This window comes from Marinovum sp., assembly GCF_034669705.1.
Lineage (GTDB): Bacteria > Pseudomonadota > Alphaproteobacteria > Rhodobacterales > Rhodobacteraceae > Marinovum.
In genome coordinates this window covers 55,725-167,709 of sequence record NZ_JAXMOR010000008.1, presented here as the reverse complement: position 1 = coordinate 167,709, position 111,985 = coordinate 55,725, and the positions used below count along the sequence as shown (strand labels likewise).

General features: G+C 66.5%; 104 protein-coding genes and 1 riboswitch (1 of these 105 running past the window's edge). Of the genes, 42 read left to right on the top strand and 62 right to left on the bottom strand.

Annotation, left to right across the window (positions count from 1 at the left end):
• Positions 1 to 25 precede the first annotated feature (25 nt).
• The 7 genes from VOI27_RS08385 (at position 26) to thiD (ending at position 7,100) form a co-directional block, all read left to right on the top strand.
• Positions 26 to 391, top strand: coding sequence for a GIY-YIG nuclease family protein (locus VOI27_RS08385; protein WP_323764868.1), 366 nt, complete (start codon positions 26 to 28; stop codon positions 389 to 391).
• 46 nt (positions 392 to 437) lie between these two features.
• A complete protein-coding gene (gene hydA, locus VOI27_RS08380; RefSeq protein WP_323764867.1) occupies positions 438 to 1,892 on the top strand; it encodes a dihydropyrimidinase in 1,455 nt (484 codons plus the stop codon).
• Positions 1,893 to 2,153: 261 nt separating this feature from the next.
• Positions 2,154 to 2,951, top strand: a complete 798-nt coding sequence (locus VOI27_RS08375; protein ID WP_323764876.1) for an ABC transporter ATP-binding protein — start codon at positions 2,154 to 2,156, stop codon at positions 2,949 to 2,951.
• Between the two features lie 204 nt (positions 2,952 to 3,155).
• Positions 3,156 to 4,103, top strand: coding sequence for an ABC transporter permease (locus tag VOI27_RS08370; protein ID WP_323764866.1), 948 nt, complete (start codon positions 3,156 to 3,158; stop codon positions 4,101 to 4,103).
• Positions 4,100 to 4,945: an ABC transporter permease gene (locus VOI27_RS08365; protein WP_323764865.1), complete on the top strand. Its 846-nt coding sequence runs from the start codon at positions 4,100 to 4,102 to the stop codon at positions 4,943 to 4,945. Before VOI27_RS08370 ends, VOI27_RS08365 begins: the two co-directional genes overlap by 4 nt.
• A 43-nt stretch (positions 4,946 to 4,988) precedes the next feature.
• Positions 4,989 to 5,981 carry an ABC transporter substrate-binding protein gene (locus tag VOI27_RS08360; protein WP_323764864.1) on the top strand — a complete coding sequence of 331 codons (993 nt, stop codon included), beginning with the start codon at positions 4,989 to 4,991 and terminating at the stop codon, positions 5,979 to 5,981.
• Positions 5,982 to 6,122: 141 nt separating this feature from the next.
• A riboswitch (TPP riboswitch) is annotated at positions 6,123 to 6,217 on the top strand.
• Positions 6,218 to 6,272: 55 nt separating this feature from the next.
• Complete coding sequence (gene thiD, locus VOI27_RS08355) at positions 6,273 to 7,100, top strand: bifunctional hydroxymethylpyrimidine kinase/phosphomethylpyrimidine kinase (RefSeq protein WP_323764863.1); 828 nt, start codon at positions 6,273 to 6,275, stop codon at positions 7,098 to 7,100.
• Here the strand turns inward: thiD and VOI27_RS08350 are convergent.
• From VOI27_RS08350 to VOI27_RS08335, 4 genes are all read right to left on the bottom strand, one after another.
• Entirely contained in the window at positions 7,097 to 7,852 is a 756-nt protein-coding gene (locus VOI27_RS08350; RefSeq protein ID WP_323764862.1) for a sulfite exporter TauE/SafE family protein, read from the bottom strand. The two genes, thiD and VOI27_RS08350, sit on opposite strands and share 4 nt — an antisense overlap.
• Positions 7,853 to 7,897: 45 nt before the next feature.
• The gene (locus VOI27_RS08345; protein WP_323764861.1) at positions 7,898 to 9,823 is read right to left on the bottom strand and encodes an MASE1 domain-containing protein; all 1,926 of its coding nucleotides are present in this window, start codon (positions 9,821 to 9,823) and stop codon (positions 7,898 to 7,900) included.
• A 461-nt stretch (positions 9,824 to 10,284) separates the two neighbouring features.
• Positions 10,285 to 10,809: a hypothetical protein gene (locus tag VOI27_RS08340; RefSeq protein WP_323764860.1), complete on the bottom strand. Its 525-nt coding sequence runs from the start codon at positions 10,807 to 10,809 to the stop codon at positions 10,285 to 10,287.
• A gap of 137 nt (positions 10,810 to 10,946) precedes the next feature.
• Positions 10,947 to 13,337, bottom strand: coding sequence for an FAD-dependent oxidoreductase (locus VOI27_RS08335; protein ID WP_323764859.1), 2,391 nt, complete (start codon positions 13,335 to 13,337; stop codon positions 10,947 to 10,949).
• A 111-nt stretch (positions 13,338 to 13,448) separates the two neighbouring features.
• On the opposite strand from VOI27_RS08335, the gene VOI27_RS08330 reads away from it, so the two are divergent.
• The 4 genes from VOI27_RS08330 to VOI27_RS08315 all read left to right on the top strand — a co-directional run bounded on the left by VOI27_RS08330 (position 13,449) and on the right by VOI27_RS08315 (position 18,458).
• Complete coding sequence (locus tag VOI27_RS08330; protein WP_323764858.1) at positions 13,449 to 14,300, top strand: MurR/RpiR family transcriptional regulator; 852 nt, start codon at positions 13,449 to 13,451, stop codon at positions 14,298 to 14,300.
• A 33-nt stretch (positions 14,301 to 14,333) separates the two neighbouring features.
• Entirely contained in the window at positions 14,334 to 15,302 is a 969-nt protein-coding gene (locus tag VOI27_RS08325) for a TAXI family TRAP transporter solute-binding subunit (RefSeq protein ID WP_323764857.1), read from the top strand.
• Between the two features lie 133 nt (positions 15,303 to 15,435).
• Positions 15,436 to 18,033: a TRAP transporter permease gene (locus VOI27_RS08320; RefSeq protein WP_323764856.1), complete on the top strand. Its 2,598-nt coding sequence runs from the start codon at positions 15,436 to 15,438 to the stop codon at positions 18,031 to 18,033.
• Complete coding sequence (locus tag VOI27_RS08315) at positions 18,030 to 18,458, top strand: universal stress protein (RefSeq protein ID WP_323764855.1); 429 nt, start codon at positions 18,030 to 18,032, stop codon at positions 18,456 to 18,458. Before VOI27_RS08320 ends, VOI27_RS08315 begins: the two co-directional genes overlap by 4 nt.
• 516 nt (positions 18,459 to 18,974) lie before the next feature.
• On the opposite strand, the gene VOI27_RS08310 is transcribed toward VOI27_RS08315, so the two are convergent.
• The 10 genes from VOI27_RS08310 to VOI27_RS08265 all read right to left on the bottom strand — a co-directional run bounded on the left by VOI27_RS08310 (position 18,975) and on the right by VOI27_RS08265 (position 30,701).
• Entirely contained in the window at positions 18,975 to 19,928 is a 954-nt protein-coding gene (locus tag VOI27_RS08310) for an ABC transporter substrate-binding protein (protein WP_416374658.1), read from the bottom strand.
• 30 nt (positions 19,929 to 19,958) lie between these two features.
• Entirely contained in the window at positions 19,959 to 20,960 is a 1,002-nt protein-coding gene (locus VOI27_RS08305) for an ABC transporter permease (RefSeq protein WP_323764854.1), read from the bottom strand.
• Positions 20,960 to 22,489, bottom strand: a complete 1,530-nt coding sequence (locus VOI27_RS08300) for a sugar ABC transporter ATP-binding protein (RefSeq protein ID WP_323764853.1) — start codon at positions 22,487 to 22,489, stop codon at positions 20,960 to 20,962. Before VOI27_RS08300 ends, VOI27_RS08305 begins: the two co-directional genes overlap by 1 nt.
• Positions 22,474 to 23,616, bottom strand: a complete 1,143-nt coding sequence (locus VOI27_RS08295) for a Gfo/Idh/MocA family oxidoreductase (RefSeq protein WP_323764852.1) — start codon at positions 23,614 to 23,616, stop codon at positions 22,474 to 22,476. Before VOI27_RS08295 ends, VOI27_RS08300 begins: the two co-directional genes overlap by 16 nt.
• On the bottom strand, positions 23,613 to 24,668 hold the full coding sequence (locus tag VOI27_RS08290) for a sugar phosphate isomerase/epimerase family protein (RefSeq protein ID WP_323764851.1): 1,056 nt from the start codon (positions 24,666 to 24,668) through the stop codon (positions 23,613 to 23,615). Before VOI27_RS08290 ends, VOI27_RS08295 begins: the two co-directional genes overlap by 4 nt.
• Before the next feature lie 16 nt (positions 24,669 to 24,684).
• Positions 24,685 to 25,980 (bottom strand): xylose isomerase, encoded by a 1,296-nt coding sequence (gene xylA, locus VOI27_RS08285; protein ID WP_323764850.1) that lies wholly within the window; start codon positions 25,978 to 25,980, stop codon positions 24,685 to 24,687.
• A 2-nt stretch (positions 25,981 to 25,982) separates the two neighbouring features.
• On the bottom strand, positions 25,983 to 27,044 hold the full coding sequence (locus tag VOI27_RS08280; RefSeq protein WP_323764849.1) for a LacI family DNA-binding transcriptional regulator: 1,062 nt from the start codon (positions 27,042 to 27,044) through the stop codon (positions 25,983 to 25,985).
• A gap of 145 nt (positions 27,045 to 27,189) precedes the next feature.
• On the bottom strand, positions 27,190 to 28,359 hold the full coding sequence (locus VOI27_RS08275; RefSeq protein ID WP_323764874.1) for a mandelate racemase/muconate lactonizing enzyme family protein: 1,170 nt from the start codon (positions 28,357 to 28,359) through the stop codon (positions 27,190 to 27,192).
• A gap of 38 nt (positions 28,360 to 28,397) precedes the next feature.
• The gene (locus VOI27_RS08270) at positions 28,398 to 29,831 is read right to left on the bottom strand and encodes an aldehyde dehydrogenase family protein (protein WP_323764848.1); all 1,434 of its coding nucleotides are present in this window, start codon (positions 29,829 to 29,831) and stop codon (positions 28,398 to 28,400) included.
• Between the two features lie 90 nt (positions 29,832 to 29,921).
• Complete coding sequence (locus VOI27_RS08265) at positions 29,922 to 30,701, bottom strand: HpcH/HpaI aldolase family protein (protein WP_323764847.1); 780 nt, start codon at positions 30,699 to 30,701, stop codon at positions 29,922 to 29,924.
• 145 nt (positions 30,702 to 30,846) lie between these two features.
• Here VOI27_RS08265 and VOI27_RS08260 point away from each other — a divergent pair, with 145 nt between their 5' ends.
• A complete protein-coding gene (locus VOI27_RS08260; RefSeq protein WP_323764846.1) occupies positions 30,847 to 31,500 on the top strand; it encodes a GntR family transcriptional regulator in 654 nt (217 codons plus the stop codon).
• 184 nt (positions 31,501 to 31,684) lie between these two features.
• Here VOI27_RS08260 and VOI27_RS08255 read toward each other — a convergent pair whose 3' ends face one another.
• From VOI27_RS08255 to VOI27_RS08225, 7 genes are read right to left on the bottom strand one after another with little or no spacing between them, the layout of a single operon-like run.
• On the bottom strand, positions 31,685 to 32,818 hold the full coding sequence (locus VOI27_RS08255; RefSeq protein ID WP_323764845.1) for a mandelate racemase/muconate lactonizing enzyme family protein: 1,134 nt from the start codon (positions 32,816 to 32,818) through the stop codon (positions 31,685 to 31,687).
• Complete coding sequence (locus VOI27_RS08250) at positions 32,815 to 34,242, bottom strand: sulfatase-like hydrolase/transferase (RefSeq protein ID WP_323764844.1); 1,428 nt, start codon at positions 34,240 to 34,242, stop codon at positions 32,815 to 32,817. The genes VOI27_RS08255 and VOI27_RS08250 overlap by 4 nt, the downstream gene beginning before the upstream one ends.
• 21 nt (positions 34,243 to 34,263) lie before the next feature.
• Positions 34,264 to 35,121, bottom strand: a complete 858-nt coding sequence (locus VOI27_RS08245) for a DMT family transporter (RefSeq protein ID WP_323764843.1) — start codon at positions 35,119 to 35,121, stop codon at positions 34,264 to 34,266.
• Between the two features lie 56 nt (positions 35,122 to 35,177).
• Positions 35,178 to 36,254: a sn-glycerol-3-phosphate ABC transporter ATP-binding protein UgpC gene (locus VOI27_RS08240; RefSeq protein WP_323764842.1), complete on the bottom strand. Its 1,077-nt coding sequence runs from the start codon at positions 36,252 to 36,254 to the stop codon at positions 35,178 to 35,180.
• Positions 36,255 to 36,302: 48 nt separating this feature from the next.
• Positions 36,303 to 37,196 carry a carbohydrate ABC transporter permease gene (locus VOI27_RS08235; protein ID WP_323764841.1) on the bottom strand — a complete coding sequence of 298 codons (894 nt, stop codon included), beginning with the start codon at positions 37,194 to 37,196 and terminating at the stop codon, positions 36,303 to 36,305.
• Between the two features lie 4 nt (positions 37,197 to 37,200).
• A complete protein-coding gene (locus VOI27_RS08230; RefSeq protein ID WP_323764840.1) occupies positions 37,201 to 38,076 on the bottom strand; it encodes a sugar ABC transporter permease in 876 nt (291 codons plus the stop codon).
• Positions 38,077 to 38,133: 57 nt separating this feature from the next.
• The gene (locus tag VOI27_RS08225) at positions 38,134 to 39,414 is read right to left on the bottom strand and encodes an ABC transporter substrate-binding protein (protein ID WP_323764839.1); all 1,281 of its coding nucleotides are present in this window, start codon (positions 39,412 to 39,414) and stop codon (positions 38,134 to 38,136) included.
• Positions 39,415 to 39,596: 182 nt separating this feature from the next.
• On the opposite strand from VOI27_RS08225, the gene VOI27_RS08220 reads away from it, so the two are divergent.
• Positions 39,597 to 41,534 (top strand): glycoside hydrolase family 127 protein, encoded by a 1,938-nt coding sequence (locus VOI27_RS08220; protein ID WP_323764838.1) that lies wholly within the window; start codon positions 39,597 to 39,599, stop codon positions 41,532 to 41,534.
• A gap of 77 nt (positions 41,535 to 41,611) precedes the next feature.
• On the opposite strand, the gene VOI27_RS08215 is transcribed toward VOI27_RS08220, so the two are convergent.
• The 3 genes from VOI27_RS08215 to VOI27_RS08205 all read right to left on the bottom strand — a co-directional run bounded on the left by VOI27_RS08215 (position 41,612) and on the right by VOI27_RS08205 (position 44,795).
• Positions 41,612 to 43,063, bottom strand: coding sequence for an NAD-dependent succinate-semialdehyde dehydrogenase (locus VOI27_RS08215; RefSeq protein WP_323764837.1), 1,452 nt, complete (start codon positions 43,061 to 43,063; stop codon positions 41,612 to 41,614).
• Between the two features lie 17 nt (positions 43,064 to 43,080).
• The gene (locus VOI27_RS08210; RefSeq protein ID WP_323764836.1) at positions 43,081 to 43,863 is read right to left on the bottom strand and encodes a fumarylacetoacetate hydrolase family protein; all 783 of its coding nucleotides are present in this window, start codon (positions 43,861 to 43,863) and stop codon (positions 43,081 to 43,083) included.
• 191 nt (positions 43,864 to 44,054) lie between these two features.
• On the bottom strand, positions 44,055 to 44,795 hold the full coding sequence (locus VOI27_RS08205) for a FadR/GntR family transcriptional regulator (protein ID WP_323764834.1): 741 nt from the start codon (positions 44,793 to 44,795) through the stop codon (positions 44,055 to 44,057).
• A gap of 69 nt (positions 44,796 to 44,864) precedes the next feature.
• On the opposite strand from VOI27_RS08205, the gene VOI27_RS08200 reads away from it, so the two are divergent.
• The 5 genes from VOI27_RS08200 to VOI27_RS08180 are packed head-to-tail and all read left to right on the top strand — an operon-like array spanning position 44,865 to position 49,977.
• Positions 44,865 to 45,617: a DUF2182 domain-containing protein gene (locus VOI27_RS08200; protein WP_323764833.1), complete on the top strand. Its 753-nt coding sequence runs from the start codon at positions 44,865 to 44,867 to the stop codon at positions 45,615 to 45,617.
• 11 nt (positions 45,618 to 45,628) lie between these two features.
• Positions 45,629 to 46,258 (top strand): DUF1326 domain-containing protein, encoded by a 630-nt coding sequence (locus tag VOI27_RS08195; RefSeq protein ID WP_323764832.1) that lies wholly within the window; start codon positions 45,629 to 45,631, stop codon positions 46,256 to 46,258.
• A 16-nt stretch (positions 46,259 to 46,274) separates the two neighbouring features.
• Positions 46,275 to 47,876, top strand: a complete 1,602-nt coding sequence (locus tag VOI27_RS08190; RefSeq protein WP_323764831.1) for an AMP-binding protein — start codon at positions 46,275 to 46,277, stop codon at positions 47,874 to 47,876.
• A complete protein-coding gene (locus VOI27_RS08185; RefSeq protein WP_323764830.1) occupies positions 47,876 to 48,979 on the top strand; it encodes a dimethylsulfoniopropionate demethylase in 1,104 nt (367 codons plus the stop codon). Before VOI27_RS08190 ends, VOI27_RS08185 begins: the two co-directional genes overlap by 1 nt.
• An 11-nt stretch (positions 48,980 to 48,990) precedes the next feature.
• Positions 48,991 to 49,977 (top strand): MDR family oxidoreductase, encoded by a 987-nt coding sequence (locus VOI27_RS08180; RefSeq protein WP_323764829.1) that lies wholly within the window; start codon positions 48,991 to 48,993, stop codon positions 49,975 to 49,977.
• Positions 49,978 to 50,011: 34 nt separating this feature from the next.
• On the opposite strand, the gene VOI27_RS08175 is transcribed toward VOI27_RS08180, so the two are convergent.
• Both VOI27_RS08175 and VOI27_RS08170 read right to left on the bottom strand, forming a co-directional pair.
• Positions 50,012 to 50,650 (bottom strand): glutathione S-transferase family protein, encoded by a 639-nt coding sequence (locus tag VOI27_RS08175; RefSeq protein WP_323764828.1) that lies wholly within the window; start codon positions 50,648 to 50,650, stop codon positions 50,012 to 50,014.
• Positions 50,647 to 51,324, bottom strand: coding sequence for a TetR/AcrR family transcriptional regulator (locus VOI27_RS08170; RefSeq protein ID WP_323764827.1), 678 nt, complete (start codon positions 51,322 to 51,324; stop codon positions 50,647 to 50,649). The genes VOI27_RS08175 and VOI27_RS08170 overlap by 4 nt, the downstream gene beginning before the upstream one ends.
• Positions 51,325 to 51,434: 110 nt before the next feature.
• Between VOI27_RS08170 and VOI27_RS08165 the strand changes: the two genes are divergently transcribed.
• Positions 51,435 to 52,073 (top strand): glutathione S-transferase family protein, encoded by a 639-nt coding sequence (locus VOI27_RS08165; protein WP_323764826.1) that lies wholly within the window; start codon positions 51,435 to 51,437, stop codon positions 52,071 to 52,073.
• On the opposite strand, the gene VOI27_RS08160 is transcribed toward VOI27_RS08165, so the two are convergent.
• From VOI27_RS08160 to VOI27_RS08150, 3 genes are all read right to left on the bottom strand, one after another.
• Positions 52,043 to 52,852, bottom strand: coding sequence for an alpha/beta fold hydrolase (locus VOI27_RS08160; RefSeq protein ID WP_323764825.1), 810 nt, complete (start codon positions 52,850 to 52,852; stop codon positions 52,043 to 52,045). The two genes, VOI27_RS08165 and VOI27_RS08160, sit on opposite strands and share 31 nt — an antisense overlap.
• Positions 52,849 to 53,625, bottom strand: a complete 777-nt coding sequence (locus VOI27_RS08155; protein WP_323764824.1) for a hypothetical protein — start codon at positions 53,623 to 53,625, stop codon at positions 52,849 to 52,851. The genes VOI27_RS08160 and VOI27_RS08155 overlap by 4 nt, the downstream gene beginning before the upstream one ends.
• 130 nt (positions 53,626 to 53,755) lie before the next feature.
• The gene (locus tag VOI27_RS08150) at positions 53,756 to 54,835 is read right to left on the bottom strand and encodes a C4-dicarboxylate TRAP transporter substrate-binding protein (RefSeq protein WP_323764823.1); all 1,080 of its coding nucleotides are present in this window, start codon (positions 54,833 to 54,835) and stop codon (positions 53,756 to 53,758) included.
• A 184-nt stretch (positions 54,836 to 55,019) separates the two neighbouring features.
• Here VOI27_RS08150 and VOI27_RS08145 point away from each other — a divergent pair, with 184 nt between their 5' ends.
• The gene (locus VOI27_RS08145) at positions 55,020 to 55,589 is read left to right on the top strand and encodes a TRAP transporter small permease (RefSeq protein WP_323764822.1); all 570 of its coding nucleotides are present in this window, start codon (positions 55,020 to 55,022) and stop codon (positions 55,587 to 55,589) included.
• Positions 55,586 to 56,902, top strand: coding sequence for a TRAP transporter large permease (locus VOI27_RS08140; RefSeq protein WP_323764821.1), 1,317 nt, complete (start codon positions 55,586 to 55,588; stop codon positions 56,900 to 56,902). Before VOI27_RS08145 ends, VOI27_RS08140 begins: the two co-directional genes overlap by 4 nt.
• A 102-nt stretch (positions 56,903 to 57,004) precedes the next feature.
• Here VOI27_RS08140 and VOI27_RS08135 read toward each other — a convergent pair whose 3' ends face one another.
• The 4 genes from VOI27_RS08135 to VOI27_RS08120 form a co-directional block, all read right to left on the bottom strand.
• Complete coding sequence (locus tag VOI27_RS08135) at positions 57,005 to 57,928, bottom strand: LysR family transcriptional regulator (RefSeq protein WP_323764820.1); 924 nt, start codon at positions 57,926 to 57,928, stop codon at positions 57,005 to 57,007.
• Positions 57,929 to 58,076: 148 nt separating this feature from the next.
• Positions 58,077 to 59,027, bottom strand: a complete 951-nt coding sequence (locus tag VOI27_RS08130) for a p-hydroxyphenylacetate 3-hydroxylase reductase component (protein ID WP_323764819.1) — start codon at positions 59,025 to 59,027, stop codon at positions 58,077 to 58,079.
• 68 nt (positions 59,028 to 59,095) lie between these two features.
• Positions 59,096 to 60,211, bottom strand: a complete 1,116-nt coding sequence (locus VOI27_RS08125) for an LLM class flavin-dependent oxidoreductase (RefSeq protein ID WP_323764818.1) — start codon at positions 60,209 to 60,211, stop codon at positions 59,096 to 59,098.
• Between the two features lie 112 nt (positions 60,212 to 60,323).
• The gene (locus tag VOI27_RS08120; RefSeq protein ID WP_323764817.1) at positions 60,324 to 61,067 is read right to left on the bottom strand and encodes an AraC family transcriptional regulator; all 744 of its coding nucleotides are present in this window, start codon (positions 61,065 to 61,067) and stop codon (positions 60,324 to 60,326) included.
• 87 nt (positions 61,068 to 61,154) lie between these two features.
• Between VOI27_RS08120 and VOI27_RS08115 the strand changes: the two genes are divergently transcribed.
• Complete coding sequence (locus tag VOI27_RS08115) at positions 61,155 to 61,691, top strand: peroxiredoxin-like family protein (protein WP_323764816.1); 537 nt, start codon at positions 61,155 to 61,157, stop codon at positions 61,689 to 61,691.
• A gap of 49 nt (positions 61,692 to 61,740) precedes the next feature.
• On the opposite strand, the gene VOI27_RS08110 is transcribed toward VOI27_RS08115, so the two are convergent.
• The 11 genes from VOI27_RS08110 to VOI27_RS08060 form a co-directional block, all read right to left on the bottom strand.
• Positions 61,741 to 62,820, bottom strand: a complete 1,080-nt coding sequence (locus tag VOI27_RS08110; RefSeq protein ID WP_323764815.1) for a sn-glycerol-3-phosphate ABC transporter ATP-binding protein UgpC — start codon at positions 62,818 to 62,820, stop codon at positions 61,741 to 61,743.
• 11 nt (positions 62,821 to 62,831) lie between these two features.
• Positions 62,832 to 63,884, bottom strand: coding sequence for a carbohydrate ABC transporter permease (locus VOI27_RS08105; protein ID WP_323764814.1), 1,053 nt, complete (start codon positions 63,882 to 63,884; stop codon positions 62,832 to 62,834).
• Between the two features lie 203 nt (positions 63,885 to 64,087).
• Entirely contained in the window at positions 64,088 to 65,056 is a 969-nt protein-coding gene (locus tag VOI27_RS08100; RefSeq protein ID WP_323764813.1) for a sugar ABC transporter permease, read from the bottom strand.
• A 62-nt stretch (positions 65,057 to 65,118) separates the two neighbouring features.
• Positions 65,119 to 66,378 (bottom strand): ABC transporter substrate-binding protein, encoded by a 1,260-nt coding sequence (locus tag VOI27_RS08095; protein ID WP_323764812.1) that lies wholly within the window; start codon positions 66,376 to 66,378, stop codon positions 65,119 to 65,121.
• A gap of 153 nt (positions 66,379 to 66,531) precedes the next feature.
• On the bottom strand, positions 66,532 to 67,581 hold the full coding sequence (locus VOI27_RS08090; protein ID WP_323764811.1) for a Gfo/Idh/MocA family oxidoreductase: 1,050 nt from the start codon (positions 67,579 to 67,581) through the stop codon (positions 66,532 to 66,534).
• A gap of 67 nt (positions 67,582 to 67,648) precedes the next feature.
• The gene (locus tag VOI27_RS08085; protein ID WP_323764810.1) at positions 67,649 to 68,545 is read right to left on the bottom strand and encodes an alpha/beta hydrolase family protein; all 897 of its coding nucleotides are present in this window, start codon (positions 68,543 to 68,545) and stop codon (positions 67,649 to 67,651) included.
• Positions 68,545 to 69,051: a flavin reductase family protein gene (locus VOI27_RS08080; RefSeq protein ID WP_416374659.1), complete on the bottom strand. Its 507-nt coding sequence runs from the start codon at positions 69,049 to 69,051 to the stop codon at positions 68,545 to 68,547. The genes VOI27_RS08085 and VOI27_RS08080 overlap by 1 nt, the downstream gene beginning before the upstream one ends.
• Positions 69,052 to 69,065: 14 nt before the next feature.
• Positions 69,066 to 69,959, bottom strand: a complete 894-nt coding sequence (locus VOI27_RS08075) for an aldo/keto reductase (protein WP_323764873.1) — start codon at positions 69,957 to 69,959, stop codon at positions 69,066 to 69,068.
• Positions 69,959 to 71,113, bottom strand: coding sequence for an LLM class flavin-dependent oxidoreductase (locus VOI27_RS08070; RefSeq protein WP_323764808.1), 1,155 nt, complete (start codon positions 71,111 to 71,113; stop codon positions 69,959 to 69,961). The genes VOI27_RS08075 and VOI27_RS08070 overlap by 1 nt, the downstream gene beginning before the upstream one ends.
• Positions 71,114 to 71,179: 66 nt before the next feature.
• Positions 71,180 to 72,289 (bottom strand): Gfo/Idh/MocA family oxidoreductase, encoded by a 1,110-nt coding sequence (locus VOI27_RS08065; protein WP_323764807.1) that lies wholly within the window; start codon positions 72,287 to 72,289, stop codon positions 71,180 to 71,182.
• Positions 72,290 to 72,299: 10 nt separating this feature from the next.
• Entirely contained in the window at positions 72,300 to 73,007 is a 708-nt protein-coding gene (locus VOI27_RS08060) for a GntR family transcriptional regulator (RefSeq protein ID WP_323764806.1), read from the bottom strand.
• A 226-nt stretch (positions 73,008 to 73,233) separates the two neighbouring features.
• Here VOI27_RS08060 and VOI27_RS08055 point away from each other — a divergent pair, with 226 nt between their 5' ends.
• On the top strand, positions 73,234 to 73,884 hold the full coding sequence (locus VOI27_RS08055; protein ID WP_323764805.1) for a L,D-transpeptidase: 651 nt from the start codon (positions 73,234 to 73,236) through the stop codon (positions 73,882 to 73,884).
• 18 nt (positions 73,885 to 73,902) lie between these two features.
• On the opposite strand, the gene VOI27_RS08050 is transcribed toward VOI27_RS08055, so the two are convergent.
• Both VOI27_RS08050 and VOI27_RS08045 read right to left on the bottom strand, forming a co-directional pair.
• Positions 73,903 to 74,193 (bottom strand): hypothetical protein, encoded by a 291-nt coding sequence (locus tag VOI27_RS08050; protein WP_323764804.1) that lies wholly within the window; start codon positions 74,191 to 74,193, stop codon positions 73,903 to 73,905.
• Positions 74,194 to 74,255: 62 nt separating this feature from the next.
• The gene (locus VOI27_RS08045; protein ID WP_323764803.1) at positions 74,256 to 74,999 is read right to left on the bottom strand and encodes a FadR/GntR family transcriptional regulator; all 744 of its coding nucleotides are present in this window, start codon (positions 74,997 to 74,999) and stop codon (positions 74,256 to 74,258) included.
• A gap of 307 nt (positions 75,000 to 75,306) precedes the next feature.
• Between VOI27_RS08045 and tal the strand changes: the two genes are divergently transcribed.
• The 8 genes from tal to VOI27_RS08005 all read left to right on the top strand — a co-directional run bounded on the left by tal (position 75,307) and on the right by VOI27_RS08005 (position 84,010).
• Entirely contained in the window at positions 75,307 to 76,251 is a 945-nt protein-coding gene (gene tal / locus VOI27_RS08040) for a transaldolase (RefSeq protein WP_323764802.1), read from the top strand.
• Positions 76,252 to 76,429: 178 nt separating this feature from the next.
• On the top strand, positions 76,430 to 77,461 hold the full coding sequence (locus tag VOI27_RS08035) for a LacI family DNA-binding transcriptional regulator (RefSeq protein WP_323764801.1): 1,032 nt from the start codon (positions 76,430 to 76,432) through the stop codon (positions 77,459 to 77,461).
• Between the two features lie 137 nt (positions 77,462 to 77,598).
• Entirely contained in the window at positions 77,599 to 78,906 is a 1,308-nt protein-coding gene (locus VOI27_RS08030) for a sugar ABC transporter substrate-binding protein (RefSeq protein WP_323764800.1), read from the top strand.
• A gap of 121 nt (positions 78,907 to 79,027) precedes the next feature.
• A complete protein-coding gene (locus VOI27_RS08025; RefSeq protein ID WP_323764799.1) occupies positions 79,028 to 79,894 on the top strand; it encodes a sugar ABC transporter permease in 867 nt (288 codons plus the stop codon).
• Between the two features lie 12 nt (positions 79,895 to 79,906).
• Positions 79,907 to 80,737 carry a carbohydrate ABC transporter permease gene (locus VOI27_RS08020; protein WP_323764798.1) on the top strand — a complete coding sequence of 277 codons (831 nt, stop codon included), beginning with the start codon at positions 79,907 to 79,909 and terminating at the stop codon, positions 80,735 to 80,737.
• A gap of 12 nt (positions 80,738 to 80,749) precedes the next feature.
• Positions 80,750 to 81,754 (top strand): ABC transporter ATP-binding protein, encoded by a 1,005-nt coding sequence (locus VOI27_RS08015; RefSeq protein ID WP_323764797.1) that lies wholly within the window; start codon positions 80,750 to 80,752, stop codon positions 81,752 to 81,754.
• On the top strand, positions 81,754 to 82,524 hold the full coding sequence (locus VOI27_RS08010) for an L-iditol 2-dehydrogenase (RefSeq protein ID WP_323764796.1): 771 nt from the start codon (positions 81,754 to 81,756) through the stop codon (positions 82,522 to 82,524). Before VOI27_RS08015 ends, VOI27_RS08010 begins: the two co-directional genes overlap by 1 nt.
• Positions 82,525 to 82,543: 19 nt before the next feature.
• On the top strand, positions 82,544 to 84,010 hold the full coding sequence (locus VOI27_RS08005) for a mannitol dehydrogenase family protein (RefSeq protein ID WP_323764795.1): 1,467 nt from the start codon (positions 82,544 to 82,546) through the stop codon (positions 84,008 to 84,010).
• Positions 84,011 to 84,104: 94 nt separating this feature from the next.
• Here VOI27_RS08005 and nagA read toward each other — a convergent pair whose 3' ends face one another.
• The 5 genes from nagA to VOI27_RS07980 form a co-directional block, all read right to left on the bottom strand.
• Positions 84,105 to 85,244, bottom strand: coding sequence for an N-acetylglucosamine-6-phosphate deacetylase (gene nagA, locus VOI27_RS08000; RefSeq protein WP_323764794.1), 1,140 nt, complete (start codon positions 85,242 to 85,244; stop codon positions 84,105 to 84,107).
• A complete protein-coding gene (locus tag VOI27_RS07995; RefSeq protein WP_323764793.1) occupies positions 85,241 to 86,125 on the bottom strand; it encodes a BadF/BadG/BcrA/BcrD ATPase family protein in 885 nt (294 codons plus the stop codon). The genes nagA and VOI27_RS07995 overlap by 4 nt, the downstream gene beginning before the upstream one ends.
• A gap of 87 nt (positions 86,126 to 86,212) precedes the next feature.
• Positions 86,213 to 87,550 (bottom strand): polysaccharide biosynthesis/export family protein, encoded by a 1,338-nt coding sequence (locus VOI27_RS07990; protein WP_323764792.1) that lies wholly within the window; start codon positions 87,548 to 87,550, stop codon positions 86,213 to 86,215.
• A 47-nt stretch (positions 87,551 to 87,597) separates the two neighbouring features.
• Positions 87,598 to 88,185, bottom strand: coding sequence for a YjbF family lipoprotein (locus VOI27_RS07985; RefSeq protein WP_323764791.1), 588 nt, complete (start codon positions 88,183 to 88,185; stop codon positions 87,598 to 87,600).
• Positions 88,182 to 90,230 (bottom strand): YjbH domain-containing protein, encoded by a 2,049-nt coding sequence (locus VOI27_RS07980; RefSeq protein WP_323764790.1) that lies wholly within the window; start codon positions 90,228 to 90,230, stop codon positions 88,182 to 88,184. Before VOI27_RS07980 ends, VOI27_RS07985 begins: the two co-directional genes overlap by 4 nt.
• 286 nt (positions 90,231 to 90,516) lie before the next feature.
• Between VOI27_RS07980 and VOI27_RS07975 the strand changes: the two genes are divergently transcribed.
• On the top strand, positions 90,517 to 91,251 hold the full coding sequence (locus VOI27_RS07975) for a metallophosphoesterase family protein (RefSeq protein WP_323764789.1): 735 nt from the start codon (positions 90,517 to 90,519) through the stop codon (positions 91,249 to 91,251).
• A gap of 147 nt (positions 91,252 to 91,398) precedes the next feature.
• Complete coding sequence (locus VOI27_RS07970; RefSeq protein ID WP_323764788.1) at positions 91,399 to 92,058, top strand: sugar transferase; 660 nt, start codon at positions 91,399 to 91,401, stop codon at positions 92,056 to 92,058.
• Between the two features lie 20 nt (positions 92,059 to 92,078).
• Here the strand turns inward: VOI27_RS07970 and VOI27_RS07965 are convergent, their stop codons facing one another.
• The gene (locus tag VOI27_RS07965; protein WP_323764787.1) at positions 92,079 to 93,200 is read right to left on the bottom strand and encodes a glycosyltransferase family 1 protein; all 1,122 of its coding nucleotides are present in this window, start codon (positions 93,198 to 93,200) and stop codon (positions 92,079 to 92,081) included.
• On the bottom strand, positions 93,197 to 94,348 hold the full coding sequence (locus VOI27_RS07960; protein ID WP_323764786.1) for a glycosyltransferase: 1,152 nt from the start codon (positions 94,346 to 94,348) through the stop codon (positions 93,197 to 93,199). Before VOI27_RS07960 ends, VOI27_RS07965 begins: the two co-directional genes overlap by 4 nt.
• A gap of 79 nt (positions 94,349 to 94,427) precedes the next feature.
• On the opposite strand from VOI27_RS07960, the gene VOI27_RS07955 reads away from it, so the two are divergent.
• From VOI27_RS07955 to VOI27_RS07940, 4 genes are read left to right on the top strand one after another with little or no spacing between them, the layout of a single operon-like run.
• The gene (locus VOI27_RS07955) at positions 94,428 to 95,114 is read left to right on the top strand and encodes a sulfotransferase family 2 domain-containing protein (protein ID WP_323764785.1); all 687 of its coding nucleotides are present in this window, start codon (positions 94,428 to 94,430) and stop codon (positions 95,112 to 95,114) included.
• On the top strand, positions 95,114 to 96,388 hold the full coding sequence (locus VOI27_RS07950; protein WP_323764784.1) for a hypothetical protein: 1,275 nt from the start codon (positions 95,114 to 95,116) through the stop codon (positions 96,386 to 96,388). Before VOI27_RS07955 ends, VOI27_RS07950 begins: the two co-directional genes overlap by 1 nt.
• A complete protein-coding gene (locus tag VOI27_RS07945) occupies positions 96,378 to 97,391 on the top strand; it encodes an acyltransferase (protein WP_323764783.1) in 1,014 nt (337 codons plus the stop codon). Before VOI27_RS07950 ends, VOI27_RS07945 begins: the two co-directional genes overlap by 11 nt.
• Complete coding sequence (locus VOI27_RS07940; RefSeq protein ID WP_323764782.1) at positions 97,388 to 98,572, top strand: oligosaccharide flippase family protein; 1,185 nt, start codon at positions 97,388 to 97,390, stop codon at positions 98,570 to 98,572. Before VOI27_RS07945 ends, VOI27_RS07940 begins: the two co-directional genes overlap by 4 nt.
• Before the next feature lie 35 nt (positions 98,573 to 98,607).
• Here VOI27_RS07940 and VOI27_RS07935 read toward each other — a convergent pair whose 3' ends face one another.
• The 4 genes from VOI27_RS07935 to VOI27_RS07920 form a co-directional block, all read right to left on the bottom strand.
• A complete protein-coding gene (locus VOI27_RS07935; RefSeq protein ID WP_323764781.1) occupies positions 98,608 to 99,951 on the bottom strand; it encodes a hypothetical protein in 1,344 nt (447 codons plus the stop codon).
• Positions 99,951 to 100,220, bottom strand: a complete 270-nt coding sequence (locus VOI27_RS07930; protein WP_323764780.1) for a spike base protein, RCAP_Rcc01079 family — start codon at positions 100,218 to 100,220, stop codon at positions 99,951 to 99,953. Before VOI27_RS07930 ends, VOI27_RS07935 begins: the two co-directional genes overlap by 1 nt.
• Before the next feature lie 145 nt (positions 100,221 to 100,365).
• The gene (locus VOI27_RS07925) at positions 100,366 to 101,427 is read right to left on the bottom strand and encodes a ParB/RepB/Spo0J family partition protein (protein ID WP_323764779.1); all 1,062 of its coding nucleotides are present in this window, start codon (positions 101,425 to 101,427) and stop codon (positions 100,366 to 100,368) included.
• A complete protein-coding gene (locus VOI27_RS07920; RefSeq protein ID WP_323764778.1) occupies positions 101,405 to 102,823 on the bottom strand; it encodes an AAA family ATPase in 1,419 nt (472 codons plus the stop codon). Before VOI27_RS07920 ends, VOI27_RS07925 begins: the two co-directional genes overlap by 23 nt.
• 576 nt (positions 102,824 to 103,399) lie before the next feature.
• On the opposite strand from VOI27_RS07920, the gene VOI27_RS07915 reads away from it, so the two are divergent.
• Positions 103,400 to 104,671, top strand: coding sequence for a RepB family plasmid replication initiator protein (locus VOI27_RS07915; RefSeq protein ID WP_323764777.1), 1,272 nt, complete (start codon positions 103,400 to 103,402; stop codon positions 104,669 to 104,671).
• Here VOI27_RS07915 and VOI27_RS07910 read toward each other — a convergent pair.
• From VOI27_RS07910 to nusG, 3 genes are all read right to left on the bottom strand, one after another.
• Entirely contained in the window at positions 104,668 to 105,075 is a 408-nt protein-coding gene (locus VOI27_RS07910; RefSeq protein WP_323764776.1) for a type II toxin-antitoxin system VapC family toxin, read from the bottom strand. The two genes, VOI27_RS07915 and VOI27_RS07910, sit on opposite strands and share 4 nt — an antisense overlap.
• On the bottom strand, positions 105,072 to 105,314 hold the full coding sequence (locus tag VOI27_RS07905; protein ID WP_323764775.1) for a type II toxin-antitoxin system prevent-host-death family antitoxin: 243 nt from the start codon (positions 105,312 to 105,314) through the stop codon (positions 105,072 to 105,074). The genes VOI27_RS07910 and VOI27_RS07905 overlap by 4 nt, the downstream gene beginning before the upstream one ends.
• Positions 105,315 to 105,381: 67 nt before the next feature.
• The gene (nusG, locus tag VOI27_RS07900; protein WP_323764774.1) at positions 105,382 to 105,993 is read right to left on the bottom strand and encodes a transcription termination/antitermination protein NusG; all 612 of its coding nucleotides are present in this window, start codon (positions 105,991 to 105,993) and stop codon (positions 105,382 to 105,384) included.
• A 177-nt stretch (positions 105,994 to 106,170) separates the two neighbouring features.
• Between nusG and VOI27_RS07895 the strand changes: the two genes are divergently transcribed.
• Entirely contained in the window at positions 106,171 to 106,626 is a 456-nt protein-coding gene (locus VOI27_RS07895; protein WP_323764773.1) for a hypothetical protein, read from the top strand.
• Positions 106,627 to 106,688: 62 nt separating this feature from the next.
• Here the strand turns inward: VOI27_RS07895 and VOI27_RS07890 are convergent, their stop codons facing one another.
• Positions 106,689 to 107,264, bottom strand: coding sequence for a hypothetical protein (locus tag VOI27_RS07890; protein ID WP_323764772.1), 576 nt, complete (start codon positions 107,262 to 107,264; stop codon positions 106,689 to 106,691).
• A gap of 49 nt (positions 107,265 to 107,313) precedes the next feature.
• Here VOI27_RS07890 and VOI27_RS07885 point away from each other — a divergent pair, with 49 nt between their 5' ends.
• Positions 107,314 to 108,090 (top strand): YdcF family protein, encoded by a 777-nt coding sequence (locus tag VOI27_RS07885; RefSeq protein WP_323764771.1) that lies wholly within the window; start codon positions 107,314 to 107,316, stop codon positions 108,088 to 108,090.
• 10 nt (positions 108,091 to 108,100) lie between these two features.
• Here VOI27_RS07885 and VOI27_RS07880 read toward each other — a convergent pair whose 3' ends face one another.
• Entirely contained in the window at positions 108,101 to 108,970 is an 870-nt protein-coding gene (locus VOI27_RS07880) for an autoinducer binding domain-containing protein (RefSeq protein ID WP_323764770.1), read from the bottom strand.
• Positions 108,971 to 109,637: 667 nt separating this feature from the next.
• On the opposite strand from VOI27_RS07880, the gene VOI27_RS07875 reads away from it, so the two are divergent.
• Together VOI27_RS07875 and VOI27_RS07870 are read left to right on the top strand one after the other, a co-directional pair.
• Positions 109,638 to 110,210 (top strand): sugar transferase, encoded by a 573-nt coding sequence (locus VOI27_RS07875; protein ID WP_323764769.1) that lies wholly within the window; start codon positions 109,638 to 109,640, stop codon positions 110,208 to 110,210.
• Positions 110,211 to 110,334: 124 nt separating this feature from the next.
• Positions 110,335 to 111,985, top strand: partial view of a GumC family protein gene (locus tag VOI27_RS07870; RefSeq protein WP_323764768.1) — the 5' portion only. It continues 482 nt past the right edge of the window; only the first 1,651 of its 2,133 coding nucleotides appear in the window; it begins with the start codon at positions 110,335 to 110,337; its stop codon lies off the right edge, out of view.

The following is a 111,985-nucleotide window of genomic DNA, read 5'->3' as shown; positions in this document are numbered from 1 at the left end:
CCGGACTTGATCCGGGACCTCCATCGTGGCGCAAGAGGTCCCGGATCAGGTCCGGGACTGCGTAAAGGCCGTGTTAACCGTGGCGCACCAAATATGCGGTATGGCCTTTCACACCTACATCGCCGCCTGCCGTTCAAACACCGCGATCTACATCGGCGTGACGGGCAACCTGCCCAAGCGCATGGTCGAGCACCGCTCGGGCCTCGGTTCAACGCATACCGGCAAGTATCGCATTCACAAGCTGGTCTATTTCGAAACCCACGAGAGCTTGCCCGAGGCCATCGCCCGGGAACGCAAACTCAAACGCTGGCGCCGCGCATGGAAAGACGCGCTGATCAAACATCACAATCCGACATGGTCCGATCTGGTGATGGAGGCCTCGTTTCTCTGAGGTCCCGGATCAGGTCCGGGACTGCGTCACGCAGGGAGACACGCACATGACCAAAGTCATCAAGAACGGCACCATCGTCACCCACGACCGGACCTACAAGGCCGACGTGGCTGTAGAAAACGGCCAGATCACCGAGATCGGCCCCGACCTCAAGGGCGACGAAACCCTCGACGCCACCGGCTGCTACGTCATGCCCGGCGGCATCGACCCGCATACCCACCTCGAGATGCCCTTCATGGGCACCTATTCCACCGATGATTTCGACAGCGGCACCCGCGCCGCGCTGGCCGGCGGCACCACCATGGTGGTGGATTTCGCGCTGCCGTCGCCGGGGCAAGGCCTGCTCGACGCGCTCAAGATGTGGGACAACAAATCGACCCGCGCCCATTGCGACTACAGCTTCCACATGGCCGTGACATGGTGGGGCGAGCAGGTGTTCAACGAGATGGAGACCGTGGTCAAGGAGCGCGGCATCAACACCTTCAAGCACTTCATGGCCTACAAGGGCGCGCTGATGGTGCAGGACGATGAGATGTACGCCTCCTTCCAGCGCATCGGAGAACTGGGCGGCATCGCCATGGTCCATGCCGAGAACGGCGATGTGGTTGCCGACCTGCAGCAGAAGCTGCTGGCCGAGGGCAACACCGGCCCCGAGGCGCATGCCTATTCCCGCCCGCCGCAGGTCGAGGGTGAGGCCGCCAACCGCGCCATCATGATCGCCGACATGGCCGGCGTGCCGCTCTATGTGGTGCATGTGAGCTGCGAGGAAGCGCATGAGGCCATCCGCCGCGCCCGCCAGCAGGGCAAGCGGGTCTGGGGCGAGCCGCTGATCCAGCACCTGACGCTCGACGAGAGCGAATACATGAACACCGACTGGGACCACGCCGCCCGCCGCGTGATGTCGCCGCCGTTCCGCAACCTCAAGCATCAGGAGAGCCTCTGGGCCGGATTGCAATCCGGTTCGCTCTCGGTCGTCGCCACCGACCACTGCGCCTTTACCACCGAGCAGAAACGCTACGGCGTGGGCGATTTCACCAAGATCCCCAACGGCACCGGCGGGCTCGAGGACCGGATGCCGATGCTCTGGACCCATGGCGTCGAGACCGGCCGGCTCACGCCCGAGGAATTCGTCGCCGTGACCTCGACCAATATTGCCAAGGTGCTGAACTGCTACCCGAAGAAGGGCGCGATCCTGCCGGGCGCGGATGCCGATATCGTGGTCTGGGACCCGGAGAAGACCAAGACCATCACCGCCGACAAGCAGGTCTCTGCCATCGATTACAACGTCTTCGAGGGCAAAGAGGTCAAGGGCCTGCCGCGTTTCACCCTGACCCGCGGCCATGTGGCGGTGCACGACGGCGAGTTGCGCAGCCAGGAGGGCCACGGCGCATTCGTCAAACGCACGCCGAATACTGCGACCAACACGGCGCTGTCGAAGTGGAAGGCACTGACCGCGCCGCGGCCGGTCGCGCGGTCCGGCATTCCGGCGAGTGGGGTGTGACGCGGTGAGGCCTGCCTTCCGGACCGGCCCGCGCGGCACCGCGGTCCGACCGTTGCAGTCCGGGTCCGGGAGGCTGCCGCCCGCGCGGTCTCCGCAGGTGCTGCGACGCCGCAGTGACGTGGTATCAGTGCACAGATGTTGCATCACCGCCCCGCGGCCGGGCGAGACACTGCCGTGGTGTCGCCCCGCCAGCCAGGTTCAAGAGGAGAGACCCAACCCGTGAGCATTCCCGCCCCCCAGGCCGACCCCAAGGTGATCGCCATGGACAGACCGGCCAAGGCAGCCGAAGAGATCGTGATCCGCGCCGAGCACCTCGACCTGACCTTCGAGACCGGCGACGGCCCGGTGCACGCCCTGCGCGACATCACCCTCGACATCCCGAAAGGCGCCTTCGTCAGCTTCATCGGCCCCTCGGGCTGCGGCAAGACGACCTTTCTGCGCTGCATCGCGGCGCTGGAACAGCCCACCGGCGGCAGCCTCACGGTCAACGGCATGACGCCGGACGAGGCCCGGCGCGCGCGCGCCTATGGCTATGTCTTTCAGGCGGCGGGGCTCTACCCCTGGCGTACCATCGGCCGCAACATCGCCCTGCCGCTCGAGATCATGGGGTTTTCCCGCGCCGAGCAGAAAGAGCGCATCGACCGGGTCCTCGACCTGGTTGATCTGAGCGGCTTCGAGAAGAAGTTTCCCTGGCAGCTGTCGGGCGGCATGCAGCAACGCGCCAGCATTGCCCGCGCGCTGGCGTTCGACGCCGACCTGCTGCTGATGGACGAACCCTTCGGCGCGCTCGACGAGATCGTGCGCGACCGGCTCAACGAAGAGGTGCTGCGGCTCTGGGCGCGGACGCAGAAGACCATCGGCTTCGTCACTCATTCGATCCCGGAGGCGGTCTATCTGTCGACCCATATCGTGGTGATGTCGCCGCGGCCCGGGCGGATCACCGACGTGATCGAAAGCCCGCTGCCGGCCGAGCGCCCGCTCGATATCCGCGACACGCCCGAGTTCATCGAGATCGCCCATCGGGTACGCGAAGGCCTGCGCGCGGGGTACGAGGAATGAGCGCAGCGCAACACACCGCAGTCCCGGACCTGATCCGGGACCTCGCCCGCGGCGACGAGGCCCCGGCGCATGGGCCGTGGCGCGCCACGCATGCGGCAACCCACCCCCGCGTCCCGGACTTGATCCGGGACCTCCCGGTCCGAGGGCCACACCATGGCTGAAGCAACACTGACCCAGAGGACCCGGAGCAGGTCAGGGACGGCCTTGCGCCATGTCCCGCCGGTGCTCGCCGTGGTGCTGGCGCTGATCGGCCTGTGGTATGTTGCCGTGGTGCCGATGAACGTTCAGGAAACGCTGACCCGCGCCGAACGCGCCGGCGTCGCCATCCAGCCGGAAACCGCGGTGGCGCGGCGTGACATGGGCAACTGGGCGCTGATCGCGGCCAACACCCATGCGCTCGGCGAGAGCTGGAGCCTCGACCGACCACGCCTGCCGGCACCGCATCAGGTGGTGGGCGAGCTCTACAAATCCACCTGGGTGGAGGAAACCCAGGGCCGCCGCGGGTTGGTGAACTCCGGCAGCCTGTCGAACCGCGGCCTGCTGCATCACGCGCTGGTCACGCTCAACGCCACCATGGTGGGCTTTTTGATCGGCACCGGACTCGGCATCCTCCTCGCCGTGGGGATCGTGCATTCGCGGGTCATGGACATGTCGGTGATGCCCTGGGCGATCGTCAGCCAGACCATCCCGATCGTGGCGCTGGCGCCGATGATCATCGTGGTGCTCTACTCGGTCGGCGTGCAGGGCCTGCTGCCCAAGGCGGTGATCTCGGCCTATCTGTCGTTCTTTCCGGTGGTGGTCGGCATGGTCAAGGGGCTGCGCAGCCCCGACGCGATGCAGATGGACCTGATGCGCACCTACAATGCCACGACCGCCGCCATCCTGATGAAACTGCGGCTGCCGGCCTCGGTGCCCTATCTCTTCGCCTCGCTCAAGATTGCCGTCGCCGCCAGCCTCGTGGGCGCCATCGTCGGCGAACTGCCGGTGCAGAAGGGCGGGCTCGGCGCGCGGATGTTGGCGGGCAGCTACTACGGGCAGACAGTGCAGATCTGGTCGGCGCTGTTTCTGGCCGCAGCGCTGGCGGCGCTTTTGGTCTGGGCGATCAGCGCGGTGGAACGCCGGGCGCTGCAGCGCATGGGGATGGGCGCATGATCCAGGTGATCGCAGCACTCGTCGTCTGGGCCGCCGGCTGGTTGCTTAACATCCGCCTTGCCAACAGCGCCGCCCGCGACACCCGCGCGGGGCGCCTCGCCGTGCCGCTGATCTTTGGCGCGACGCTTCTGGTGATGTGGGAGCTGATCGTGCGTGGCCTCGACGTGCCGACGGTGATCCTGCCGCCGCCAAGCCAGATCGCCGCCACCTTCGCCGCCAACCTGCCGATGCTCTGGGGGGATTTCGTGCAGACCATCCTCAAGGGCGCGCTCTCGGGCTGGGTGATCGGCTGCGCCGCGGCCTTCCTGACGGCGCTCATGGTCGACCGGTTCGACTACCTGCGCCGCGGGCTGCTGCCCTTGGGCAATTTCATGGCCGCGCTGCCGATCGTCGGCACCGCGCCGATCCTGGTGATGTGGTTCGGCTTCGGCTGGCAGTCCAAGGCGGCGGTGGTGGTGCTGATGGTCTATTTCCCGATGCTGGTGAACACCGTGGCCGGGCTGCACGAGACCTCGGCGATGCAGCGCGACCTGATGCACACCTATGCCGCCGGCTGGCGCCAGACCCTGCGCAGCCTGCGCCTGCCTGCGGCCTTGCCCTTCATCTTCAACGGCCTCAAGATCACCTCGACCCTGGCCCTGATCGGCGCCATCGTTGCCGAGTTTTTCGGCTCGCCGACGCTGGGCCTGGGGTTTCGCATCTCGACCTCGATCGGACAGCTTGACCTTGGGCTGGTCTGGTCGGCAATCCTTGTCGCGGCGCTCACCGGCACGCTGGTCTACGGGATCATCGCGCTGACCGAGAAGACCCTGACTTTCTGGCATCCCTCGCAGCGGGGGTGACCGACCCAATAAGACATAAAATAAGTCCAACAGGAGAGAACAGATGAAACAGACCTTCCTAGCCGCCGCGCTGGCCACGACCGCGCTCACCGGTGCTGCCATGGCGCAGGATCAGGATGTCACCCTGCAACTGAAATGGGTGACCCAGGCGCAGTTCGCGGGCTACTACGTGGCGCTCGAGAACGGCTTTTACGAGGACGAGGGGCTCAATGTCACCGTGATGCCCGGCGGGCCGGATATTGCACCGACCCAGGTCATCGCCGGTGGCGGGGCCGACGTGATCGTCGAATGGATGCCGGCGGCGCTGGCGGCGCGTGAGAACGGCCTGCCGCTGGTCAATATCGCCCAGCCGTTCAAGAGTTCCGGCATGATGCTGACCTGCTGGAAGGACGCCGGCATCGAGACCCCCGAAGACCTCGACAACCGGACCCTCGGCGTCTGGTTCTTTGGCAATGAATACCCCTTCCTGTCGTGGATGAGCCATCTTGGCTATGCCACCGACAGCAAGGCCGAGGGCTCGGTCGAGGTGCTGAAACAGGGCTTCAACGTCGATCCGCTGCTGCAGCGCCAGGCCGATTGCATCTCGACCATGACCTACAACGAATACGGTCAGGTGCTCGATGCCGGCGTCTCCGAAGAGGAGCTGGTGACCTTCAAGTACCAGGATCAGGGCGTGGCGACGATGGAGGACGGGCTCTACGTGCTGGAAGACGACCTCGAGGACCCGGAGTTCGTGGCCAAGATGGAGAAATTCGTCCGCGCCTCGATGCAGGGCTGGAAATGGGCCGAGGAGAACCCGGAAGAGGCGGCGATGATCGTGCTTGACTATGACGAGACCGGCGCCCAGACCGAAGAGCACCAGATCCGTATGATGGGCGAGGTCGCCAAGCTGACCGCCGGCTCGAACGGCGCGCTGGCGGAAGAGGACTACCAGCGCACGGTCGAGACGCTGCTGGCCGGCGGCTCGGACCCGGTGATCACCAAGGAGCCCGAGGGCGCCTGGACCTCCAAGATCACCGATGGCGCACTGAACTGATCCGGCGCGGGGCCCGGCGAAAGGACCGCCGGGCCTACATCGTAAACGTGACGTTCGGCTACAGCATTTCGGCGCGGAATCAGAGTTATGGTAAATCTCTGTAAAGACTTGACCCGCCCGCCCCGGAATGCGATTCCGGCGGGATAGCGACGGGGGCGCTCGGGGGACCGGGCTGAGAGGCACCCTTGGAACCTGAACCGGATAACGCCGGCGGAGGGAGGCGCGCGGACCTGCAGGGGCGACCCTGACCGCATGCGCGCCCTCGGCCGCCAGAGCACGAGGCGCGCCACGATGATCCCCAATATCCTCTCCATCGCGGGATCCGACAGTTCCGGCGGGGCCGGAATCCAGGCCGATATCAAGGCGATCTCGGCCAATGGGGGCTATGCGATGACTGCGATCACTGCCTTGACCGCGCAGAACACGCTCGGCGTCCGCGCGGTCGAGCTGTGCTCGGTCGAGCTGCTGCAGGCGCAGATCACCGCCCTGCGCGACGACCTGCGGATCGACGCGGTCAAGATCGGCATGCTGGGCAATGCCGCGCTGATCCGTACGGTGGCCGGGGCGCTTGACGGGCTCGACTGTCCGTTGGTGCTCGACCCGGTGATGGTGGCCAAGGGGGGCGACCGGCTTCTGGCCGAGGCGGCGGTGGCGGCGCTGCGCGAGATCCTGCTGCCCCGCGCCACGCTGATCACCCCCAACCTGCCGGAGGCCGCCGACCTGCTGCAGCGCCCCGAGGCGCAGGACCGCGACGAGATGCGGACCCAGGCCCGCGCGCTGCTGGCGCTGGGGCCACGGGCGGTGCTGCTCAAGGGCGGCCATCTGGCGGGCGATCTCTGCCCCGACCTGCTGATCCATGCCGGCGGCGAGATCTGGCTTGAGGGGCCGCGGATCGTTACCGACAACACCCATGGCACCGGCTGCACCCTGTCCTCGGCGATTGCCACCGGGCTGGGCCGCGGCGCGGGGCTCGAGGCCGCGGTGCGCGGCGCCAAGGCCTATGTCACCGGGGCGATCCGCGGTGCCGGGCAGCTCTCTGTCGGTCGGGGGCACGGGCCGCTGCACCATTTCCATGCCGTAACGGTGCCCGGGGCCGTAACGGTGCCCGGGTCGGATTAGACCAGCGCGTCGCCCGCCAGCTTGAACGCGAGCCCGACCAGCAGCACCAGGATCATCCTGTCGAAGGCCCGTGGGGAGATTGCACCGACCAGCCGGCCGCCGATCCGCATGCCGAGAAACAGCGGCGCGCCCGCCAGCATGCCCACCACCAGCACCGCCGGCGTCATCACGCCGGCGGCGATCAGCAGCGGCAGCTGCATTGCGGTGGTGGCGGCAAAGAACAGCGAGATCGTCGAGATGAACACCGGCCGCGCCAGCTGCATGGCGTTGAGAAAGCTGACCGAGGCCGGCGCCGATATCCCCGCCGCCCCCTGCAGCATCCCGCCGACCAGCCCCACCGGCGCGGCCAGCCGCCCGGCCCGCAGCGGCGACAGGATGAACCCCGGCCGCGCCAGCCGCAGGCCGACATAGGCCAGCACCGCGGCCGAGAGGATCAGCTTGAGCGTGTCGGACGCGAGCCAGATCAGAAGCCCGGTACCGAGCACCGCGCCCAGGGCGCCGGCCCCGGCAAAGACCCAAGGAAAGCGGCCCGGCACCTGGCTCGCGCGAAATTGCCGGACCTGCCAGAGGTTGCTGGTCAGGTTCGGCAGCACCATCAGGGCCACCGCCAGCTTCACGTCGAAGACCGAGGCCAGCACCGGCACCGCGATGACCGGCGCGCCGAGGCCCAGCGCCCCCTTGAGCATCCCGCCGGCGAGCAGGGCCAGCGCAATCGTGGCAAGGGCAGAGGGGTCGCTGAACGCTGGCAACATGACAGACCGGAAACCTTGAAAAAAACCTGCTGTCTTATCGCCGCATCACGGGGTCGAGTACAAGCCCGCCGGATCGCCAGCCGCGGTACCGTCGCGCAGCGCCGAGCGCGGGCAGCGCAGCTCCCAGAGCAGGCCCTCTGGTGAATAGTCGATCCGCACCTTGCCCGACATCGAGGCGGCGGTCATCGTGTCGAGCACGGTGGACCCGAAGCCCTTGGCCGCCGGCGGCTGCACATCGGGGCCGCCGGTCTCACGCCAGGACATGTGGAAAGCCCGGTCATCGATGGACCAGCTGATGTCGACGCAGCCGGTCTCGACGCTGAGGCTGCCGTATTTGGCGGCATTGGTGGCCAGCTCGTGCAGCGCCATGCCCAGGGTCTGGGCGGCGGCGGGCGGCAGCACCACCGCCGGGCCCGAGAGCCGCACCCGCTGGCCGATGGCGCCGAAATGCCTGAGCTGGCTTTCCACCAGCTCTGTCAGGTCGATGCGCTGCCACTCGTTGTTGACCAGCAGGTCCTGGTTGGCCGCGAGCGCCTGCAACCGCTGGCCAAAGACCGTGACGAATTCCTGCGGCGAATGGTTGGCGGTCTGGCGCGCAATCACCTGGACGATCGACAGCAGGTTCTTGCTGCGGTGGTTGACCTCGCGCATCAGCATCTGCCGCGCGTCGTCAGAGCGGCGGCGGGCGGTGATGTCCTGAATGATCTTAATCAGGTAGGCGATGCGCCCATCGGGATGGCGCACGCAGCTGACGGTGGTATGGCCCCAGACCACCACGCCGTCGGCGTGCAGATAGCGTTTCTCCAGATCGTATTCATCGGCGGTGCCGGATTGCAGCCGCTGCCAGGCCTCGTGATTGAGGGCGAGATCGTCGGGATGGGTGAAATCATCCAGCGGATGCCCCTCCATGTCCGCCACCTCGCGGCCCAGCATCCGCGCCAGGCTTTCGTTGACACGCAAGAGCCGGCCGTCGCCGCCGACGATGCTGATGCCGACGCCGGCGTTCTGAAAGGTGGCGCGAAAGCGTTCCTCGGCGGCCTCGATGGCCCGGGTGCGCTCGGCCACGCGGGCCTCGAGTTCGCTGTTGGCGCGGGCCAGCCCGGCCACCGCCTCACGCTGCTGGCGGGTGATCGCGGCCACGATCACCCCGGTGGCGGCGGCGACCAGCAGCAGCATCTGCATCCGGGTGTGCAGCAGCACCACGCCCGCGGCGGAAATCTCGGCGGTGTGGAAGCCCTGGGCAAAGGTGCCGATGGCCAGCGCCAGCGACAGCACGGCCAGCGTCGCGCCGCGAAACTCGAACCGCAGCGCCGCCCAGAGGATCGGCAGCGGCAGGATAAAGGCATGCGCCGCGCCAGTGATCATCTCCCATGCGGTGAGGCCGAAGATCAGCAGGCCGATCGCCGCGCCCTCGACCACCGCCATCGCGTCAGGCCGGATGCGGGCGTGCCACATGTTGATCAGCGAAATCACCAGCGGCGTGGCAATCAGGATGCCGGTGGCATCACCCAGCCACCAGACCGGCCAGGTGACAGAAAAGGGGTTCTTGCCGACAAAGGCGTCGATGGCGCTGCCGAGGGTGGCGCTGATCACCGGCGCACCGATCACGCCGACCACCAGAAAGGCCAGCACCTGCCGCAGGCTGTCGAAGCGGCGGATCGGGGTGCCGAGGTAAGGGGCCAGCAGCAGCGCCGCGCTCAGCACCGCGGCGGCGTTGGCGAGGATATAGCCCAGCGCCCAGATCAGCGGGTTGTCGTACCACAGCAGGTTGCCGGTCAGCTCGCCCGCCGCGCCGACCGCGATCCACCAGGGCCAGCTCTGCCGCGGCCGGATCAGCAGCATGGCAAGGATCACCCCGCTCGGCGGCCAGACGGTGATCGGGATGTCGGGGATCACGGTCATCCAGCGCCCGAAGCCGGCCGCCAGCATGTACAGCAGGTAGACCGCCACCAGTCCGGCGGCGCCCGGCATGCCGGCGCGGTCTCCGGTGACCGGAGACGAGACCGATGGCGGGCTCAGGGTCCCGCGGCCGGGCGATGTTTCTGCTGAAGATGGCAAGCACCGAGATCGGTCCAATCCCACACCCTTCTTGTAGCGACACGGAAAACGGAACAGCGACGGGCCCGCCCCATTTCAGGCCGCCGGTCCTTGGCCACCCGTAGAGCAGGGTATCAATGCTTGCCATCCTCCTGCGAGCGCTAGGCACGATCAAGGGCAAAATCGTCAAAAAGCGCGCGAAAGACCGCCGAAGGCGCCAATGGCCGCCCCCCGCCCTCGGGCGGCAGGGTCGGCGTGAGGTACAGCAATCGCCTTGCCCGCATGGGGTTTGCCTGGCGCGCGGCTGGGTTCCCGGCTCCATCGCGGACAGGCGCTTTCACGCCGGCTGCGGCGGGCCTCGGGACGACGTGCCACTTGACCTTTGCAACGGACGGTCACTGCGCCAGTTTCTCGAACACTTCCCGATGGCTTGCGACCCCGGGCGGCGGCCGCATCGCCGGTTCTGTCGGCACGCGGATCCGCCGCGCCTGCCAGCCCCTGAGGGTGGTGTTGGCCGGGCTGTCGCGCGCCACCGCGAATTGCATGCCACTGGCCTTCCAGCGGCCTTGGCACCGCTTGAGGATGACAAGGCTGAGATAGGGCTCCTCGGTCAGCAACTGGCGCTCGTGGACATAGCGCGTCTCATAGGTGGCCCAGATGCTGCCATCGTCCTTATGCACCGCATCAAGGCAGCGGCGGACCATGTGGGTCAGCCGCCTGCCCGCCATTTCGGAGAGGAACGCGTTGCAGATCGCGCGCATTTCGGCCCGGCTGCGGACCACGGCGCGGCCCTGCAGGCTCTCGAGCGTGCAGGGGATGTCGCAAAAGTCCAGCGTCGCCTCGACGTCGCCGGCCATCGTGGCCTCGCCCTGACGGTCGAGGAAATCCTGGGTGATACGTCGGGCCTGGTCGTCTGTCATGTCGGTCGGGATCCACTCTGCGGGCGTTGCTGTCCGACCCGCAGAGTGCGCGAATTCCCTTGCCAACAGGTCAAGATCACCCAGACAAAGTCGCTAAAAAGCGCGACGACGGCGCCATGACCGCGTGGGCGCCGGCGTCACGGCTTCATCCGCGCGCCTTCGGGGTCAAACAGCGGGCCGCGCGTCACGGTGGCATCATACATCCGCCGCGCGATATCGACCTGCACCCGCTGCCCGTCATGCAGCCCGGCCGCATGGCCCAGCGCCACCGGCGCGCCGACGCGGAACCCGAAGGCCGCCGAGGTGGTCTGGCCGACGATCTTGCCGTCCGCGAGGATCGGCTCATGGCCCAGCGGCACCGCGCCGGCATCGTCGAAGCTGAGCGACACAACCTGGTTTTCCGCCCCCTCCGCGCGGCGGGTCTCGAGCGCCTCGGCGCCGATGAAACCGCCCGCCTTGCGGGTGGCGAAGTCCAGCCCGGTCTCGATCGGCGTCACGTCGCCGTCAAGCTCGTGGCCCATGGCGCAGAAGCCCTTCTCGATCCGCATCGCGGTCTGCGCATGAAGCCCCGCAGGCGTGGCCCCTGCCCCGGTAAGCGCGGCATAGATTGCCGGCGCATTCTCGGCCCGGCAGGTGATTTCCCAGCCGGCCTCACCGACATAGGACATCCGCGCCGCGCGCACGTGGTGGCCGGCGATATGCGCCGGGCCGACCTTGAAATAACCCAGTTCGTTGAGCTCGGGCGCGCCGCATTCGGCCACGATCCGCGCCGCTTCCGGCCCCATCAGCCCCAGCACCGCGTACTCCTCGGTGCTGTCGGTCAGGGTGACGTCATGACCCTCGGCATGACGGCGCAACCAGGCCAGGTCGCGCTTTATCGCGGCGGTGCCGACGAACAGGCGATAGTGATCCTCGGCGATGCGATGGGCAGTGATGTCGGACTCGAAGGTGCCGCGGTCGTTCAGCATGGCGGTATAGATCACCGAGCCGGGCTTGCGCGCCATGTAGCCGGCGCAGACGTGCAGCAGGAAGGCCTCGGCCCCCGGCCCCTGCACCTCGATCTTGCCGAAGGAGGAAGCGTCGAAGATCGCCGCGCGCTCATGCGCCGCCGCGACCTCGGATTTCACCTGCTCGAACCAGGGCGCGCGCTCGAAGGTCAGCTCGGGCGTGGCGTCGCCGCCGAAATAGAGCGGCCGCTCCCAGCCGTAGAACTGGCCGAAGCGCGCCTCGGCGGCATCGTATTCCGCCTGAAGCGGCAGCGCACGCAGCCCGCGCGCGGTCTGGAGCTGCTTGCCGGGATAGGCGATCTCGTAATGGGTGCCGAGGATCTCGGGCGCGCGGGCCATCAGGTGCTCGACCGAGTTGAACACCGGCGCAAAGCGCTTGGCGTCGGCCTCCGACAGGTCATAGGCGGTGTGACCATGCACGATGCAATGCGCGAGGTTCATCCCCGCGCCGCCGCCAGAGGCCATTCCGACCGAGTTCATGCCGCAGCCGAGGAAAAGCCCCTTGGTCTCGGCAGTCTCGCCCAGCATGAAGGTGCCGTCGGTGGTAAAGCTCTCGGGGCCGTTGAGCAGGGATTTGACCTCGGCCGTCTCCAGCGCCGGCAGCCGGTGCAGGGCGTTCATCATCATCGGTTCAAAGTGATCCCAGTCCTCGGCCATCAGCCGGAACTCGAAGTTCTCGTCCAGCACGCCCGGTGCGATCGGCTTGCCCATCGGCTCGAAACAGCCGACCAGCAGCCCGCCGCTGTCATCGCGGATATAGAGGTGGTTGTCGTGGTCCGAGAGCGTCGGCATGTTGCCGGTGATGCCCCCGACCGGCTTGGTCAGCAGGTAGAAATGCTCGCAGGCCAGGAGCGGCACCTCGGCGCCGGCCATCGCGCCCACCTCGCGCGACCAGAGCCCGGCACAGAGCGCCACCGCGTCGCAGCGGATGGTGCCGCGGGTGGTCTCGACGCCGCGGACCCGGCCGTTCTCGGTCAGGATGCCGGTGACGCCGGTCTGCTCGAAGATCTTGGCGTTCAGCCGCTTGGCCGCCTTGACCAGCGCGGCGCAGACATCCGAGGGCGAAACCCGGCCATCGTCGGGCGACCAGACCGCGCCCAGCACGTCCTCGGCGTTCATCAGCGGCCAGCGCTCCTTGGCCTCTGCCGCGCTGATCGAGCGGGCGTCGATGCCATAGGCATGCGCCAGCGCCTCTTGCCGCTGGATATGGGTCAGCCGGTCCTGGGTGGTGGCAATCGACAGCGAGCCCTTCTGGATCCAGCCGACGTTCTGGCCGGTCTCTTCCTCGAGCTGGGCGTAGAGATCGACCGAATACTGGATCATCCGCGTCAGGTTGTGCGAATGGCGCAGCGCGCGGACCTGTGCCGCGGAATGCCAGGTTGTGCCGGAGGTGAGCTGGTTGCGCTCGAGCAGAACCGCATCGCTGACACCCATCTTGGCCAGGTGATAGAGGGTCGAGCACCCCATGATACCGCCGCCAATGACGACGACTGAGGCGTGTTCGGGCAAGGTCTCGGGCATGGGTCTCTCCTGGGGTCGGCCACTCGCGGCAGACCTCATGAAACACTTGTTTCAGAAGTTGACAATCCTCAAAACGTTTGAAACAGTCAGTTTCAGACTGAGGGGGATTCCGTGCCGGACACCATCGAGGACCGCATCAGCGCCGAATATCCCACGCTTTCCGGGCAATTGCGCCGCGCGGCGGATTTCGTGGCGGCCAACCCGGTGGATGTGGCGACCCGCTCGCTTCGGGCGATGGCGCAGTCGAGCGGGGTGTCGCCGGCGACCTTTTCCCGCCTCGCGCGCACCCTGGGCTTCGAGGATTACGAATCACTGCGCGAGACGCAGCGCGCCGCGATGGGCGAACGGCTGGTGCCCTATGCCCAGCGGGCCGAGGAGCTGCGCCGCGGCGACCAGGCGCCGCAAACCTTCCTCCACCGCCAGGCCGGGGTCTGCAGCCAGAACATCGCCCTGCTCGAACGCACGATCTCGGGCGAGCGGCTCTCGGCGGCGGTCGATGCGCTGCATGACGCTGGCAAGGTGCTGCTGGTGGGGCTGCTCGGTTCGGCCGGAATTGCCGACTACATCTGCTATCAGGCGCAATATTTCGCCCGCAATTGGGCGGTGGCCGGGCGCAGCGGCAGCTCTCTGGCGGCGTCCTTCGCCAGCATGTCGCCCGGCGACGCGGTGATCGTGCTGACCAAGGCGCCCTATGCCCGCGACAGCATCCGCGCGGCACAGGTGGCGCGGGCCAACGGGTTCCGCACCATCGTGCTGACCGACAGCCATACCTGTCCGGCGCTTGAAGTTGCCGACCATCCGTTTATCGTGCCTTCACAGACCGCGAATTTCTTTTCATCCTATACGGCAACTCTTGTGCTGATCGAAACAATGATGTCGATGCTGGTATCCCGCGTCGGCCCCGAAGCCGAAGCGCGCATACGTGCAACGGAGGAACAGACCCGGCAACTGACCGAGGTCTGACAACTCAAAGAAGACGAAACAGAGGAGATCAAGATGATTGCACATTTGAAATTCACCGCGGCAGCGGTGGCGGTGGCGGCCATGGGCACGGCGGCCCAGGCCCAGGACCAGACCTTCATCACCATCGGCACCGGCGGTGTGACCGGGGTGTATTACCCCACCGGCGGCGCGATCTGCCGGCTGGTCAACAAGGACCGCAAGGAGCACAACGTGCGCTGCTCGGTCGAATCGACCGGCGGCTCGGTCTACAACACCCGCACCATCCGCAACGGCGAGCTCGATTTCGGCGTGGTGCAGTCCGACGTGCAGACCGCCGCCATTCAGGGCGCGCGCGCCTTTGACGGCGACGAGCCCTATGGCGATCTGCGCTCGGTGTTTTCGATCCACCCCGAGCCGCTGCACGTCATGGTGCGCGCCGGCGCCGGCATCAACTCGGTCGCCGACATGAAGGGCAAGGCGGTCAACATCGGCAACCCCGGTTCCGGCACCCGTGCCCTGGCTGACGTGCTGATGGGGGCCAACGACATCACCCCCGACGATCTGGGCCTCGCCGCCGAGCTGAAAAGCTCTGAACAGGCCGCCGCGCTCTGCGACGGCAACATCGACGCCGCGATCTGGGCCGCCGGCCTGCCCAACGGCTCGACCATGGAGGCGACCTCGACCTGCGAGATCGAACTGCTCGACCTGTCGACCTCGAACCTCGACGGCATCCTGGAAGCCAACAAGGCCTATGCCAAGGCGATGATCCCCGGCGGCATGTACCCCGGCAATGACGCCGAGGTCACGTCGTGGGGTCCGAAAGCCACCATCGTGGCCGACGCCAACACCCCCGACGAGGTGGTCTATGTGCTGGTCAAAGCGGTCTTCGACAACTTCGAGGACTTCAAGAAGCTGCACCCCGCCTTCGGCAGCCTGACCAAGGAAGAGATGGTCAAGGACGGTCTCGAAGCGCCGCTGCACCCCGGTGCCGAGAAGTACTACACCGAAGCCGGCCTGATGTAAGCTGACCGGCGCGGGGGCCCGCCCCCCGCGCCACAAACCAACCGGCGGCGCCCCGACGCGCCGCCGGCCACCAACAAGCGGCGCGCGGACCTCTTGCCGGGCCAGGGCGACCGCAGCCAACAGGGGACATGTGATGGAACTCAAGCGCGGACAGCCGGGGCCCGATCCGGCGCTCGACGATATCGTGGCGGATGCCGACACCGGTGGCAGGGCACCGCATGACGCGCTCGGACGGCGCGCGCTCTGGGTCATCCCGCTCTGCTGGTCGATCTACCAGCTCTGGATCGCCTCTCCCCTGCCCTTCGTCGTGGGCTTTGTCTGGAACGACACCCAGACCCGCGCCATCCACCTCGGCTTTGCCGTGCTGCTCGCCTACCTGGCCTTTCCCGGCTACAAGGGCGCGCCGCGGCACCATATTCCGGCGCTGACCTGGGTCATCGCCATCATCGGCGCCATCGCCGCCTCCTACCTGTGGTGGGATTACCGCGGCGTCGCAAACCGCACCGGCAACCCCAACACGCTCGACCTGATCATGGCCGGCGTCGGCATCGTCCTGCTGCTCGAGGCTGCCCGCCGCTCGCTTGGCGTTCCGCTGATGGCGGTGGCGCTGTTCTTCCTGTCCTATGTCTTCTTCGGCTCCTGGCAGGGTCTGCCGGAGGTGGTGCAGTGGAAGGGCGCGAGTTTCGAGAAGGCCATGTCGCACATGTGGCTGACCACCGAGGGCGTCTTCGGCGTCGCGCTCGGCGTCTCTTCGGGCTTCGTCTTCCTCTTCGTGCTGTTCGGCTCGCTGCTCAACCAGGCTGGCGCCGGCAACTACTTCCTCAAGCTGGCCTTTGCGGCGCTGGGCCACCTGCGCGGCGGACCGGCCAAGGCGGCGGTGATCGCCTCGGCCGCGACCGGGCTGATCTCGGGCTCGTCGATCGCCAATGTGGTCACCACCGGCACCTTCACCATCCCGCTGATGAAGAAGGTGGGCTTTCCCGCCACCAAGGCCGGCGCGATCGAGGTCTCTTCGTCGATCAATGGCGTGCTGACGCCGCCGGTGATGGGCGCCGTGGCCTTCCTGATGACCGAATATGTCGGTATCTCCTATGTCGAGGTGGTCAAGACCGCCATCGTCCCGGCCGCGATCTCCTACGTGGCGCTGGTCTATATCGTGCATCTCGAAGCGCTCAAGATGGGCATGACCGGCACCAGCCGGATGCATCCGGTCAAGTTCATGCTCGGCGCGATCTTCATCATCGCGATCTCGATCGTGATTGCCGGCGGCACGCTGTTTCTGACCGGTGTGGTGGTCAACGCGCTAGGATCGGCCTTTGGCGAGGCCTCGCTCTGGGTGATCATCGCGGTGATGCTGGCGGCCTATGTGGCCGCCGTGCGCTATGCGGCGCAGGGCCCCGACCTCGAGATGAGCCTCGACTCGATGGAGCACCTGCCGCCCACCAAGGAGATCTTCAAGACCGGTATCCATTACCTGATGCCGATCCTGCTGCTGATGTACCTGCTGATGATCGAGCGCAAGTCGCCCGGGCTCTCGGCCTTCTGGTCGACCATCGCGATGCTCTTCATCCTGCTGACGCAAAACCCGCTCAAGGCCTATTTCCGCGGTGAAGGTCGTGTGCTCAGCCACATCACCGAAGGCGTCGCGGATATCGCCGACGGCATGATTGCCGGCGCCCGCAACATGATCGGCCTTGCTGCCGCCATGGGCGTGGCCGGCGTGATCGTCGGCGCGGTAACCCTGACCGGCATCGGGCAGGTGATGGCCGAATTCGTCGAGTTCCTCTCGGGCGGCAACCTGCTGGCGATGCTGTTCTTTGTCGCGGTGATCTCGATCATCCTCGGCATGGGGCTGCCGACCACCGCCAACTACATCGTCGTCAGTTCGCTGATGGCCGGCGTGGTGGTCGAACTGGGCGCGCAGGCCGGGCTGATCGTGCCGCTGGTGGCGGTGCACATGTTCGTCTTCTATTTCGGGATCATGGCGGATGTGACGCCACCGGTGGGGCTGGCCAGTTTCGCCGCCGCCGCGATCTCCAAGGGCGATCCGCTGAAGACCGGCTTCCAGGCGTTCTTCTACTCGATCCGCACCGCGCTGCTGCCCTTCCTGTTCATCTTCAACACCGACCTGTTGTTGATCGACGTGGGGCCGGTGAAGGCGATCTTCGTCTTCATATTCGCGCTCATCGCCATGCTGCTCTTTGCTGCCGGGACGATGAACTACTTCATGGTCAAGTCGCGGCTTTACGAGAGCGCCATCCTGCTGTTTGCCGCCTTCATGCTGTTCCGGCCGGGGTTCTTCCTTGATCAAATCTCGCCAGAATTCGACACCCGGCCCAGCACCGAGATCTTCCAGATGGCGGAGGCGGCGCCGGATGACACCTCTCTCAGGGTGCGGTTCATCGGCGAAAACCTCAATGGCGAGTCCATCGATGCGCGCTACCTGCTGCCGCTCGGCGCCGCCGGTGTCGACGGGCCGGAGCGACTGAGGCAGGGGGCCGGCCTCGAATTTCGCGATGAGGACGGCAAGATCTTTGTCGACAACATCGAGTTCGGCGGACCTGCCGAACAGCTCGGCATCGACTGGGATTGGGAGGTCGTCGAGCTTGATGTGCCGGCCGACCGCGTGTGGAAAGAGCTGTTCTACATCCCGGCGCTGTTCCTCGTGCTGATCGTCTTCCTGCTGCAACGCCGGCGGCAAACCCCGCAACACCAGGAGGCTCTGGCATGAGCAAGCGATTTCTCTGCGCCATCGACCTGACCCACGAAAAGGACGCCCGCGCCCTGCTTCAGGAGGCGGGCCGGCTGGCCCGGCTCGAAGACGCGCGGCTCAGCGTGGTGACCGTGCTGCCGGATTATGGAACGACCTTCGTCGGCTCGTTCTTCAAGGAGGGCACGCTCAAGAGCGCCTCCGAGGCCGCGCGGCAGATCCTCCACCAGATGGAGCAGGAACTCTTGCCGGACATAGGCCCGGTGCAGAGCATCGTCGAGGTCGGATCGGTCTATGAGGAGGTGCTCGAGGCGGCTGACAAGATCTCGGCCGACCTGATCATCGTCGGCGCCCACCGGCCGAGCTTTGCCACCCGGATGATCGGCCCCAACGCCGCGCGGGTGACCCGCTATGCCAAGATCTCGGTCATGGTGGTGCGGTTGTAGGGGCCAGGTTTTGTCGGACTGTGAGACGGCATTGATCCGGGTGCGATAGCCGCGCATCGTCGGGCCGCGGCGCGGCGATCCGACGGGGCTGTAAGGCAGTTTATCCCTGCAAAGCCCGCAGATCCTCTGGGCAGTGCGCTGGTGGCAGCCAAATCGCCGTGCCGTCCGGGCGGCGCGGCGATGCGCGGCGGGCTAATGCCCGCTGTTAACGCGCTTTCTAGTATTCGGAAACGGCTCAAGCGAGAACGAACGGCTGCCTGCAAAGACGGCTGGCGCACGGTTAATTAGTGCAAATAATCCGGGTGCAAGAGCAGCGCAACGTCAGGCCGTGGCGCGGCGATCCGAAGGGGCTGCCACGCAGTTTGTCCCAGCAAACCCCGTAAACCCTCTGAGCAATGCGCCGGTGGCAGCCAAATCGCCGTGCCATCGTCATGCATAAGCCAGGTCGAACAGCCCACCGCAAAGAGCCCCCGCAGTTTTCTGCGAGGGCTCTCTCTTACCTCAACACCCGCAGGATCAGAACGGGCTGTCGGGATAGTAGAACTGCTCCGCGTTCTCAGGCGTCACCAGCACCGAGCCAATGGTGAAGGTGCCCGAGACCGGCGCGGTCGAGGTCATCCCCACCGCCGTCAGCTCGATCGCTGTGGCGATCATCGACGGCGGATAGGTCACGTCGGCCGGGATCATCGTGTCACCGTCCATCACCCGCTTGACCATCTCCTTCATGCCGGCACCGCCGAGCACGAACTGCACGTCATCGCGCCCGGCCGCATCGATCGCCGCCAGAACGCCGACCGCCATGTCATCGTCAGAGGCCCAGACCGCGTCGATCTGTTCGTGCTTCGACAGGAAGTCCTGCATCACGTTGAAGCTGTCGTCGCGGTTCCAGTTGCCGTGCTCCATGTCGATGATCTCGATCCCGGAGCCCTCGATGGCGGATTGAAAGCCCTCGACCCGCTCGTTGTCGATGGTGGTGGGGATGCCGCGCAGCACGACGATCTTGCCGCCGTCGGGCATCTTCGACGCCATGTATTCGCCAGACACCCGGCCAAAGCCCGGATTGTCACCGGCAACATAGAGATCCTCGATCCCCTCGACCGCGAGGCCACGGTCAACCACCGTCACCCAGGCGCCGCCATCGGCCACCGCCTGCACCGGCGAGGTCAGCGGCTCGGACTCGAACGGCAGCACCACCAGGGCAGAGATGTTGCGGGTCGCCACCATGTCCTCGATGTCATTGACCTGCTTGCCGGGGTCAGAGGCGGTCGCCAGCACGAAATCGAGCTGCGGATAGACCTCTTCCAGCCGCTTGACCGCCTCTTGCGCGTGGAAGTTCATGCCGCCGGCCCAGCCATGGGTCGCGGCGGGGATCGAGACGCCGATCACCTTGGTTTCGTCCTGCGCCATGGCCACGCCGGCGGTGACCGCGGCCACCGCGAGACCGGTTGTGAAAGTCTTCAAATAGGACATTGCTTTCCTCCCTTGGAAACAGCGGGGCGTTCAGCCCTTCGCCTTTGCTTCGCGCTGCAGAATGACAGCGAGAATGATGATGACGCCCTGGATCGCGCCGTTCAGATAGGGCGAGACCAGATCGGTCAGATTGAGAATATTGTCGATCAGCGACAGGATCAGCACGCCGATCACCGTGCCCCAGACCCGGCCGAAACCGCCCTTGAGCACCGTGCCGCCGATGATCACCGCGGCAATCGCCTCCAGCTCCCACAGCACGCCGGTCGAGGCCGAGGCCGAGCCCAGCCGCGGCACGTACATGATCGTCGCCACGCCGACCAACACGCCGAGCATCGCGTAGGTCGCCAGCCGGGTGCGGTTGACGTTGACGTTGGAATAATGCGCCACATGCTCGCTCGAGCCGGTGGCGGCGCAGTGGCGGCCGAACCGGGCGCGGCTCATCACCACCTCGCCGATGATGACCACCAGCGCGAAGACGATGATCGGCCAGGAAATCCCGAGGATGCCGTCGAAATAGACCGGCCGGTAAAAGGTGCGCAGGCCGAAATCGAGCGACAGCGTGCCGCCATCGGCCAGCCATGTGACGAGGCTGCGATAGATGCCCATGGTGCCCAGCGTCACGATGAAGGCCTCGATCCCAAGCGTGGTTATCAGAAAGCCGTTCAAGAGCCCCGCCAGCAGCCCGGCCACCAGCGCCACAGCCATGCCCAGCAGGATGATCGGCACGCCCACGCCCAGCACCGGCAGCGCCGCGTTCATCACCAGAATCATCAGCCCGGCGATGAAGGCCGCCATCGAGCCCACCGACAGGTCGAGCCCGCCGGCGGTGATGACAAAGGTCATCCCCACCGCGATGATGCCGATGAAGGCCGAGCGCGCCAGCACGTTGGTGATGTTGCCCGCGCCGAGGAAGTTGGAGTTCATGAAGGCCCCGATGGCGACCAGCACCAGGAGCGCGATGATCGGCCCCAGCACGCTCATCGACGGCAGTTTGCGCCGGCGCTCCGGCATGTTCACGGTTTCGCTGGCCATCAGGCTGCCCTCTCGTTCGCATCGGCGCCGACGCCCATGGCGTGCCGCACGATGGCTTCTTCTGTGATCGCCTCACCGGCGAGTTCCCCGGCAATCTGCCCCTGCCGCATCACCAGCACGCGGTGCGACAACCCGATGATCTCCTGCATCTCGGACGAGATCACCACGATCCCGTGGCCAGAGGCCGCAAGGTCGCTGAGGAAGGCGTAGATCTGCTGTTTGGTGCCGATGTCGATGCCGCGGGTCGGCTCGTCGACGATCAGGATCTTGGGATCGGACTGCATCACCTTGGCCAGCAACAGCTTCTGCTGGTTGCCGCCCGACAGGTTGCCGACCGCCACATCGCGCCGCCCGGCGCGGATGTCGAACTCGGCGATGGCCTGCGTCAGCGCCTGTTCCTCGGCCCGCTGGTCGATCAGCACGCCGCCGAACTTCTGCAGCGCCTGCAGGGTCAGGTTCTCACGCATGCCCTTTTCCAGCAGCAGCCCGCGCAGCTTGCGGTCCTCGGTCAGGTAGCAAAGCCGGTGCTTCAAGGCATCCGCGGGCTTGCGGATCTGCACCTGCGTGCCGCCGATCTCGATCGTCTCGGCCTGCGCCGGCCGGAGCCCGCAGAGCCCCTCCATCGCCTCGGTCCGACCCGAGCCCACCAGCCCGGCAATCCCGAGGATCTCGCCGGCGCGCAGGCTGAAGCCGATGCCCTCGGCAAACCCCGGCACGTCGAGGCCCGCGACCCGCAGCAGCACCGGCGCTTCCTCGGACACCGCGTGTTTCTCGGGATAGAGGTCCGACACGTCGCGCCCGACCATCGCCGTGGCCATCTCGTCTTCGCTCATCTCGCTGACCGGGGCGGTCTGCACCACCCGGCCGTCACGCATCACGCTGACCCGGTCGGCGATCTGCTTGACCTCGCCCAGCTTGTGAGAGGTGAAGACCACTGCGGTGCCATTGGCGCGCAGCGCCTCGACCTGCTCGAACAGGATCGCGGCCTCGGCATTGGTCAGCACCGCCGTCGGCTCGTCCATGATCAGCACCCTTGCGTCGCGGCCCAGTGCCTTCGCGATCTCGACCATCTGCTTGTCGGAGTTCGACAGTTCCGAAACCCGCGTATCCGGATCGACCCGGCATTTCACCCGGTCGAGGTATTGGCGCGAGCGCCGCCGCATCTCGGGCTTGTCGAGCAGCAACCCCTTCTTCAGCTCGCGGCCGAGAAAGATGTTCTGCTCGACCGTCAGCTGTTCGGCGAGGTTGAACTCCTGATGGATCAGCACGATCCCCGCCGCCTCGCCCTCGTGCAGCGAAGCGAACGTGACCTCCCGCCCGTCGAGCACGATCCGGCCGGAGGTCACCGGCTGGTAGCCGGCGAGGCATTTCATCGCCGTCGACTTGCCCGCCCCGTTCTCGCCGATCAGCGCCAGCACCTCGCCGGCGCGGATTTCGAGATCGACGCCGTGCAGAACCTCGACCGGGCCAAAGCTCTTGTGCACGTCGCGCAGCGACAGGACGGGCTGGTCGGTCACAGCGTCACCCATCCGGCGTTGCTCTCCGAAGACCGCACGCAGGCGCCGATGAAGGCCATGCCCTCGAGCCCGGCGCCGATCCCCGGCAAAAGGCCCAGCGAAGCGTCGCGGTCAGCGCCGCCCTGCACCGCGCGGATCGCCTCTGCCGCGGCGGCGTAGATATTGGCGAAGCCTTCGAGATAGCCCTCCGGATGGCCCGGCGGCACGCGGCTGACGGCATTGGCGGCGTCAGAGGCGCCGGCGCCCATGCGGGTGATCCGCCGCGTCGGCTCGCCATGCGGCGTGTACCACAGCTCGTTGGGGTTTTCCTGCGCCCATTCGAGACCGCCCTTGGTGCCATAGACCCTGAGCCGCAGTCCGTTCTCGCAGCCCGGCGCCACCTGCGAGCACCAGAGCATGCCGCGCGCGCCGCCGTCGAACCGCAGCATCACATGGGCGTTGTCGTCAAGCTTGCGCCCGGCGCCGAAGCTCTGCAGGTCGGCGGCCAGTTCCGCGCCTTTTAGCCCGGTCACGAAACAGGCGAGGTTGTAGGCATGGGTGCCGATATCGCCGATCGACCCGCCAGCGCCGGAGCGCGCCGGATCGGTGCGCCATTCGGCCTGCTTGACGCCGGAGGTCTCGACCGCGTCGGTCATCCAGTCCTGCGGATATTCCGCCTGCACCACCCGGATCTCGCCCAGATCGCCGTTTGCCACCATCTCGCGCGCCTGCCGCACCAGCGGGTAGCCGGTGTAATTGTGGGTCAGCACGAAGAGCGCCTGGCTCTCGGCCACCGCCCGGCGCAGCGCCTCGGCATCCTCCTGCGTGGCGGTCAGCGGCTTGTCGCAGATCACGTGGATACCGCGCTTGAGAAAGGCCGCGGAGGCGGCGGCATGCACGTGGTTCGGCGTCACGATGCTGACCGCCTCGATGCCGTCGTCGCGCGCCGCTTCCTTCTCGGCCATCTCCTCGAAGGAGCCATAAGAGCGGTCCTCGGCCAGTCCGAGCGCCTTGCCGCTGGCGCGCGCCTTCTCGGGGGTCGAGCTCAGCGCGCCGGCCACCAGTTCGAACCGGTCGTCGATCCGGCTGGCGATACGGTGCACCGCGCCGATAAAAGCGTCGTTGCCGCCGCCCACCATGCCCAGTCTGATCCGGCTCATTGGTCGATCCCCAGCAGCTTGCGGTTGGTCGCCTCATCCGCGCCGCCGGCGAAATCGTCGAAGGCATGCGGCGTGACGCGGATGATGTGGTCCCTGACAAAGGCAGCCCCCTCGCGCGCCCCGTCCTCGGGGTGTTTCAGGCAGCATTCCCATTCCACCACGGCCCAGCCGTCGAAATCATTGGCCGCCATCTTGGAGAAGATCGCGCCGAAATCGACCTGCCCGTCGCCGAGGCTGCGGAACCGCCCGGCGCGTTTCTCCCAAGGCTGGTAGCCGCCGTAGACGCCCTTGCGGCCGGTGGGGTTGAACTCGGCATCCTTGACGTGAAACATCTTGATCCGGTCGGCGTAGATGTCGATATTATCAAGGTAATCAAGACATTGCAGCACGTAGTGGCTGGGATCATACAGCATGTTGCAGCGCGCATGCCCGTCCAGCCGCTCGAGGAACATCTCGAAGGTATCGCCGTCGTGAAGGTCCTCCATCGGGTGGATCTCATAGCAGACATCGACGCCGCACTCATCGGCATGGTCGAGGATCGGCCGCCAGCGCCGGGCCAACTCGTCAAACGCCGTCTCGACCATGCCGTCGGGGCGCTGGGGAAAGGGATAGACAAAGGGCCAGCAGAGCCCGCCGGAGAAGGTCGCGTGCTGGCCGATCCCGAGGTGCTTCGAGGCGGTCAGCGCCTTTTTGACCTGCTCCACCGCCCATGCGGTGCGTTCCTTGGGCTTGCCCTGCAGCTCTGGCGGGGCGAAGCCGTCGACCAAGGTGTCGTAGGCGGGGTGCACCGCCACCAGCTGGCCGATGATATGGGTCGAGAGATCCGTCACCTCGATGCCGTTGTCGCGCGCCTGACCAACCCATTCGTCGCGGTATTCGGCCGAGGTCGCCAACTTGTCGAGATCGACCAGCCGCGCGTCCCAGAGCGGCACCTGCACGCCCTTGTAGCCGCAGTCGGCCGCCCATTTTGTGATCCCGTCCCAAGTGTCGAACGGGGCGTCGTCGCCGGCGAATTGCGCCAGAAACAGCGCCGGGCCCTTGATCGTCTTCATTGCAAATACCTCCCTGTCAAACGTAGCGGTTGACGATGTTCTCGAGTATCTCCTGCCGCCCCGAAACCGGCTGCGGATCGACCTTGCCGGCCTCGACCGGTGCTGCCACCGTCTCCAGATCGGCGCCCAGGATGGCCTGCGCCTCGGCGCTCTCCCAGCCGGCGTAGCGTTGGCGGCGCGGCGCCTCGAGCGCGTCGTCCTCGAGCATCTTCGCCGCCGCGATCAGACCGCGGGCGCAGACATCCATGGCGCCGACATGTGCCGCCACCAGGTCCTGCGGATCGAGCGATTGCCGCCGCAGCTTGGCGTCGAAATTCGTGCCGCCGCGGCCCAGACCCCCGGCCTTGAGGATCTCGTAATAGGCCAGTGCCACCTCGGGCACGTTGTTGGGGAACTGGTCGGTGTCCCAGCCCGACTGGTAGTCGTTGCGGTTCATGTCGATCGAGCCCAGAATGCCCAGTTCGCGCGCCATGGCAAGCTCATGTTCAAAGCTGTGTCCGGCAAGGATCGCGTGGCCCTGCTCGATATTGACCTTCACCTCGGTCTCCAGCCCGAAGCGCCGCAGGAAGCCATAGACCGTGGCAACGTCGTAATCATACTGGTGCTTGGTCGGCTCCTGCGGCTTGGGCTCGATCAGGATCTGCCCCTCGAAGCCGATCTTGTGCTTGTAGTCCACCACCATGCTCAGGAAGCGGCCCATGTGCTCGAGCTCCTGGCCCATGTCGGTGTTGAGCAGCGTCTCATAGCCCTCGCGACCACCCCAGAGCACGTAGTTCTGGCCCTTGAGCCGGTGGGTCGCGTCAAGGCAGGTCTTCACCGTCGCCGCCGACCAGGCATAGACATCCGGGTCGGGGTTGGTGGCCGCGCCTGACATGAAGCGGCGGTGCGAAAACAGGTTGGCGGTGCCCCAGAGCAGCTTGACCTTGGCGCTCTCCATCTTCTCTTCGAAGATGTCGATGATGGCGTCGAAATTGCTGCGGCTCTCGGCGAACGTCGCGCCCTCGGGGCGGATGTCGGCGTCATGCCAGCAGAAATACGGCACGCCCAGCAGGTCGAAGAGCTCGAAGGCCACATCCGCCTTGAGCCGCGCGGCCTCCATGTCGTCGGACGCCCAGGGCCGCTGAAAGGTCTCGCCGCCAAAGGGATCGCCGCCGGGCCAGGCAAAGCTGTGCCAATAGGCGACCGCAAAGCGCAGGTGCTCCTCGAGGCGCTTGCCCATGACCACTTGGTCGGGGTCGTAGTGGCGGAACGCCAGGCCCTCGGCCTCGGGGTCGAACCGCACCGGCGCAAGGTCGCCAAAGAAATCAGTCATCGTCAAGTCTCTCCGTCAGAGGGTCGCTCCGCCGCGGGCGGAAGGTTTTCACGTAGGTAGATCGCCGGCACGATCGGCGCGGGGGGGCCGATCTCGCGCCGGTCGGCGATGGCCCGCAGGCCGTCGAGGGCGGTCTGGATCTCGTCTTCGGGGCGCTGGTCGATCACCACGTCGACCAGCCCGGTCTCGAGCGCCCGGCGGGAATGGCCCACCAGCTCGTGCAGCACCACGATCGGGCGGGACCGGCCCTGCGCCTCGAGCACCCGCACCAAGCCGGCATTGCCCGCGCCGGCGCTGTAAATCGCTGTGATGCCGGGGTCTTCGGCCAGTCGCCGGTGCAGCTCGGCCTCGACGATGTCGTGCCGGTCGCGGCCCTCGATCAGCGGCGCACTGGTGACCCGTCCGCCGGCCTCGGCCAGCGTCTGCTGCATGCCGGCCAGCCGTTCGGCGTGGTCATGGGCAGTGGCGACCCCGAGGATCGGCAGCACCCGCCCCTCGCGGCCGCCATGCGCCAGCAGCAGCAGCCGCCCGGCGGTGCGCCCGGCCACGGTGTTGTCGATGCCGACATAGCCGTCGCTCTGCGCGCCCTGCACGTCGGCCACCAGCGTCAGCACCGCCACCCCCTGCGCCCGCAGCGCATCGATCGCGGCGCAGACCCGCGGGTCATCGGTGCCGACCAGCGCCACGCCGTCGACCTTCTGCGCGCCAAGCCGTTCGAGGCAGGCGACCAGCGCGACCGCATCGAAGGCCGCGACGCCCACCACCTCGAGCCCGACCCGCGCCGCCAGCATCTCGGGGCAGGCGGCATCGAGGATGCTGCGCAGGCGTTGGAAAAAGCTGTTGGGGCCCTCGGGGATGACAAAGGCAAACCGATAGGTCCGCCTCTGCGCCAGATTGGCGGCCGCGACATTGCGGACATAGCCCAGGTCTTCGATGGCGGCCCGCACCCGGCGGGCGGATTTCTCGGCCACGCCGCCGCGATTGTTGATCACCCGGTCGGCGGTCGCATAGCTGACCCCGGCACGGCGTGCCACATCGCTCAATGTTGGCGTCTGCCTGTCCATCGATTCCTCCCACCGGCAAACGTACAGGCGAAAAGATAGACGTCAATCAATTTTTGATTGGCGTCTATCTTTTTTAACGTTTCCGTCGGCGGTCGGAGGGGCGCCCTGGTCAGGCGGCAGAGGAAAAATACTCTATCTCAGAAGCTTACGAGTCAATCTCATAGCGCTTGATGAAGTCGCGGTCCGGCTCCACCCCCAACCCCGGCCCGTCAGGTATCGCGATCCACCCGTCGTTGCGGGCAACCTGGCCCTGGATGTCCAGCGGCTCGGCCAGCAGGTGGTCGCGGAAGCGGTTCTCGGTGGTGTCGAACTCGAGCCAGGGCTCTCGCGGAAACAGCCCGCCGGGCATCGGCGGCATCGCCGCCAGAAGCTGCAGGTTGGTCGCAACCGCGATGGCCGAACCCCAGACGTGGTTGAAGACCGGGGTGAAATGCGCATGGCACAGCGCCAGCACCCGCAGGTACTCGGTGATCCCACCAAGCGCGCAGACCTCGGGCTGGGCAATGTCGAGCCCGCGGCTCTCCAGCAGCGCCCGCCAGCCCCAGCGATTGAACTCGGCCTCGCCGCCAGAGATGTTGACCTTCAGCCCGGCGCGCAGCTCGCGGTAGCCGTCGAGGTCTTCGGGCGCGATCGGCTCTTCGAACCAATAGGCCCCCAGCTCGTCGAGCGCACGGCCGACATAGAAGGCGTCAGACGTGGTGTAAGCGTGGTTGGCGTCGGCCATGAAGTCGAAATCGTCGCCGACCCCGCGCCGCACCGCCTCGGCCAGTTTCACGTCATCCCGGGCACCGAGCCCGATCTTCATCTTGGTGGCGGCAAAGCCCATGTCGCGGATCGCCGCCGCCTCGTCGACAAAGCGCGCCACGTGGTCCTCGACGCTTTCGCGTTTCAGCATCATGCCATAGCCATAGGCGCGGACCTGCCTCCGATGCGCCCCGCCGATCAGCTTGTGGATCGGTTGGCCGGTGACCTTGCCCGCTATGTCCCAGAGCGCGATATCGACGCCCGAGAGCGATTGCAGCGGCATGCCCTTCTGGCCGTGATCGCGCAGCAGGTTGTAGACCTTGTGCCAGATCACGTCGCGGTCCATCGGGTCCATGCCCAGCACCATCGGCTGGATCACCTTTTCGACGATCGCCTTGTTGGCCAGCGCCACGTTGCCGGGGCCAAAGCATTCGCCCCAGCCGGTGATGCCCTGATCGGTCTCGACCTCGACGATATGGGCGGTGCGCCTGGCGTAATACTGCTGCGAATAGCCCAGCTCCTCGGGCATGTCGCATTGCAGCACGTGGCTGGTGATCCTGGTGATCTTCAGGGTGCTGGTGATCGGTTCGAGTTTCATGAAATCCTCCATCAGGTCAGCCCCCGGCTGATGCGCTTGACGACAAGATAGTCGTTCAGGGCAAGCCGCGAGCAATCGTGCCCGATGCCGGATTGCCCGATGCCGCCATGCGGCAGGTAGATGTCGTATTTGACGCCGTTGATCTGCACCTCGCCATAGCGCAGGCGCGCCGCCACCTGCTCGGCCAGCGCCAGGTCGGCGGTAAAGATATAAGAGGCCAGCCCGCCCTCCTCGCCGTCATTGGCCCGCGCAAGCACCGCTTCGCGGTCGTCGAAGGGGATCAGGCTGACCACCGGGCCGAAGATCTCGGTTTTGTAGATCTGCATCTCGGGGGTCACCCCGTCGAGCACCGTGGGCGCAAGGAAATGCCCCTTGGCAAGCCCCTCGGGGCGGTCGCCGCCGGCCAGCAGCCGGGCGCCCGCCTCGACCGCCTCGTCGATCAGCCCCTTCACCCGCGTCCAGGCCCGTCCGTCGATCATCGGACCGGTGAGGATGTCGGCCTGCTTGTCAAAGCCCACCTTCACCGCCTTGGCGCGCGCCACCACCTTGTCGCGGAAGGCGTCATAGACCGCGCGCTCGACGAAGACCCGGTTCGGGGTCACGCAAATCTGCCCCGCGTTGTTGAACTTCACGGTGGTCACGATATCCGCCGCGAGGTCGAGATCGGCATCGCGATAGACCAGCACCGGCGCGTTGCCGCCCAGCTCCATCGAGAACTTCTTGATCGAGGTCGCGCCCACCTTCATCAGGTGCCTGCCGGTGTTGGTCGAACCGATCAGGGTGATGAGGTTCGGAATGGTCGAGGCCGCCAGCGCGTCCGACGGACCATAGCCATCGGTGGTCAGGATGTTGACCACCCCCGCCGGCAGGCCGATCCGGTGGCACAGCGCGCCCACGGCGTAGGCAGAGACCGGGGTCGCCGCCGAAGGCCTGATGATCACCGGACAGCCCGCCGCCATCGCCGGGGCGATCTTGTAGGCGAGGTTCAAGAGCGGGAAGTTCCACGCCAGATAGGCCACCGCCACGCCCATTGGTTCATAGACGATGCGATGCTCGTGGGTGCCGTCGCGGTCGCGCAGGGTCTCGTCGTGGAGGCGCTGCGCCTCCTCGGCATAGAACTTCAGCGAGCGTTCCAGCAGGTCGAAATCCTCCTGCGTCCCGCCCCAGGGCTTGCCCATCTCCTGGTGGATGCAGTCGCGCAGCATGTCCTCGCTGGCGATCACCGCGTCGCGCAGCTTCAGCATCCAGCGCTGGCGCTCGGCCACCGGTGTCGCGGCCCAGCCGGGGGCGGCGGCGCGCGCGGCCTCGAGCGCCGTCTCGACATCCGCGAAGCCTGCGGCGGCGACGGTGGCCACCCGCTCTTCGGTGGCCGGGTTCACCACGTCGAGGCGGGACTGCCCCGCCACCAGTTCGCCGCCGATATACATCTTCTTGTGCAGGACCATGGTCCCTCCGCAAATCTAAAGTCTAATCATATTATGTTTAGCATTTAGAGCGCAGGGAGTCGAGCCCAAACCGAAGCCCTCGACCCGGGATCAGCCCGGCTTGATCCGCCCCTTGATGTCGGCCAGCAGCGCATCGCTGCCGCGCGCCAGCAGCCCGGTGTCGGTGCCGCAGGCGACAAAGGTGAAGCCCTCGTCCAGCAGCGCCGCCGCCAGCGCCACGTCAGTGACCAGCGTGCCCACCGGCATGCCCTTGTCCATCAGGCGCCGCGCCACCGGCCGGATCCGGTCCCAGACCTCGGCCGAGGTGGGCTGGCCCAGCAGGCCGATGTCAGCGGCAATGTCGGCGGGGCCAAAGAACACGCCGGTCACGCCCTCGACCGCGGCAATCTCCTCGGCCCGGTCGAGCGCCGACTGGGTCTCGATCTGCAGCAGAACGGCGGTCTCCTCCTCGACCCGCGTGGTGTAATCCGCGATCCGGCCGAACTGCGTCGCCCGGGTCGAGCCGGAAACGCCGCGAATGCCGTGAGGCGGATAGCGGGTGGCGGCGACGGCACGCTGCGCCTCTTCCACCGTCTGGATCATCGGAAACAGCAACCCCGGCGCGCCGATATCCAGCAGCCGCTTGACCGCCACCGCGTCGTTCCACTCGACCCGCACCAGCGGCACCGTATCATAGGGGGCAAAGGCCTGAAGCTGGCCGAGCACGCTGGCATAGTCGTTGTGGCTGTGCTCCATGTCGATCAGCGCCCAGTCATAGCCCGCCGGCGCCACCACTTCGGCGGCGAAATTGCTGCCGAGGGTGACCCAGAGACCGATCTGCTGCTGGCCGGCCCGCAGGGCCCGGGTAAAGCTGTTGGCAGGGTACGTCATGAATTCTAGCGCCTTTCTGTTGTGATGCGCGATCAGGTGCATACTGCGTTTCGAAATTGAACCCCGGACCGCCCCCGGGACTTGGATTGTCGGTGTTCAGCCCCTACACAGGGACACCCCGCATGACCGGAGCCGGCAGACGCCCATGGACCAGACCGCCTTTGTCACCGATGCCGAGAGCGCCTATGCCACGCTGCGGCAGGCGATCGTCACCGGAGCCCTGCGGCCGGGACGCAAGCTCAAGATCGCCGAGTTGCGTGCCGAGTTCGGGTTCGGCGCCGCGCCGCTGCGCGAGGCGCTGTCGCGGCTGATCGGCGAGCGGGTGGTGGTGCAGCGTTCGAACCGGGGGTTCTATGTGCGCGAGGCTTCGGCCGCCGATGTCGAGGACCTGGGCCGGCTGCGGATCCTGCTGGAAACCCAGGCGCTGCGCGACAGCCTGGCCCGCGGCGATGACGCTTGGGAGGCGCAGCTGGTGGCCGCCTATCACAGCCTGAAGCTGGCCGAGGATCGCGGCACCGGCCCGCGGGAGATCGAGGCGCGCAACCGGGCGTTTCACGATGCGCTGGTCTCCGCCACGCCCTCGGCCTGGCTGCTCGACATGCGCGGCCAGGTCTATGCCCATCACGAGCGCTACCGCCACCTGTCGCGCAGCCTCGGCCCCAGCGGCCGCGACACGCCGGCGGAACATATGGCAATCTACCAAGCGGCGATCGCGCGCGATATCGACGAGACCTGCCGGCTGACCGCACAGCATATCGAGCTGACGACGGTCTCGGCGGTCAAGGCGATGGCGGGGTGAAGCCGGGCACAAGCCGCGCATCGCGGGGCCGCAGTAGGGCGATCCGATGGTGGTGCTTGGCAATTCATGCCGGCAAATCCCGCAGACCCTCTGACCGACGCGCCGGCGGGAGCCAAATCGCCGTGCCGTGGGGGCGGCCCGGCGATGCGCGGCGGCCTGCGGCCTTGGTTCCGGGCCAGCCGCCTCAGGCATAGGACGTCGCCCCGTCCGGCTTGCGCAATAGCGGCCGCGACCAATGGCTGTAGTCCTCGGTCTGCAATGCCTCCTCGATGATCTCGACCCCCCAGCCGGGCCGGTCCGGGCGCAGTTCCAGATGGCCATCGACCGGAATATAGGGATCGGCGATCCAGGGCACGTCGCGGTGCACCTTGTACTCGAGGATCTTGAAATTGCTGCAGGCGGCCGAGAAATGCACGTTATGCGCCGTGGCCAGCGGCCCCATCGGGTTGTGCGGCGCCACCGGCACCGAATGCGCATCCGCCACCTCGGCGATCCGCCGCATCTCGGTCAGCCCGCCGACCACGGCGATATCCGGCTGCACGATATCCGCCCCGCCGGCGCTCAGCAGCGCCAGGAACTGGTGGCGGTTGTAAAGCGCCTCGCCGGTGGCCAGCGGAATGTTTAGCTTGGCCTTCAGCTGACCCCAGGCCGGCATGTGCTCGGGCCGCAGCGGTTCCTCGAGGAAGAACGGATCGTAAGGCTCGATGGCCCGCGCCAGCCGCACCGCGTCGATCCCCTCCATCAGCACGGAATGGGCATCGAAGGCGATCTCGAAATGCGACGGCAGCCCCTCGCGCAGCCCACGGAAGTAATCCGCCGTCGCCTCGCAGACCGCGCCCCAGCGATGTTCGAACGGATGCTTGCGATAGGGCGAGAGCTTGAAGGCGGTGAAGCCGAACTCCGCATGCAGGTCCGACAGCACCTCGACGCCATTGTCCGGCGCGCCGATGGCGGTGCAATAAACCCGCACCCGGTCGCGCATGTGCCCGCCCAGCATCTGGTAGACCGGCACGCCAAGCGCCTTTGCCGCGATATCCCAAAGCGCGTGATCCACCGCCGAAAACGCCGCCAGCCCCAGCGCACCGGGGGGAAAGCGGGCGACGTGCATCAGCTTTTCATGCAGGTAGGTCACTCGCCGCGGATCCTCGCCCAAGAGATGCGTGGCGAAGTAGTCGAGGATCGGCGCCACCGCGCGCTCCGGCCCATGGGCATAGGTCTCGCCCCAGCCGGTGATGCCGGCGTCGGTCCTGATGGCGACGAGCACCCGGGGGCGGTCGTCGACGCGCTGGATGTAGGTCTTGATCTCGGTGATTTTCATTGTGCCAACGCCGGGTTGAGATGTTGCTGATGATCGTGTTGGTCCTGCGCCGGGCGGCCGTCGATATAGCTGCCGACCGGCAGTTGGTAGCCGCCGAAGGCCAGCGCATCGGCCTCGGCCTTCATCCAGTCGAACAGCCGCGCCTTCAGCCGCGCCTTCTCTGCGGCCAGGGCCGGGTCGCCGGCGCGGTTCACCCGTTCCTGCGGATCGGTCTGAAGGTCGTAGAGCTCCTCGATGTCATGCGGGCTCCAGGCGTATTTGTAGCGCGCCTCGCGGATACCGCGGAACTTGAACTGCCGCCCCTGATAAGCGTCGTAACCATAGGTCGCGTGGTCATGATCGGTGGCGTCATAGCTGCGCTCGGCCTCTTCGGGGGTCAGGGTCCCTGCCGCCGCGCTCTCGGCGAGCAGCGTGGGCATCAGGTCGCGGAAGTTGACAAACCCCTCGCGCACCTTGCCCGCCCCCTGCCCCGCCTCGCGGATCAGCATCGGAATGCGCATCACCTCTTCGTAAAAGAACGGCCCCTTGTCGAACCAGCCATGCGCGCCCAGCATCTCGCCGTGATCGGCGGTGAAGGCGAGGCTGGTGGACTCGTCGAGCCCCAGATCGGTCACGCGGCGGCGGAACTGGCCGAAGAGATCGTCGATGAACGAACAAAAGCCCCAGTAGTGCTGCACGGTGCGGCGCCAGTCCTGCTGGTCGAGGCCGCGGGTGTCCTGACAGGGCCAGTAGTGCGCGCCCTGGGCCGCGGGTTTGCCTGTCTCGGTGAACTGCGGGATGAAGTTGTCGGGCATGAAGTCATGGGGCAGGTCGTCATACATCCGCACCCAGTCCTCGGGCACGTGATGGGGAAAATGCGGGCCGGGGAGCGAGGCGATCAGACAGAACGGCGTGTCGCCGGACGCAAGGCTCTCCAGCCGCTCGATCGCCTTGCGCACTCGCTTTTCGTCCGGGTGCACCCCGTCGGTGATCGTGCCATAGAACGGCGTCTTGCGCGGCTCGGCAAATTCGAGGTCGACCGGCGGCAGCAGCGGCTCGGTGCCGCCGTCGCTCAGCGGCGCGTCGATGCCGCGTTCGCTCAGCGTGCCGGCACCGAGATGCCATTTGCCGATGAAGCTGACCGCGTATCCGGCGTCCTGAAGCCGCTCCATATAGGTGCGGTGGCTCGGGTGCAGTTTGCCCTGCGGATAGAAGGACGAGCCCTGCACATTGTCCACCGTGCCGGTCTGATGCGGCCATTTGCCGGTGAACAGGCTGGCCCGCGCCGGCGTGCAGAGCGGGACCGAGGTGAAGGCGTTGACGTGGTTGGTGGCCTCGTCACGAAAAGCGTCGAGGTTGGGCAATCTGCACGGGTGGCCGGGCTGGTTCAGGGTGTCCCAGCGCCATTGGTCGGTGATGAAGAGGATGATGTTCTTCGCGGTCATGCGGGAGCTTTCTTTCGGAGGTCAGGGGGTCGGTCGCGGCCGTTCGATCCACCAGATCGCAAGGCCGGCACCGACGATGAGCAGCGTGCCAAGGACAAAGCCCGCGCTCATCGGATCGTCGAAAAAGACGATGCCCCAGAGGCTGGCCACGATCACCTGGCTGTAGAGGAAGGGGGACAGGACCGAGGCCGGCGCCGCCTGCATGCCGAGCTGAATGGCGACATGCGCCAGCGTTCCGGTCAGGCCGAGCCCGGCGAGGAGCACCATGTCGATGGGCGCCACCGGGGTCCAGAAGACCAGTTGCGCCGGCAGCAGGGCGGCAAAGCACAGCACCGGCATCAGCGCCATCGAGGCTGCGGCCTCTGACGGCGCTGACAGCCGCCGGGTCATCAGCACGTAGCCCGCCGAACCGAAGGCCGAAAGCAGCGGCAGCAGCCAGACCAGCGGCGGCGCGGCGCCGCCCAGTCGCGGGCCGATCACCACCAGCACGCCACAGAACCCGAGGCAGAGCGCAGTGATCCGCCGCCAGCCGATGCGCTCGCCCAGAAACAGCACCGAGAGCAGCGTCACCACCAGCGGGCTGAGGAACTGTATCACGGTGGCCTGCGACAGCGGGATATGGGCGATCGCCACGAACATCGACAGCGAGGCCACCAGCAACAGACCGGCGCGCGCCAGGTGCAGCGGCAGGGCGCGGGTGCGGTAGAGACGCCGCCGGCCGGTGGCCAACAGGAACGCCGCGACAAAGACCGCGTGCCAGCCGTAGCGGACAAAGGCGATCTGGATCGGCGAGTGGCGCGCGGTCATTTCCTTGATGGCGGCATCCTGGGTGGCAAGGATGCAGCCCGCCAGCGCCACCAGCCCCATGCCGGCCAGCATCGAGCGGGACGCGGGGGCGGCGCTTACCGCCCCCGGTACTGTCTGCGGGGCGCAGCTCAATTGACGAGGGCCGCGCGGGCAGTGCCGAGGCGCAGGCGGGTCCCGGGGTCGAACAGATGCACCGGGCCATGGGGCAGGACATGCAGCACGTCGCCATATCGCCCGCTGATCCGCTCGCGCATCAGGCAGGTCACCGGTGTGTCACCGATCTGGCCGACCACCTGCGTCTCTGCCCCCGTCGGCTCGGTCACGTTGACCTGCACCGCGAGGCCCCGCTCGGCCAGCTCGAAGGTATCGGGGCGGATGCCGGCAATCACCGGCCGCCCGGTCTCGAAGCCTTCGGTGCCCGAAAGATGCAGCATCGTGCCATCGGCAAAGCGCACGCCGCCGGCGCAAACCTCACCCTCCAGCAGGTTCATCGAGGGCGACCCGATGAAGGCCGCGACAAACAGGTTGGCCGGCTCGTCGTAGAGGTCGAGCGGGGTGCCCACCTGCTCGATCCGGCCCTCGCTCATCACCACGATCTTGTCGGCCATGGTCATCGCTTCGATCTGGTCGTGGGTGACATAGACCGCCGTGGTGCCCAGCCGCTGGTGCAGCGACTTGATCTCGGCGCGCATCGACACCCGCAGCTTGGCATCGAGGTTGCTGAGCGGCTCGTCGAACAGGAACACCTTGGGATTGCGCACGATGGCGCGGCCCATGGCGACCCGCTGGCGCTGGCCCCCAGACAGCTCTCTCGGGTAGCGGTCGAGGTAGGGCTCGAGGTTGAGGATGCGCGCGGCGTCCTGCACCTTGACCCTGATCTCCTCCTTCGAGGCGCCGGCAAGCTGCATCGAGAACGACATGTTGTCGGCCACCTTCATATGCGGATAGAGCGCGTAGTTCTGAAACACCATGGCGATGTCGCGCGCCTTGGGTTGCAGCCCGTTGACCACCTTGCCACCGATCTCGATGGTGCCGCCGGTGATGTCCTCGAGCCCCGCGATCATCCGCAGGAGCGTGGTCTTGCCGCAGCCCGAGGGGCCGACGAGGGCGACGAACTCGCCATCCTCGATGCCCACGTCGATGCCCTTGATCGCCCGCACCGCGCCATAGTTCTTAATGACCTGGTTGATGGTTACATGTGCCATTTCTGTGTCTCCTTGTCGGGATTGTCCAACGTGACGGGGGGGCGGGCCTCAGCCCTTGACCGACCCCATCGTCATCCCGCGGATGAAGTGTTTCTGGAAGGCGAGGAAGACCACCAGCGTCGGGATGGCAGCGACCACCGCGCCGGAAGCCACCATGTTCCAGGCGATCTCGTATTCGCCCTCGAAGGACAGGATGCCGACGGTGACGGGTTTCTTGCCGGAGCCTTGGGTCAGCACGAGACCCCAGAGCAGGTCGTTCCAGATCCAGGTGAATTCCAGCACGATCAGCGCCGAGAGCGCCGGCCGCGCCACCGGGACATAGATGCGCCGGAAGATCGTCCATTCGCTGGCCCCGTCGATCCGGCCGGCTTCGCGCAATTCGCCCGGGACGGTGTTGAAGAAGTTGGTCATGATCAGCACCGCAAAGGGGATTTGGCGCATGATGTGAACGATGATCTGCGCCAGAAACGTGTCGTGCAGGCCCAGGTCCGACATCAGCCGGAACACCGGGATCAGCTGGGTGTGGATCGGCACGAAGCTGAGCGAAACGATCACCAGGAACATCCAGATCCGCCCCTGAAAGCGCATCCGGCTCAGCGCATAGCCCGCCATCATCGACACCATGAGCGTGCCCGCCACCGAAGGCAGCGTGATGATCACCGAGGCGCGCAGATAGGGCAGCATCTCGACAAAGGCGTGGCTCAGGTTGCCCCATTCGTAGCTCGACGGAAGCGCCCAGGCGCCGTTCTGGGTAATGTCGGGGATGGTGCGCACCGCGGTCAGCAGCGTGCCCAGCACCGGCAGGAAGAACACCAGCGCCAAGAGCAGCAGCAGCCCGATCTGGCCGCCCCTCATGAAGGGCTCTTCGAGCCGTTCGCGCAGGCTGCCGCGGTTGAGGCCATCCTGCGGCAGGGATTGGATTTGCGTGGTCATATCGGTCATCGCCTCAGCTCCAGTCTCGTTCTTGGGCCTTGGCCATGCGGCGCACATAGGGCACCACCATGGTGGCGGTCATCAGCGTGACGATCACGCCAATCGCGGCACCATAGCCGAACTTGTAGTTCCAGAAGGTCTCCATATACATCCGATAGCCCACCACTTCGGAGGTGCCGAACGGCCCGCCTTCGGTCATGGTCAGCACGATCTCGGTCGCCAGCAGCGCGTGGATCAGCGCCGAGGAGACGGCGATGGTGCTGGCCGGTTTCAAAAGCGGCAGGGTGATGCGGAAGAAGATCTGCCGACGCGTGCCGCCGTCGACCTTGGCGGCCTCGATCAGCTCTTGCGGGATCGCCGACAGACCGGCGAGAAACACCACCGTGGCAAAGGCCGTCTGTCGCCAGGCGGCGGCCGCGATCACCGAATAGGTCGCCGCCTCCGGTCCCAGCCATTCGACGATCAGCCCGTCAAGCCCCAGCCCGATCAGCAACTGGTCCAGCAGCCCGACGTCAGGCTCGTAGATCCAGCCCCAGACCACGCCGACGATGGCAAAGGACAGCGCCAGAGGCAGAAAGAACACCGTCTTGATCAGCCCCGCGCCCCAGAAGGTCTGCTTGACCAGCAGCGCGATGGTGATGGCCAGCGAATTGGGCACGATCAGGAAGGCGATGACCCAGATGCCGGTGTTTTTCAGGGAATTCAGGAAGTATTCGTCCTCAATCAGCGTGACGTAGTTCTGCAGGCCTATGAATGTCCCCGGCTCCGCCACCCCGACCTGGTTGGTCAGGCTGATGGCGAAGGTCTGGAAAATCGGATAGGCGCCGAAGATGCCGTAGATCAAGATCGCGGGCATCAGGAAAAGCCAGGGCGTGAGCCGGGCGTTCATGGCAGTGTCCTCCTCTAGGGCGGCCAGACGGAGGGAGGCCCGCCCGGCCGCGATGCCTCAGCTCTCGCCGAAGACGTCGTTGCGGCGATCTTCCAGCAGTTCCAGCACCTTCATGTACTGGTCCGGATAGGCGAGGAAGCGCGGCAGCTCTCGTTTCGCCACCTCGGTCACACCGGGATGGGTGGCAAGCTCGAGGTTCTGGTGGAACGGCGCGTCAAGCATGTCCTGGAACCGCTCGATGGTGGCCTGAAAGGCGGCCGGCTCGTAGATGTCGACCGGCACATCCTTGTTGGCCGCCATCCGCTGCGCCTGCCGGGCGAACAGCTCCTGCGGCTCCCGTTCGGAGACGCATTTCAGCATCGCGATGGCGTTGTCGGTGTTCTCGCCCGCGCCGCTGGCGGCCCAGCCCTCGACCGCGCCCTCGACGGCCAGCTCGATGCCCTCGGTGATCGGCGGGAAGTCGAAGACGTCGAAATCGGTGCCCGGCTCAAGCCCGGCCTGGATGAAGTTGCCGACGGTCCATGTGCCCATGAGCTCCATCGCGCCCTCGCCGGTGACGAACTTGGTGGCCATCTCCTGCCAACCCAATGACGAGGTGCGGTCATTGAAATAGCCAGCCTCCAGCAGGCCTTTCCAGAGCTCCATCGCTTCGACCACACGCGGATCGAGATAGCTCTCGGTGCCCGCCATCAGACCGTTGCGGAAGTCGGACCCGGCCACCCGCAGCACGAAGTAGTCGAACCACAACAGCGGCTCCCAACCGGACTTCGACCCCAGCAGGAAGGGCGTGACGCCGGCCTCCTTCAGCTTGGCCGCAACGTCGAGGAAGTCCTCCCAGGTTGTCGGCGGCGTGAGGCCATGCTCGGCAAAGACGCGCTTGTTGTACCAAAAGACGTTGGGCTGAAAGGTCGTGGGGATGGTGTAGACATTGCCGTCGGGCTCGGTGCTGGTGGCCTGGACGCCGGCGGGGTAGTTGTCCTTGATCTCCGCCCAGATGTCGTTCATCGCGCGGATCTTGCCGGTGGCGGCCTGAAACTGCGACCGGCCGCCGGCCCAATAGGCGTAGATGTCGGGCGGGGTCGAGCTCGACAGTTGCACAGGCAGTTGCACCTCGTACTGCTTGGGCGGCGAGAAATTCTCGATGATCTCGATATCGAGGGTCTCGGCACAGTGGTTCCACATCGCCATCCGCGGCACCCGCATCGGCTCGGCTGCCGAGCGGTGGAACAGGTGCACCACGCCTGCGGCCGATGCCGGCGCGGCGGTCAGGGTCAGCGCGCCAAGGGCCACTGGCAGGCCCAGACACGCGGCGGCCACGCTCTGCTTCAAATTCGTCATCTTGTCCTCCTCCGATTTTACTTTGTCGTTGCTATTGCATTTTGTCGATAAAATCAAACATATTATGTTTATGCATCGTCCGTCAAGCCGGATGAAAATGCAAGCCTTTCGGCCCCGGCCCGCCATAACGGCCGGTTCCGGTCCGACCCCGAAACCGAAAAAACTTATTGGAGACCAGACACATGGACGGATCCCCCACCCCGATCAGCCGCCACGCGCGATTGCGCCGCCCCGCCGACACCGCGGTCCGCTGGACCGGCGGCTTCTGGGCCGAGAAGCAGGACTTGGTCCGAACCGAGTCGATCATCAGCGTGCTCGACGCCATGGAAGACCCCGAGAATGCCGCCTGGTTCGGCAATTTCCGCGCGGTGGCCGCCGGCGGCGGTACCTTTCGCGGCCGTTACTGGAGCGACGGTGACTGCTACAAGGCGCTGGAATCGATCCTGCTGCTGACCGACGTGTCGCCTGACGCCGGGTTGACCCGACGCCTCGACGCCTACATCGAGACCATCGCCGCCGCGCAGGAAGACGACGGCTATCTCAACACCCAGATCACCCTGACCGATCTTGGCCGCTGGACCGACATCGAGCATCACGAGATGTACAACCTCGGCCATCTCTTCACGACCGCCTGCCTGCACCATCAGGTCACCGGCACCCGCCAACTGCTCGACATCGCAATCCGCGCCGCCGACAACCTGCACGACACCTTCACCCCTCGCGACCCCGACCTCGCCCGCTTCGGCTTCAATCCCTCGCAGATCATGGGTCTGGTCGAGCTCTACCGAGAGACCGGCGAGGCCCGCTATCTCGCGCTGGCGCGCCTCTTCGTCGAGAACCGCGGCGCCCATCCCGACCGGCCCGGCAACAACGGCGACCAGAGCCAGGCGCGCGTGCCATTGCTCGACGAGACCGAAGCCGTGGGCCACGCGGTCACCGGGCCTTACCTCTGGGCCGGCGCGGCGGATATCGTGATGGAGACCGACGAGGCGCCGCTGATGGCGGCGATCACCCGCATCTGGGAGGATTCCACCTTCCGCAAGATGTACATCACCGGCGGCATCGGCGCGTTGCACAAGGGCACGTCAGAGCGCAGCCACCCGCGCTATGAGCAGATCGCCGAGGCCTACGGGCGGCCCTATCAACTGCCCTCCGACACCGCTTACAATGAGACCTGCGCCAACATCGCCAACGCGATGTGGAGCTGGCGGATGCTGCAATTGACCGGCGAGGCGCGCTATGCGGATGTGATCGAGCAGGTGATGTACAACACCGGCCTGTCTGGCTTGTCGCTCTCGGGCACGCATTTCACCTATTCCAACCCGCTGCGCTTCAACGGCGCGACCCAGTTCATCGGCAACAACGATTCACCCCGCCGCTGGACCCGCTGGACCTGCTACTGCTGCCCGCCGCAGGTGACGCGGACCATTGCCGGGCTGCACCGCTGGGCCTATTCGACGGCCGGGAATGCGGTCTGGGTGCATCTCTACGGGTCGAACACGCTCGACACCGGGCTGGGGGCGGGGCGGATCGCCTTGCGGCAGGTCTCGGAGTTCCCCTGGTCCGGCGACGTCCGGCTCTGCGTCGAGGATGCGCCTGACAGCGAGGTGACGCTGCACCTGCGCATTCCGGGCTGGAGCGCGGTCACGTCGGTGCGCGTCAATGGTGAACAGGTGGACGCGACCGGTGAAGGCCCGCGCTACCTCGCGCTCACGCGGCGCTGGACCACCGGCGACCAGATCGACCTGACGCTCGACCTCCGCCCCCGCATTCTCGCCGCGCGGCCCGAGGTCGAGGAGGTCCGCAACCAGGTCGCGGTGATGGCCGGGCCGGTGGTTTATTGTCTCGAGGGCGCCGACCTGCCCGAAGGCGTCACGATCAACGAGGTCGCCCTGCCCGCCGATGCGACGTTCAAAACTGTCGCGGGCGAGGGTCTTTTCGCCGGAATAACGCTCTTGCGAACCGCGATGGCGCGGCGGGCGGGCTGGTCGTCGCCGGCGCTCTATGCACCATTGGTGGCAAATGACGCAGGCACCCTGCCAGTGACGCTGATCCCCTATTTCGCCTGGAACAACCGCGACGACAACACCATGGCGGTCTGGCTGCCGCTCAAGGGCTGAACGCAACAGGGGATACCGCAGCGCTGCGGTATCCCCTGACCGTGGAGGCACCGGCGCAGGGCCGGTGCGGGGTCGGTTCAGGCGGCGGGCACCTCGAATTCCGCATGGGTGGTCTTGAAGGTCAGGTACTCGTTGATCGCCATCTGCCCGCCTTCGATGCCGACGCCGGAGTGTTTCACCCCGCTGAACGGCGCCTCGTAATGCGACAGCAGGAAGTTGTTGATCCCCACCATGCCCGACTGCAATTCGCGCGACAGCCGCCGCGCCGTCACCTCCGACCGGGTGAAGGCATAGGCGGCGAGACCGTACTGCGTGCTGTTGGCCCGCGAGATGGCATCGCCAAGGTCGGAATAGGTGGTCAGCGAGGCGACCGGGCCGAAGGGCTCCTCTGACATGATCTCGGCATCGTCACTGACGTTCTCGAGCACCGTCGGCGCAAAGAAGAAGCCCTTGTTCTGGTCGCGCGCCCGGCTGCCGCCGAGCCGCAGGGTGGCCCCCTTGTCGACCGCGTCGGCCACCAGCCGCTCGAGCTTGTCGAGCTGCGCCGGGCTCGCCATCGGGCCCATGGTGGTCTCTGGCAGCATCGGGTCGCCCATTCGGATCGCCTCGGCCTCGGCCATGAAGACATCGGTGAACGCGCCGGCCACGTCGGCATGCAGGAAGAACCGGCTGGGCGAGCCGCAGATCTGGCCGGTGTTCATGAACTTGAACTTCGCCGCCAGCCGGGCTGCCGCCGGCACATCGGCGTCGGGGCAGATGATCAGCGGCGCATGACCGCCCAGTTCCATCGACACCCGCTTCACGGTCTGCGCCGATTGCGCCATCAACAGCCGCCCGACCCGCGTGGAGCCGGTGAAGGAGACCTTGCGGACCGCCTCGGCCTCCATCAGTGCCGGCGAGACGCCTTCCGGCGCGCCGTGCAGCACCTGCACCACCCCGATGGGCAGACCCGCCGCCTGGCAGCACTCGCCAAGGATGGTGCCCACCAGCGGCGTCTGCTCAGAGGGCCGCAGGATCACCACACAGCCGGCTGCCAGCGCCGGGGCCAGTTTGCGCGCCGGCAGCCCGAGGGGAAAGTTCCATGGGCTGAAGGCGGCAACAATCCCCACCGGCTCCGGCGTGATGCTGAGATGGCCGCCGAAACGCGAGGTGATGGTCTGGCCAAAGAGCCGCTCGGCCTCGCCCGCCATCCAGACGAATTGCTCGGCGGCCGAATCCGCCTCGCCCACCGCCATCGCGTGCACCCGCCCCATCTCGCTGGCGATGGCGCGGCCGAAATCGTCTCGGCGCTTGACGATCTCCTCGGCGATCCGGCGCAGGTATTTCGCCCGCTGCCAGCCCGGAATGGCAGACCATTCGGCAAATCCGGCCTCGGCATGGCGCAGCGCCTCGGCCACGTGGTCGGGGCCGCAGCACGGCACCTCGTAAAGGGTCTCCTCTGTTGCCGGGTTGACGACGGCCATCGGCGGCAGGTCAGAGGCGGTGCCCCAGCTGTCGCCAATCAGGTACTTCGGGTCTTGTGCTGGCATAGTCTGCTCCTGAGGTCTTAAGAAAAGGTAACCGACACACGGCCCAGCGGACCGAAATCGGCCTCCAGACGGTCCCCGGGATCGGCCCAGACCGGGCGGGTGAAGGAGCCGGACAGCACCATGTGCCCGGCCTCGAGCGCGCCGCCGTAGATGCTCAGCTTGTTGCCCAGCCAGGCGACCGCATTGGCGGGATGGTCCATCACGCCGGCGGCGATGCCGGTCTCCTCGATCTCGCCGTTGCGGCGGAACAGCGCGCCGGCCCAGCGCCAGTCAATCTCCTCGGGGCGGAACCGCTCGGTGCCCAGCACCAGGCCCGCGGCGGCGCCATTGTCGGCCACTGTGTCGAAGATGCGGCGCGGCTCGGTGACGCGGGCGTCGATGATCTCGATCGAAGGCACCACCCAGTCGGTGGCGGCGATCACGTCCTCCAGCGTCAGCCCCGGCCCGGTCAGCGGCGACTTCAGGATGAAGGTCAGCTCGGGCTCGACCCGCGGCACGCAGAAATCCGCATGCGCCACCGTCGCGCCATCCTCGATCAGCATGCTGGCAAAGACATGGCCGTAATCCGGCTCGTCGATCTTCGATGCCGCCTGCATCGCCTTGGAGGTCAGCCCGACCTTGTGGCCGATCAGCCGGTCACCGGTCCGCGCGCGGGTCTCTGCGACCTCGCGGCTGATGGCATAGGCGTCCTCGATGCCGATCCCCGGGTAGGTCTGCGACAGGCGCTCGGCCTGAACGCGGCTGTGTTCGGCGGCCAGCAGGGTGCGGGCGGCTTCGGCGCGTTGGTCTTGCGATAACATCGGTATTCTCCTCTTTTACCGATATTCATATCGCAATCAAACATAATATCAATAGATTTCTGCCCCGTGGCGCGCGCCGCCTCGCCGCGCATCAATCAAAGCGCGGTTCGCAGAGGGTGTCCTGCGATGATAAAGTGCGTTGGCCGAGGCGCGAAGCCGTAGGCAGGTCCGGGACCGTCGGGCCAGGGATCTCACCCGGTGCGGGGCCGTTGGCGTCTGGCGATCACCCCCTGCCCCAGCTCCAGCGTATAGGCTTCGAGACCGGTGAGCGCCGCATTGGCGGCGGCGGGATCGCGGGCCTCGATGGCATCGGTCAGGCGGCTGTGCAGATTGACGATCTCGCTGCGCGAGCGGGCGGAGAAGGTAATCATGTTCATCAGCGGCTGCATCGCCTCGACCGCGCCGGCCAGCTGGTAGGACAGGATCGGGTTGCCGGCCGCATCCACCAGCCGCCGGTGCAAGGCGACGTCGGAGGCACAGAAATCCTCGTCCGACAGGCCCGCCTGCCCCTGCCGCGCGATCTCGGCCCGCATTGCCTGCAGATCCTCGGTGCTGCGACGGGCGCAGGCCAGCGTGGTGACCGAGGTCTCCAACGCGTAGCGCGCCTCGCAGGCGACGGCGAAATCGACCTCGTTGATCGACAGCAGTAGCGTCGAGGTGCTGGCGTGCTGGGCCTGCGCCTCGTCATAGGACAGCCGCCGCACGAAGGCGCCGCCAAAGGCGCCGCGCTCGGTCCGGATCAGCGATTGCGCCGCCAGACGCTTGAGCGCCTCGCGCACGGTGGGCCGCGACACCGCGAAGGTTTCGGCCAGGTCCTGCTCGGAGGGCAGCCTGTCGTCGGCGGTCAGCTCGCCCGAGAGAATCGCGTCGCGCAGCGCCTTGGCAATCTGAGCCGGAAGATCGGCCCGCTGATTTCGTTCAGTTTTTTTCATTTGTCTTACATTTAATTGTAAGGCATTTTACCTCGGACAGGGGGCCGAAGGCAAGCAAGGGGGAGAGGCATGCTGGCACTGCGTGGCATTTCGGTCGGCCGTTTTCACTGGCTGGGCTTCTTTGCGGTGCTGCTGCTGGCCTGGCTCGCGCTCTTTGCCATGGCGGTGCCCGAAGAGCTGCGCGCGCTCGAGACCACCTATGGCACCGGGCTGATCGAGGCGCTTTGCGGCGGGGTGCTGGGCGCCTCGGGGTTTGCGCCGGCCCTTGCCATGTGGGCGCTGATGTCGGCGGCGATGATGGCCCCCACCGCCCTTCCCGCCTTTCGCACCTATGACGATCTGGGCCATGTCACCGCCACCGGGTTCGGCCAGCTCGTCGGCGGCTATCTTACCGCCTGGCTTGGCTTTTCGCTGCTCGCCGCCGGGGCGCAGGTGGCCCTCTACCGGGCCGGGCTGGTGGGCGCGCTGGGCCAGAGCCTGTCAGTGCCGCTGACCGCCGCACTGCTGGTCGGCGCCGGTGCCTGGCAGTTCACCGCGATCAAGGATGCCTGCCTGTCGCGCTGCCGCGCACCGCTCACCTTCTTCATCCAGCACTGGGAGGAAGGCCCGGTCCGCAACGGGCTGCGCATGGGGCTCGATTGCGTCGGCTGCTGCTGGGCGCTGATGCTGCTGGCCTTCGTGGGCGGCACCATGAACCTGCTGTTCATGGGCCTCGCCATGGTGCTGATGACACTGGAAAAACTGCCCGACATCGCGCGCTACCTGACGAAACCTCTGGGCTTGGCGCTGATTGCCGCCGGCCTGGCCTTACCGCTCATCTAAGGGAGGACACGATGCCACTCGACGCCACCAAGATCCCGGACTGGTCCATAAAGGGCGAGCTGATCCTGAACTGCAACTGCACCGTGTTCTGCCCCTGCGTGGTCAGCCTCGGCAAGCACCCGCCGACCGAAGGCTACTGTCAGGCCTGGGTTGGTATCCGCATCGACGAAGGCGCGTACGGCGACGAGAGCCTGTCGGGCCTCAACGTCGGGCTGATCATGGACATTCCCGGCAACATGGGCCGCGGCAACTGGAAGGCCGCCGCCTATATCGACGAGACCGCCAGCGAGGCGGCCTATGACGCCCTTGTCAACATCTTCTCCGGTGCGGCGCGCGGCACCACCGGGCTGTTCGGCATGCTGGTCAGCGAATTTCTCGGCGCCGAACGCGCGCCGGTGACCTTCGAGACCGAGGGCAAGGCCCGCCGGCTGATGGTCGGCAAGAAGATCCAGGGCGAGATCGTGCCGGTGACCAATGCGCAGGGCAAGGAGACGGTGATCACCAACACCGATTACTGGATGGGCCCCGACATCACCGTCGCCACCGCCACCAAGTCGCGGGTGCGGGCGCATGGCCGGGTGTGGGATTTCGACGGTCGCTCGGCCGAGATCTGCCAGATCGACTGGCACGGGCCACGCTGAGCCGCGGGAGGCTGCGATGCAGGAGCATTTCGAGGCATTTCCCCCGCGGGCGGCCAACCATGTGCCGCTCACGCCGCTGTCGTTCCTGACCCGGGCGGCGCAGGTCCATCGCGACCGCCCGGCCACGGTGCAGGGCGAGACCCGCCGCACCTGGGTCGAGGTCGAGACCCGGGTGCGCCGCTTTGCCGGCGGGCTGGCGGCGCGCGGCATCGGGCGCGGCGACACGGTGACGGTGATCGCGCCCAATGTGCCCGAGCTCTTCGAGGCGCATTACGCGGTGCCGATGGCGGGCGCGGTGCTCTCGGCGCTCAACACGCGGCTCGAGGCCGAGACCGTGGGCTATATCCTCGATCACTCCGACAGCCGGCTGATCCTCGCCACGACCGACATGCTGGCGCTGGTCAAGGCGGCGCTGGCGCTGTCCGAGAACAAGCCAGAGGTCATTGAGGTCCCCCTGCCCGGCACGCCGGTGCAGACCGAGGCGAGTTTCGAGGCCTTCCTCGCCGATCCGTTGCCCGGCGACGGGCTGCCGGCCGACGAATGGCAGGCGCTGGCGCTGAACTACACCTCGGGCACCTCCGGCCGGCCCAAGGGGGTGATCTATCACCATCGCGGCGCCTATCTGATGGCAATGGGCACGGTCGCGGCCTGGGCGGTGCCGGCACGGCCGGTCTATATGTCGGTGGTGCCGATGTTCCACTGCAACGGCTGGGGCCACCCCTGGATGCTGGCGGTGATGGGCGGCACCATGGTGTTTCCCGCCTCCAACGCGCCGCAGGACCTGCTGGCCACGATCACGGCGCAGGGCGTCACCCATTTCGGCGCCGCGCCGGTGATCCTGCAGATGCTGGCGGAATGCCCCGATGCGCCGCGGTTCGACCCGCCGCTCTACGTGATGACCGCCGGCGCGCCACCGCCGCCGGCGATCCTCGAGCGGATGGCGGCGCTGGGGGCGGAGGTGATGCATGTCTATGGCAAGACCGAAACCTACGGCCATATCTCGCAATGCCTGCCGCAGCCCGCCTGGTCCGGGCTCGACGCCGAGAGCCAGGCCAGCCACCGCGCACGGCAGGGCGTGGCGCTGCCGATGGTCGAGGCGGTCGCGGTGATCGACCGCAAGACCGGCCGGCCGGTGCCTGCGGATGGCGAGACTCAGGGCGAGATCGCCATTCGCGGCAACACGGTGATGACGGGCTACTACAAGAACCCGCAGGCCACCGACGCGGCGATGCAGGACGGCTGGTTCTGGTCCGGCGATGGCGCGGTGGTGTTCGACGACGGCTACATCCAGATCCGCGACCGGCTGAAGGACGTGATCATCTCGGGCGGCGAGAATGTCTCTTCGGTCGAGGTCGAGGCGGTGCTCTATCGCCATCCGGAGGTGCAGACCGCCGCGGTGGTGGCCCGGCCGCATCCGAAGTGGGGCGAGGCGCCCTGCGCCTTTGTCGAGCTGCGCGACGGGGCAAAGGCCGACGAGGCGGCGATCATCGCCTTCTGCCGCGACCATCTGGCCGGGTTCAAGACGCCGAAATCGGTGATCTTCGAGCCGATCCCCAAGACCTCGACCGGCAAGATCCAGAAATTCCGACTGCGCGACCGCATCAAGGAGCTTGGCTGATGGCGCTGATTTCCCCCTCGCGGCGGACCCGCCGCACGCCGTTTTCCGACGGAGTCGAGGCCGCCGGTGTCAAGGCCTACACGGTGTACAACCACATGCTGCTGCCCACGGTGTTTCGCAGCATCGAAGAGGATTACCGCCATCTGAAAGAGGCGGTGCAGGTCTGGGACGTGGCCTGCGAACGCCAGGTCGAGCTGCGCGGGCCGGATGCGGCCAAGCTGATGCAATGGCTCACCCCGCGTGACCTGCGCCCGATGCTGCCGGGGCAATGCTGCTACGTGCCGATCGTCGACGAGACCGGCGGCATGCTCAACGACCCGGTGGCGGTGAAGCTGGCCGAGGACCGCTGGTGGGTGTCGATTGCCGACAGCGACCTGCTCTACTGGATCAAGGGGCTGGCCTATGGCTACCGGCTCGACGTGCTGGTCGACGAGCCCGACGTCTCGCCCTTGGCGGTGCAGGGGCCCCGGGCCGAGGATCTGATGGCGGCCGTCTTTGGCGACGAGGTCCGCAGCATCCGCTTCTTCCGCTTCCGGCAGCTGGAGTTTCAGGGCCGCGATCTGGTGGTTGCGCGCTCGGGCTATTCCAAGCAGGGCGGTTTCGAGATCTACGTCGAGGGCGGCGACATCGGCATGCCGCTGTGGAACGCGTTGATGGAGGCCGGGCAGTCGCTGGACGTACACGCCGGCTGCCCCAACCTGATCGAGCGGATCGAGAGCGGGCTTTTGTCCTACGGCAATGACATGACCGACGACAACACGCCGCATGAATGCGGGCTCGGCCGGTTCTGCAACACCCAGACCGCCATCGGCTGCATCGGCCGCGACGCGCTTCTGCGGGTCGCGGTGGAGGGGCCGGTCAAGCAGATCCGTGCGCTCTCGATCGGCGGCGACAGGGTGCCGGGCTGCGACCGCTACTGGCCGCTCAGGGCGGGCGACAAGGTGGTGGGCCGGGTGTCCTCGGCCGCCTGGTCACCGGATTACGACACCAATGTCGCGATCGGCATGGTGCGCATGACCCATTGGGAGGACGGGACCGAGCTGACGGTGGAGACGCCCGACGGCCCGCGCCCGGCCATCGTTCACGAAACCTTCTGGAATTAAGGAGAACAGATATGTTCAACGCTTTGCTTGTCGAAAAGAACGACGAGGGCAAGACATCCGCCAGCGTCACCCAGGTCAGCGACGACCAGCTGCCAGAGGGTGATGTGACCGTCGCGGTGGAGTATTCCACCGTCAACTACAAGGACGGGCTCTGCATCGGACCCGGCGGCGGTCTGGTGCGCACGTATCCGCATGTGCCCGGGATCGACTTCGCCGGCACCGTCGAAAGCTCTGATGACGACCGCTACAAGCCCGGCGACAAGGTGGTGCTGACCGGCTGGCGCGTCGGCGAGAACCGCTGGGGCGGCTATGCCGAGAAGGCCCGCGTCAAGGCCGACATGCTGGTGCCGCTGCCAAAGGGGCTCGACACCCGTCAGGCGATGGCGGTGGGCACTGCCGGGCTGACCGCGATGCTGGCGGTGATGGCGCTCGAGGATCAGGGGCTCACCGACGGGCCGGTGCTGGTCACCGGCGCGGCCGGCGGCGTGGGGTCCGTCGCCACCGCGATCCTCGCCAAGCTGGGCCACGAGGTGGCGGCCGTCACCGGCCGGCCAGAGCAGGCGGACTACCTCAAGGGCCTCGGCGCCACGCAGATCGTCGCCCGCGACGAGCTGACCGAGGTGACCCGCAAACCGCTCGAGGCCGAGGTCTGGGGCGGCTGCGTCGATGCGGTCGCCGGCGCGATGCTGGGCCGGGTGCTGAAACAGATGCAATACGGGTCTTCGGTGGCGGCGATCGGCCTTGCCGGTGGGGCGGCGATCGAGGGCGCGCTGATCACGCCTTTCATCCTGCGCGGCGTCAACCTGCTGGGCATCGACAGCGTGATGCAGCCCTATGACAACCGGGTCCGCGCCTGGGGCCGGATCGCCAGGGACCTGCCGATGGACAAGCTCGAGGCCATGGTGCAGCCGGCGACCCTGTCGGACCTTCCGCAACTGGGGCGTGATATCCTCAAGGGACAGGTCAAGGGCCGGGTCGTGGTCGACGTTACCGCCTGAGGCGCTGGCGGCGGGGCGCTCGCCCCGCCTGTTCTCACCCTTCGGGGATGTCCTGCACCTTTTTCGGCATGTGATAGCCGCGCGCGACCGCCGGGCGCTCGCGAATGCGGCGGTACCATGCCCGCACATTGGGATAATCGGCCAGATCGATCTGGTGATAATCATGCCGCGCCGCCCAGGGCCAGATCGCCATGTCGGCCACGGTATAGACCCCGGCACCATCGCCCGCCACGTAATCGCGACCCTCGAGCCGGGTGTTCAGCACCTTGTAGAGCCGCCGCGCCTCCTTGGCATAGCGCTCCTCGGCATAGGGCGCCTTGCCGGGGTTGTACTTCAGGAAGTGATGCGCCTGACCCAGCATCGGGCCAAAGCCGCCCATCTGCCACATCAGCCACTCCATCATCCGCCAGTATTCGTCGCCCTCGACGGTGAACCGGTCGTACTTCTGCGCCAGGTAGAGCATGATCGCGCCGCTTTCCATCAGCTGCACGCCGGTCTCGTGATCGACGATGGCGGGGATGCGGTTGTTGGGGGCGATCTTCAGGAACTCTGGCGCGAACTGCTCGTCATTCGAGATGTCGATCGGCTTGAGCGTATAGGGCACGCCCAGCTCTTCGAGCAGGATCGAGACCTTGCGGCCGTTCGGAGTGGTCCATGTGTAGAGATCGATCATGAGGGGTCCTCGCTGGTGTCGTCTGCCGCCTGGCTGGCGGTGAAGAGCATGTACATCTCGAGCGCCTGGTCGATCATCGCCGCCCGGTCGCCCGGCGCGGCGGGGCCGCTCACCTGCTGGCGCAGACCATAGTTCAACAGCCCGCCATGCAGCAACCAGGGCGCCTCAAGCTCGGCCGGGGTGACCTGGAACCCGGAGTTGCGGCCAAGCTCAATCCGGCGTTCGCGCACCAGCGGCTTGAGGATCTGTTCCTGCACCACCTCGCGGTACCAGCCATAGACCTCGGCATCGCGCAACGAGGCGAAATGCCAGAGCCGCATCCAGACCGGCTGAAAGATCGCCTCGGTATAGGCGGTGTAGAATTGCTGAAACCGGTCGCGCACCGGCACGGCGCGATCCTGCAGGATCTCGTCCCACTCCGGCTCCCAGCTCTTGAGAAAGACCCTGGCATAGACCGCCTCGATCAGGCTCTCCTTGCTGGGAAAGTAGCGATAGAGCAGCGGCTGGGTGATCCCGGCGCCGCGCGCCACATCGCGGGTGCTGCCGTCGAACCCGCTCTCGGCAAAGAGCTCGACCGCCGCCGAGACGATCGCCTCCTTGCGGTCCTCCGGCGACATCCGGCGCCGGGGCGGCGCCGGGGCGCCGGTGGGGTGGGTTCGCTTCTGTGTCGGCACCTTGGCTCCGCCGGATTCGAATGGGTCACGCCCCAACAGAAAGCATTCCGGGCTTGCAGTCCAGACATTTATCGTGCGATAAATAAGAAAAGCCAGACAGGAGACCGGCCATGCGCCTCTGGGGACGGAAAACATCGGTGAACGTGCAAAAGGTCCTCTGGATGCTCGAGGAGCTGGGGCTGGACTATGAGCGGCGCGATGCCGGCGGCGCCTTTGGCGGGCTCGACACCGAGGAATACCTCGCGATGAACCCGACGCGAAAGGTGCCGACGCTGCAGGATGGCGAACTGGTGATCTTTGAAAGCAACGCGGTGGTGCGCTATCTGGCGCAGGCCTATGGCGACGGGGCGCTGGCGGGAGCCACGGCGGCCGACCGGGGACGGGCCGACATGTGGATGGAGTGGTTCCAGAACAACGCCTACAGCGATTTCATCGCGCTGTTCTATCAGCTGGTGCGCCTGCCGCAGTCGCAGCGCGACCCGGCGAAACGCGATGCCGCCATCGCCGCGCTGACCGGCCAGTTCGCGGTGCTGGAAAGCCGCCTGTCGGATCAGCCCTTCGTGGCGGGCGACCGGCTGAGCATGGGCGACATTCCCGTCGGCGCGGCACTCTATCGCTATTACACCATGGAGTTCGAGCGCCCCGCCCTGCCCGCGCTGGCGGAATATTACGAGCGGCTGGGGCGGCGCGAAGCCTATCGCGCCACCGTCATGACCTCTTACGCCAGCTTGCGGCCCACCGCCGACTGATCGTCGTCGAGATCGAGGAACCCTGCGACCGCCACGGCGAAATCCTCGGGGCGGTCGACGTTGATCACGTGTTTCGCGCCGGGCACCACGGTGAATTCCGATCCCGGGCAGGCCTCGGCCATGGCGCGCATGGTGTCTGGCGTGGCGCCGCCGTCATTCTCACCGGCCACAAACAGCACCGGCACCTTCATCTCGCCCAAGCGGCGCAGGTAGTCGAGCCCCATCAGCGCATGGGCGCAGCCGCGATAGCCCTCTTCGGTGGTCTGCAGGAACCCTTCGCGCAGGGTGGCCTCGCGCCCGGGATGGTCGCGGCGGGTGTCTTCCGAGAGCCAGAAGCCTATGGTGCCGGCCCAGACCGCCTCGATGCCGCCGTCCGCCATCTTGGCCAGCCGGTCATGCCAGCTCTGCACGAAGGGTTGCGGCGCATCCGAGCGCGCGGCGCAGCAGACCAGCCGCTCGATCCGTTCCGGCGCGGTGAGCCCCATGCCGAGCGCGGTCATCCCGCCGAGCGACAGGCCCATCACGGTCGCCTTCTCCACCCCGTGGCTGTCGAGCACCGCCAGCGAATCGGCGACGATCTCGTCAAAGCTGTAGGGCGAGGGTGGCGTCGGGCTCTGGCCATGGCCGCGGGTGTCGCAGCGGATCACCCGGTAAAAGCGCTCGAGCAGCGGCAGTTGCGCGTCCCACATTGCCCGGGTCGCGCCAAGGCTGTTGAGCAGCAGAAGCACGGGGGCATCTTCGGGGCCGGAGACGGTGGAATGAAGTCTTGTCTGGGTCATGCGAGTTCGAGCTTTCTGACTTTGCGTTGCGTGAGTGAGTGGTGGCTGTCCAGCATGGCCTCGGCAAACAGCATCATCGAGCGCCGCGCCCGGGCCGCATCGGGCCAGGCGTGATCGATCAGGGTGAGCGTGCCAAAGCTGGCCGAGACCTCGGTGAGCGCGGCAATCCGCGCCATGACATCGCCCGGCGAACCGAAAAGCACGCAGGCGTCAATCAGCGCCTCGAGCGCGGTGTCGCAGGCGCCGGCGGGCAGGGTCTTGCGATAATAGTCCCGGCAGGGACTGCCCGGTGCCTTGGCCAGCGCCTCGGCGCGGGCGGCATCGGGATCGACGATGACAGTGCGGGCGACGCGCCAGTCCTGCGCCCGCGCGCAGCGGCCCGAATGGGTGCAGCCGGTGACATGCGCCGCCCAGTGCCGTGCCAGCATGTCGCTGTCGAGCCAGCTGACCGAAAACGGCGCATGGCCCCGGGCCGACCCCGCCCGCACCGCATCGGCACAGGCGGTGGGCGCGGCCAGCGGGCCGGTTCTGCGGGGGCTGTCGTCGCCCACCACCACAAGGTGCGGCAGGCGGCGGGCCGGAGTGTCGGGCAGGATGTGGAGCAGCGGTTGATCTTCCAGCACCAGCGGGCCGGACCCGGTGTCGCACCGCGCGGCGTAGAACTCGGAGAAGCCCAGGGCTTCGGCCAGGCGGGCGCGGTTGTCGGCGGCATATCCGCCGGCGGGGCGGCCAGACCCGGCGGCGGGCGGGATGGACAGGTATCCGAGTTTCATGGCGGCCTCCTCCACAAGGCGGAGGCTGCTGCGACCTCCTGCCACAGAGGCTACGGGCAGAACGGCCTACAATTGAAATTATATAAATCGGCGGCGGCCATCAGGAAACATGATGGCCGCCGCCCACCGCTCATTTCAGGTCATACTCCACCGGCCAGACGTGGCCGGCGGCCTTGGCGGCGTCGATGAAGTCCTGCATCACCTTGGTGCCGGGCATGCCGCGGCTGTCGGCTTCCTTGGCGCTCTTGCGCGGGAATTCGGCCAGGCTCTGCGCCCATTCGGCACGCACTTCCTCTGGCAGCTCGGTGATTACGGCACCGTTTTCACGCAGCGCGGCAAGGCCCGCGGCCTGGCTGTCGTCCATCGCCTGGCCGTTGCGATTCTCCCACTCCATGCCGACCTCTTCGATGATCTGGCGCAGGTCCTCCGGCAAGCCGGCCATCTTGTTGGCGTTCATCGTCAGCACCACCACCGGCATCGCGCCATAGCCGATCAGGGTGTAATAGGGCGCCGGCTCGTAGTACTTGAAGCCGTTGTAGCCCGCCGGCGTCATCAGCCAGCCGTCATAGACGCCGGTCTTCAGCGCCATGTAGCCCTCTGGCAGGCTCGATTGCACCGGCACCGCGCCGGCATACTCCAGCCACGGCAGGTTGGGCCCGGCGCCCCCGATCTTGATGCCCTTGAGGTCAGAGACCTTCGACCAGGCCTCCTTGGTGCCGAGGTGATAGTTGTCCCAGGCGCCCAGGCCCAGCAAGTGCTGGCCGAACTCCTCCTCGAAGACCTCCGAGAGCCAGGGGTTCTTGTCATAGACCACGCGGACCGCCGCAATCGCGTCGGACGAGGCCTGCGGGCCGAAGGGCTCGAAATAGGGGAAGTTGTGCAGGTAGAGGTTGGACGGCTCGAAACAGACGCAGAAGCCGCCGAAATCGAGCAGCCCCTGCTGCACCGCCTCGAGCGTTTCCGACACGCCGGCGATGCCGCCACCGTAGGATTCGATGAAGTTGACGCTGTGGTCGGTCTCTTCGGCGGCGCGACGCTTGACCTCGGCGACAAAGAAATCCGACATCGTCGTCACATAGGGCGCCGGCCCCTTGGGGTGGCCAGAGCCGATCCGGAACGTGAACCGGTCTGCCTGCGCCGTCGTGGCCAGGACCGTCAGCCCCAGTGCCGCGCCGAGCACGCGGCCGAATGTCTTTGATACTGAACTCATCTTAAGTCTCCTCCCTTGAGTTACTGTGACGTGCTCCGGCCGCAGGGTCACGCAGGATCTGCGCACGGCTGAATCACGGTGATGACCCCCTTGTGGCACTAAATTATCAATCGATAAACAAAAATGTTGCGGAACGTTAACGCCGGCCCTAGGCTAAGCGGCACATCAGCACTGAGGAGGAGTGATGAGACAACAACTGGCAATTGCGCGATGGGCGCATGTGCTCTCGGCTGGGTGGGTCTTCTTGCTGGCCTTGCTGATCATCGCAGACGTTCTGGGGAGAACCTTGTTTCTGCATCCGATCGCCGGCACCAAGGAAATCCTGCAGAACTCGGTCATCGCGGTGACCTTCCTGCAGCTGCCGCTGGCGGTCTATTCCGGTTCGATGCTGCGCACCACGCTGTTGCTTGACCGTCTCGGGCCGCGCAGCGCGCAAGCCCTGCGGATCATGGCCTGGCTGCTGGGCGCGGCGCTGTTTGCTGCCATCGCCTATGCCTCGCTGCCCTCGGCGCTGACCGCCGTGCGCCTTGGCGAATACGAGGGCGAAGGCGCGATGCGGATCTATACCTGGCCGGTGCGCTTCCTGCTGGTTGTAACCTGTGCCTTTGCCGCCATCGCCTATGTCGCGGTGCTGATCGAGGACCTGCGCGGCCGCAATGGCGACAGCTCCCTGCCCGCCGCCCGGCCGGACACCGATCCCGTCCCCCTCGCCGATCCCGCGGCCAAACCCCTGACCGGAGCCGACCTGACATGACCCTGACAATCTTTGGCATTCTCGGCCTGCTCATGCTCTTCATCCTGCTCGGCGTGCACCTTGCGGTGGCGCTCGGCACGGTCAGTTTCGTCGGTGTCTACTGGATGATGGGCAGTTTCGACATCGGCCTGTCGATCCTGTCGACCACCGCCTATGAGGCGCTGCGCAAGGATGTCTTCATCATCATCCCGCTCTTCGTGCTGATGGGCGATTTCGTCAGCCGATCCGGCTCGGCCAATGACCTCTATGCGCTTTGCAACCGCGCCTTTCGCCGGCTGCCGGGCTGTCTCGGGGTCGCCACCGTGGCCGGCAACGCGGTCTTTGCCGCGATCACCGGCGTCTCGATTGCCGCCGCCGCCACCTTTTCGCGCATCGCCTACCCCGAGATGGTGGCGCTGGGCTATGACAAGCGGTTCTCGCTCGGCACAGTCGCCGGCAGCGCCTGTCTCGGAATGCTGATCCCGCCGTCGATCCTGATGATCGTCTGGGCAGTGCTGACCGAACAGTCGATCGGCGCGCTGTTCATCGCCGGGCTGATCCCGGGGCTGATCCTCGCGGTGGCCTTCTGCGGCTATTGCGTCTGGTACGCGATCCGCAATCCGGAGTGCGCACCGATGCAGGCGGCCCCCAGCCTCACCGACACCGACCCGGCCGAACTGCGCCGGCAATCGCTGGGCGGGCTGGCGATCCTCGGCCTGATCGGGGTGGTGATCGGCGGCATCTGGGGCGGATTCCTGACGCCGACCGAGGCCGCGGGCTTCGGCACCATGGGCGCCTTTCTGCTGGGGCTGGCCAAGGGGATGACCCGCCACGACGTGCTCGAGGCGATCTACAGCGCCGGGCGCACCACCGCGCCGATCATGATCCTGCTGATCGCCGCCTCGATGTATTCGCGCTTTCTGGCCATGGGCGGGGCAACGCAGGTGATCACCGATCTGCTGTTTTCCGTCAGCGAGAACCCGGCGGTGGTGCTGGGGATCATCTTTACCGTCTGGGTGCTGCTCGGGATGTTCATCGATTCGACCTCGATCATCCTGCTGACGGTGCCGATCTTTGCCCCGGTGGCCACCACCCTGGGCGTCGATCCGCTGGCCTTCGCGATCTTCGGCATCCTGGTGATCGAGGCCGGGCTGCTGACACCGCCCTTCGGCATCCTGGTCTTTACCGTCAAGGCGGCGGTGCCGGACCCGGACGTGACGCTCGGCGACATCTTCCGCGGCGCGATCCCGTTCTGGATCCTGATCCTCGGGGTGGCGGTGCTGGTGCTGGTCTGGCCCGAGCTCAGCACCTGGCTGCCCTATACCTTCATGTAGGCGCGCCGCGGCACCCCCCGGGGCTCTGCCCCGGACCCCGGAGTTTAACCGGCAAGATGAAGCAGGAGGGTCGCTCTCCTGCTTCGTTCGTTGCGGTCCCGGTCAGGGCTGGCTGATGGGGGGGATCTCGAGCGCGGAGTTCAGCTCTTCCTGGAGGATGTTGAAAAAGCTCTCGGCGGCCAGTGACAGCGGGCGCTTTTTCGTGCGGATCATCATGTAGGTCACCGTGAGCGGCGGATCGTCGAGCGGCACCACCCGGCGCCGGCTGCCGTCGAGATCGGGCAGGCAGAGGATGCCCGGCAGGATCGACAGCCAGTCGGACTTGGCCACCAGATCAAGGGTGCCGTGCATGGTGTCGAGCTCGAGCTGGTCGGAGACCACAATGTTGTTGACCGCCAGGTAGGTCTCGATCCGGTGGCGCCGCGCGTTGCCCGGCCCCGGCAGCACCAGCTTCAGCGGCGAGACCTCGCGCAGGTGGATGCCGGAGTGGCGCACCGGCAGCACCCGGTCGCGGGCATAAACCAGACATTCGCGGTCATCACCCATCGGCCTGGAGACCAGCGCCTCGTTCAGCTCGAACGATGCCGGCACCGCCGCGAAATCGAGCCGCCCCTCGGCCACCTCATCGGCCAGCGCGCCGGAATAGGCCTCCGAGATCGAGACCCGCACCTCTGGGAACTCCTGCCCCATGCGCAGCAGCACCGCGGTCAGCACCGCGCGGGTGAAGGTGGGCATCAGCCCGACATGGATGTGACCGACCACGGTTTTCGACAGGCTCTGCAGCCGGTCCTCGGCATGCTGCGCCGAGGCCAGCACCTTGACCGCCTCGAGATAGAAGGCGCGGCCCAACTCGGTGGGGGTGACGCCGGACGAGGAGCGCTCGAACAGCTTGACGTCATAGCGCTTCTCGATCTGGCTGACATGCATCGACAGGCCGGACTGGGTGGCGTTGACCTTTTCGGCCGCGGCCGAAAACGACCCCACCTCATAGACCGCCGCGAAATAGCGCAGCTGTTGCAGCTTCATCAGGGGCTATCCGATTTGCGTGTGTCGGGAGCCGCATCTTATCGCATTTCCTGACAGCCGCAAACGGATCGACCCGGCCCGAGACGAACTCGGACCGGGTGACTTTCCGGCCACGGGCGAAGCCTGCCCGCGACGGGGAGCCGGAAACCTATTGGTCGATGAGACGCCGCAGCACCTTGGTAAAGGTGTCGATCTCGTCACGGCTGAAGCCGTCAAAGGCCTCGTCGGCATGGGCCTCGGCGACGTTCCAGCACTGGTCCGCCTTGGCGTGGCCCGGCTCGGTCAGGTCATAGGTGTCACCGGTCACCGCCACCAACCCGCGATCCTCGAGATTGACCAGCGCCGCATGCGCCTCGGTCACCGGGGCGTGCAGATGCACCACCAGTTCGTCGGCGCTCTGCCCGGCCAGATCCTTGAGCACCAGCAGCACCCGCGCCTCGATCACGCTGAGGCCGAGGGTCTCGAGCTTGGGCCGGTAGCGCTCCTGGTAGGCGCGCACCGCGCGCAGCATCAGGAAGAACGAATGCTTGCCCATCCGGCCGCGGTCCGGGTCGGCCTGCGGGCTCTTGTCGGTCTTGGGGAAGGCCTCGGGATGGTTGAAGACCATGGCGTAGGAGCCCTGGTGGAAACACAGGGGCGCGCGGCCGAAATCGTCGAACTTCACCACCCGGCCAACAAAGATCCAGTGATCGCCACCGTCGAGCTTGTCGTAGGTCTCGCATTGGAAACGCCCGGCGCAGCCGTCGAAGACCGGCGCGCCGCCGAGGCCTTCGTGGTAGTCGACGCTGGCGAACTTGTCCTCCTGACGGCGGGCGAAGTGGTTCGACATCTCGATCTGGTCGGAGGCCAGGATATTGACCGCGAAATGGCTGGCGCTTTCGAAGATGGCACAGCTCTTGGCGTCCTTCATGCTGCTCCAGAGGATCAGCGGCGGGTCCATGCTGAGCGAGTTGAAGCTCGAGGCGGTGACCCCGACCTGCGTGCCGTCGGGGGCGCGCGCGGTAATGATCGTCACCCCGGTGGCAAAGTTGCCAAGCGCCCGGCGAAAGGCTTTCGGATCGATGTCGGCCGGTCTGGCCTCGGTCATCGTCAGGGTCATCTCGGGTCTCCTCACGGGCGGTGAAAGGGGGGGTGCGGACCGGACGGGAGGACCGGCCCGCAACGCCGTCAGGCGGCAGCAGCCGTCGCGGCGGGTTCGGATTTGGTGGCCTCGGTCAGGATCGGCATCACCTTCTCTGCCATCAGGATCATGCCCTTGCGGCCGAGGTCGTAATCGGTCCAGTCGTGGCCGGCATAGACCAGATGCTTGAACGGACCGGTGACCTCGCGCAGTTCGAGGATCTGGTCGGCCACCGATTGCGGATCGCCGTGGATCACCAGCCGATCGAGCACGTAATCCAGCGTCACCTCGTCGTCGGGCATGTTCTGATCCTCCTTGAAGAGGTTCAGCCGCCCGCCCTTGCGCATCTTGGTGAGCAGCTGGGAGTAGTAGTAGACGTAAGGGCTGCCCGGATCGCGGGCATAGGCGCGGGCGGTTTCCATGTCATCGGCGACGCAGATGTTCTTGGCGACGCGCCAGTCGGCGTAGTCCGGGGTGAGGCCGGCCTTCTGGCAGCCCTCGACGTATTTCGGCCAATGGGTGGCGGCCCATTTCGGCAGCAGGAAGTTGCCAGAGATCGGCTGCCAGCCGCGTTCGGCCATGGCGGAAACGCCCTTGGAGAACGGCGCGACGGCAGTGCCGACGATCGGAGGGTGCGGGTCCTGATAGGGCTTCATGATGTCGCCCTGGCCGATGTCGCGCATCATCGTGCGTTCGGTCGAGATCTCCCAGAACTCGCCCTTGAGGTTGTAGGGCGCCTCGCCCTTCCAGATGTCGAGCACCATGTTGATGCATTCGACGAACATCGCGTTGCGGTCGCGGTCCATCGAGCCGAAGACCTCGGCGTCGGACATCAGCCCGCCGGGCGAGATGCCGAAGTTCAGCCGGCCCTCGAGCATGTGGTCGAGCATCGCCACTTCGGCGGCGATCCGCGCCGGGTGCGAATTGGGCATGTTGACGGTGCCGGTGCCGAGACGGATGGTCTTGGTCTCATAGGCCAGGCTGGCCAGAAAGGCGACGCAGGAGGTGATGATCTCGGCCTGATCGGTGGTGTGCTCGCCGCAATAGGCCTCGGCATAGCCCAGCTGGTCGGCCAGGATAAAGGCTTCGCGATCTTCGGCGAGGCTCTGTGCATAGGGTTTGCCCAGCGGGTGGATCGGCATCGTGAAGAACGACAGTTTCATCAGGTGTCTCCTTGGCTTCCCCGCTACTGTGACCCAGGCGGGGCAGCGGAAAAACTGAAACTTTCTGATGTTCGCTATCCGGTTTCCTGATGGCAGGCGCAGCGCCCGGCGGCTATTCCGCAGCCCGCGGCCGCAGCGCGATCGGCAGGGCGCCGAACTGCTTGCGAAAGGCGCGGGTAAAGCCCTCGGCCGAGCCATAGCCATAGCGCCGGGCGATGGCGTCAACCCGGTGGCCGCGGTCGACGTCCTGCCGCGCGAGGGTCAGCCGCCAGCGGCGCAGATAGGCGGCGGGCGGCTCGCCCACGGTCGTGAGGAACATCTCGGCAAAGCGGCTGCGCGACAGGCCGGCGATCTCGGCCAGATCGTCGTTGCGCCAGCCGTGGCCGGGCTTGTCGTGAATGGCGACGATGGCGCGGCTCAGGCGCGGGTCGGACAGCCCGGCCAGCACGCCGGGCCGGGCCGAGCCGGCGGCGATCTGGCCGCGCAGGATGCGCACCACCAGCACCTCGCCCAGCCGGTTGACCACCGAGGCGGCGCCGCAGCGCTGCGCCTCCATCTCGGCCTGGATCAGCCGGGCCAGCGCCATGGTCTCCGCGTCGCGGGTCAGGTCGACCTCGATCCGGTCCGGCAGGGCCGAGACCAGCGGATTCGAGATGCCGCCCCAGTCCACCTCCGCCGAGACCACCGCGCGGGCGTCGCCAAGTGCGAAGCCGGTCTCGCGCGGCTGAAACAGCGCCGTGCAGGGCTGGCCCGAGGCATCGGCCAGCACCACCAGCGTCGCCGCCTCGAGCGGGGCGGGCTGCACCGAGAGGGTGAAGCGCGAGATCAGGGTGGTCAATCGGTCGTGTCGGGACATTTCGGCGTTTCGGTCTGATTTTCAGGATTTTTGTGGCGGTAACCTCTGGAATACACCCATCAGACGCAAAGCAACAAGAGAAATCCCATGCTCATTCCCCGCAAGAAGACCCCCGACCTCAACCTGCCGACCCTGGATCACGGCACCTTCGACCTCTCTGCCGAGCAATCCGAGCGCGGCACGGTGATCTGTTTCTACCGAGGTCTGCACTGCCCGATCTGTGCCAACTACCTGACCGAGTTTCAGAAACGCGTTGCCGATTTCGCCGAACGCGGCGTCAACTGCATCGCCGTCAGCTCCGACGGCGAGGATCGCGCCCGGCTGATGGCCGACAAGATCGGCGCCGACACGCTGCGCTTTGCCTATGACCTGCCGCTGGCCAAGGCGCGCGAATGGGGGCTCTATATCTCGACCTCGAAGGGCAAGACCTCGATCGGCCTCGAGGAACCGGCGCTGTTTTCCGAGCCGGGGCTGTTTCTGGTCTCACCCGGTCAGACGCTTTACTACGGCGCGGTGCAGACCATGCCCTTTGTCAGGCCGCATTTCGCGGAACTGGTCAAGGCGGTCGATTTCGCCATCGAAAAGGATTATCCGGCGCGCGGCGAATACACCGGCGCGGTCTGATCCCGGATGATCCTCGCGGCCGGGGCAGCCCACCTGCCCCGGCTGCGTCTCAATCTCGGCGCAGGCTCTGCTCGGTCTCGCTGTCGAACAGGTGCACGGCCTCGGTCTCGGGCGTGATCGCGATGACCTCGCCGATCCGCACCGCGGTCTGGCCGGCCAGATGCAGGGTGAGCGCGGTGCCGTCGCGCAGCTTGCCGTAGAGGTAGGAATCGCCGCCAAGCTGTTCGATCGTCGCCACCTCGAGCGCGATCGGCCCGTCCGCGCCGGCGCGCATCTGGTTCGGGCGGATGCCGAGCGTCACCGCCTCGCCCGGCCGCTGGGCAAAGCCCGCTTCGGGCAGGCGCAGCTGCTCGCCGGTCTCGAGCGTCATCACCGTGCGGTCGGTCTCGGAGACCCTTCCGCGAATGAAGTTCATCTTTGGCGATCCGATGAACCCGGCGACAAAGAGGTTCTGAGGCCGGTTGTAGAGATCGAGCGGCCGGCCGAATTGCTCCAGCTTTCCAAGTCGCAAAACGGCGATCTTGTCGGCCATGGTCATCGCCTCGACCTGATCGTGGGTGACATAGATCATCGAGTTCTGCAGCCGGCGGTGCAGGGCCACGATCTCGCCGCGCATCTCGACCCGCAGCTCGGCATCAAGGTTCGACAGCGGCTCGTCGAACAGGAACACCTTGGGCTCGCGCACCACCGCCCGGCCGATGGCCACCCGCTGGCGCTGGCCGCCGGAAAGGTCCTTGGGGCGGCGATCAAGAAGCATGTCGATCTGCAGCATCTTCGCCACCTCGTCGACCTTGCGGGTGATCTCGGCACGAGGCGTGTTGATGTTTTCCAGCCCGAACGACAGGTTCTGGCGCACCGACATATGCGGGTAGAGCGCGTAGGACTGGAACACCATCGCCAACCCACGGTCGGCGGCGGGGATGCGGTTGACCACCTCCTCGCCGATCAGGATATCGCCATCCGAGATCGGCTCGAGCCCCGAGATCATCCGCAACAGCGTGGACTTGCCGCAGCCCGAGGGCCCGACGAAGACGCAGAACTCGCCATGGGCGATATCGAGGTCGATGCCCTTGATCACCTCGACCGCGCCGTAGGATTTCTTGACGTTTCTCAGTTCGACCCGTGCCATACGCGCCCTTTCTATTTCCCGCCCGTCGAGGCGATGCCGGTGGCGATGTATTTCTGCAGGAACATGAAGACGCAGGCGATCGGCAACAGCGTCAGCACCGTCATCGCCAAGAGGCTGGGCCAGTCGGTCTGCAATTCGCCCTGAAACGAATTGAGCGCCAGCTGCAGGGTGAAGTTCTCGGTCCGGGTCAGCACGATCAGCGGCCAGAGGAAATCGTTCCAGCGCCACATGATCGCGAGGATCGCCAGCACCGCGATGGCCGGCGCCGAGAGGGGCAGGATGATCCGCCAGAAGATCTTCCACTCGCTGGCCTTGTCCATCCGGGCCGCATCGAGGATCTCGTCGGGGATGGTGATCATGTATTGCCGCAGCAGGAAGACGCCGGTGGGCGTGGCCGCGCCCGGGATGATGACACCCCAGAGCGAGTTGAACATGCCCATTTCCGTGACGATCAGGAACAGCGGCACCAGCACCACGGTCTGCGGGATCATCAGCGTGCCGATCACCAAGAGCAGCACGGCGGTACGGCCGCGGAACTCGTATTTCGACAGCACGAAAGCCGCCATCGAGTTGACCAGCAGCATCAGCGCCGTTGCCATGACCGTGATGAAGGTGGAATTCCAGAAGAATTGCAGGAAGTTGAAGCGCTCGAAGAGCGCCGTGTAATTCTCGGTGGCAAAGGCCACGTCTTCGATCGGCGCCAGCGTGTCGGCGGGCAAGCGGTGGCGGGTCTCGGGGTCCGACGGCAGCACCACCTCGGCCCGGCCGGCGGCGCGGCGGGTCTGGCCGACGGTCTCGCCTGCCAGATCGCCCTCGGTGACGGTGAAGGCCAGCAGCGGGGTGTCGAAGCCCTCGATGGCGAGGGTTTCCTGCGCGTAGGGCAGGAAGCGCGGCGGGAAGCGGTCGAGCTCGTTGGGGGATTTGAAGCTCGACAGCAGGAGCCAGACGACGGGGCCGAACATCAGCATCACGCCGAAGATCAAATAGGCGTAGGAGGCCCAGTCGGTCCAGTGCAGCCGGTCGCGGCCGCGGGTGGCGGTGAGGAAGGACCAGAGTCTATACATGTTTCGCGTCTCCGATTGCCACGGCATCCCGGGCGGCACCGCCGCCCCGCGCCTGCCTGCCCCCCGGCAGGCGCGTCCCCCGTTGCGTCAAGACCAGAGGTCGGCGTGATGGACGGACCAAACGCCCGGCGGCAGCCTCAGTGCAGATGCGCCCGCCCAGGCAGGCGCGGGGCTCTTCTCCTGGCCTGAACCCCAGGTTTAAATCACCCATTCACATTCCTCCGGTTCACCCAGAGCTGCACCAGCGTCAGCACCACCAGCACGCCCGCTACCAAGAGCGAGGCCGCCGCCGCCAGACCGAACAGCCTCGGCGCGCCGGCAAACCCCTCTTCGTAGATGTACTGGATGATGAAGGTCGTCGCCGTCCCCGGCCCACCGCCGGTAAAGGCATAGATCTCGTCGAAGGTCTGCACCCCCTTGATCAGCGCCAGCACCAGCACCACCAGCATCGTCGGCGCCAGCAACGGCAAGGTGATGCGTCGGAACGTCCGCCAGGCCGAGGCGCGGTCCATGATCGCCGCCTCATAGACGTCGCGCGGAATCGCCTGAAGGCCGGCCAGCAGGATCAGCGTGTAGAACCCCATATGCGCCCAGACCGAAATGAAGACCGACCAGCCAAAGGCCCAGTCCGCCTGCACCAGCCAGTTGACGCCGCCGATCCCGGTCCAGTCGAGAAAGGCGTTGAGCACGCCCTCGCGCTGCAGGATCCATTTCCAGATCAGCGCCACCACCACCGGCGACAAGAGCACCGGGAAGAAGAACACCGAGCGGAAGAACCCCCGCGCGCGGATATCGCGGTTCAGGATCAGCGCGGTCAGCAGCGCAAAGCCCACCATGACGCCGACCTGCAGGACGACGAACCACAGGGTGTTCCAGATCGCGCGCCAGAACTTGTCCTCGCGGCAGGTATTGGGGTCGAGGTAGCTGCCGCAGTCGGTCAGCGTCACGAAGTTGCGCAGCCCGACGTAGGGCCGGTCCGACAGCAACACGTTGTCGCTGCCCGTCGTCGCATAAAAGATGTTGAGGATCACCGGCAGGAAGGCGAAGAGCCCGAAGAGGATCAGGTTCGGCGCCAGAAAGACCCAGGCCAGTCGGTTGATCCCCAGAAGGCGCTGCAGCGCCAGCATCGGTATCTCGATGACCCGCATGACGGGCGTGATGATCCGCAGCATGTCTCCCCTCCCCCCTGTCAACGATGAAACCCCCGCGCGGTCTGGCGCGGGGGTTCAGGCGCCTATTGCGCTTCGCTCATCGCCGACTCGAGGTCGTCGCCCATCCGCGCCAGCGCGTCCTCGACGCTCAGCTCGCCGACGATGGCCTGGCTCAACCGCTCGACGGTGATGCCATACATCGCGCGGTTGCCGGAGTAGCCTTGGTAGGCAAAGGCCTCGGGCGCCACGTTGGGCAGGTCGGCGGCAAAGGCGGTCAGCGCGTCCTGCGCCGCAGGCGTCGCGCCTTCGAATTCCACGCCCGCCTTGGCGACACCGAGATGCGCCGGCAGGTTGCGGGTGCGCGCCGCGGCCTCGGCGTAGATCTCTTCCTGCGCCAGGAAGTCGATCACCTTTGCGACGATCTCGGGGTGCTCGGTCTGCTCGAACCCAACGATGCCGGCCCCGCCGGGCATGCCGGAACAGGGACCTGCGGGGCCACAGGGCGAGCCCACAACCTTCCAGTCGAAGAAATCGCCGACCTGTTCGTCCATGCGACCGACCTGCCAGGAGCCGGAGTAGTAGAACACCACCTCGCCGTTGATGAACTCCTGCGCCGCGTCGGCATAGGTCGAGCCGCCCTGGCTGGCCCAGACGTCACGCGCCATGGTGCCGTCCTCGTTCCAGCCGACAAAGGCCTCGGCGAAGGGTCCGAAGCCCTCGAAGGTGCCGGTGCCGTCCTGAACCAGCTTGGCGCCGTAGGACACCGCAGGCCCCGCCACCCGGTGCCCCGAGCGGTCGATCGCCATGGCGAAATCGGCGTCGGTGGCCTCGACGACCTTGCGGGTGGCCTCGGCCCAGTCCTCCCAGGTCGCGCCCTCGCCCGGCATCTCGACCCCGGCCTGTTCAAAGAGCGTCGCGTTCACAAACGGCCCGGTGATGGTGAGCTGGCTATGCATGCCGTAATAACCGTCACGGTCGCCGACGCGGTACCAGTTCAGCGTCTCGCCAAAGGCCTCGTCCCAATAGGCGGTGTCGATATGCGGCGCGAGGTCGAGGTAGTATTCGTTCAGCCCCCCGGTGTCGGTGATCTTGGCCATGTCCGGCCCGGTGCCGGCGGCAAGCTGCACCGGCAGGTTCTCGACGATGGCCTGATAGGGCACCTCGTCGACCACCACGTCGACGCCCTCGTTCTGCTCCTCGAACCGGGTCAGAAGCTCGTCGTAGACGGCGCATTCATTGCCGTCGGAATAGCACATGAAGCGGATTTCCTGCGCCGCGGCGGCGCCGGCGCTGACGGCCAGCCCGGCGGCCAGTGCGGTGGATGTGAGTACGGTCGTTTTCATGGGTCAGGATCCTCCCTATTGTCCTGTTGGGTCGTCGGTCTTGTGCCGTGTCCGGCCTCCGGTCGCGGCGGAACTCTGCGGCTCCGTCCGACGACTGGATGAGTGTGCCACCTTTGCGGCCAAAGGCATAGAAATCCCTTTGGCGACCCCGGGTCATGCCGCTAGTTCCTCGGCAGCGCCGCTCTGCGCCGAGCGGGTGATCGCCTCGATCAGGTCATGACTGGGCAGCGCCGCGCCACCGGGGCAGACCGGCGCGCGGCCCGTGCTCACCGCGTGCGTGAAATCCTCGATCACCGCCTGGTGCCAGGCATGGGTAAAGGCCATCGGATCGCTGGTGCCGCCGGTGCCGCCGGTCTCGCCAAAGCGCTCGGAACGGCCATCGCGCCAGTCGAGCTGCAGCACGCCGGAGGCGAGATGCAGGCTGGCGCGGTCGAAGTGCAGGGTCAGGGTCTCGGGCCGCCCCGGAAAGGAGGCGGTGCTGGCGGTCAGAGAGCCCAGCGCGCCGCCGTCGAACTCCAGCCCGGCGACGACAAAATCCTCGGCCTCCATGGCGTGAAACCGCGAGGTGCGCGCCATCGCCCGCACCCGCCGCACCGGCCCGGCGAGGCTGAGCGCCAGATCGATGGTGTGGATCGCCTGGTTGATCAGCACGCCGCCGCCGTCGCGGGCATAGCTGCCGCGCCCCGGTTCGTCGTAATAGGCCTGATCGCGCCACCACGGCACGGCGATCTCGACCAGCCCCAGCCCGCCAAGCGCGCCGGAGGCCACCAGCTCGGCCGCCTTTTGCGAGGCCGCGCGCATCCGGTGCTGGAACACGATGCCAAGCTGCACCCCGGCGGCCTCGGCCACTGCCACCACCTCGCGCGCCTCGGCTGCCGTGCGGCCCACCGGTTTCTCCAACAGGATATGCTTGCCCGCCGCCGCCAGCGGCCGGATCAGATCGGCGCGGGCGTCTGGCGGGGTGACGATGACCGCGATATCCACCGCACCATCCGCCGCGATCTCGGCGACCGAGCCATAGGTGCGCACCGCCGCGCCGGTCAGCTCCGTGGCCTCCGCGGCCAGCCGCGCCGCGCTGGTGCCGGAGCGCGAGGCGATGCCGCGCAGGTTGACGCCCCGGGCCTCGGCCAGCGCCGCCACATGGGTCTTTGCCACCATGCCGGCGCCGATCAGCGCCACTTGCAGGGTCTTCGATTGGGTCATGATCTGCACCGCCTGTCTTGCTCGGCGCCAGTCACACACGGCCCCGGCCGGCTTGTCAAACCCCGGCTCATGCGGCGAGCGCCCGGCGCAGGAAGGCCAGAACCGCGGCGCGCATCGCCGGGGTTTCGCGGTGGCCGTCGTCAGGCTCGATATGAAACGACAGCGCCTCACTGGCGCCGGCATAGGCGGCCGTGACATCCGCGCGGGCGATCTCGAAGGCGCGCGGCGGGGTCAGCGGATCGCCCAGCCCCACCGCGATCTGCAGCGCCCGTGGCGCGATCAGCCCGGCGATCTGGCCGGTGCGCGCCAGTGGCAGCAGGCCGGGCACGGTCATGAAATCGCCGTGCAGTTCATGCGCGCCAAGCCGCACCAGCTCGGCCATGTCGGCAAAACAGCACAGCGCGCTGGTGGCCCGGATCCGAGGGTCGAGTGCTGCCAGCCACCAGGCCAGGGTGCAGCCCATCGACAGCCCCAGCGCGCCGATGCGGGTGGCGTCGACCTGCGGATGCGCGGCGAGGAAATCCACCCCGGCGCGCTGCTCGGCCAGCATCTGCCCCCAGAGCGTCTCGCCCTGCCAGAGCGCCGCCTTGGCGCGGGCCGCTTCGTCCGGGCTCTGACGCGCGCCGAAGGCCGGCATCTCGATACAAAGTGCGGCGAGGCCGGCCGCCACAAGGACGGGCCCGTAAGCGCCCTGCAGCGCGGCGCGCCCCTCGGTCAGCTCGTCGCGGCCAAGCGTGTAGGTATTGCCATGGGCATGAGCATAGACCACCGCCGGCACCCGGCCGGAGGCGGGGCGCAGGAACCAGGCCGGTGCGGGCTCGCCATCGAACTCGAAGCTCAGATCGTCGAGCACCCAGCCGTGATAATCGTGGCGGCCCGTCTGCGTGACACGCGGCGCCCCGGCCTGCGAAAACCGCGGGCCGAGCAGCGTGGCCAGCCTGTCGGACAGCGCGCCGGCTTGCATCAGCTTTCGGGATCGAACCGGCCAAAGCGGCTCTGGTAGCAGAGCAGCGGCGCGCCCTCGCCGATCGTGGCGCGCAGCACCCGGGCCACCAGAATGCCGTGATCGCCGCCGTCGTATTCCGCATAGGCGGCGCAGTCGAAGCGCGCCAGACAGCCCCTGAGCACCGGCAGGTCATCCTCGCCCAGGTGCCAGTCGGCCGCGTCGAAGGCATCTGCCGAGGCGGCAAAGGCCTGGCAGAGCCCCAGCTGATCGGCGCCCAGCACGTGGATCGCCATATGCGACGCGCCGGCGAAGTGCGGATAGCGCCGCGAGGCCCGCGCCGCCGACCAGAGCACCAAAGGCGGATCGAGCGAGACCGAGGAGAAGCTGTTGACGGTCATGCCCACCGGTCCGTCAGACCCGTGCGTGGTGACAATCGCCACCCCGGTGCCAAACCGCGAGAGCGCGCCGCGCAGGCTGCGGCTCTGGGCCTCGCCCAGCCGGGTGCCGGGCATGAAATGGGTCATCTTGTCCTGCAGGCTCATGGCACGTCCCTTCCCATGGCGGCGGTGAGGATCTCGAACCAGGTCTGCCGGTCGATCTCGATCTCGGTGGCGCGCGCAAGGCCGCGGATGCGCCCGAGGTTGTTGGTACCCAGCACCGGGATCAGCCCCGCCGGATGCGCCAGCAGCCAGGCGATGGCCACCGCCGTCACATCACCACCCTGATCTTTGGCGATCCGCTCGAGCAGGCGGCGCATAGTCTTGCCGTCGTCGGAAAACAGCCGCCCCCCGGCCAGCGGCGACCAGGCCATCGGGGGAATGCCGCGCTCCTGCATCCAGGGGATCTCGCCGTTCAGGAATGGGTCGACACAGAGCACGCTGGCCTCGATCTGGTTGGTGATCAGCGGCACGGTCATCGCCGATTGCAGCAGCGTCCAGTCGTTGAGGCGGAAGTTTGACACCCCCACGTGCCGCACCTTGCCGGAAGCCACGAGGCCATCGAGCGCGCGGCCGGTCTCGTGGTGATCCATCATCGGATCGGGCCGGTGGATCAGCAGCAAGTCGACGTAATCGGTGCCCATGTTGGCCAGCGAGGCCTCGACCGAGGCGGTGAGATGCGCGGCCGAGGTGTCGTAGTACTTTACCCGCCGATCATTGTATTTGCCGATCGGCGCGACGATATCGCATTTGGTGACGATCTCGATCCGGTCGCGCAGCCCCGGCGCGGCTTTCAACGCGCCGCCCAGCACCGCCTCGGCACCGTAATCGCCGTAGATATCGGCCTGGTCGATGGTGGTGATGCCCTGATCGAGACAAGCCTCAAGCTTGGCCTGCACATGGGCGGGCGAGGTATCGGCGTCATCCGCCACCCGCCACATGCCATAGACGATGCGCGACATCTCCATCAGGCCGCTCAGGCTCACGCGGTCCATCATCGTCTTTCTCCCGTGCCCAGCGGTGTCGGTGGCGTGCTGTCGGGCACCCTGCCATATTCCAGCGGCAGCGAGCAGGTGCGCAAATGCGGCATCACCAACTCGCCGAAGTATTTGCATTCGTCGAGATGCGGGTAGCCCGAGAAGATGAAGCTGCGGATGCCCATCTTCTTGTACGCCTCGATCTTGGTCATCACCTGGTCGACCGAGCCGACCAGCGCCGCGCCACAGCCCGACCGCGCCCGGCCGATGCCGGTCCAGAGGCCGGGCTCGATATAGCCGAACTGATCGGCCAGCTCGCGGGCGCGGGCCTGGTGCGACACCCCGAGCGAGATCGAATCATGCGCCCGCTCGCGGATCAGCCGGCCGTATTCATCGTCGAGCTTGCTGACCAGGTGGTCGGCGTACTCACGCGCCTCGGCCTCGGTCTCGCGCACGATCATGTGGACGCGCAGGCCGTAATCCAGCGTGCGGCCGTGACGTTCGGCCACCGCGTTGACGGCTTTCATCCGCTCGGCAAGATCGTCCTGCTTTTCCGGCCACATCAGGTAGACGTCGCAATGCTTGCCGCAAAGTTCGAGCGCATCGGGGGAATAGCCGCCGAAATAGAGCAGCGGGCCGCCGGTCTGATAGGGTTTGGCGGGGTCGGTGCTGACACCCTCGAACTTGTAGATCTCGCCATCATAGGAGATCTCGTCGCGGGTCCAGGCCTGCTTGAGGATCTCGACCACCTCGTGGCTGCGCCGGTAGCGGTAGGCGCTGTCCTCGCGCTGGCCGGGGAAGTCGGACGAGATGATGTTGACCGTCAGCCGCCCCTTCAGCATGTGATCGAGCGTTGCCAGCGTGCGGGCCAGCATGATCGGCTGCATCTCGCCACAGCGCACCGCGGCCAGCATGTTGATCCGCTCGGTGATCGGCGCACAGCCGGCGACAAAGCTCAGCGTGTCCTGCCCCACCTGATACGACGACGGGCAGAGGATGTTGCGATATCCGTAGTGCTCGGCGGTTTTCAGGATGGTCGAGCAATGCTCCCAGCTCGAACGCAGATCGCCGTCGGGCTGGCCGAGAAAGCGGTAATCGTCGGCACAGAGCGCGGCGAACCACGACACCTCTGCGGCGTCGAGATCTCCCGAGGTTACCGGAACGATGGTCATGGGCGCGGGCCTCCGATGGCGTGTAACGATAATCTAGCGCAGCGGACCACGTGCATCAATGGTGTATCAATTGGCCTCCGGCAGGACCAGATCGACCGCCTTGCCACTGGCCATGGACTGCTGCGCCGCTTGGCCCATCAGCACCGAGATCAGCCCGTCGTGCAGGCTCACGTCCGGCGCCGCCCGGCTGCCGCGCACCAGGCGCAGGAACTCGAGATGCTGGAAATAGGTCGAGCCATTGTGATCGCCGGCCTCAAGGAGCGTCGGGTCGACCGGGATCTCGCGGGTCTCGGGGCCTTTCGGCTGGCGCGGGCTGACGATCAGCTGCGGCACCGGCGGCGGGCCCAGATCAGCCGGCCAGAACCGCCCCGGCCCGGGCACCAGCGCCTCGATCTTGCCGCGCGGCCCGACCGCGACCACCTCTTCCTGATAGCGCGACCCTTCGGCGAACATGCAAAGCTCGAGCATCGCGCGCGCACCGCTGGCGAACTCGACGATCACGTAGCCATGGTCGGCAATGTCGGGGCGCTGGCCCTCGTAATCCTCTTCCAGGTGGTTCACCGCCTGCCCGCCAGAGGCCATGATGCGCACCGGCTCTGACCCCAGCACATGCCGCATCAGGTCGAAGAAGTGGCAGCATTTCTCGACAAAGGTGCCGCCGGTGTAGCGGTTGAAGCGGTTCCAGGCGCCGACCTTGTGCAGGAAGGGGAACCGATGTTCGCGGATCGTCAGCATCCGCACCCCGCCGGTGGCCTGTTCGACCTCGGCCAAGAGCGCGGCGATCGGCGGCATGTAACGGTATTCCATCGCCACCCAGACCGGCGCCGGATAGCGCGCCATCAGCGCCTCGATCCGCGGCTGGTGGGCGGGGTCGGTGAACAGCGGCTTTTCCACCAAGAGCGGCAGCGGGTTGGTGGCGGCGATGCGCTCCATCTGCTCGACATGGCGGAAGTTGGGGCTGGCGATCAGCAGGCAGTCGAGCCCGGCCACCGAGAGCAGCGCCTCGACGCTGCCGGCCATCACCGCGCCGGGCACCAGCGCCTGTGCGGCGGCAGCCATCGCCGGGTCGGGCTCATAGATCGCCGCGACCTCGGCCTCTGGCAGAAGCGCGATGTTGCGGAGGTGCTCCTGGCCCATCATGCCACATCCGATGACACCGTAGCGGGTCGTCGTCATCCGTCTCTCCTCATGTCATGCGCTGCACGTATTGCGCCACGTCGGTGTCGAACCAGGTGCGCGAAAACTCCACCGGCTGCGGCCCGCGCCCCCAGGAGTAGCGCTCCACATAGCCGGTCAGCGCCCCTGGCGCCGGGCCAAAGCCCTCGGGCGCCCAGTCCGGCACCCTATCAATCGTCACCCGGTCCTCGGCGCGGGTGATCCAGAGCCCCAGACGCAACCGGTAATAGCGATAGAGCGAATCGGAGATCTGCGCCGCCTCGACCCGCCCGGCATCCGCATCGAGCCAGATCTCCTCGACCGCCGCCGGCCGGCCGCCGAGCAGCCGCAGCCGGCGCACCCGGCTGGCCGTGGCCGCCGCGCCCCAGTCGTGATCCTTGGTCAGAGGCACGACATCGATCAGCCGCGAGGTCGGCAGGCCGCCGCCCGCCCGCAGCTCCAGCCGGAACATCGAGTATTCGCCGGGGATCGCCCTGCCCTGACCGGCGCGGATGTAGTTGCCAGACCCCTGGATGCGCTCCAGCAGCCCCTTGCCCTCAAGCTCTGCCAGCGCCTTGCGCAGGGTGGTCACGCTGGTGCCATGCTGGCGCGCCATGTCGCGCTCGGGCGGCAACCGCTCGCCCTCCACCAGCCGCCCGGCGGCGATGTCGCGCAGCAGCACCTCGCTGATCTGCAGGTACAGCGGCAGGGCCTGGACGCTCGGCCGGTCTCTCGTCATGCCTCGCCCTCCCCGGCTGCGGCAGATTGATAGGCAATTGCTTTACACCGAAGCGGGGGAAGCGCAAACGGGTTTTCCCCGTGCCCGCCAGCCCGGTTTGCCTTCGCGGACGCGCGTCTTAGGTGTAACGTCCAGGACCCGCCCCGCGCAAAACGCCCCCGCGTGGCTTCTTTCCCTCTTGCGCCCGTGCCATTCAGGAGGGTGACCGATTCAAGGATGTGACCCGATGCTGACCAGACGCCATTTCATCGCCACCAGCAGCGCCGCGCTGTTCTCTGCGCCGCTCGCAGCCGAAGCTCAATCGGACAAACATGCCGCCTGGGATGCCCAGGTGCTGCCGCCGGACTATGACCCGGCCACCAGCAACCCCTGGGGCATTCATCCGCGGCTGCTGGCGACCCGCGTGGCCCACAAGGAGGGGCTGACACCGGGCGACATCCATGTCGATGCGGTGGCGCGCTATCTCTATCACATCCGCGACGACGGCACCGCGATGCGCTATGGCGTGGCGATTGCCAAGGGCGATCTGTATGAGCCCGGCACCTACACCATCCGCCGCAAGGCGAAATGGCCGGGCTGGACGCCGACGCCGGCGATGATCGCCCGCGAGCCCGAGCGCTATCTGAAATGGGCCGACGGCCAGCCCCCCGGTCCGAACAATCCGCTCGGCGCCCGCGCGCTCTATCTCTATGTCGGCAACCGCGACACCTATCTGCGGATCCACGGCACGCCATTACCGCAATCGATCGGCGGCCGGGCGAGCTCTGGCTGCGTGCGGATGGTGATGGCCCATATCATCGACCTCTACCCGCATGTCGCGACCGGCGTGACCGCCTATCTCTATGCCACCGAGGACGGGGTCACAGCCACCAGCTGACACCCCGCCCCTGCGGGCTCAGCTCGCCGCGGGGGTCTCTGCCGGGACACTGCGGCGGGTGCAGATCGGCGCCCCGCCGGTGGCACGCAGCGGCAGATCGGTGGTCTCGACGGGGCCATCGTAGCGGTACCAGAAGCAGCCATCCTCCCGCCGCAGGTAGGCGGTCGAGAGATCCTGGCCGGGGGCGGCAAGCTCGCGCACCGACTCGGGCAGCGGCATCACCGCGATCGGGCGCGCCTGGGTGGTGGTTTCGTCGCAGGCGGCAAGCAGCAGCAGCGCAGGCGGCAGGGCGAAGAGGAATGGCTTCATAACTGTAATCCTTGTCGATTTTCGCCCGAGATTGACACCAAACCGCCGTGAAAGCCAATGGCTCAATTGTCCGATCCGCCAAGATCGGGATAGGCCAGCGCCCGCATCCGCGCCCGCGCAGCGCAGGCGTCCCCGTCGCGGATCGCCTCGGCCACGGCGAGATGCGCCGCGCCCTGCCCGGGGTCAAACCGGACCCGGCTGGCCCCCTGCTCGCCGGCGATCCGCAGCATCGACACGATGGTCGGGCTGAGCTGGCGCAGCATCAGGTTGCCGGTGGCGGCAATCACCGTCGCATGAAACCGTCCGTCGGCAGCCAGCCCTTGAACCACCGCGCCCCGCGTCATTGCAAGGCCGCGCGCCGCCTCGAGAATGGCGCGGCTCTGTCCGGCGCTGGCGCGCAGGGCGGCCAGGCCCGCGGCCTCGGGTTCGATCATCCGCCGCAGCGCCATCGCCTCGGAAAAAATCGCGCGAAACCGCGGATGCACCGGATCGTGCCAGGCCAGCACGTCGGGGTCGAGCAGGTTCCAGTCATCCACCGGCTGCACCCGCGTGCCGTAGCGCCGGGCGGTGCGCAGCAGGCTCTTGCCGGACAGCACCTTGATCGCGTCGCGCACCGTGGTCCGGCTGACCCCAAGGGCCTGCGCCAGTTCATCCTCGCGCGGGATCACCGTGCCGGGCGCATAGCTGCCGCCGGCAATCCGCCGGCCGAGGATCTCGACGATGCGGCGGGTCGCGCCGGTCGGCAGTGAGCTTCGCAGGCCGGACAGAAGCGCCACGGCGGGCAGGGTTTCCGGCGTCACATCCATCTCGGCGCCGCCGTCTCAGCGCCGGTCGGAACAGCGATCGGAAACCTCGATAAATGATCGGTCACGCGGCGGACCCTCCCGTTGATAGCGCTGCCATGGCCCGTATCACCCTCTGCAAGCGAGTCTGCGGCCCAAATCCGGCCACCACGACCTTTCACCCTGAAAGTTTCATAATTGACACGCGACAAGTTTACACAGGCGCGCGGCCAGGCATCGCAGTGCAGATCTGCGTTCCGTCGCGGCGGCAGATGCGCTAGGTCAGCGATCAGGGCGCCACCGGCGCGAAACAGCCATGAGGAGAGACAGCATGACCAGCGTATTGGACCAGCTCAGGAAGATGACAGTCGTGGTCGCCGACACCGGCGATGTCGATGCGGTAAAGACCTGGGAGCCGGTGGATTGCACCACCAACCCCTCGCTCGTGCTGAACGCGCTGAGCGATCCGGCCTCCGAGGCGCTGGTCAGCGAAGAGATCGACGCCGGTCGCAAGGCCGGCCTCTCGGCAGAGGCGGTGGCCGACAAGCTGACCGTTGCCATCGGCGCCCGGCTGACCGAACTGGTGCCCGGCCGGGTCAGCACCGAGGTCGACGCCTGCCTGTCCTTCGACACCGAGGCCTCGGTCAAGCGCGCGCATGAGATCATCGAGGATTACGCGGCGCGCGGCATCGGCAAGGAGCGCATCCTGATCAAGCTGGCCTCCACATGGGAGGGCATCCGTGCCGCGGAGCAGCTGCAGAAGGAAGGCATCGACTGCAACCTGACGCTGCTGTTCTGCCAGGCGCAGGCGGTGGCCTGTGCCGAGGCCGGCGCCTACCTGATCTCGCCCTTCGTCGGCCGGATCACCGACTGGTACAAGAAGTCCGAGGGCCGCGACAGCTACAAGCCCGAGGAGGATCCAGGCGTCAAATCGGTGCGCGCGATCTATGACTACTACAAGTCGAACGGCATCGACACCATCGTCATGGGCGCCTCGTTCCGCAATGTCGGCCAGATCAAGGCTCTCGCGGGATGCGATAACCTGACCATTGCCCCGGCCCTGCTGGAAGAGCTCGACCGCGACGAGGCCGAGCTACCGCGCCGGCTTTCGCCGGAGAATGCCAGCGGCGTCGCGCCGGTCACGATGGACGAGGCGACCTTCCGCTGGGAGCTGAATGCCGACGCGATGGCGACCGAAAAGCTGGCCGAAGGCATCCGCAAGTTCGACGTGGACCACAAGAAACTGATCAAGCTGGTCTCTGAACGGCTGCACTGAGCGGCCGGCCCTCGGGCCCGACTTGACGCGCGCGCTTGTGTAATTTCTTGACCGGAAGATTTCTCCGGCATACCGTAAAGAAATTCCTAGCGCGCGCAAAGAAATGGCCCAGACCGGGCCATTTCGTCGTTTGACGCCGGTTACCGGCACCGCGCACCGATTATAGAAAGACGACCGTATGGCGGGGCGCAAGATCAGGAACATGGAGGAGTTCGCCGAGGTCAGCGGCATTTCGCGGCCGACCGTGTCGAAATATTTCCATGACCCCAGCAGCGTCCGCAAATCGACCCGAGCGCGAATCGAGGAGGCGCTGGAGCGCTACGATTACCGTCCCAACATCTTTGCGATGAACCAGAACCGGCGGCTGACCAAGAACATCGGCATCGTCGTCCCCTATCTCGCCGACCCGTTCTTTGCCGAGATCGCCCGCAATCTGGAACGCCGTTGCATCGACGCCGGGTTCTTTCCGCTGCTGTTCAGCTCGCATGGCGAACAGACGCAGGAAAACGCCATCCTCGACAGTCTGCGGCTGCTGAAACCGGCCGGGGTGTTGCTGGCCGCGCTCGGCCGGACCTCGGACCACGACCACATCAAACGGTTTTGCGCCGATGTGCCCACGGTGCTGTTCGACAGCTATCTCGACAACACCGGCGCCGCCTTCGTGGGCTCCGACCACGCGCAGGTGTTGCGAATGATCGTGGATTATCTGTGCCGTAGCGGCGAGCCGCCGGTGTTTTTCGAGATGAAGAACCCGGCCAACCCCAACGCCAACCGGCGTCGCGCGGGCTATATCGCGGCGATGGAGGCGCTGGGCCAGACCCCCGAGATCGTGCGGGTCGACGGCACCGGCTGGAGCTTCGAGCAGATCGGCTTCAACGGCGCCAGCGCGCTGTTGGAGACCGGCGCCTTTGCCACCGACACCGTGCTGTGCAGCAACGACCGGCTGGCCATCGGCCTGATCTCGGCCGCCTATGCCAAGGGCGTGCGGGTCGGGCGCGGCCCGGACTGCGCGCTGCGCGTCGCCGGCATGGACGATCATCCCTTCGCCCAGTTCACCTGCCCGCCGATGACCACCATCGCACAGGATTACGCCGCCATCGCCGACAACAGTGTCGAGACACTGTTCAAGGTGGTCGAAACGGGCGCGCTGACCGGAGAGCGCCCCGAGATGCTGTTCGAGGGGCGGCTGGTGATGCGCGACTCGGCTTGATGACGCCGCAGCGCAGCAAGTTTTTGCTGCGCTGCGGAAAACTAAAACATTACGCGCGTAAACATTTCATTGACCCAGAAACCCGAATCTGGCTAAAAGATGTCACCGACATCCAAAAACCATGGGAGGAAACTTGGATGAAGCTTACGAACGCACTATTTGCAGCGTCGGCACTGGTGTCTGTCACCGCCGCGGCTGCAACCGCCGACACCATCACCATCGCAACGGTCAACAATGGCGACATGGTCCGCATGCAGGGCTATACCGACGCCTTTACCGAAAAGACCGGTCACGAGGTCGAATGGGTGACGCTGGAAGAGAACGTTCTTCGACAGCGGGTGACCACCGACATCACCGCCAAGGGCGGCCAGTTCGACATCATGACCATCGGCATGTACGAGACCCCGATCTGGGGTGCCAATGGCTGGCTGGTGCCGCTGGACGACCTGTCGGAGGAATATGATGTCGACGACATCCTGCCCGCCATGCGCGACGGTCTGAGCCACGAGGGCACGCTCTACGCCGCGCCGTTCTATGGCGAAAGCTCGATGATCATGTACCGCAAGGACCTGATGGAGAAGGCCGGGCTGGAAATGCCCGACGCGCCGACCTGGCAATTCATCCGCGAAGCCGCGGCGGCCATGGATGACGATGCCAATGACATCAACGGCATCTGCCTGCGCGGCAAGGCCGGCTGGGGCGAAGGCGGTGCCTTCATCACCGTCACCGCGAACTCCTTTGGCGCGCGCTGGTTCGACGAAGAGTGGACCCCGCAGTTCGACCAGCCCGAGTGGAAAGAGGCGCTGACGTTCTTCACCGATCTGATGAACGACCACGGCCCCGCCGGCTATGCCACCAACGGCTTCAACGAGAACCTCTCGCTGTTCCAGCAGGGCAAGTGCGGCATGTGGATCGACGCCACCGTGGCGGCCTCCTTCGTGACCAACGCCGAAGACTCGGAAGTCGCCGACCAGGTCGGCTTTGCCCTTGCACCGAATGCCGAAGGCCACGAGAAGCGGGCCAACTGGCTCTGGGCCTGGGCGCTGGCGATCCCTGCCGGCACCGACAACGAGGATGCCGCGAAAGAGTTCATCGAATGGGCCACCTCGAAAGAGTACATCGAGCTCGTCGCGGCGAAAGAAGGCTGGGCCAACGTTCCCCCGGGTGCGCGGACCTCGCTCTATGAATCGGCCGAGTACCAGGAAGTGCCCTTCGCGGCGATGACCCTGGAATCGATCAAGATGGCCGATCCCAACAATCCGTCCGAGAAACCGGTGCCCTATGTTGGCGTCCAGTTCGTCGCCATCCCGGAATTCGCCGGTCTCGCCAGTCAGGTGAGCCAGGAGTTCTCGGCGGTCTATGCAGGCCAACAGACCGTCGACGAGGCGCTTGCCAAGGCGCAGGACATCGCGATGGAAGAAATGGAAGCCGCCGGCTACCGCTAAGGCTTCTTCCCAGGGTCGGGGGGTGGATTTCCACCTCCCGGTTCTCGTATTACGTGTTATTACGTTCTTAGTTTCAACCGCAGATTACATGCACCTTGCGTGACAATAGAGGATATGTGTCATGGCGACCCAGCATTCCCGATCCGCAGCGCGTTTCATGATGGCACCGGCCGTCGTCCTGCTTCTTGGCTGGATGCTGGTACCGCTGCTCATGACGCTCTACTTCTCGTTCAAGACCTATCTTCCACTGCGCGGCGGTGACCTCGGGTGGGCGGGTTTCGACAATTACGTCCGATTCGTCTCCTCTTCCGCCTTCTGGCCCTCGATCCAGGCGACGCTGATCATCGTCGGCGGCGCGCTCATCATCACCGTGGGCTTCGGCATCCTGCTGGGCATCCTTCTGAACCAGCCGATGTGGGGCCAAGGCGTCGTGCGCATCCTCGTGATCGCACCGTTCTTTGTCATGCCCACCGTCTCGGCGCTGGTCTGGAAGAACATGTTCATGGACCCGACCAACGGCCTTCTGGCGCATCTCTGGCGCTTTTTCGGCGCCGATCCGGTGGTCTGGCTGTCGGATGCCTCGCTGTTCTCGATCATCCTGATCGTGTCGTGGCAATGGCTGCCCTTCGCGACGCTGATCCTGCTGACCGCGATCCAGTCGCTCGACGGCGAGCAGCTGGAAGCCTCGGAAATGGACGGCGCGCCGGTGCTGAAACGCTTCTGGTACATCGTGCTGCCGCACCTGAGCCGCGCGATCACCATCGTCATCCTGATCGAGACCATCTTCCTGCTGTCGATCTTCGCCGAAATTCTCGTGACCACCGGCGGCGCCTTCGGCACCCGGACCCTGACCTACCTGATCTTCCAGCGCGTGCTGGAGAGCCAGAACGTCGGCCTCGGTTCCGCAGGCGGTGTCTATGCAATCATTCTCGCCAATATCGTTGCCATCTTCCTGATGCGCATCGTCGGCAAGAACCTGGACGCGTGAGGAGAGAACACCATGGCACGTGCCGTTACAAATCAACGCAAGGCGATCAACACCCTGGCTGCCTGGGCAGTGGGTCTGCTGATCTTCTTCCCGATCCTCTGGACCATCCTCACCAGCTTCAAGACCGAAGCCACCGCGATTGCCGATCCCCCGGTGTTCCTCGCCTTTGACTGGACGCTCGAGAACTACGAAGCCGTCATGGAGCGCTCGAACTACGCGCGCTTCCTGTGGAACTCGATCATCATCGCCGGTGGCTCGACCATCCTCGGCATCATCATCGCGGTGCCCGCGGCCTGGTCGATGGCCTTCGTGCCCTCGAAGCGGACCAAGGACATCCTGCTGTGGATGCTCTCGACCAAGATGCTTCCGGCGGTCGGCGTGCTTTATCCGATCTACCTGATCTTCATCAACCTCGGCATCCTCGATACCCGTATCGGCCTTGTCATCGTGCTGATGCTGATCAACCTGCCGATCATCGTCTGGATGCTCTACACCTACTTCAAGGAGATCCCCGTGGATATCCTCGAGGCCGGTCGGATGGACGGTGCCAGCCTGAAGAGTGAGATCATCTACATCCTGACGCCGATGGCGGTTCCGGGCATTGCCTCGACCCTGCTGCTGAACTTCATCCTCGCTTGGAACGAAGCCTTCTGGACGCTCAACCTGACCGCGGCCAAGGCCGCACCGTTGACCGCCTTCATCGCCAGCTACTCGAGCCCCGAGGGTCTGTTCTACGCCAAGCTCAGCGCGGCCTCGACCATGGCCATCGCGCCGATCCTCATCCTCGGCTGGTTCAGCCAGAAACAACTCGTTAGCGGCCTGACCTTCGGCGCTGTGAAATAAGGACCTGAGATCATGGGACAAATCAACCTTACACAAGTGACCAAGAGCTTCGGCGACGTGAATGTCATCCCGCCCTTGGACCTCAACATCAACGAAGGCGAGTTCACCGTCTTCGTCGGCCCCTCGGGCTGCGGCAAGTCCACCCTGCTGCGGCTGATCGCCGGGCTCGAAGACATCACCAGCGGCAAGATCACCATCGACGGCCAGGACGCCACCAACCTGCCGCCCTCGAAACGCGGCTTGGCGATGGTGTTCCAATCCTACGCGCTCTATCCGCACATGTCGGTGCGCAAGAACATCGCCTTTCCGATGAAGATGGCGGGCATGGACGAGGCCGAGCAGAACCGGCGCATCGAGGCCGCCGCCAAGGCGCTGAACCTCACCGACTACCTCGACCGGCGCCCCGGCCAGCTCTCTGGCGGTCAGCGCCAGCGGGTCGCCATCGGCCGGGCCATCGTGCGCGAGCCCTCGGCGTTCCTGTTCGACGAACCGCTGTCGAACCTCGACGCGGCGCTGCGGGTCGGGATGCGGCTGGAAATCTCCGAGATGCACAAGCGTCTCGAGACCACGATGATCTATGTGACTCACGACCAGGTCGAAGCCATGACCATGGCCGACAAGATCGTGGTGCTTCAGGCCGGCGTGATCGAGCAGGTGGGCTCGCCGCTCGAGCTTTACCGCGCGCCGCGCAACAAGTTCGTCGCCGGCTTCATCGGCTCGCCCAAGATGAACCTGATCGAGGGCCAGCTGGCCTCCGAGCACAATGTCCACACCATCGGCATCCGGCCCGAGCATATCGACGTCTCGACCTCGGATGGCGCGTGGAAAGGCACCGTCGGCGTGGCCGAGCACCTGGGCTCCGACACCTTCATCCACATCCACGGCATCCCGGGCTGCGATCCGCTGACCGTGCGGGCCGGCGGCGAGGTGGACGTGCGCCATGGCGACACCGTCTACCTGACACCGCAGGCGCAGCACATCCACAAGTTCGGCGTGGACGGCCTGCGGGTGGACTGATGCGACTGGCCGGCAAATCCGCGCTGATCACGGGCGCTGCCCGCGGCATCGGCAAGGAATTTGCCCGCGCTTATGTGAACGAGGGCGCAACGGTGGCGATCGGGGACATCAACCTCGACGCCGCCCGCGCAGCCGCCAAGGAGATCGGGGACCGGGCCTATGCCCTGCACCTCGACGTCACGCGGCAGGAGAGCATCGACAGCGCCATCGGCGAGGTCGTGAAGACTCAGGGAAAGCTGGACATCCTCGTGAACAACGCTGCGCTCTTTGATGCGGCGGAAACGGTCGACATCACCCGCGACAGCTATGACCGGCTTTACGCGGTCAATGTCGCGGGCACGCTCTTCACCCTGCAGGCCGCGGCGAAACAGATGATCGCGCAAGGCCATGGCGGCAAGATCATCAACATGGCCTCACAGGCCGGGCGGCGCGGCGAATCGCTGGTGCTGGTCTATTGCTCGACCAAGGCGGCGGTGATCTCGATCACCCAGTCGGCCGGGCTGAACCTGATCCGGCACGGCATCAACGTCAACGCCATTGCCCCCGGCGTGGTGGACGGCGAACACTGGGAGCACGTGGATTCCATGTTCGCCCGGCTCGAAGGCAAGAAGCCCGGCCAGAAGAAGGCCGAGGTGGCAGCCGGGGTGCCCGCGGGCCGCTTTGCGGTGCCCGCGGACCTGACTGGAATGGCGGTGTTTCTGGCCTCGGAGGAGGCCAATTACATCGTATCGCAAACCTATAACGTCGACGGCGGCCAATGGATGAGCTGACCGTGAAAGGGACGCAGCTATGAAACTGTCCAACGCCACTTTGACCGATCTGCCCGACACCATCGAGCGCCCGACCTACGACCGGTCGAAACTGACCCCCGGCATCGTGCACATCGGGCTCGGCAATTTCCACCGCGCGCATCAGGCCTGGTACCTGCACCGGCTGATGCAGGCCGGCCAGGCGCAGGACTGGGCCATTGTCGGCGCCGGCGTGCGCGCCTATGACGAGGCGATGCGGCAGAAGATGGCGGCGCAGGATTACCTGACCACGCTGATCGAGCTCGACCCGGCCGGTTCCTCGGCCGAGGTGGTGGGCTCGATGATCGATTACATCCCGATCGAGGAGGGCAACGGCCCGCTGATCGCCAAGATGGCCGATCCGGCAATCCGCATCGTGGCGCTGACGGTCACCGAGGGCGGCTATTTCCTCGACCCGGCGACCAAGAAGTTCGATCCCTCGCATCCCGACATCCAGCATGACATCGCCAACCCCGAAGCGCCCAAGACCGCCTTCGGCGCGATGGTCGCGGCCCTGCGGCAACGGCGCGACGCCGGCCATGGCGCCTTTACCTGCCAGAGCTGCGACAACCTTCCCGGCAACGGCTCGATCCTGCGCCAGGTGGTGACCGGGCTGGCACGGCAGATGGATGGCGCGTTGGCGGACTGGATCGAGGCGAACTCCAGCTTTCCGGAATCGATGGTCGACTGCATCGTGCCGGCCACCGGGCCGAACGAGCTGAAGCTGGTACAGGAGCTGGGCGTCGACGATCAGGTGCCGGTGACGCACGAGAATTTCCGCCAATGGGTGATCGAGGATGATTTCTGCGCCGGCCGCCCGGCCTGGGAAGAGGCCGGGGCGACGCTGTCGCACAGCGTCGAAGACTTCGAGGCGATGAAGCTGCGGCTGCTCAACGCCGGCCATCAGGTGATCGCGACGCCGGCCGAGGTGCTGGGCATCGACACCATCGCCGGGGCGATGTCGCATGCCGGCGTCAAGGCGCTGCTGCGCAAGGTCTCGCTCGACGAGATCGCGCCGCATGTGAAAGAGGTGCCGGGCATGACCCCTCAGGGCTATGTCGACCTGGTCGACCGGCGCTTTTCCAACCCCAGGATCCGCGACACCGTGCGCCGGGTGGCCTTTGACGGCTCGTCGCGGCAGACCGGCTTCCTGCTGCCGGTGGTCCGCGACGCACTGGCCGCCGGCACTGCGGTCGACGGGCTCGCGCTGAGCCAGGCGCTGTGGTGCCGGATGTGTGCCGGCAGCCGCGAAGACGGCAGCACCATCGAGCCCAACGACCCCGATTGGGATCAGCTGAACGCCGCGGCGCTGGCCGCCAAGGACGATCCGCAGGCCTGGCTCGAGCAGCGGCAGTATTACGGCGATCTGGCCGATGATGCGCGGTTTTCGGAGGCTTTCGGCCGGTGGCTCGAGCTGATCTGGAGCGACGGGGTAGAAGCGGCGCTCGACCGGTATCAGCAGGGCTGACGCGCCTGACCGCGCGGGAGGTTGGGGGCGCTGCCCCCGGCCTGCGGCCTCCCCCGGGGGTATTTTTGGCCAGAAGACGCATGGGCGGGGTGGCTCAGCCGCCGGCGAGACCCCGGGTGGCGCCGGTTTCGGGATCGTAGTGGAGGGCGTGGAGCTTTTGGCCGGGGCGGATCTGGCCGTGGCCCAGGGGGTCGCGCAGCAGGGCCGCGGGACGTGCTGTCGCCATGGCCAGCGCCTGGGCGAGATCGAGCCCGACCTGTTGCATCATGACCTGCAGGGCGCGCGGCATCGTCAGATCGGCGCCGGCGAGCGTGCCATCTGACAGCGTCAGCCGGCCCTCGCAGCGCAGGATACGGCGGGCGTTGAGGGTGAACTCGGTGATCTCCGAGCCGACTGTCGACATGGCATCCGTCACCAGGAACAGCCCCCCTGCCCCGCGTTTCGCCGCCAGAGCGGCGCGGATCGTCGCCGGGTGCACGTGGATCCCATCGGCGATCAGCCCAGCCGAGACCCCGCAGTCCAGCGCCGCACCGACCAGCCCGGGCGCGCGGCTGGTGAGCGGGCTCATGGCGTTGAACAGGTGGGTGGCGGCGCTTGCGCCGGCGGCGAAACAGGCGCGCGCGGTCTCATAGCTGCAGTCGCTGTGGCCCAGCGAGACGATCACCCCGGCCCGGACGAGCCTGGCGATCTGCTCCGGGCGCACGCTTTCCGGCGCCACGGTCACCATCAGGTTGGGCAGCCGCGCCGCCGCCGCGATCAGCAGCGCCTCATCCTCGGGCGCCATCGACCGGATCAGGGCCGGATCATGCGCGCCCTTGCGGGCCAGCGACAGGTGCGGCCCTTCAAGATGCAGCCCCAGCACGCCGGGCACACCGCGGTCGATTGCCGCCTCGGTGGCCGCGATGGCGGCGCGGGTGCGGTCAGGGGTGTCGGTGATCAGCGTCGGCAGCAGCGCGGCGGTGCCGGTGGTGGCATGGGCGGCGGCGATGGTGGCGATGGCCTCGGGCGTGGTCTGGTCGTTGAACATCACGCCGCCGCCGCCGTTGACCTGCAGATCGACAAAGCCCGGCGTGATCACCCCGCCGCGGAGCCCGATGACCTCCGCCCCCTCCGGCGGCCGGTCGAGGATGCCGCGGCAAACCCCCTCGCCGACCAGCAGTGTCTTGTCGTGGTGCAGCCTTGTGCCGTCAAAGATCGCGGCGCCGTGATAGGCTGCCATCCTCGGGTCGGTCATCTGCTGGCCTCCTGTGCGATCCGTGCCGCCAGCCGCAGGGCGCCGTCCAGGGCATCGCCCTCGGGCGGTGCAATCCGCGCCTGAACCCCGGCCGGCAGATAGTCGGCGTAGTGCGGCCCCAGACCGCCGGTCAGGCAGAGCACATCCGCGCCGCCCAGTCGCAGCACCTTGAAGGCCTGCGCGAGGTAGTCCGCGCCGGCCTGCATCAAGGACCTGGCCTGCGCGTCGCCGGTGGCCGCGGCGCGCACCACCCGCGGCGCGAGTGCGGCGAAATCGGCCGGCGTGGCCGCGGCGGCAAAGCGGACCAGGCGGCCGGGATCGGTGTCATGCTCGGCCAGCAAGGTTTCGGTCAGCGGGCTATGGTCTTGCAGCCGGTCGACGCAGAGCAGCGCCACCGCGCAGAGACCCCGGCCCAACCAGGCGCCGGAGGCTTGATCGCCGAGGATCAGCCCCCAGCCACCGAGGGTCTTGACCCCGCCGTCGCGCACCGCGGCGAGGGTCGAGCCGGTGCCGATGGCCGCCAGCACGCCCGCCCGGGATCCGAGCGCGCCGAGCGCTGTGGTCCTCCGGTCATCGCTTACCCGGGTCAGGCCGGTCGGCAGACGCGCCGCCACCTCCGCCGCCATCGCGTCATCCAGCACCCCGGCCAGCCCGGCATGAAGCGCCGTCTGCGCCAGCGCCCCTGCGTCGAGACCGGCGGCCATGACCGCCTGGGCCAGTGCCGTATTGGCGTTGGCCACCGCCTGCGCGCTGTCGCTGGTCACATTGGCGGGCCCCGCGGCACCGCGGCCGAGGACACGCCCCGCAGCATCGGCAATCGCCGCGCGACAGCCGCTGCCGCCGCCGTCGATCCCGGCGAGATATCTCGGTTGGTCCTGCATCCTGCGCCCAGAGATAGCAGCCCGGCGCGCCGGCTGCAGGCGAAAAACCGGGCGGCCGCCCCCCGAGAGACAGGGGGCGGTCGCGGCCTATTGCGTGACGGCCGAGGTGGCGATGCTGATCAGCGGCGGGAAGAACTGGCTCAGAGCGCGGTTCCACTTGGTGATCGGCTGTTCCTCGATAAAGACCACGTCGTTCGGGCGCATCTCCATCTGGGTGGCGATGGTGATGTTGGCGGCATTGCCGGCGTTGAGATGCCAGGCGGTGACCGCACCGAATTCGGCCGGGTTCGACGAGGCGCGCAGCACGTAGATATGCGCCGGGTTGCCGGTCTGGGTGCTGAAGCCGCCGTTGTCATAGAGCACATCGGCGAGGTTGGCCTGCTGGCCATAAGGCAGGGCAAAGCGGCTCTGCTTGTTCACCTCGCCGGCGAGGTAGACATAGTCGCGCTTCTCGGCACCGAGCTGGGCGCGGGCCTCGAAATTGCTGCGCTGCTCGTCAAGCGCGGCGCGGCGCAGCCCGACTTGGGTCGAGAGTTCCGACAGCGCCTGGGCGCGGGCCTGGTTGCGCAGGTTCAGCACGTTGATCTTTTGCTGATAGAAGGTCAGCGCCCGGTCGAGATCATAGGAGGTGTCGACATAGATCGCATCGCCATCCACCAGCCGGGTGCGCTGCAGCTCGGGCCGGTTATAGAAGTCGCGGATCGGGATCTGGTAAAGCGTGCCGTCGCGGTAAAGCCGGATCGAGGCAAATTCCTCGTCCTGCAGCGCGAGGCCGCCCGAGGCGGTGAGCACCTGGCCGAGGTTGGGGGTGTTCAGCGTCACCGGCACGATGGTGGGATTGGCCACGGCACCGCCGACGACGATCTTCTTGGAGTTGAACTGCGAGATCTCGAGCGAGAAATCCGGGTCGACCTGGTTTTCCACCAGCGCCCGGAACAGCCGCGCCTCGGCCTCTTCCAGCGTCATCCCGGCAATCGAGACCGCGCCGATATTGGGGATCGAGATCGCCCCGTCCTCGCGCACGGTAAAGCCCTGCCGCTGGTTCTGCACCGCGAGGATGCCCGACAGTTCCTCGATCGTGCTGGCCGAGCCGTTGGTCGACAGCAGCACCACGTCGCCGACGCCGATGCGATAGGGTTCGACCGGCGGATCGGAGGGCAGACGCAGGGTCAGGCTCTGGCGCACCTCGTTGGGCACATAGGGCGCCGGCGGGATCGCCGCGCCCGGATTGACCGATCCGCCGCCGGTGCCGATGTAGAACACCTCCGGCAGCGAGCGCGGCACATAGGCTTCGCGGTTGGCCAGCAGCACGCTCTGGGTGCTCAGCGCCACCACCCGCACCTTGGCGCCGGCGGCCTGGGTCTTGACCGTCGGGCTGGTATAGGTCACGCCACAGGCGGCAAGCGCCAGAAGGCCCGCGACCATTCCCAAGTTCCGCAACATCTTCACGTCTGATCCCCCTCGGAATTCACTCAGCGCACGAGGCGCTCGGTCAGCAGGTACCCGGTGACGGGGCCGACCCATTGTTTCGATTTCCACATGATCCCGCCGCCCAGCCAATAGCTGTTGTCCACCTGCACCCCCGGCGACAGGCAGGTCTCGTCGACCCGTGTCGTCGCATGGACATGATCAAAGATGGTAATCCGCTCGGCCGCGCGGGCGGTGACCCGGCATTGGAAGCTGCGGAACCCGGTCTGATGCTCGCCGTCCATGAAGCTGTGGAAGCGGGTGTAATAGCCCTCGCGGGCGCCGCGCAGGGCGGCCAGCGTGTTCTCGACATCGGCCGAAAGCACATCCTGCCCCAGACCGCGGGTGGCGACCACCACGCCAGAGCGGAAGCTCAGCGAGACGCCATCGCCGGTCTGCCAGGTGGTGACATCGCCATTGGCCGAGACCGGGGTGACCCCGGCAGCGGTGCCAAGCCCCGTGAGCTCGGCCAAGAGCAGCGGCGTGGTCACCGTCTCGAGCTGGGCGCGGGTGATCTGGCTGCGCGGGTCGGGCGCCGGGCGCGAACAGGCGGCGAGGGCAATAAGGCCAAGGATCAGAACAGCACGTATCATCTCCAGAACCGCCCCCAGGTGTCGGCCAGCGCCGGTTGATGGGTGTCACGCACCGTTTCATACAGCCGGTCGTTGACATGCACCCGCGCGCCGCCATCGCGGGTGACCGGGCGGATCACATTGGTATAGGTCTCGCGCGTGGCCTGACCGTTGACCCAGCCGATCGGAACCTCGATCCGGATGCCCTTGTCAAAGGAGCCTTCGCCGAACTCGTCGAAGGGCACATCCGTGAGCGTGGCAAAGGCCCCGACCGACCAGCCGTTCTTGAAGGTGCGATCCAGCGCAAAGGTCGCGCCCCAGTCGCCGGCAAGATAGCGGCCGGCGTCGATCTGCGCCTCGAAGCCATTGCCGAAGTCATAATAGACGGAGGCATGGCCGGTGGCGATCTCGTAGTCGCGGAATTCAAAGCCTTGGTCAAAGGCGCGCTGGCGCACGTAATTCACCTCAACCCCGGCGGCGATCCGGCTGTCGACCGGCTTCCACAGCAGTTCGGTCGAGACGCCACCATACTGCGTTTCGAAATAGCCTGCGGTGACGCGTCCATAAAGATCGGCGCCGGGCTTGAAGTAATAGGCGCCGGTCAGATGGGTCAGCGCCGGGTCGCCGTGCTTCTCGTACAGATTGAAGTCGGAGCGCACATGCGGCAGCACCGAGGTGCTGTCGCGGGTTGAATCGGCCAGGTTGCCCACCAGTTTCTTGCGCACCGCGCCCTGGAAGACGACGCCCTGCGCCGGCTCGAACCGCGCCGAGACCTCGATCCCGGCATCGGCGCGGAACGGGTTGTCGGGGTCGAAGAAGCTGGTCGCGAAATAGGGACCGACCTCATAATCGAAATAGGGGTAGCGGCCCGGCATCGGGGTCAGCGGATCGGTGGCGCTGTCGATTTTGGCGCGGGCATAGCTGTCCCAGGCGTTGTCGAGCTCGAACTCCAGCATCTCGAGATCGCGCCGGCGCAGGGTGACCGCGGCCCCGGCGATGCCCTGTTTGACCGGAATGACCTCGAAGGTCTCGACCTGCGGCGGCAGCACGCCGGTCATCGCCCGGGCCGCGCGACCAATGGCCTGCGCCTGGCTCATGTAGCTGCGGTTGTCGATCTCGATCCGCGCCCGGGTGCCGCTGACCGTCAGACCGTGCAGCCCCAAGCCGTACTGCCGCAGCAGCTGGTCGGCGCGTCGCTGCAGGCTGTTCTGGGCGCTGATCCGATACGTCTCGTCCCAGCCCAGCGCCGCCGCCGACCGGCGCACCACCGGCGGCGGCGCCTTTTCCAGCCCGCTGTAATTCGGCGGATTCTTCGGATTGAGCGCATAGGTCAGCTGAACGCCGACCTCCGAGCCATAGAGATAATGCGCCTTGAGGTTGATGTTCTTGCGGGCCTGGTAGCTGACGCCGAAATTGAACGGGGATATGTAGTCGAAGGTCGCGCCATCCTCGAGCGTGTAGCGGTCCGAGGAATACTCGGCGCTGAACTTCAGCTTCTCGGTCGCCTGGTATTCAAACCCGCCGAAGAACGCCGCATCGCCCCGGAAGATCTCGCTGGCCTCGACCTCGCCGCCCTGGTTCGCCACCCGCTCTTCGCGGGTCTTGAAACGGTCCCCAAAGACGCCCAACGGATTGTCAAACCCGCCAACGCCTGCGAGCCGGCCCCAGCCGATGCCGCCCGTGGCCCGCAGCTGCGGCGTCAGCGTCTTGGAGGCGACCAGATGCTCGGACCGATAGATGCCGGTGCCGAGAAAGTCATTGAGGCCGATCGAGACCGCCGGCCAGCTCTCGGTCTCTTGCGACAGCAGATACTGCAGCGAAAAGCTGCGGTCGAAGCGGAAGCTGCCGGAGGTGCCGAGGTCGGGGCCCGAGCCCGGGTCCATATCGTTGAGCAGCGAATAGCGGAAGCTGCCGGTCAGCCGCGGCGTCATCTGAAACGTCAGGGTGTGGCGCTTGGTGTTCTGCGAATAGCTGAAGGTATAGGCCAGCTCGCCATCGTCCATGGCATGGGCGGTCGGCATGTCGATCAGCCCGGGGGTGCCAAAGGTGTTGTACCCGGTTTGCACCGCGGGCTCGGCCAGGGCCGATCCGCTCAATAGAAAAACAAATACCGCTAGACCCCGGCGTCTCAAATCATCTGCCCCTGAATAATCAACCGCAAACTACATGCGCCGCATTCCGGCTACATCCGCCTTTGCCCAGCTTTGGCCGTATTCACCAGATGATGTGGCGATTTTGACACTGACCACAGCGCACGGCGCAAGTTGCGGCTGACAATTCCGCGTGACGGCGATTCCATTCCGCCGCAAAACAGCGCATAAGAGATCGGTGAGATCTGCGACTGATTTAAAAATGAAACTCAAGACCCTCCTGTCGGCCTTTCGGTCGCCCAGGCCGGCCGCCTTTGGTCCGGTCGCTCCCGAATCGGGATTCTATGCCGTGGGCGATATCCATGGGCGGCTCGATCTGCTTGACCGGGTGCTGGCGGATCTGCCGGACGATCTGCCCGTGGTCTGCGTCGGCGATTACATCGATCGCGGCGAGGATGGTGCCGGCGTGCTGCGCCGGTTGCAGGCGCGGCCCGACATCATCGCACTGCGCGGCAACCACGAGGATATGCTTCTGGGCTTTCTCGACGCGCCGCAGGAAAAGGGCGCGCGCTGGATCCGCAATGGCGGGCTGCAGACCCTGGCGAGCTTCGGCGTCACCGGCATCACCCAGACCACCAATGGCATCGACCTCAAGATTGCCGCCGACGCGCTGCGCCGCGCCATGGGGCCGGCGCTGATCGACTGGATGCGGATGCTGCCGCTGATGCACCAGAGCGGCAATGTCACCGTCGTTCATGCCGGGGCAGACCCGGCTCTGCCGCTTGACCAGCAGGACCATCGCACGCTGACCTGGGGCCACCGCGATTTCCTGACCACGCCGCGCCGCGACGGACACTGGGTGGTGCATGGGCACACCATCGTCGATCAGGCCAGCGCCACCGAAGGCCGGATTGCCATCGATACCGGAGCCTATGCCACCGGCAGACTCACCGTTGCCCGCGTCACGCCGGGCGACGTCAGCTTCGAAAGCACCTGAGGCAGTCCCAGACTGGCCAGAAAAGGTTACCGCACGGTTAACGTATCCGTTTGATTTTAGTCAATTATCGTTTACCTGCTGTTAACCGGCATCGGGGTTAATCGGCGTTAACCAAAGGCTGGGTGGGACCGACCTTTGAGGCCCGCCATGACGCAAGTCACCACCGATCTGCCCCTCACCCTGCGCCCCGGCCGCGGGCTTTATACCGGATTTGGCAAACGCTGCCTCGACCTCGGCCTCGCAGTGCTGCTGCTTCCCCTGCTGGTACCGGTGATTGCCCTGCTTTGGCTGGCGATCCGCTGCGACGGCGGGCCGGGGTTCTTTGCCCATCGCAGGATCGGCCGCCACGGTCGCAGCTTTCCCTGCTGGAAGCTGCGCACCATGGCGCCGGACGCCGATGCGCAGCTGGCACAGGCGCTGGCCGACGACCCGCTGGCCGCGCGCGAATGGGCCCGCGGCTTCAAGCTGCGCCGTGACCCGCGGGTCACCCGGCTCGGCCGTCACCTGCGCCGGCTCTCGCTCGATGAGCTGCCGCAGATCTGGAACGTGTTGCGGGGCGAGATGTCGCTTGTCGGGCCGCGCCCGATCACCGCTGGTGAACTTGCCTATTACGCAGACGACCGCCTGTCCTATCTGGCGCAGAAGCCGGGCGTGACCGGGCTTTGGCAGGTCGAAGGCCGGTTGGACGGGTGCTATCGCAAGCGCGTTGCGCTGGACCGGCGCTATCGGACCGAGCAGAGCCTGCCGCTGGACCTGTGGCTGATCTGGCGGACCGCGGGGCTGGTACTGGCGCCGACCGGCCGGTGAACCGACGAAAAGCACCGCGCTCAGCCGGTTCGCCGCAGCCTGGCCCGCGCGCCTGGCCGCCCCCCCTGCCCCGCGCCCGCGCGCAACAGGACCGGGAGAAGCAGATCAAGGCTCCGCTCCCAGCGATAGCCCTCTGCCCGCTTCCGCCCGGCGGCAATCCGCGCCGCGCGTGCGGCCGGCCCCATCTGCGCCAGCGCCCGCATGCCGCGCGCCATGTCTGCCGGCGAACCCGGGTCACACCAGAGTGCCGCTGACCCCAGAACCTCTGGCAGGGCGCCGGCGCGAGCGGCGAGCACCGGGCACCCGAGCGCCATCGCCTCGAGCGGGGGGATGCCGAACCCCTCGTGCAGCGAGGGAAAGACGAAGCCGGTGGCGTTCTCATAAAGCGCCCGCAGCGCCCCGTCAGACACCCGCCCCGGCGCGATCACCGCGCCCGGTCGCGCCGGGACCAACCCCGGCGCCGCGCCGCCGACCACCACCAGGGGCGGCAGGTCGCCGGTCAGTGCATGGGCCGCGACCAGAGGCGCGATGTTCTTGTTGGGTGAGTGGTTGCCGACGCAGAGCAGGTAGCCGCCAGGGCGCAGCCCGTGCCGGCGCAGCACCTCAGGCGCGGCAGCACTGCGCAGCACGTGATCCGCGGCATTCGGAACCACTGCGAATCGCGCCTCGGCGACCCCCAGCACCCGGCTCAGCTGCTGCGCCGAATAGCGGCTGACAGTCACCAGTTCCGCCGCCCGCCGGGCAAGATGCGGCCGCATCGCCCGGTGCAGCGCGGCGTAGCGCCAGTCATAGGCCTCGGGGATGACCCAGAGGTTGGCGTCATGCAGCACCAGCACCTGCCGGCGGTGCAGCAACGGCCCCGCATTTCCGGGTGAAAACAACGCCTTGCCCCGCACCGCGCGACGCAGTTTGGTCTGTTCCCAGACGTGTCCTCGCCGGCCCGGCAGGTGGCGCAGCTCGATCGCGCGCCACCCCGGGTCCGCGACCCCTTCGGGCGCGTAGGCGATCACCTGACCGAGTTGCGCCCGCAGCGCCGCGTCATCTGCCAGCCGCTCGTCGAGCGTTGCCACGATCTCGCGGCCAAAGCGCTGCACGCCCGACAGGGACTGGCCGAGGAAACGGGCGTTGATCGCCAGGCTCATGCCGCCGCTCGCGTCTGGGCCGGACCGTATAGCGCCGTGGTCTCGGGCCCCAGCCACTCCAGCGCCCAGGCGCCAAGATCGCTCGCTCCGGCTCCCTGTCGCAACCGCGCCAGGCGCTGTGGATCGGTCGAGAGGCGACTCATCTCGCGGGCCACGGCGCCGGCGTCGCGTGGCGGCAGGATCGAGCCGTTGACCCCCGCGCGCACCACCTCGCCGATGCCCGGCAGGTCATTGACCAGCACCGGCACACCCGCCGCTATTGATTGCACCGCCACTCGCGGCAGGCCCTCGCGCTCCGAGGTCAGGATCGACAGGTCGGCCAGCGCCAACAGCGCCTCGGGGTCGGCGCGGTGGCCGCAGAGCGTGACCCGGTTGGACAGCCCAAGCCGCGCCACCTCGTGGCGGATGCGCACCTCCTCCGGGCCGGCCCCGGCGAGCAGCAGCCGCATTTCCGGCATCAAGCGCCGCACCGCCGCGAAAGCCCTGAGGAAGGCGACATGGCGTTTGCGCGGCTCGAGCGCCGCCAGCATCACCGCCACCGGCGGCCGCGGCGCCCCCGGCGGCACACGCAGCAGCGCCGGCCAGTCGCGCGGCGGACCGGCCCCGCGGAACCGCGCGAGATCCATGCCGGAGCGGACGCAATGCAGCCGCTCACGCGGCGCGATCCCTGCCGACACATAGGCCGTGCAGAGCGCCTCGCTGACCGCGAGGAAGGCGTCGGTTCGCGGCGCCACCGACCGCTCTGCCACGAGGTACATCTGCCGGCGCAACGGGCTGACATGGGCCCAGGGCAGCAGGTGCACGCCGTGAATAATCCGCGCCCGCGGCACCACATCCGCGGCCAGGCGGCCCAGTACGCCAGCCTTGCTCTGATGGGTGTGGATCACGTCGGGCCGCAGCCTCAGATAGAGCCGCCGCAGCGCCGCCAAGGCCCGCGCATCGGCCAGCGGACGGATCGGGTGCACCAGCTCTGGCAACGCCACCAGCCGCACCCCGGCCGGACAGGCCCGCATCACCTGCGGATCGGCCGCGGCGCCATGCACCAGAACCACCTCGTGGCCGGCCCCGGCCTGCCAACGGCAGCAGGCCAAGGTGTTCTCTTCGGACCCGGCCCGGAGCAGCCGGGTCACCACATGGACAATGCGCATCGCGAACTCCTTGTCCCGTTAAACCCGCATTAACCTTGGGCGTGTTTTCCTTAACAAAACGCAAACAAGAGGCGATGAGATGCGCGGCATTGTATATATCCACGTCCCGAAATGCGGCGGATCGAGCTTTGGCGCTGCCCTGCGGCTGCGCTATGCACTGTCACAGGCCACGGTCCCGCTGGGCCTGGGCGATCCGACCCTCACCGGCACGGCGCGCATCCTGTCGGATTACGCTGATCGCGAGGTTGTGCTGCAATGCCTGCTGGAGCGGCGCGTCCGCTGTATCGCCGGCCATGTCCGCTATAGCGCCGCGCTGCATGCGCTCTCGGGCTACCACTTCGTCACCCTGCTGCGCGACCCGGCGGAGCGCTTTGTCTCGCATTACCACTACCTGCAACGCCGCCACCCCGACCCCGGACGGGCCGCGTCCCTCGAGGCCTTTGTCGAGACCGAGGAGGCCCGGCATCTGGCGACGCAGTACCTGTTCTATTTCGCCGGTGACAGCGCCTGCCCGCCGGGGCCCGGAGCGCTGACGCGGGCGCGCCGGAACCTCGCGCGCTTTGCCCTGATCGGAGACCTCGCCGACCCCGGCGGATTTGCCCGAGGGTTGCGCCGGCTCACCGGGCTGCCGGTGCCGATCCTGCACCGCAACCGCGCGCCCGCGCGACCCGAGGTGGCACCGGCGCTCTGGCGCAAGATCTGCCGTCTGACCGAGGCCGACCGGGCGCTTTATGACGCCGCCCGGGCGCTGCCGCAGGCGGCCTGATGCGCGCGCTCTCGCCGCTGTCACTGCTGCTGGTCTGCTGGGGGCTGACCGGTTTGGTCGCCAGCCTGGCACTGGCGATGCCGCAGGCCTTTGATCTGGTGCCAGTCTTCATGGCGCGCCATGACCAGGACCGGGCGGCCTTCAACGGGCTCGGCGCGCTCTGGATGCTGACAGCGCTCTCGGCCTGGAGCGTCGGCAACCTGGCGGCGCGGGCCGCCCTGCCCCGCCACAGGCCGGCGCTCGTCCTGCCCAATCTGGCGCGGGCGGCGCGGCTTACCTTCCTGGTCAACCTGCTGCTTTTAGGCGTCACGCTGCTCTGGATCGTCCTCACCGCGCGGCAGGTCGGGGGGCTGCGGGCGCTGGTGCTGCTGACCGCGGCCGAAGCCGTCACGGCAAGAGATTTTCTGTTGCAAAACAAGCTCTTCACCGGGATGCGCCTGGTCTATGCCAGCCTGCCTGCCACCGGCTGCCTGGCCGCAGCGATCCTCATCGCCGGCCGGGGCAGGCTGCGCCGCCGGAGCCGCCTCCTCTGCCGGCTCACCTTGCTGCTCAACGTCATCGCGCTGAGCCTGTTGCCGATCGTGATGAGCCAGCGGCTGCTGCTGTTGCAATTCACCCTCTCGGCCTACCTGGCCGCCTGCGTGATCCGGCGCCGCCTGTTTGCGCTGCCCTGGCTGGTCACCGGCGCCGGTCTGTTCCTCGCCGTCTGGGTGGTGCGCGAGGCGCTGATCAACCCGTCGGTCGCCACCGAAGCGGTGCCGGTGGGGCTGCAGAAGCTCGCCTTCTACACGGTAAACGACTTGTGGAACGGCTTTGCGCCGGTGGCCTTCGACGTGCCCCGCACCTGGGGGGCCGAGACCTTTCACGGGCTTGCGGTGCTGACCCTGACCGACGGTTGGGTCGAGGAAGCGCTTGCGCCGCTGGCCCCGGCAATCGATGCGGTGCGCGGCGGCGGAGAGTTTCCGATCCTGACCGCGCCCTATGTCGATTTCGGCCCCTTCGGCGGTGCCCTGCTGCTGTTGATGCTGGGCTTCGGCCTTCGCCTGCTGTTTCACCGCGCCCAGGGCCACCTGCTGGCCACCATCGCCTATGCCCAGTTCGGCGCAGCGCTGCTGTTTTCCTCGCACGGACCCTACCTGCTGCATCAGAACGTGCTGGCCTCGCTGCTGGTGGTGGCCGGAATCCTCAGGCTCTCGCGGCCCGGAACGCAAGCGACGGCCGAGGTCATCCCGCTGGTCCATCCACGGCACGAGGGGGTCCGCGATGCCGCCTGAACGCCTGCACGGGCTGCAATCGCTGCGCGCGCTGGCGGCTTTGATGGTGCTGGCGGGACACATCCGCGCCGAGGCCGCGCATTACCTCGCGCTCGACCTGCCCGGCGCGGCGCTGCCCTGGACACGCGGCGTCGACATCTTCTTCGTGATCTCGGGGTTTATCGTCACCTTGTCGGCGGCGCGCTTTGCCGCCCGCCCCGGCGCCTTCCTGTCGCGCCGCTTGCGCCGGGTGGTGCCGCTCTACGCGCTCTTCACCACGCTGATGGTGGCGCTGCTGCTGGCCAGCCCCGGGGCGCTGAAATCCACCAGCCTCGATCCGGCACAGATCGCAAGTTCCTATCTCTTCCTGCCCTACGAGCGCGGCGACGGACGCATTGCCCCGGTGCTTTCGCTCGGCTGGACGCTGAACTACGAGGTCTTCTTCTACGCCCTCCTGGCGCTCTGCCTGGCACTGCCACGGCCGCTGGCCGCCTGCTGCGCGGCGCTGGTCGGGCTTTGCCTGCTCGGGCCGGTCCTGCCGGTGACCACCGCCTCGCGGTTCTATTGCGATCCACTGATCCTCGAGTTCACCTTCGGCATCGGCCTCGCCCGGTTGTGGCAGATCGGCTTGGTGAGACCCTCGGTCCCGCTGGCCCTCACTGCCCTCGGCCTCGGGCTGGTGCTGCTCGTGACGCTGCATCAGACCGCCCTGCCCCGCCCCCTTGCCGCCGGCCTGCCCGCGGCGCTGATCGTCGCTGCCGGAACGCTGCTGGCGCCGTGCCGGCCGCTGCCCTGGCAAGCGATCGGCGATGCCTCCTATGCGCTCTACCTCTCGCACCGCTTTCCGCTGCGGGCCGCGACGCTGCTGCTGCTGCCCTGGCTGCCGGCCACGCCCTGGGCCGCACTGGCCTTCTGCGGGGGAATGGTGGCGCTTTGCCTCTGGGCCGCGCTGAGGGTGCACCGCCACATCGAACGCCCGCTGGCCCGCGTGCTCTCGCGGCGCCCGGCGCGGCTGGCGACATGACGCTCTGGGCAATCGTGCTGCAATGGTCGCGGCTGGGCCTCTCGGCGGCGGTCTTTCTGGTCGCCGCGCGCCTGCTGCCGCTGGCCGAGATCGGCGCCTTCACCACCGCCTTTGCCCTGCCGCGGCTGCTGCAATGCCTGCACAAGGCCGGTATCTGCGAATTGAGGATCACCAGCGCGGCCCCGGACCGGCCGCTGTTTGAGCTGTCGCTGTTCGCCGGGCTGGCGGCGGTGCTGCTCTGTCTCGCCGCCGTGCCGCTTCTGCCGCAAGAGAGCCGCCCGCACCTGCTGGCGCTGGCCGCCCTGCCCGTGCTCAACGGTCTCGCCGCCGTCTCGGAAGGCCGGTTGCGCCGCGCCCTGCGGCTGCGCGCCCTGGCCCTGCGCACCCTCGCGGCCCAGGGCCTTGCCGCAGCGCTTGCCCTCTACGGGCTGACCCACGGCTGGGGCGGCTGGAGCCTGACCGGATTTGCCCTCGCCAACGCCGCGCTGAACGCGGCGCTCAGCCTCGCGCTCGCGCCCCCGCGCCCACGCCCGCGCGGCGCCCTCCATCCGCTGATCCCGGGGGCCATCCGCCTCACCCTGCGCCCACTGCTGGGCACCGCAACCTTTCCGGCGGTGCAGTTGCTGATCGGCCTCGCCCTTGGCCTGCCGGCTGCCGGCGCCTTCCAGATCGCCGTTCGGCTGGTCGACCTGCTCGATGCCCTCGCCCTCGCCCCCCTGCGCTACCTGGCCCTGCCCCGGTTCAAGGCGCTCGCCGGCAGCACGGGTTTCGCTGCGAAACTGCGGCAGAGCCTCTGGCAGGTCGCCGGGCTGACCGCGCTGATCTATCCGCTGGCCTGGGCGCTGGCGCCGCATCTGTTGCCGCTGATTGGCGCGCAGAAGGCCGAGGCCGCTTTGGCCCTGCTGCCGCCGCTGCTCTTCACCGGCGCGATGTCGGCGCTGCTGATGCCATTGACACAGGCGCTGATCGCGACGGGGCAGAGCGCCCTGCCCCTTCGGCTTGCCGCCTTGACGCTCGCCCTGTCACTGGCCCTGCTGGCCCCGGTGCTGGCGCATCCGCTCGCACTCTGGGCGCTGCCATTGGCCAGCACGATCGCGGGCCTGCACTTCCTGAGAGAGGCCCGCGTCGCGTCGCACGTGTTCGAAGGTGACTTGACCCAGATGCCAGGTCAGAAACCCTGACCTAAACTGACGGACAGGGTTTCGCATGCGAAACCTCAGAACGCCGAGACCGACCCGCCGCCGGATGTCACAATGTCACCGGCGACAGCCTGGAATCCGCGGGTAAACACCGTGCCGGAGTTGGCCTCGATCGCATGATTGCTGGCGCCTCCGGCAGCATCCGCCACCGCCTCGTCCAGCCACATCGACGCCTCGAATGAGCACTGATAGGCCACCGAGCTGCCATCCACATCCCGCGCCACCACCCGGCAGCCGGCCAGGTAACTGGCTGTCTGCTGGATGCAATGCACCTCGGTGCCGTTGCGCGAATTGCCGAAGTCGCCCCCCAGCACGATCATCCGCACCGCGTCATGGCTGGTCAGCGCGTTGCAGGAGGTGACGCCAAAGGCGCCATTGTCCGAGCCGCTGCAATCTTCCAGCAGCACATGCAGGCCGCTGGCACCGTCCTCGTGAAAGTTCCAACCGTCCTTCGCCCCGAAGCTGGCATCGCAGTCGAAACACGCCACCAGTCCGCTGGTGCGCCGCACCCGGGCGGCATCCTGCGCCGCCGCCGGGCTGGTCGGCGCCGAGTAGCGAAACGAGCACCCGACGGCCACCACGTTGCGCGTGGCCACCGCGTCGCAATGCAGCGCCCCGGTGATCCCGCCCTCGCAATGGATGTTCTCGAGATAGAGATCGGCGGCATGGCTCAGGAAGCGCGCGCCGTGAAAGGCCCGGATCAGCGCAATGTCCCCGGTCCCCGGCGCGCTGCCGATATTGACGTGCACCTCGCCGCCATCCGCGCACCAGCTGTCGACCGTGGCGGCACAGGCGGCCGGATCGGCGACTTCCGAAAGCTCGGAGTAATGCCCCCGCGGCGTCAGCACATCGGTGCGGAACACCCGCACCACCGCGCTCTCTTGCGTGCCGAAGGTGCCGGCCTGATCGCTCCAGACCACCTGCCAGGGCCCGGTGCGAAACCGCACGGCTCCGCCCCAGCCCACCACCGCAACCGGCTGGGATGGCTCGTCCTGGCCGTTGCGGGTGAAGGCAGCCTCCTGGTAGAGGCCCGGTTTCACGATCACCCGGTAGGGCGCACCGGTGGCGTTGCCCGCCACGAAGGCCGCCCAGATGGTCTTCTTGGCGTCCGAGAAATCACCGTCGGCGGCGCCTTGCCCGGAGTTTGCGTCGTTGCCCGAGACCGCGTCGACGTGGATCGCCGCGCCGCTCCAGATGCCGGGGTCGACGAGGTCGCGCGGGACGGTTTCGCTGCGAAACCCGCCCCTGCCGCGGAGAACCTGGATCGGATGTGCCTCGCTGTCCCAGCCGAGGCCCACCGGCAAAGGGACGGTCACCTCAGCGGGCGGCTGGGGGTGCAGCCCAAGTCCGACCCCCAGCATCAGACCAGCCCCTTGAGGCCCGTGGCGGTGGTGCCGCTGGCCAGTACCCGCGCGGTCCGCAGCGGGTAGATCACCCCCGGCGTCAGCCCCGGCAGGACCAGGCTGCTGCCATCGGCAAATGTCACGGCGACGTCGCCGGTGGTGCTTACCATCAGGCCGCGGGGCAGGGTGGTCAGGTCTGTGGCATCGTCGGGCGTGATGTCAAAGCCGCCGGTGACGGGGCCGTTGAGGCTTTGCGCGTGGCTGGCAAAGGGATCGCTGATCGGCATGGGGAACTCCTCGGGTGTGTCTACCGGCCGGAGCATCGCCGCAACCTGTTACCCGGCGCTAAACAGGGCGCGCGCCACCCGTTGCGCCATGAAAAAGGGGGTTTCGCAACGAAACCCCCTTGAATACCTCAGGATGTAGGAGGAGCTACTGGGCGCCGCCCAGGATGCGCTCGATCTCGATCAGGCAGTCGTCGACCATGTCGGCGCTGACCGGCCCGTGCAGGCGGATGGCAAAGCCCTTGGCGCCCTCCTCCTTCTCGATCGCGATCCCGTTGGGCAACTCGCGCCGCTGCCGGGTCACCGCGCGTTTCGCCTTGGGCCGGCCGCCCCGCCCCGGCGCACGCTCGGCCTGTTCGGCACGCTCGACAAAGCCCAGCATCACCTGCCACTCTTCCTCGGCACTCTGGGGTTTGGCCTGTTCCAGCGCCTCGCGGATCTCGGGCCCCAAACCGGCGCGCAATGCGGTTGCCAGCCGCAGGCACTGCCGCTCGTTCATCGCCGTGGCATGGGCCAGCATGTCGGCCAGCTCGTCATGGATCATCGCGAAGGAGCGGATCTTCGAGCGCTTCGCCTTGGACGCCGCCCGGAACAGCGCGTTCACCGCCTCGTCCAGCGTCGTGAAGACGCCGTCAGACACCGCCATCGCCGCCGCCCGGCCACGTTCGTACTGGCTGAGACCCACGCGGATCTCGTTTTCCTCGATCATCGCCACATAGACCTCGGCGACGGTCTCCGGCGCCCGCACGAAGGCCGGGATCTCTGCATGACCTCCGACGCTGGCGGCCAGATGCCGAAACGCCTCGAGCCGCCGGAAACCCGAGATCAGCGCATAGCCCTCGTCGTTTTGATAGACCTCGATCGGCAGCCGCAGCCCGCTTTCCGAGATCGACGCGGCCAGCTCCATAAGCTCGTCCTGCGCCACTTCGATACGGTCGCGCGAGACGCCGGTCACATGCACCTCGGTCACCGGGATCATCCTCACCAACCGCCCGTCCTGCTCGGCGGCGCGCAGCCGCGCGGCATCGGCCTTGTCACGGGCCTGTTCGGCGCGGGCCTCGGCGGGCAGGGGCTGCGACATCGCCGCCGCCTCGCCCACCACATCGGCGATCGGCATCCTGAGCCCGCTGCGGCTTTCGCGCGCGAAGCCTTCCTCAAGTTCCTTCAATGCCTCCGGCGAGGGCGGTTCAAGCTGTCTGCGCCGTGCCATGCTCTGCCTCCTTGGTCCTGTCTGCCTCTGCCATCTGCGCGTCGCGCCACCACGACCCGATCAGGAGTTCCTTGAACTCCGCATAGGTCCGGTCGAACGCCTCGCGCCCCCGCGTATAGGTCTCGCGGTTGAAATTGCGGTAATCCGCCTCGTAAATCCCGCTGACGCTCTCGCCAGCCTGCCCCACCAGCGCGGTATATTCCTGCCGGTAGGCGTTCATCATGTCGCCGAAATAAGCCTGGATCACATTCGCCAGATCGGTCTGTTGCGCGGCGTCAAACCGGGTGATCACCGCGCGCACCACGTCCCATTCGAACTTCATCTCGGGCAGGCCGGAGCGGCGGCGCGCGCCATTCTCGCCCTCCTCGATGCTGGCAAATGTGGAATAGAGCATGTCAAAGAAACGTCCCGTCGAATCGAACTCGAGAAAGGACGCCCCGAGCGGCACCAAGAGGATATCCGCCGCCGCCAGCGCGTTGATCGTCAGATAGCCCAGCGCCGGCGGGGTATCGAGGAGCACGATGTCATAGTCGTCGAGCGCCCCACCTTCGTCGAGCGCCGCGGTCAGCGCATCCCAGAGCGGCCAGGACTTCAGCCCCATGCGCCAGACCGGGATCTGAAACTCGGCCCAATAGAGATTGAGCTGCGCACCAATGAGATCGATGTTGGGCCAATGGGTTTTCTGTACCACGTCGCCGAGCGACAGGTCGAGCGCCTCGGTCAGGGTCTCGTCGAGCGGGGCAGGGGGGTCGCCCGCTGCTTCGCGCACGGCGTTTTCCTGCTGCAGGTGCCGGGCATAATCGCGCGCCAGCAGTGGAAACACCGTCTGCCATTCATCCGCCACCTGCCCGCCGAGGATCGAGGTCATCGAGCCTTGGCTGTCGAGGTCGATCACCAACACCTTGTAGCCGTCGAGCGCCGCGCTCATCGCCAGATGCGCCGCGGTCGAGGTCTTGCCGACGCCGCCCTTGAAGTTGGCCACCGCCACCACCTTGGCCGGCAGCCCCTCGGGGCGATAGGGGCGGTACTCCTTGGTGCTGACCCCTTCCTCGGCAAAATGGTCGCGCAGCCGCAGCACCTCTTCGAGGCTGAACCATTTCGCCCCGGCATGGCCCTCGCCCTGCGGCAGGTCTGGATGCTTGTTGAGCACGCGGCGCAGATGCGCCGGCGCCACCGGGATCAGGTAGCGGCAGATCTCCCAGGTCGAGAACTTGCGCAGCCGCTTGCGCCCGTCGGGCGCATAGCCGCGCTTGGCCAGATCGTCACGGCCCCGGCCGGCAAAGGCCGCGGCTTTCGCGAATCGGGCGGTGTCGATAGGCTCGCCCAACTTGGCCGCAGCCGCCTTGGGATCGAGGTTGAAATACGGGGGCAGGGGGGTGTCCTGTTTGCGGACCATTGTGCTCTCACCTCGTTCGGATCGTATGATTTGCCTGTTATTCCGCAGATCATCGCACATCCCAAAGCATCTGTGAATCGCCAATGCTCGGCGCATCTTTCTGGGGTTTCGCGTGCGAAACCACCCTTAAATCCTTCAAATGAAAGACAACAGGTCCCGTACAAGGTTTAGATCCTTTAAGGATATTTAGGATCTTTGTCGCGTAGAAACCCTGTGGTCCCAAGGGGTTACACAACGTCCGGCACCCGTTTGCGGTATCAAGGGCACCCGTTTGCGGGACCGACGGCACCGACCTGCGGGACCAGAGGATCCGATTCGCGGGGAAAGGGGCACCCGGACTCGGGAAACGGCATAAATCCCGGCTTTGTTGCCCTCTTGCCGGCAATGCATCCCGTAAACGGGTGCCCGAAGCCCCCGCCGCTCCGGGTCACCGCCCCTTGAGGAACCTGTTTACGGGACCACCCTCCGCCGCGATATGGTGCCCAACGAGGAATTGAGACCGGGTGCCTTTTGCGCCATACTACACTCGAGCAGACCGGAAGAGCCAGCACGGCCGCCGGCCCCAAAGGACAGGCCATGCAGACCGACGACATCCCGCACGACCAGCTGAGCGGCCCCTTGCGCCGCCCCTCGGTGAAAAAGAACGTGGCCGCAATCCATGTTTCGGGCAAGCTGACGCTGTTGCAGCGCAAACTTTCGAACGTGCTCTTGCTCAACGCCTATGACCACCTCGTCACCCGGCCGAAACACCAGATCGACGCCCGCACGCTCTGCATGATGGTGGGCTACAATTCCAACGACATGGAGACGCTCAAGGCCTCGCTGCGCTCTCTGGCGGAAACAACGGCCGAATGGGACATGCTGGGCGCCGATGGTCAGCACGAATGGGGCGTCTCTGCGCTGCTCTCCTATGCCAAGCTCAAGGGCGGCATCTGCGAATACGCCTATTCTCCGGCCTTGGCGGAAAAGCTGCATGACCCCAAGGTCTTTGCCCTGATCAACCTCAACATCCAGCGCCGCTTCACCTCGGGCCATGCGCTGGCGCTCTATGAAAACTGCTACCGCTTCGTGCGCACCGGCTCGACCGGCTGGTGGCCGATCGACCTGTTTCGTCGGTTGATGGGGGTCGACGGCAGCGCTTATTACGAGAGCTTCAAGCACCTCAACGCCAAGGTCATCAAGCCGGCGGTCAAGGAGGTCAACAAGACCTCGAACATCCTGCTCGAGCCGGAGTTTCGCAAGATGGGCCGTCAGGTCAGCGAACTGCGCTTCAAGATCCGCGAGAACCCGCAACTCGCCATGCTCGATATCGACGACGGCGAAGGCGTGCGGCAAGGGGCGGTCTATCAGGGGCTGCTCAGGGTCGGCGTTTCTGACCGGCTGGCGCGGCAATGGATCGCCGAGCACGGCGAGCCCTATGTGGCCGAGAAACTTGCCTATCTGCAGGGCCGCGACGGGGTAAAAAGCCCGGTGCGCTACCTGACAGCCGCCCTGCGCGATGATTACAAGGCCGAAACCGCGCATGCGCCCTCGGCCGACGCGGTCAAGGCCGCCGAAAGCCGCAAGGCCGAGGCCGATCTTGCCCACCAGCAGGAGGCCGCCAGAGAGGCCGAACTCGACGCCGCCCGTCGCACCCGCGCCGGTCGGATGGCGCGAATCCGCGAGCTTGTTGCCGCCCGCACGCCCACCCAGCGCGATGCCGACAAGCGGCTGTTTCTCGCCCGGCTCTCCGATGACGTGGAGCGCGCCGAGTTTCAGCGGCTGGGCTGGGGCTCGGCGCTTTCGGTTTCCGAGATGGTGGGCTTCTGGGAAGAGCTGGTGCCCGGGGCCTTCGACGATGTCGCCTAGGCAAACGGGTCGATCACCCGCGCGCCGCTGGGGGTGAAATCCGCGGTGTTGCCGGTCACCACCGTTGCATCGCGCGCAATCGCCTGCGCCGCGATCATCAGGTCGGCCCCCGGATGGCCGAGCCGCGCCGAGAGCGCGCCCCAGATCAGCGCATCGCCCGCGTCGAATTCGAGCACTCGGTCGGCAAAGACCTGCACCGTGCGATCCAGCCAGACCCGCAGGTCCTGCGCGAACGCCGGGTTTTTCGGCTCTTGCAGGCGAATGCCGCGCTCGATCTCGCCCAAGGTGATGACACTGAGGTAAAGGCTGCTTTCAGGCGCCTGCGACAGCCAGGCCGCCACTTTCGGGGCCCGGTCAGGCCGCCGTACCGCCGAAATCACGTTGGTGTCGAGAATATGGATCAAAAGGTCACGTCGCGCGGCGCCGCCTGCGCCCGGCCCGGGTCTTCGCCCGGAAAGGCCAGCAGATGCTCGGCAAAACTTTCCCGCTCGGCCCGCGCCGCCTTGAGCAGCCGGTGATACTCCTCGGAGGCGATCACCACCACCGCCGGCTTGCCCCGGCGCGAGACTTCCTGCGGTCGTCCGGCAAGCGCCGCTTCGACCACGGCGCTGAAACGGTTCTTGGCGTCCTGAAGGGTCAGCATGGCGCGCTCCTGTCTAGCTACCTGTCTAGATAGGAGCGCCTCCGGTGTTTTGCAAGCCCCGCGGCGCTCAGGCCACCTTCTCGACGTTCTGCTGCGGGATCGAGGTCCGTACCTTCTGACCCATCAGATCGATCAACACCCGCAGACGGTCATCCTGATCGAGGCTGTCCACCGTCGTCACCAGATCGGCAAAGGGCCCGGCGATCACCCGGATCCGATCCCCGGCCGAGAATTTTTCCGGCGGCAGCACCAGTCCCTTGTCATCGCAGCGCGCAATCAGCCCGCCCATGAACTGAGAGGGCAGCGGGCTTGGCCGGCGCGGATCGTTCAGCAACAGCCGGGTCACGCCGCGCGTCGAGTTGATCGCCTGCCAGCCATGGGCGGCGGGATCGAAGCGGATGAAAACATAGCCGGGAAACAGCGGCCGGCGCACCATGGCGCTGCGCCGGTTTTCCATACGCTCGGGCACGAAGGTCTCGAATCGCTGACGAAGCAGATTGCGTTGCGCCAGCGCCAGACCATTGGGTTTGAGCTGCGCCACGAACCAGTTGTCCGCCCGCAATCCGCGCTCGGGCACCGGTCTGGCGGCCGTGTTATCTCTCAAATCTTCACCGAAGGCCATTTTCTCTACCCATTTGATTAATGCCTTTTCGCCGCCAGCGACAGGGCGCGCGTCCAAAGCGCCTTGTCCTATACGCCCGCGGTCGCGAACCCCGAAGTACCTCGGGTTTTAATGATTAACGTTATCAGTCTGTTACCGAGTCTGCCGTCAAGTTTTGAGAAAGCTTTCAACGCCAGTCTGCCCCTCGTGGGAACTGCGGCCGGTCTGGTCGCCAAAACCGTAGGGGTACGGAACATGAAACTTTTGCACGCTGCTCGCTGCAGCTTGATTGCCGCGCTGTGTCTGGTCGCAACCGGTGTGGTTGCGCCGGAGATGGCCCAGGCCCAACAGACCATCGTCGTTCGCAACGACATCGGCGGCCTGATCCAGAGCCGGGCCAACAAGGTAAGCCAGATGCGCGCGACCGGACAGCGGGTCGAGATCCTCGGCACCTGCCTGTCGTCCTGCACGATGTATCTGGGGGCCGGAAATGTCTGCATCTCTCCGAACGCGCGTTTCGGATTTCATGGGCCGTCGTCCTATGGCCGACGCTTGGTGCCGCAGGATTTCGAACGCTGGAGCAATGTGATCGCCAGCCATTTCAAACCCGAACTGCAGCAGTGGTTCATGACAACGGCACGCCACCGGATCAATGGCTTCTACCGGATTTCCGGCCGCCAGCTGATCCAGTTGGGTTATGCCAGTTGCTGACACCGGTGCAAGGCTCGAGGCGCGCCACGGGATGGCGCGCCAGGAATGTGGCCCGTCAGCGCCTACTGGGTGTCGGAGGTCGACGATCCGCCGCCGCCGCCGGACAGGCCAAGCGCTGCGCCGGCAATACCGATACCGACGACAGGCGCCAGGAAGCCAATGTTGGTGGCCGGTGCGCCGGCGCCTGCGTTGCCGAACGGGCTGCGCGGCTGGCACAGCACGCGCAGAAGGGTCTGACCGGAGGCATCCGTCTCCAGCTGTGCGCTGGCGATCGCCCCGCCACAGGGCACGGGTGTCTGGGCCAGGGCGATATCAAGGGCAGTGGTCTGGGCCTGCGCGGCAGTGGCCGCAAGTGCAAGCGCCGTGCCGGCGAGAAAAACTTTCATAGCGAAACGCTCCAATAAACTTTGCCGTTGTGTTTCATGCTCTACGGCATCGGGTGACACAATTCCATGACTATACTGACAGGTATCCAAAATTAAACCCTTGCCGATGGCGAGTTGCAAAGAATTCACGCAACCCGGAGAAACACGGGCAGATTCTTGGCAGGCTTTGACGCGCACCGTCATTATATCGCTGGAAATCCGGTCTATCGCCGTACCGGCCGGCCTTGGCGGGCCGTGACTTGCGTCGCGCATGCCGCCGTTGCATGTCGTGCAAGCCTGATCCGGGGTGTGGGAGCGACCGATGGACGACACCGTATTCTTTGTTCTCGCCAAGCTGGCGGGGCTGTTGATTCGACCCGACGCCTGGCTGGCCCTGCTGGCGGGGCTGACCTGCGCCGTGGTTTGGGCCGGACGCGGTCGATGGCTGGCATTGAGCACCGCGCTCTTCACCTTGCTCGTCGGGGTCTTTCCGCTGGGCGACCTGGTTCTGGCGCGATTCGAAGCACGCTATCCCGCCGCACCCGAGGTCAGCGCGCCGACCGGCATTCTCATCCTCGGCGGCGGAGAGGACAGTCGCCCCGCCCGGCGCTGGGGCGGCGTGCAGTTCAATGACGCCGGCGAGCGGTTCACCGCCGCAATGGCGCTGGCGAGGCGGTTTCCCGAGGCGCGGCTGGTCTTTACCGGCGGTAGCGGCGCGGTGCGCGATCTCGCCACAACCAGCGGCCTGCAGGCGGGGCTTGCCGAAGAACTGATGCTGTCGCTCGGCTTGGCGCCAGAGCGGCTGACCGTCGAGACCCGCTCGCGCAACACCACCGAAAACGCGCGCCTGACCCATGCGCTGGTTCGGCCAGAGCCCGGCGAGCGCTGGATCCTCGTGACCTCGGCCTTTCACATGCCGCGCGCCATGCGCAGCTTCGAGCGCGCCGGCTGGCCCGGCCTCGTGCCCTGGCCGGTGGATTTCCGCAGCCAGCGCCTTGGCGACGGCATCGGCTGGAACCTCGCCGAGAACCTCGATCAGCTCAATATCGCAATGAAGGAAACCGTCGGAGACCTCGCCTCTCGGCTGGCCGGCAAATAGGCGTGTCGTGTCACGACCAGGAGGTCGACATCGCCTGGCTGACCTCGAAATCCTTTTCGGTCAGCAGATCGAGCCGCACCGCCTTGGCCATCACCGCCATCTTCGAGGTCACGCCGAAGCGCTCGCAGAGTTCGCGGCGGATGCGGGTGACATATTGAACAGACACGCCCCAGCTGAAAGCGATCTCCTTGACCTCAAAGCCGCTGGCCGAGAGCTTCAGGAACTCGAGCTGTCGGCTGGTAAGATCGAACCGCTCGGCCTCTTCCCGCAGCAGCATCGACAGGTAGATATTGTGGCTTTGTACCCCGGCCATCGAGATCGTCCAGCCGTGCTCCTTGATGAAGTCGCGAAACTCCGGTTCGGAGAGGTCGCCACCGATGGTGAACCCGCCGCGTTCCTCCCGCAGGGTCGAGCGCAGCGGAATAAAGAGACCCGACCGCCAGCCGATCTCGCTCGCGCGGCGGATGATCTCTTCGTATTTGGGGTCGAGCAGACCGGCGCGTCGATAGAGCTCGATGAACTCCACGCCAACGGCGAATGCGGTCAGTTTGGTGATCGCATGGCGCCGGCCGTAATCGATTTCGGCCAGCCGGGGCAGGGTGTCGATCCAGCCTTTCCACTCCTTGGGCAGGTTCGACTGGCTGTGATAATCGGCGGCGGTCTCGCTGCGCTTGTAGCCAAAGCCGTAGAGCACGTAACGCTGCCCCAGATCGCTGCACAATTGCTCGAGAAGCGCCCAGACCGCGTGCCGGTCAGGCGCGTGGTTGAGATCGCGCAGAAACGCCTGAAGCAGCTTGGGCGCATAGGTTTCGATTTGGGACAGGTCGTCGTCGACTTGGACGCGGAAACGCGTGGACTGGGTCGTGTTTTCCCGTTTCATGTATGCGTCCGATGGTTAATAAGTGAACGAACCTACCACAGTAGCGCATTTGCGGCTTGTTTCAAAAATCAACCCTGCCCGCGATGCAGGCGCTCCGTTGACATCACCTTGTAATTACCTCTGCGGCTTTCAAAGGCCGCAGAAACGAGTCGGTTGTCGGGGCCGGCTTCCTTGCGCTGTGATATGGATCACATATGGAGCACGATTGTTTGCGAAATCTTGGCTCCTGTTTTGATTGAAAGCGTTCAAGGCGTCCTCCGACATCTGCAGCGCTGTTTAAAGACGCCGACGTCGCACCAGTGAGCGTCGCCAAGGTTTTTTTGCTGCCTGTTTTTATACCAACGCCGCACGACAACACTGCTTCATCCGATGGCTGGAAGTCACGATAATATAACGCAGCGCCGATGACACTAAGAAATACATAGCAATTTCTATATGTTATCGGCCGATACCAGATGCTTGTGAAATATGATAGTTTCGAAAAAAAACCTGCGCGGGGCTGGGAACCGGACAAACGCACTGCTAAAGCCTTAATCACGTATTGCAGGAATCATTTTCCACGACGGGGGTTACAGTGTTCGATTTTGAAGCGACGTCTGCCGCTATTGTGCGGCAGGACAGCCCGGATGCGGCCTTTTCGCGGCCTGACGTCCGTATATCCTTTCAGATGCTCAAGCGGGTCTTCGACATCGGGTTCAGCCTTTGCCTGATGCCGATCCTCGTCGTCACGGCGCTGTGCCTGATGATCCTGAACCCGTTTCTCAATCGCGGGTCGCTGCTCTACATCCAGCCGCGCATGGGCCGTGACTGCCGGGCCTTTCCGGCGATGAAGTTCCGCTCGATGCTGCCGGCGGCGAGCATCTCCCGCGGTGCCAACGATCCGCTCGAAACCCATCGCATCACCGCGCTTGGCCGGTTCCTGCGCAAATCGCGGCTCGATGAGCTGCCGCAGCTGATCAACGTGCTGCGCGGCGACATGAGCCTGATCGGCCCGCGCCCCGACTATTTCCATCATGCCCGGTACTATCTGCGGGTGATTCCCGGCTACCGCGCGCGGCATTCCGTGCGCCCCGGCATCAGTGGTCTCGCGCAGACCCAGCTGGGCTATGCCGCCGGGATCGAGGCCACCGCGGCCAAGGTGCGGGCCGACCTTTATTATATCCAGAATGCCGGGTTTCGGCTCGAGGCATGGATCTTTTGGCGAACCCTGGTGACCGTGCTCGGCCGCCACGGGGCCTGACCCCTTAGACGTTGCCGCCCTCCGGCGAATATGAGAAGACCCCAGTGACGAGTAACCGGACAGCAGCGCGCCAATGTTAGAAAAGACCCAAGGCGGCCTCCGGCCGGGAAACCGGTTCACGCCGATGCAGCAGCGTCCCGCCACGCAAGAGGCTGACGACGAAATTGACCTGATGGCCCTTCTGGGCACGCTCTGGCGCGGCAAGTGGATCATTGCCGGCTGCGCGGCGCTCCTGATGTTGATCGGCGGCTTCTATGTCTTCCGGGTCGCGGTGCCGAAATACCAGGCCTCGACGACATTGGCTCTGGAACTGCGCGGCGAGAACGTGGTCGATCTCGAAAGCGTCGTGTCCGGCGTCTCGACCGAAACCAGCGCCATCAATACAGAGCTCGAGGTCATTCGCTCCAGCGGCCTGCTGGAAAAGCTGGTGACCGACCTCAGCCTGAACCAAGATCCTGAGTTCAACAGCGCGCTGCAGCCCACGCCCGAGTTTTCGGTCGGCAAGCTCAAGTCGATGATCCGCACCGCCGTCTCTCCGGCGGCGGACGTCGAAGAGCCGGGCAGCCGCCTGTCACCGGAAGAGGCGGAGATGAACCGCACGGTGGCCGCCGTGCGCAATGCGATTGCCGCGTCCAATCAACGCAACACCTATATCTTCCAGATCAGTGCAACCACGCAGGACGAGATGAAATCGGCGCTGATCGCCAACACGCTGGCCCGGCTTTATATCCAGGACCAGATCGACGTGAAGTTTCAGGCCACCGAAAACGCCGTTGCCTGGCTGTCGGAGCGGGTGATCGAGCTCGAGGCCGAGCTGAAGGAACGTGAGAACGCGATCAAGGAACTGCGCTCGGAGACCGATCTGGTGAATGCCGAGGCGCTGCAGGCGCTCAACCAGCAGGCCAAGGATGTGCGCGACCGGTTGGCGGATTCGCGTACCAGCGCTGCGCTGGTCAACGCCCGGGTTGCAAACCTGCGGGCTCTGCAGGAGAGCGATGACCTCGCCGCCAAGGCCGCCGCCGTCGACGATCCGACGCTCGATCGGCTGGTCGGCCGTGCTGCGACTGACAGCGACACCCGCGAGCTCTTCGAAGAACGCTTTGCCCTGCTGATCACCCGCGAGGAAAACGCTCTTCAACGTGCCGAGCAGCAGGTTGCGGCGCTTGAGGCCTCTTATGCCCGGCTGCAGGAGCAGATCGAGCAGCAGTCCGCCGACCTCGTCAAACTGCAACAGCTCGAGCGCGAGACCGAGGCGACCCGAACGCTTTATGAGACCTTCCTGACCCGTCTCAAGGAGACCACCGTACAGCGCGGGTTGCAGCAGGCCGACAGCCGGGTGCTGTCAAAGGCCACGCCTGGGCAATATGTCGAGCCGCGCAAATCCCGTATCCTGGCGCTTTGCATAATCCTTGGCGGAATGATCGGCGCCGGGATCGTGCTGGTCCGCCAGATGATGCACAGCGGCTTCCGCACGCCAGAGGATCTCGAGGCCGCAACCGGTCATGCGGTCTTTGGCCAGATTCCCAAGATGCCGTTGCGCCGCCGCGGTAGCCTGATCGATTATCTCAACGACAAGCCGACCTCGGCCGCCGCCGAGGCGATCCGCAACCTGCGGACCTCGGTGCTGCTGTCGGATATCGACCAGGCACCGCAGATTATCATGTCGACCTCGGCGGTGCCGGGCGAGGGCAAGACCACGCAGTCGATCTCGCTGTCACACAACCTCGCCGGCCTCGGCAAGAAGGTGCTGCTGATCGAGGGCGACATCCGCCGCC

What these genes read in the sequence shown, in the direction of transcription:
- hydA (WP_323764867.1), top strand. Translation starts at nt 438, where the DNA reads ATGACCAAAGTCATCAAGAACGGCACCATCGTCACCCACGACCGGACC.
- VOI27_RS08375 (WP_323764876.1), top strand. Translation starts at nt 2,154, where the DNA reads ATGGACAGACCGGCCAAGGCAGCCGAAGAGATCGTGATCCGCGCCGAG.
- VOI27_RS08365 (WP_323764865.1), top strand. Translation starts at nt 4,100, where the DNA reads ATGATCCAGGTGATCGCAGCACTCGTCGTCTGGGCCGCCGGCTGGTTG.
- VOI27_RS08360 (WP_323764864.1), top strand. Translation starts at nt 4,989, where the DNA reads ATGAAACAGACCTTCCTAGCCGCCGCGCTGGCCACGACCGCGCTCACC.
- thiD (WP_323764863.1), top strand. Translation starts at nt 6,273, where the DNA reads ATGATCCCCAATATCCTCTCCATCGCGGGATCCGACAGTTCCGGCGGG.
- VOI27_RS08350 (WP_323764862.1), bottom strand. Translation starts at nt 7,852, where the DNA reads ATGTTGCCAGCGTTCAGCGACCCCTCTGCCCTTGCCACGATTGCGCTG.
- VOI27_RS08345 (WP_323764861.1), bottom strand. Translation starts at nt 9,823, where the DNA reads ATGCCGGGCGCCGCCGGACTGGTGGCGGTCTACCTGCTGTACATGCTG.
- VOI27_RS08340 (WP_323764860.1), bottom strand. Translation starts at nt 10,809, where the DNA reads ATGACAGACGACCAGGCCCGACGTATCACCCAGGATTTCCTCGACCGT.
- VOI27_RS08335 (WP_323764859.1), bottom strand. Translation starts at nt 13,337, where the DNA reads ATGCCCGAGACCTTGCCCGAACACGCCTCAGTCGTCGTCATTGGCGGC.
- VOI27_RS08325 (WP_323764857.1), top strand. Translation starts at nt 14,334, where the DNA reads ATGATTGCACATTTGAAATTCACCGCGGCAGCGGTGGCGGTGGCGGCC.
- VOI27_RS08320 (WP_323764856.1), top strand. Translation starts at nt 15,436, where the DNA reads ATGGAACTCAAGCGCGGACAGCCGGGGCCCGATCCGGCGCTCGACGAT.
- VOI27_RS08315 (WP_323764855.1), top strand. Translation starts at nt 18,030, where the DNA reads ATGAGCAAGCGATTTCTCTGCGCCATCGACCTGACCCACGAAAAGGAC.
- VOI27_RS08310 (WP_416374658.1), bottom strand. Translation starts at nt 19,928, where the DNA reads ATGTCCTATTTGAAGACTTTCACAACCGGTCTCGCGGTGGCCGCGGTC.
- VOI27_RS08305 (WP_323764854.1), bottom strand. Translation starts at nt 20,960, where the DNA reads ATGGCCAGCGAAACCGTGAACATGCCGGAGCGCCGGCGCAAACTGCCG.
- VOI27_RS08300 (WP_323764853.1), bottom strand. Translation starts at nt 22,489, where the DNA reads ATGGGTGACGCTGTGACCGACCAGCCCGTCCTGTCGCTGCGCGACGTG.
- VOI27_RS08295 (WP_323764852.1), bottom strand. Translation starts at nt 23,616, where the DNA reads ATGAGCCGGATCAGACTGGGCATGGTGGGCGGCGGCAACGACGCTTTT.
- VOI27_RS08290 (WP_323764851.1), bottom strand. Translation starts at nt 24,668, where the DNA reads ATGAAGACGATCAAGGGCCCGGCGCTGTTTCTGGCGCAATTCGCCGGC.
- xylA (WP_323764850.1), bottom strand. Translation starts at nt 25,980, where the DNA reads ATGACTGATTTCTTTGGCGACCTTGCGCCGGTGCGGTTCGACCCCGAG.
- VOI27_RS08280 (WP_323764849.1), bottom strand. Translation starts at nt 27,044, where the DNA reads ATGGACAGGCAGACGCCAACATTGAGCGATGTGGCACGCCGTGCCGGG.
- VOI27_RS08270 (WP_323764848.1), bottom strand. Translation starts at nt 29,831, where the DNA reads ATGGTCCTGCACAAGAAGATGTATATCGGCGGCGAACTGGTGGCGGGG.
- VOI27_RS08265 (WP_323764847.1), bottom strand. Translation starts at nt 30,701, where the DNA reads ATGACGTACCCTGCCAACAGCTTTACCCGGGCCCTGCGGGCCGGCCAG.
- VOI27_RS08260 (WP_323764846.1), top strand. Translation starts at nt 30,847, where the DNA reads ATGGACCAGACCGCCTTTGTCACCGATGCCGAGAGCGCCTATGCCACG.
- VOI27_RS08255 (WP_323764845.1), bottom strand. Translation starts at nt 32,818, where the DNA reads ATGAAAATCACCGAGATCAAGACCTACATCCAGCGCGTCGACGACCGC.
- VOI27_RS08250 (WP_323764844.1), bottom strand. Translation starts at nt 34,242, where the DNA reads ATGACCGCGAAGAACATCATCCTCTTCATCACCGACCAATGGCGCTGG.
- VOI27_RS08245 (WP_323764843.1), bottom strand. Translation starts at nt 35,121, where the DNA reads ATGCTGGCCGGCATGGGGCTGGTGGCGCTGGCGGGCTGCATCCTTGCC.
- VOI27_RS08240 (WP_323764842.1), bottom strand. Translation starts at nt 36,254, where the DNA reads ATGGCACATGTAACCATCAACCAGGTCATTAAGAACTATGGCGCGGTG.
- VOI27_RS08235 (WP_323764841.1), bottom strand. Translation starts at nt 37,196, where the DNA reads ATGACCGATATGACCACGCAAATCCAATCCCTGCCGCAGGATGGCCTC.
- VOI27_RS08230 (WP_323764840.1), bottom strand. Translation starts at nt 38,076, where the DNA reads ATGAACGCCCGGCTCACGCCCTGGCTTTTCCTGATGCCCGCGATCTTG.
- VOI27_RS08225 (WP_323764839.1), bottom strand. Translation starts at nt 39,414, where the DNA reads ATGACGAATTTGAAGCAGAGCGTGGCCGCCGCGTGTCTGGGCCTGCCA.
- VOI27_RS08220 (WP_323764838.1), top strand. Translation starts at nt 39,597, where the DNA reads ATGGACGGATCCCCCACCCCGATCAGCCGCCACGCGCGATTGCGCCGC.
- VOI27_RS08215 (WP_323764837.1), bottom strand. Translation starts at nt 43,063, where the DNA reads ATGCCAGCACAAGACCCGAAGTACCTGATTGGCGACAGCTGGGGCACC.
- VOI27_RS08210 (WP_323764836.1), bottom strand. Translation starts at nt 43,863, where the DNA reads ATGTTATCGCAAGACCAACGCGCCGAAGCCGCCCGCACCCTGCTGGCC.
- VOI27_RS08205 (WP_323764834.1), bottom strand. Translation starts at nt 44,795, where the DNA reads ATGAAAAAAACTGAACGAAATCAGCGGGCCGATCTTCCGGCTCAGATT.
- VOI27_RS08200 (WP_323764833.1), top strand. Translation starts at nt 44,865, where the DNA reads ATGCTGGCACTGCGTGGCATTTCGGTCGGCCGTTTTCACTGGCTGGGC.
- VOI27_RS08195 (WP_323764832.1), top strand. Translation starts at nt 45,629, where the DNA reads ATGCCACTCGACGCCACCAAGATCCCGGACTGGTCCATAAAGGGCGAG.
- VOI27_RS08190 (WP_323764831.1), top strand. Translation starts at nt 46,275, where the DNA reads ATGCAGGAGCATTTCGAGGCATTTCCCCCGCGGGCGGCCAACCATGTG.
- VOI27_RS08185 (WP_323764830.1), top strand. Translation starts at nt 47,876, where the DNA reads ATGGCGCTGATTTCCCCCTCGCGGCGGACCCGCCGCACGCCGTTTTCC.
- VOI27_RS08180 (WP_323764829.1), top strand. Translation starts at nt 48,991, where the DNA reads ATGTTCAACGCTTTGCTTGTCGAAAAGAACGACGAGGGCAAGACATCC.
- VOI27_RS08175 (WP_323764828.1), bottom strand. Translation starts at nt 50,650, where the DNA reads ATGATCGATCTCTACACATGGACCACTCCGAACGGCCGCAAGGTCTCG.
- VOI27_RS08165 (WP_323764826.1), top strand. Translation starts at nt 51,435, where the DNA reads ATGCGCCTCTGGGGACGGAAAACATCGGTGAACGTGCAAAAGGTCCTC.
- VOI27_RS08160 (WP_323764825.1), bottom strand. Translation starts at nt 52,852, where the DNA reads ATGACCCAGACAAGACTTCATTCCACCGTCTCCGGCCCCGAAGATGCC.
- VOI27_RS08155 (WP_323764824.1), bottom strand. Translation starts at nt 53,625, where the DNA reads ATGAAACTCGGATACCTGTCCATCCCGCCCGCCGCCGGGTCTGGCCGC.
- VOI27_RS08150 (WP_323764823.1), bottom strand. Translation starts at nt 54,835, where the DNA reads ATGAGTTCAGTATCAAAGACATTCGGCCGCGTGCTCGGCGCGGCACTG.
- VOI27_RS08145 (WP_323764822.1), top strand. Translation starts at nt 55,020, where the DNA reads ATGAGACAACAACTGGCAATTGCGCGATGGGCGCATGTGCTCTCGGCT.
- VOI27_RS08140 (WP_323764821.1), top strand. Translation starts at nt 55,586, where the DNA reads ATGACCCTGACAATCTTTGGCATTCTCGGCCTGCTCATGCTCTTCATC.
- VOI27_RS08135 (WP_323764820.1), bottom strand. Translation starts at nt 57,928, where the DNA reads ATGAAGCTGCAACAGCTGCGCTATTTCGCGGCGGTCTATGAGGTGGGG.
- VOI27_RS08130 (WP_323764819.1), bottom strand. Translation starts at nt 59,027, where the DNA reads ATGACCCTGACGATGACCGAGGCCAGACCGGCCGACATCGATCCGAAA.
- VOI27_RS08125 (WP_323764818.1), bottom strand. Translation starts at nt 60,211, where the DNA reads ATGAAACTGTCGTTCTTCACGATGCCGATCCACCCGCTGGGCAAACCC.
- VOI27_RS08120 (WP_323764817.1), bottom strand. Translation starts at nt 61,067, where the DNA reads ATGTCCCGACACGACCGATTGACCACCCTGATCTCGCGCTTCACCCTC.
- VOI27_RS08115 (WP_323764816.1), top strand. Translation starts at nt 61,155, where the DNA reads ATGCTCATTCCCCGCAAGAAGACCCCCGACCTCAACCTGCCGACCCTG.
- VOI27_RS08110 (WP_323764815.1), bottom strand. Translation starts at nt 62,820, where the DNA reads ATGGCACGGGTCGAACTGAGAAACGTCAAGAAATCCTACGGCGCGGTC.
- VOI27_RS08105 (WP_323764814.1), bottom strand. Translation starts at nt 63,884, where the DNA reads ATGTATAGACTCTGGTCCTTCCTCACCGCCACCCGCGGCCGCGACCGG.
- VOI27_RS08100 (WP_323764813.1), bottom strand. Translation starts at nt 65,056, where the DNA reads ATGCTGCGGATCATCACGCCCGTCATGCGGGTCATCGAGATACCGATG.
- VOI27_RS08095 (WP_323764812.1), bottom strand. Translation starts at nt 66,378, where the DNA reads ATGAAAACGACCGTACTCACATCCACCGCACTGGCCGCCGGGCTGGCC.
- VOI27_RS08090 (WP_323764811.1), bottom strand. Translation starts at nt 67,581, where the DNA reads ATGACCCAATCGAAGACCCTGCAAGTGGCGCTGATCGGCGCCGGCATG.
- VOI27_RS08085 (WP_323764810.1), bottom strand. Translation starts at nt 68,545, where the DNA reads ATGCAAGCCGGCGCGCTGTCCGACAGGCTGGCCACGCTGCTCGGCCCG.
- VOI27_RS08080 (WP_416374659.1), bottom strand. Translation starts at nt 69,051, where the DNA reads ATGACCCATTTCATGCCCGGCACCCGGCTGGGCGAGGCCCAGAGCCGC.
- VOI27_RS08075 (WP_323764873.1), bottom strand. Translation starts at nt 69,959, where the DNA reads ATGGACCGCGTGAGCCTGAGCGGCCTGATGGAGATGTCGCGCATCGTC.
- VOI27_RS08070 (WP_323764808.1), bottom strand. Translation starts at nt 71,113, where the DNA reads ATGACCATCGTTCCGGTAACCTCGGGAGATCTCGACGCCGCAGAGGTG.
- VOI27_RS08065 (WP_323764807.1), bottom strand. Translation starts at nt 72,289, where the DNA reads ATGACGACGACCCGCTACGGTGTCATCGGATGTGGCATGATGGGCCAG.
- VOI27_RS08060 (WP_323764806.1), bottom strand. Translation starts at nt 73,007, where the DNA reads ATGACGAGAGACCGGCCGAGCGTCCAGGCCCTGCCGCTGTACCTGCAG.
- VOI27_RS08055 (WP_323764805.1), top strand. Translation starts at nt 73,234, where the DNA reads ATGCTGACCAGACGCCATTTCATCGCCACCAGCAGCGCCGCGCTGTTC.
- VOI27_RS08050 (WP_323764804.1), bottom strand. Translation starts at nt 74,193, where the DNA reads ATGAAGCCATTCCTCTTCGCCCTGCCGCCTGCGCTGCTGCTGCTTGCC.
- VOI27_RS08045 (WP_323764803.1), bottom strand. Translation starts at nt 74,999, where the DNA reads ATGGATGTGACGCCGGAAACCCTGCCCGCCGTGGCGCTTCTGTCCGGC.
- tal (WP_323764802.1), top strand. Translation starts at nt 75,307, where the DNA reads ATGACCAGCGTATTGGACCAGCTCAGGAAGATGACAGTCGTGGTCGCC.
- VOI27_RS08035 (WP_323764801.1), top strand. Translation starts at nt 76,430, where the DNA reads ATGGCGGGGCGCAAGATCAGGAACATGGAGGAGTTCGCCGAGGTCAGC.
- VOI27_RS08030 (WP_323764800.1), top strand. Translation starts at nt 77,599, where the DNA reads ATGAAGCTTACGAACGCACTATTTGCAGCGTCGGCACTGGTGTCTGTC.
- VOI27_RS08025 (WP_323764799.1), top strand. Translation starts at nt 79,028, where the DNA reads ATGGCGACCCAGCATTCCCGATCCGCAGCGCGTTTCATGATGGCACCG.
- VOI27_RS08020 (WP_323764798.1), top strand. Translation starts at nt 79,907, where the DNA reads ATGGCACGTGCCGTTACAAATCAACGCAAGGCGATCAACACCCTGGCT.
- VOI27_RS08015 (WP_323764797.1), top strand. Translation starts at nt 80,750, where the DNA reads ATGGGACAAATCAACCTTACACAAGTGACCAAGAGCTTCGGCGACGTG.
- VOI27_RS08010 (WP_323764796.1), top strand. Translation starts at nt 81,754, where the DNA reads ATGCGACTGGCCGGCAAATCCGCGCTGATCACGGGCGCTGCCCGCGGC.
- VOI27_RS08005 (WP_323764795.1), top strand. Translation starts at nt 82,544, where the DNA reads ATGAAACTGTCCAACGCCACTTTGACCGATCTGCCCGACACCATCGAG.
- nagA (WP_323764794.1), bottom strand. Translation starts at nt 85,244, where the DNA reads ATGACCGACCCGAGGATGGCAGCCTATCACGGCGCCGCGATCTTTGAC.
- VOI27_RS07995 (WP_323764793.1), bottom strand. Translation starts at nt 86,125, where the DNA reads ATGCAGGACCAACCGAGATATCTCGCCGGGATCGACGGCGGCGGCAGC.
- VOI27_RS07990 (WP_323764792.1), bottom strand. Translation starts at nt 87,550, where the DNA reads ATGGTCGCGGGCCTTCTGGCGCTTGCCGCCTGTGGCGTGACCTATACC.
- VOI27_RS07985 (WP_323764791.1), bottom strand. Translation starts at nt 88,185, where the DNA reads ATGATACGTGCTGTTCTGATCCTTGGCCTTATTGCCCTCGCCGCCTGT.
- VOI27_RS07975 (WP_323764789.1), top strand. Translation starts at nt 90,517, where the DNA reads ATGAAACTCAAGACCCTCCTGTCGGCCTTTCGGTCGCCCAGGCCGGCC.
- VOI27_RS07970 (WP_323764788.1), top strand. Translation starts at nt 91,399, where the DNA reads ATGACGCAAGTCACCACCGATCTGCCCCTCACCCTGCGCCCCGGCCGC.
- VOI27_RS07965 (WP_323764787.1), bottom strand. Translation starts at nt 93,200, where the DNA reads ATGAGCCTGGCGATCAACGCCCGTTTCCTCGGCCAGTCCCTGTCGGGC.
- VOI27_RS07960 (WP_323764786.1), bottom strand. Translation starts at nt 94,348, where the DNA reads ATGCGCATTGTCCATGTGGTGACCCGGCTGCTCCGGGCCGGGTCCGAA.
- VOI27_RS07955 (WP_323764785.1), top strand. Translation starts at nt 94,428, where the DNA reads ATGCGCGGCATTGTATATATCCACGTCCCGAAATGCGGCGGATCGAGC.
- VOI27_RS07950 (WP_323764784.1), top strand. Translation starts at nt 95,114, where the DNA reads ATGCGCGCGCTCTCGCCGCTGTCACTGCTGCTGGTCTGCTGGGGGCTG.
- VOI27_RS07945 (WP_323764783.1), top strand. Translation starts at nt 96,378, where the DNA reads ATGCCGCCTGAACGCCTGCACGGGCTGCAATCGCTGCGCGCGCTGGCG.
- VOI27_RS07940 (WP_323764782.1), top strand. Translation starts at nt 97,388, where the DNA reads ATGACGCTCTGGGCAATCGTGCTGCAATGGTCGCGGCTGGGCCTCTCG.
- VOI27_RS07935 (WP_323764781.1), bottom strand. Translation starts at nt 99,951, where the DNA reads ATGCTGGGGGTCGGACTTGGGCTGCACCCCCAGCCGCCCGCTGAGGTG.
- VOI27_RS07930 (WP_323764780.1), bottom strand. Translation starts at nt 100,220, where the DNA reads ATGCCGATCAGCGATCCCTTTGCCAGCCACGCGCAAAGCCTCAACGGC.
- VOI27_RS07925 (WP_323764779.1), bottom strand. Translation starts at nt 101,427, where the DNA reads ATGGCACGGCGCAGACAGCTTGAACCGCCCTCGCCGGAGGCATTGAAG.
- VOI27_RS07920 (WP_323764778.1), bottom strand. Translation starts at nt 102,823, where the DNA reads ATGGTCCGCAAACAGGACACCCCCCTGCCCCCGTATTTCAACCTCGAT.
- VOI27_RS07915 (WP_323764777.1), top strand. Translation starts at nt 103,400, where the DNA reads ATGCAGACCGACGACATCCCGCACGACCAGCTGAGCGGCCCCTTGCGC.
- VOI27_RS07905 (WP_323764775.1), bottom strand. Translation starts at nt 105,314, where the DNA reads ATGCTGACCCTTCAGGACGCCAAGAACCGTTTCAGCGCCGTGGTCGAA.
- VOI27_RS07895 (WP_323764773.1), top strand. Translation starts at nt 106,171, where the DNA reads ATGAAACTTTTGCACGCTGCTCGCTGCAGCTTGATTGCCGCGCTGTGT.
- VOI27_RS07890 (WP_323764772.1), bottom strand. Translation starts at nt 107,264, where the DNA reads ATGCGCGACGCAAGTCACGGCCCGCCAAGGCCGGCCGGTACGGCGATA.
- VOI27_RS07885 (WP_323764771.1), top strand. Translation starts at nt 107,314, where the DNA reads ATGGACGACACCGTATTCTTTGTTCTCGCCAAGCTGGCGGGGCTGTTG.
- VOI27_RS07880 (WP_323764770.1), bottom strand. Translation starts at nt 108,970, where the DNA reads ATGAAACGGGAAAACACGACCCAGTCCACGCGTTTCCGCGTCCAAGTC.
- VOI27_RS07875 (WP_323764769.1), top strand. Translation starts at nt 109,638, where the DNA reads ATGCTCAAGCGGGTCTTCGACATCGGGTTCAGCCTTTGCCTGATGCCG.